The 96,838-nt window shown below is 71.5% G+C and carries 99 protein-coding genes and 1 riboswitch; of the genes, 35 read left to right on the top strand and 64 right to left on the bottom strand.

The features are described from left to right. A partial coding sequence (locus AC156L_RS17915) for a glycine--tRNA ligase (RefSeq protein WP_484407036.1) occupies positions 1-661 on the bottom strand: 661 nt, incomplete at its 3' end. A 102-nt stretch (positions 662-763) separates the two neighbouring features. Here AC156L_RS17915 and AC156L_RS17910 point away from each other — a divergent pair. Next, positions 764-1,603: a tetratricopeptide repeat protein gene (locus AC156L_RS17910; protein WP_330881765.1), complete on the top strand. Its 840-nt coding sequence runs from the start codon at positions 764-766 to the stop codon at positions 1,601-1,603. Positions 1,604-1,616: 13 nt separating this feature from the next. Here the strand turns inward: AC156L_RS17910 and AC156L_RS17905 are convergent, their stop codons facing one another. Then, on the bottom strand, positions 1,617-2,000 hold the full coding sequence (locus AC156L_RS17905) for an antibiotic biosynthesis monooxygenase family protein (protein WP_330881763.1): 384 nt from the start codon (positions 1,998-2,000) through the stop codon (positions 1,617-1,619). A 17-nt stretch (positions 2,001-2,017) separates the two neighbouring features. Between AC156L_RS17905 and AC156L_RS17900 the strand changes: the two genes are divergently transcribed. The 3 genes from AC156L_RS17900 to AC156L_RS17890 all read left to right on the top strand — a co-directional run bounded on the left by AC156L_RS17900 (position 2,018) and on the right by AC156L_RS17890 (position 3,208). After that, on the top strand, positions 2,018-2,290 hold the full coding sequence (locus AC156L_RS17900) for a hypothetical protein (protein WP_330881761.1): 273 nt from the start codon (positions 2,018-2,020) through the stop codon (positions 2,288-2,290). Between the two features lie 85 nt (positions 2,291-2,375). Beyond that, positions 2,376-2,789, top strand: coding sequence for an ArsR/SmtB family transcription factor (locus tag AC156L_RS17895; RefSeq protein WP_330881771.1), 414 nt, complete (start codon positions 2,376-2,378; stop codon positions 2,787-2,789). Continuing rightward, positions 2,786-3,208 carry a Fur family transcriptional regulator gene (locus AC156L_RS17890; RefSeq protein ID WP_330881759.1) on the top strand — a complete coding sequence of 141 codons (423 nt, stop codon included), beginning with the start codon at positions 2,786-2,788 and terminating at the stop codon, positions 3,206-3,208. Before AC156L_RS17895 ends, AC156L_RS17890 begins: the two co-directional genes overlap by 4 nt. Here AC156L_RS17890 and AC156L_RS17885 read toward each other — a convergent pair whose 3' ends face one another. From AC156L_RS17885 to AC156L_RS17835, 11 genes are all read right to left on the bottom strand, one after another. Then, positions 3,209-3,922: a TIGR03943 family putative permease subunit gene (locus tag AC156L_RS17885; protein WP_330881757.1), complete on the bottom strand. Its 714-nt coding sequence runs from the start codon at positions 3,920-3,922 to the stop codon at positions 3,209-3,211. Then, positions 3,919-4,932 carry a permease gene (locus AC156L_RS17880; RefSeq protein ID WP_330881755.1) on the bottom strand — a complete coding sequence of 338 codons (1,014 nt, stop codon included), beginning with the start codon at positions 4,930-4,932 and terminating at the stop codon, positions 3,919-3,921. Before AC156L_RS17880 ends, AC156L_RS17885 begins: the two co-directional genes overlap by 4 nt. Before the next feature lie 455 nt (positions 4,933-5,387). Further along, the gene (locus tag AC156L_RS17875; RefSeq protein WP_330881753.1) at positions 5,388-5,846 is read right to left on the bottom strand and encodes a hypothetical protein; all 459 of its coding nucleotides are present in this window, start codon (positions 5,844-5,846) and stop codon (positions 5,388-5,390) included. Further along, positions 5,846-6,274 (bottom strand): hypothetical protein, encoded by a 429-nt coding sequence (locus tag AC156L_RS17870; protein WP_259621851.1) that lies wholly within the window; start codon positions 6,272-6,274, stop codon positions 5,846-5,848. The genes AC156L_RS17875 and AC156L_RS17870 overlap by 1 nt, the downstream gene beginning before the upstream one ends. Further along, positions 6,271-7,092 (bottom strand): isoprenyl transferase, encoded by an 822-nt coding sequence (locus tag AC156L_RS17865; protein WP_330881750.1) that lies wholly within the window; start codon positions 7,090-7,092, stop codon positions 6,271-6,273. The genes AC156L_RS17870 and AC156L_RS17865 overlap by 4 nt, the downstream gene beginning before the upstream one ends. 41 nt (positions 7,093-7,133) lie before the next feature. Continuing rightward, positions 7,134-7,886 (bottom strand): DNA repair protein RecO, encoded by a 753-nt coding sequence (gene recO / locus AC156L_RS17860; protein ID WP_330881749.1) that lies wholly within the window; start codon positions 7,884-7,886, stop codon positions 7,134-7,136. Then, positions 7,887-8,783, bottom strand: a complete 897-nt coding sequence (era, locus tag AC156L_RS17855) for a GTPase Era (protein ID WP_330881747.1) — start codon at positions 8,781-8,783, stop codon at positions 7,887-7,889. A gap of 43 nt (positions 8,784-8,826) precedes the next feature. Continuing rightward, positions 8,827-9,165, bottom strand: a complete 339-nt coding sequence (locus AC156L_RS17850; RefSeq protein ID WP_330881745.1) for a cytidine deaminase — start codon at positions 9,163-9,165, stop codon at positions 8,827-8,829. Positions 9,166-9,208: 43 nt separating this feature from the next. After that, positions 9,209-10,522 carry a hemolysin family protein gene (locus AC156L_RS17845; protein ID WP_330881743.1) on the bottom strand — a complete coding sequence of 438 codons (1,314 nt, stop codon included), beginning with the start codon at positions 10,520-10,522 and terminating at the stop codon, positions 9,209-9,211. A gap of 11 nt (positions 10,523-10,533) precedes the next feature. After that, on the bottom strand, positions 10,534-11,097 hold the full coding sequence (gene ybeY / locus AC156L_RS17840) for an rRNA maturation RNase YbeY (RefSeq protein WP_330881741.1): 564 nt from the start codon (positions 11,095-11,097) through the stop codon (positions 10,534-10,536). Positions 11,098-11,101: 4 nt separating this feature from the next. Beyond that, positions 11,102-12,238: a PhoH family protein gene (locus AC156L_RS17835; RefSeq protein ID WP_330881739.1), complete on the bottom strand. Its 1,137-nt coding sequence runs from the start codon at positions 12,236-12,238 to the stop codon at positions 11,102-11,104. A 208-nt stretch (positions 12,239-12,446) separates the two neighbouring features. Between AC156L_RS17835 and AC156L_RS17830 the strand changes: the two genes are divergently transcribed. After that, positions 12,447-13,265 carry a GNAT family N-acetyltransferase gene (locus tag AC156L_RS17830; RefSeq protein WP_330881737.1) on the top strand — a complete coding sequence of 273 codons (819 nt, stop codon included), beginning with the start codon at positions 12,447-12,449 and terminating at the stop codon, positions 13,263-13,265. A gap of 2 nt (positions 13,266-13,267) precedes the next feature. Beyond that, on the top strand, positions 13,268-14,128 hold the full coding sequence (locus AC156L_RS17825) for a carbon-nitrogen hydrolase family protein (RefSeq protein ID WP_484407034.1): 861 nt from the start codon (positions 13,268-13,270) through the stop codon (positions 14,126-14,128). Here the strand turns inward: AC156L_RS17825 and AC156L_RS17820 are convergent. From AC156L_RS17820 to hemW, 6 genes are all read right to left on the bottom strand, one after another. Continuing rightward, positions 14,125-14,469 carry a histidine triad nucleotide-binding protein gene (locus AC156L_RS17820; RefSeq protein WP_330881733.1) on the bottom strand — a complete coding sequence of 115 codons (345 nt, stop codon included), beginning with the start codon at positions 14,467-14,469 and terminating at the stop codon, positions 14,125-14,127. The two genes, AC156L_RS17825 and AC156L_RS17820, sit on opposite strands and share 4 nt — an antisense overlap. Before the next feature lie 10 nt (positions 14,470-14,479). Continuing rightward, on the bottom strand, positions 14,480-15,145 hold the full coding sequence (locus AC156L_RS17815; protein ID WP_330881731.1) for an alpha/beta hydrolase: 666 nt from the start codon (positions 15,143-15,145) through the stop codon (positions 14,480-14,482). 245 nt (positions 15,146-15,390) lie between these two features. Further along, on the bottom strand, positions 15,391-16,128 hold the full coding sequence (locus tag AC156L_RS17810; RefSeq protein WP_330881729.1) for a 16S rRNA (uracil(1498)-N(3))-methyltransferase: 738 nt from the start codon (positions 16,126-16,128) through the stop codon (positions 15,391-15,393). Continuing rightward, entirely contained in the window at positions 16,125-17,288 is a 1,164-nt protein-coding gene (gene dnaJ / locus AC156L_RS17805; RefSeq protein WP_330881727.1) for a molecular chaperone DnaJ, read from the bottom strand. Before dnaJ ends, AC156L_RS17810 begins: the two co-directional genes overlap by 4 nt. A 102-nt stretch (positions 17,289-17,390) precedes the next feature. Continuing rightward, positions 17,391-18,413: a heat-inducible transcriptional repressor HrcA gene (hrcA, locus tag AC156L_RS17800; RefSeq protein ID WP_330881725.1), complete on the bottom strand. Its 1,023-nt coding sequence runs from the start codon at positions 18,411-18,413 to the stop codon at positions 17,391-17,393. Between the two features lie 78 nt (positions 18,414-18,491). Beyond that, positions 18,492-19,706: a radical SAM family heme chaperone HemW gene (gene hemW, locus AC156L_RS17795; protein ID WP_330881723.1), complete on the bottom strand. Its 1,215-nt coding sequence runs from the start codon at positions 19,704-19,706 to the stop codon at positions 18,492-18,494. Positions 19,707-20,005: 299 nt separating this feature from the next. Between hemW and AC156L_RS17790 the strand changes: the two genes are divergently transcribed. The 10 genes from AC156L_RS17790 (at position 20,006) to AC156L_RS17745 (ending at position 29,110) form a co-directional block, all read left to right on the top strand. Continuing rightward, a complete protein-coding gene (locus AC156L_RS17790; protein ID WP_330881721.1) occupies positions 20,006-21,691 on the top strand; it encodes a nitrite/sulfite reductase in 1,686 nt (561 codons plus the stop codon). Next, positions 21,688-21,852, top strand: coding sequence for an Insertion element protein (locus AC156L_RS17785; RefSeq protein WP_106192632.1), 165 nt, complete (start codon positions 21,688-21,690; stop codon positions 21,850-21,852). Before AC156L_RS17790 ends, AC156L_RS17785 begins: the two co-directional genes overlap by 4 nt. Further along, complete coding sequence (locus tag AC156L_RS17780) at positions 21,849-22,550, top strand: phosphoadenylyl-sulfate reductase (protein WP_330881715.1); 702 nt, start codon at positions 21,849-21,851, stop codon at positions 22,548-22,550. The genes AC156L_RS17785 and AC156L_RS17780 overlap by 4 nt, the downstream gene beginning before the upstream one ends. After that, entirely contained in the window at positions 22,547-23,485 is a 939-nt protein-coding gene (gene cysD / locus AC156L_RS17775) for a sulfate adenylyltransferase subunit CysD (protein WP_330881713.1), read from the top strand. Before AC156L_RS17780 ends, cysD begins: the two co-directional genes overlap by 4 nt. Further along, positions 23,486-24,832 carry a sulfate adenylyltransferase subunit 1 gene (locus AC156L_RS17770; RefSeq protein WP_330881711.1) on the top strand — a complete coding sequence of 449 codons (1,347 nt, stop codon included), beginning with the start codon at positions 23,486-23,488 and terminating at the stop codon, positions 24,830-24,832. Between the two features lie 25 nt (positions 24,833-24,857). Further along, complete coding sequence (locus AC156L_RS17765; protein ID WP_330881709.1) at positions 24,858-25,946, top strand: ABC transporter substrate-binding protein; 1,089 nt, start codon at positions 24,858-24,860, stop codon at positions 25,944-25,946. Positions 25,947-25,975: 29 nt separating this feature from the next. Continuing rightward, entirely contained in the window at positions 25,976-26,773 is a 798-nt protein-coding gene (locus AC156L_RS17760) for an ABC transporter ATP-binding protein (RefSeq protein WP_330881707.1), read from the top strand. Then, a complete protein-coding gene (locus tag AC156L_RS17755) occupies positions 26,751-27,650 on the top strand; it encodes an ABC transporter permease (RefSeq protein WP_330881705.1) in 900 nt (299 codons plus the stop codon). The genes AC156L_RS17760 and AC156L_RS17755 overlap by 23 nt, the downstream gene beginning before the upstream one ends. Continuing rightward, entirely contained in the window at positions 27,647-28,396 is a 750-nt protein-coding gene (locus AC156L_RS17750) for a sirohydrochlorin chelatase (protein WP_330881703.1), read from the top strand. The genes AC156L_RS17755 and AC156L_RS17750 overlap by 4 nt, the downstream gene beginning before the upstream one ends. Positions 28,397-28,504: 108 nt before the next feature. Further along, the gene (locus tag AC156L_RS17745; RefSeq protein WP_330881701.1) at positions 28,505-29,110 is read left to right on the top strand and encodes a cyclase; all 606 of its coding nucleotides are present in this window, start codon (positions 28,505-28,507) and stop codon (positions 29,108-29,110) included. A 180-nt stretch (positions 29,111-29,290) separates the two neighbouring features. Here AC156L_RS17745 and AC156L_RS17740 read toward each other — a convergent pair whose 3' ends face one another. Together AC156L_RS17740 and AC156L_RS17735 are read right to left on the bottom strand one after the other, a co-directional pair. Further along, entirely contained in the window at positions 29,291-29,761 is a 471-nt protein-coding gene (locus AC156L_RS17740) for a MarR family winged helix-turn-helix transcriptional regulator (RefSeq protein ID WP_330881699.1), read from the bottom strand. Next, positions 29,758-30,378 (bottom strand): DJ-1/PfpI family protein, encoded by a 621-nt coding sequence (locus tag AC156L_RS17735; RefSeq protein WP_330881697.1) that lies wholly within the window; start codon positions 30,376-30,378, stop codon positions 29,758-29,760. The genes AC156L_RS17740 and AC156L_RS17735 overlap by 4 nt, the downstream gene beginning before the upstream one ends. 183 nt (positions 30,379-30,561) lie before the next feature. Here AC156L_RS17735 and AC156L_RS17730 point away from each other — a divergent pair, with 183 nt between their 5' ends. Next, complete coding sequence (locus AC156L_RS17730; RefSeq protein WP_330881695.1) at positions 30,562-31,341, top strand: enoyl-CoA hydratase-related protein; 780 nt, start codon at positions 30,562-30,564, stop codon at positions 31,339-31,341. Here AC156L_RS17730 and AC156L_RS17725 read toward each other — a convergent pair. Both AC156L_RS17725 and AC156L_RS17720 read right to left on the bottom strand, forming a co-directional pair. After that, positions 31,338-31,751, bottom strand: coding sequence for a hypothetical protein (locus AC156L_RS17725; protein WP_330881692.1), 414 nt, complete (start codon positions 31,749-31,751; stop codon positions 31,338-31,340). The two genes, AC156L_RS17730 and AC156L_RS17725, sit on opposite strands and share 4 nt — an antisense overlap. Before the next feature lie 56 nt (positions 31,752-31,807). Next, the gene (locus AC156L_RS17720) at positions 31,808-32,443 is read right to left on the bottom strand and encodes a class I SAM-dependent methyltransferase (protein WP_484407031.1); all 636 of its coding nucleotides are present in this window, start codon (positions 32,441-32,443) and stop codon (positions 31,808-31,810) included. Positions 32,444-32,528: 85 nt separating this feature from the next. On the opposite strand from AC156L_RS17720, the gene AC156L_RS17715 reads away from it, so the two are divergent. Then, positions 32,529-33,461, top strand: a complete 933-nt coding sequence (locus AC156L_RS17715; protein ID WP_330881688.1) for an AraC family transcriptional regulator — start codon at positions 32,529-32,531, stop codon at positions 33,459-33,461. A gap of 39 nt (positions 33,462-33,500) precedes the next feature. On the opposite strand, the gene AC156L_RS17710 is transcribed toward AC156L_RS17715, so the two are convergent. The 3 genes from AC156L_RS17710 to AC156L_RS17700 are packed head-to-tail and all read right to left on the bottom strand — an operon-like array spanning position 33,501 to position 34,585. Further along, entirely contained in the window at positions 33,501-33,842 is a 342-nt protein-coding gene (locus tag AC156L_RS17710) for a barstar family protein (protein ID WP_330881686.1), read from the bottom strand. Then, positions 33,839-34,324, bottom strand: a complete 486-nt coding sequence (locus AC156L_RS17705) for a guanyl-specific ribonuclease (RefSeq protein WP_330881684.1) — start codon at positions 34,322-34,324, stop codon at positions 33,839-33,841. Before AC156L_RS17705 ends, AC156L_RS17710 begins: the two co-directional genes overlap by 4 nt. A 9-nt stretch (positions 34,325-34,333) precedes the next feature. After that, on the bottom strand, positions 34,334-34,585 hold the full coding sequence (locus tag AC156L_RS17700) for a hypothetical protein (protein ID WP_330881682.1): 252 nt from the start codon (positions 34,583-34,585) through the stop codon (positions 34,334-34,336). A gap of 68 nt (positions 34,586-34,653) precedes the next feature. Between AC156L_RS17700 and AC156L_RS17695 the strand changes: the two genes are divergently transcribed. Further along, on the top strand, positions 34,654-35,619 hold the full coding sequence (locus tag AC156L_RS17695) for a zinc-binding dehydrogenase (protein WP_330881680.1): 966 nt from the start codon (positions 34,654-34,656) through the stop codon (positions 35,617-35,619). Positions 35,620-35,658: 39 nt separating this feature from the next. Here the strand turns inward: AC156L_RS17695 and AC156L_RS17690 are convergent, their stop codons facing one another. The 4 genes from AC156L_RS17690 to AC156L_RS17675 form a co-directional block, all read right to left on the bottom strand. Beyond that, a complete protein-coding gene (locus AC156L_RS17690; protein WP_330881678.1) occupies positions 35,659-36,264 on the bottom strand; it encodes a DsbA family oxidoreductase in 606 nt (201 codons plus the stop codon). 105 nt (positions 36,265-36,369) lie between these two features. Continuing rightward, complete coding sequence (locus AC156L_RS17685) at positions 36,370-37,968, bottom strand: DUF885 domain-containing protein (protein ID WP_330881676.1); 1,599 nt, start codon at positions 37,966-37,968, stop codon at positions 36,370-36,372. A gap of 3 nt (positions 37,969-37,971) precedes the next feature. Then, entirely contained in the window at positions 37,972-39,018 is a 1,047-nt protein-coding gene (locus tag AC156L_RS17680; RefSeq protein WP_330881674.1) for an NAD(P)H-dependent flavin oxidoreductase, read from the bottom strand. 17 nt (positions 39,019-39,035) lie between these two features. Beyond that, positions 39,036-40,511 (bottom strand): chitinase, encoded by a 1,476-nt coding sequence (locus AC156L_RS17675; protein WP_330881672.1) that lies wholly within the window; start codon positions 40,509-40,511, stop codon positions 39,036-39,038. A gap of 239 nt (positions 40,512-40,750) precedes the next feature. Between AC156L_RS17675 and AC156L_RS17670 the strand changes: the two genes are divergently transcribed. After that, entirely contained in the window at positions 40,751-41,188 is a 438-nt protein-coding gene (locus AC156L_RS17670) for an HD domain-containing protein (RefSeq protein WP_330881671.1), read from the top strand. 127 nt (positions 41,189-41,315) lie between these two features. Continuing rightward, the gene (locus AC156L_RS17665; protein ID WP_330881669.1) at positions 41,316-41,546 is read left to right on the top strand and encodes a hypothetical protein; all 231 of its coding nucleotides are present in this window, start codon (positions 41,316-41,318) and stop codon (positions 41,544-41,546) included. Positions 41,547-41,732: 186 nt separating this feature from the next. Here AC156L_RS17665 and lepA read toward each other — a convergent pair whose 3' ends face one another. Continuing rightward, positions 41,733-43,568, bottom strand: coding sequence for a translation elongation factor 4 (gene lepA / locus AC156L_RS17660; RefSeq protein ID WP_330881667.1), 1,836 nt, complete (start codon positions 43,566-43,568; stop codon positions 41,733-41,735). A 101-nt stretch (positions 43,569-43,669) separates the two neighbouring features. On the opposite strand from lepA, the gene AC156L_RS17655 reads away from it, so the two are divergent. Continuing rightward, complete coding sequence (locus tag AC156L_RS17655) at positions 43,670-44,107, top strand: type II toxin-antitoxin system PemK/MazF family toxin (RefSeq protein WP_330881665.1); 438 nt, start codon at positions 43,670-43,672, stop codon at positions 44,105-44,107. Between the two features lie 87 nt (positions 44,108-44,194). On the opposite strand, the gene AC156L_RS17650 is transcribed toward AC156L_RS17655, so the two are convergent. From AC156L_RS17650 to AC156L_RS17635, 4 genes are read right to left on the bottom strand one after another with little or no spacing between them, the layout of a single operon-like run. Next, on the bottom strand, positions 44,195-44,953 hold the full coding sequence (locus AC156L_RS17650) for a DUF4142 domain-containing protein (RefSeq protein WP_330881663.1): 759 nt from the start codon (positions 44,951-44,953) through the stop codon (positions 44,195-44,197). Positions 44,954-44,985: 32 nt separating this feature from the next. After that, the gene (locus AC156L_RS17645; RefSeq protein WP_330881661.1) at positions 44,986-45,828 is read right to left on the bottom strand and encodes a transglutaminase family protein; all 843 of its coding nucleotides are present in this window, start codon (positions 45,826-45,828) and stop codon (positions 44,986-44,988) included. Continuing rightward, positions 45,825-46,775: an alpha-E domain-containing protein gene (locus tag AC156L_RS17640; protein WP_330881659.1), complete on the bottom strand. Its 951-nt coding sequence runs from the start codon at positions 46,773-46,775 to the stop codon at positions 45,825-45,827. The genes AC156L_RS17645 and AC156L_RS17640 overlap by 4 nt, the downstream gene beginning before the upstream one ends. Further along, positions 46,775-48,442: a circularly permuted type 2 ATP-grasp protein gene (locus AC156L_RS17635; RefSeq protein ID WP_414720105.1), complete on the bottom strand. Its 1,668-nt coding sequence runs from the start codon at positions 48,440-48,442 to the stop codon at positions 46,775-46,777. The genes AC156L_RS17640 and AC156L_RS17635 overlap by 1 nt, the downstream gene beginning before the upstream one ends. 126 nt (positions 48,443-48,568) lie before the next feature. Between AC156L_RS17635 and AC156L_RS17630 the strand changes: the two genes are divergently transcribed. Further along, entirely contained in the window at positions 48,569-51,154 is a 2,586-nt protein-coding gene (locus AC156L_RS17630) for a P-loop NTPase fold protein (protein ID WP_330881655.1), read from the top strand. Between the two features lie 13 nt (positions 51,155-51,167). Here AC156L_RS17630 and AC156L_RS17625 read toward each other — a convergent pair whose 3' ends face one another. Together AC156L_RS17625 and AC156L_RS17620 are read right to left on the bottom strand one after the other, a co-directional pair. Beyond that, positions 51,168-52,532, bottom strand: a complete 1,365-nt coding sequence (locus AC156L_RS17625) for a polysaccharide lyase 6 family protein (RefSeq protein WP_330881653.1) — start codon at positions 52,530-52,532, stop codon at positions 51,168-51,170. A 129-nt stretch (positions 52,533-52,661) separates the two neighbouring features. Continuing rightward, positions 52,662-53,123, bottom strand: coding sequence for a GNAT family N-acetyltransferase (locus tag AC156L_RS17620; protein ID WP_330881651.1), 462 nt, complete (start codon positions 53,121-53,123; stop codon positions 52,662-52,664). A gap of 97 nt (positions 53,124-53,220) precedes the next feature. Between AC156L_RS17620 and AC156L_RS17615 the strand changes: the two genes are divergently transcribed. The 4 genes from AC156L_RS17615 to rpsT all read left to right on the top strand — a co-directional run bounded on the left by AC156L_RS17615 (position 53,221) and on the right by rpsT (position 55,714). Continuing rightward, on the top strand, positions 53,221-54,144 hold the full coding sequence (locus tag AC156L_RS17615; protein ID WP_330881649.1) for an SPFH domain-containing protein: 924 nt from the start codon (positions 53,221-53,223) through the stop codon (positions 54,142-54,144). A 7-nt stretch (positions 54,145-54,151) separates the two neighbouring features. Further along, complete coding sequence (locus tag AC156L_RS17610) at positions 54,152-54,355, top strand: type II toxin-antitoxin system antitoxin (RefSeq protein ID WP_330881647.1); 204 nt, start codon at positions 54,152-54,154, stop codon at positions 54,353-54,355. Between the two features lie 80 nt (positions 54,356-54,435). Beyond that, a complete protein-coding gene (locus AC156L_RS17605; protein WP_330881645.1) occupies positions 54,436-55,191 on the top strand; it encodes a VOC family protein in 756 nt (251 codons plus the stop codon). A 262-nt stretch (positions 55,192-55,453) separates the two neighbouring features. Continuing rightward, entirely contained in the window at positions 55,454-55,714 is a 261-nt protein-coding gene (rpsT, locus tag AC156L_RS17600) for a 30S ribosomal protein S20 (protein WP_330881643.1), read from the top strand. Between the two features lie 147 nt (positions 55,715-55,861). Here rpsT and holA read toward each other — a convergent pair whose 3' ends face one another. Then, positions 55,862-56,842 (bottom strand): DNA polymerase III subunit delta, encoded by a 981-nt coding sequence (gene holA, locus AC156L_RS17595; RefSeq protein ID WP_330881641.1) that lies wholly within the window; start codon positions 56,840-56,842, stop codon positions 55,862-55,864. 97 nt (positions 56,843-56,939) lie between these two features. Then, positions 56,940-57,069, top strand: a riboswitch (SAM riboswitch). 11 nt (positions 57,070-57,080) lie between these two features. Between holA and thrC the strand changes: the two genes are divergently transcribed. Further along, a complete protein-coding gene (gene thrC / locus AC156L_RS17590) occupies positions 57,081-58,346 on the top strand; it encodes a threonine synthase (RefSeq protein ID WP_330881639.1) in 1,266 nt (421 codons plus the stop codon). 163 nt (positions 58,347-58,509) lie between these two features. On the opposite strand, the gene AC156L_RS17585 is transcribed toward thrC, so the two are convergent. Continuing rightward, complete coding sequence (locus AC156L_RS17585; RefSeq protein ID WP_484407028.1) at positions 58,510-61,650, bottom strand: S8 family peptidase; 3,141 nt, start codon at positions 61,648-61,650, stop codon at positions 58,510-58,512. A gap of 321 nt (positions 61,651-61,971) precedes the next feature. Here AC156L_RS17585 and AC156L_RS17580 point away from each other — a divergent pair, with 321 nt between their 5' ends. Beyond that, a complete protein-coding gene (locus AC156L_RS17580; RefSeq protein WP_330881637.1) occupies positions 61,972-62,124 on the top strand; it encodes a hypothetical protein in 153 nt (50 codons plus the stop codon). Positions 62,125-62,764: 640 nt separating this feature from the next. On the opposite strand, the gene AC156L_RS17575 is transcribed toward AC156L_RS17580, so the two are convergent. The 13 genes from AC156L_RS17575 to AC156L_RS17515 all read right to left on the bottom strand — a co-directional run bounded on the left by AC156L_RS17575 (position 62,765) and on the right by AC156L_RS17515 (position 73,767). Continuing rightward, positions 62,765-63,223, bottom strand: coding sequence for a hypothetical protein (locus tag AC156L_RS17575; RefSeq protein ID WP_330881635.1), 459 nt, complete (start codon positions 63,221-63,223; stop codon positions 62,765-62,767). 11 nt (positions 63,224-63,234) lie between these two features. Beyond that, the gene (locus tag AC156L_RS17570; protein WP_330881633.1) at positions 63,235-65,556 is read right to left on the bottom strand and encodes a DNA internalization-related competence protein ComEC/Rec2; all 2,322 of its coding nucleotides are present in this window, start codon (positions 65,554-65,556) and stop codon (positions 63,235-63,237) included. Then, positions 65,553-66,032 (bottom strand): hypothetical protein, encoded by a 480-nt coding sequence (locus AC156L_RS17565; RefSeq protein WP_484407027.1) that lies wholly within the window; start codon positions 66,030-66,032, stop codon positions 65,553-65,555. The genes AC156L_RS17570 and AC156L_RS17565 overlap by 4 nt, the downstream gene beginning before the upstream one ends. Then, positions 66,029-66,781: a ComEA family DNA-binding protein gene (locus AC156L_RS17560; protein WP_330881632.1), complete on the bottom strand. Its 753-nt coding sequence runs from the start codon at positions 66,779-66,781 to the stop codon at positions 66,029-66,031. Before AC156L_RS17560 ends, AC156L_RS17565 begins: the two co-directional genes overlap by 4 nt. Positions 66,782-66,933: 152 nt before the next feature. Continuing rightward, a complete protein-coding gene (locus AC156L_RS17555; RefSeq protein ID WP_330881630.1) occupies positions 66,934-67,782 on the bottom strand; it encodes a DegV family protein in 849 nt (282 codons plus the stop codon). 20 nt (positions 67,783-67,802) lie between these two features. Continuing rightward, the gene (gene octT / locus AC156L_RS17550; protein ID WP_330881628.1) at positions 67,803-68,525 is read right to left on the bottom strand and encodes a diglucosylglycerate octanoyltransferase; all 723 of its coding nucleotides are present in this window, start codon (positions 68,523-68,525) and stop codon (positions 67,803-67,805) included. Further along, positions 68,522-69,136 (bottom strand): histidine phosphatase family protein, encoded by a 615-nt coding sequence (locus AC156L_RS17545; RefSeq protein ID WP_330881626.1) that lies wholly within the window; start codon positions 69,134-69,136, stop codon positions 68,522-68,524. Before AC156L_RS17545 ends, octT begins: the two co-directional genes overlap by 4 nt. A 7-nt stretch (positions 69,137-69,143) precedes the next feature. Further along, positions 69,144-69,539, bottom strand: a complete 396-nt coding sequence (gene rsfS, locus AC156L_RS17540; RefSeq protein ID WP_259621790.1) for a ribosome silencing factor — start codon at positions 69,537-69,539, stop codon at positions 69,144-69,146. 97 nt (positions 69,540-69,636) lie between these two features. Then, complete coding sequence (nadD, locus tag AC156L_RS17535) at positions 69,637-70,233, bottom strand: nicotinate-nucleotide adenylyltransferase (RefSeq protein WP_330881623.1); 597 nt, start codon at positions 70,231-70,233, stop codon at positions 69,637-69,639. A 176-nt stretch (positions 70,234-70,409) separates the two neighbouring features. Beyond that, the gene (locus AC156L_RS17530; protein ID WP_330881620.1) at positions 70,410-70,631 is read right to left on the bottom strand and encodes a ferredoxin; all 222 of its coding nucleotides are present in this window, start codon (positions 70,629-70,631) and stop codon (positions 70,410-70,412) included. Between the two features lie 4 nt (positions 70,632-70,635). Continuing rightward, positions 70,636-71,832 carry a cytochrome P450 gene (locus tag AC156L_RS17525; protein WP_330881618.1) on the bottom strand — a complete coding sequence of 399 codons (1,197 nt, stop codon included), beginning with the start codon at positions 71,830-71,832 and terminating at the stop codon, positions 70,636-70,638. 97 nt (positions 71,833-71,929) lie between these two features. After that, the gene (locus AC156L_RS17520; RefSeq protein WP_330881616.1) at positions 71,930-72,499 is read right to left on the bottom strand and encodes a TetR/AcrR family transcriptional regulator; all 570 of its coding nucleotides are present in this window, start codon (positions 72,497-72,499) and stop codon (positions 71,930-71,932) included. Further along, positions 72,496-73,767, bottom strand: coding sequence for a glutamate-5-semialdehyde dehydrogenase (locus tag AC156L_RS17515; protein WP_330881615.1), 1,272 nt, complete (start codon positions 73,765-73,767; stop codon positions 72,496-72,498). Before AC156L_RS17515 ends, AC156L_RS17520 begins: the two co-directional genes overlap by 4 nt. Positions 73,768-73,862: 95 nt before the next feature. Here AC156L_RS17515 and AC156L_RS17510 point away from each other — a divergent pair, with 95 nt between their 5' ends. From AC156L_RS17510 to AC156L_RS17500, 3 genes are all read left to right on the top strand, one after another. Continuing rightward, a complete protein-coding gene (locus tag AC156L_RS17510; protein ID WP_330881613.1) occupies positions 73,863-75,944 on the top strand; it encodes a RecQ family ATP-dependent DNA helicase in 2,082 nt (693 codons plus the stop codon). A gap of 3 nt (positions 75,945-75,947) precedes the next feature. Next, positions 75,948-76,655: a phosphotransferase gene (locus AC156L_RS17505; RefSeq protein ID WP_330881611.1), complete on the top strand. Its 708-nt coding sequence runs from the start codon at positions 75,948-75,950 to the stop codon at positions 76,653-76,655. A gap of 112 nt (positions 76,656-76,767) precedes the next feature. Next, positions 76,768-77,415 (top strand): hypothetical protein, encoded by a 648-nt coding sequence (locus tag AC156L_RS17500; protein ID WP_330881609.1) that lies wholly within the window; start codon positions 76,768-76,770, stop codon positions 77,413-77,415. A gap of 210 nt (positions 77,416-77,625) precedes the next feature. Here AC156L_RS17500 and AC156L_RS17495 read toward each other — a convergent pair whose 3' ends face one another. Beyond that, positions 77,626-78,366 (bottom strand): hypothetical protein, encoded by a 741-nt coding sequence (locus AC156L_RS17495; protein ID WP_330881607.1) that lies wholly within the window; start codon positions 78,364-78,366, stop codon positions 77,626-77,628. 175 nt (positions 78,367-78,541) lie between these two features. On the opposite strand from AC156L_RS17495, the gene AC156L_RS17490 reads away from it, so the two are divergent. After that, entirely contained in the window at positions 78,542-79,822 is a 1,281-nt protein-coding gene (locus AC156L_RS17490) for an MFS transporter (protein WP_330881605.1), read from the top strand. Here AC156L_RS17490 and AC156L_RS17485 read toward each other — a convergent pair. The 7 genes from AC156L_RS17485 to AC156L_RS17455 form a co-directional block, all read right to left on the bottom strand. Continuing rightward, positions 79,808-80,347 carry a TetR/AcrR family transcriptional regulator gene (locus tag AC156L_RS17485; RefSeq protein ID WP_330881603.1) on the bottom strand — a complete coding sequence of 180 codons (540 nt, stop codon included), beginning with the start codon at positions 80,345-80,347 and terminating at the stop codon, positions 79,808-79,810. The two genes, AC156L_RS17490 and AC156L_RS17485, sit on opposite strands and share 15 nt — an antisense overlap. 434 nt (positions 80,348-80,781) lie before the next feature. Further along, positions 80,782-81,954 (bottom strand): glutamate 5-kinase, encoded by a 1,173-nt coding sequence (gene proB / locus AC156L_RS17480; RefSeq protein ID WP_330881601.1) that lies wholly within the window; start codon positions 81,952-81,954, stop codon positions 80,782-80,784. Beyond that, positions 81,954-83,405, bottom strand: a complete 1,452-nt coding sequence (gene obgE, locus AC156L_RS17475; protein ID WP_330881599.1) for a GTPase ObgE — start codon at positions 83,403-83,405, stop codon at positions 81,954-81,956. The genes proB and obgE overlap by 1 nt, the downstream gene beginning before the upstream one ends. Before the next feature lie 99 nt (positions 83,406-83,504). Further along, complete coding sequence (rpmA, locus tag AC156L_RS17470) at positions 83,505-83,774, bottom strand: 50S ribosomal protein L27 (protein WP_315923019.1); 270 nt, start codon at positions 83,772-83,774, stop codon at positions 83,505-83,507. A 14-nt stretch (positions 83,775-83,788) separates the two neighbouring features. Then, on the bottom strand, positions 83,789-84,100 hold the full coding sequence (gene rplU, locus AC156L_RS17465) for a 50S ribosomal protein L21 (protein WP_259621775.1): 312 nt from the start codon (positions 84,098-84,100) through the stop codon (positions 83,789-83,791). 332 nt (positions 84,101-84,432) lie between these two features. Continuing rightward, positions 84,433-87,288, bottom strand: coding sequence for a translation initiation factor IF-2 N-terminal domain-containing protein (locus tag AC156L_RS17460; RefSeq protein ID WP_330878724.1), 2,856 nt, complete (start codon positions 87,286-87,288; stop codon positions 84,433-84,435). A gap of 168 nt (positions 87,289-87,456) precedes the next feature. Continuing rightward, complete coding sequence (locus AC156L_RS17455) at positions 87,457-88,218, bottom strand: TIGR03936 family radical SAM-associated protein (RefSeq protein ID WP_330878728.1); 762 nt, start codon at positions 88,216-88,218, stop codon at positions 87,457-87,459. 296 nt (positions 88,219-88,514) lie between these two features. On the opposite strand from AC156L_RS17455, the gene AC156L_RS17450 reads away from it, so the two are divergent. Next, entirely contained in the window at positions 88,515-89,927 is a 1,413-nt protein-coding gene (locus AC156L_RS17450) for a S8 family peptidase (protein ID WP_330878723.1), read from the top strand. A 142-nt stretch (positions 89,928-90,069) separates the two neighbouring features. Here AC156L_RS17450 and AC156L_RS17445 read toward each other — a convergent pair whose 3' ends face one another. The 3 genes from AC156L_RS17445 to AC156L_RS17435 all read right to left on the bottom strand — a co-directional run bounded on the left by AC156L_RS17445 (position 90,070) and on the right by AC156L_RS17435 (position 94,077). Next, positions 90,070-92,856, bottom strand: coding sequence for a LuxR C-terminal-related transcriptional regulator (locus tag AC156L_RS17445; RefSeq protein ID WP_330878722.1), 2,787 nt, complete (start codon positions 92,854-92,856; stop codon positions 90,070-90,072). A gap of 265 nt (positions 92,857-93,121) precedes the next feature. Next, positions 93,122-93,499, bottom strand: a complete 378-nt coding sequence (locus AC156L_RS17440) for a hypothetical protein (RefSeq protein WP_330878721.1) — start codon at positions 93,497-93,499, stop codon at positions 93,122-93,124. A 17-nt stretch (positions 93,500-93,516) separates the two neighbouring features. Beyond that, complete coding sequence (locus AC156L_RS17435; RefSeq protein WP_330878720.1) at positions 93,517-94,077, bottom strand: sigma-70 family RNA polymerase sigma factor; 561 nt, start codon at positions 94,075-94,077, stop codon at positions 93,517-93,519. Positions 94,078-94,428: 351 nt separating this feature from the next. On the opposite strand from AC156L_RS17435, the gene AC156L_RS17430 reads away from it, so the two are divergent. Next, complete coding sequence (locus AC156L_RS17430) at positions 94,429-95,307, top strand: ferredoxin (RefSeq protein ID WP_330878719.1); 879 nt, start codon at positions 94,429-94,431, stop codon at positions 95,305-95,307. Between the two features lie 85 nt (positions 95,308-95,392). On the opposite strand, the gene AC156L_RS17425 is transcribed toward AC156L_RS17430, so the two are convergent. Further along, on the bottom strand, positions 95,393-96,838 hold a 1,446-nt coding region (locus tag AC156L_RS17425; RefSeq protein WP_484407024.1), incomplete at its 5' end, for a TIGR03960 family B12-binding radical SAM protein.

Genomic DNA, 96,838 nt, shown 5'->3' with positions numbered 1-96,838 from the left:
TGCCGGGCTCGACGAAGAACTCCATCTCCATCTGCTCGAACTCGCGGGTGCGGAAGATGAAGTTGCCCGGCGTGATCTCGTTGCGGAACGACTTGCCGATCTGGCCGATGCCGAACGGCGGCTTCTTGCGCGACGTCGTCTGCACGTTCAGGAAGTTCGTGAAGATGCCCTGCGCCGTCTCGGGGCGCAGGTAGTGCAGGCCCTCGTCGGTCTCGATCGGGCCGAGGTGCGTCTTGAGCAGCCCGTTGAACATCTTGGGCTCGGTGTACTCGCCGCGCGTGCCGCAGTGGGGGCAGGGCACGTCGGCCAGTCCGCCCCCGGCCTTGCCGGACCGCTCGGCGTACTCCTCGACGAGGGTGTCGGCGCGGTACCGCTTGTGGCAGGAGTTGCACTCCACCAACGGGTCCACGAACGCCTCGACGTGGCCGGACGCGGTCCACACCTCGCGCGGCAGGATCACCGACGAGTCCAGGCCCACCACGTCGTCGCGGCTCTGCACCATGAACTTCCACCACTGGCGCTTGATGTTGTCCTTGAGCTCCACGCCGAGCGGCCCGTAGTCCCACGCCGACCTGGTACCACCGTAGATCTCACCGCACGGGTACACGAAGCCACGGCGCTTGCACAGGCTGACGACGGTCTCGACGCGATCGGCTGGCACGGGTACTCCCCAGGAGGGCTGGTGAAGGGAAAGCATCAAGCCTAACGCCCCCGGCCTCTCCTCCAATGGGCGACCGGGAGCCATCTTGCCTACCCTGCGGAGATGGCGGACGAGCTGCGGGAGATGTGGGACTTCGCCGACCTGACGGCGACCGGGGAGAGGTTCCGGGCCAGGCTCGCGGAACCCATCACCGACGCCCTGCGGGCCGAGGTGCTGACCCAGCTCGCCCGCGTGGAGGGCCTGCGCGGCGACTTCGCCGCGGGCCACCAGCTGCTGGCCGACGCCGAGGCTCTGGCCGGACCCGACTCCTCGGGCCGCGTCCGCGTGCTGCTGGAACGCGGCAGGCTGCTGCGCTCCTCGGGCGCCGAGCCGGAGGCGCTCCCCCTGTTCGCCGCCGCGTTCGTGCTGGCGGGGCACCGCGGCGACGAGTACCTGGCCGTCGACGCCGCCCACATGGCCGCGCTGGTCGACAGCGCCGAGGAGTGGACGCGGCGCGGCGTCGAACTGGCCCGGAGGTCCGCCGACCCCCTGGTGCGGGCGTGGATCGGCCCCCTGATGAACAACCTCGGCTGGGAGCACCACGGGGCGGGCCGGTTCACCGAGGCGCTGACCGCGTTCCAGCACGCCCTGAACGCGCGCGAGCAGACCGAGGACGACCCGCACGAGGTGGAGGTCGCCCGGTACGCCGTGGCCAGGACGCTGCGGGCGCTCGGCCGCCCCGCCGAGGCCGTGGAGCTGATGCGCCGGGCCGTCGAGTGGACGCGGACGTCCGGGGTGCCCGACGGGTGGTTCCACGAGGAGCTGGCCGAGGACTGCGCGGCGGTGGAGCGGTGGGCCGAGGCCGCCGAACAGGCCCGGCTGGCGCTGGGGCTGCTCGACGCGAACCAGGCTCCGGAGAGGGTGAACCGGCTGCGTGAGCTGGCGGCGTTCCGGCCGGGCTAGCCGGGCCGCTCGATCACCGAGGGGTCGCCGACGGGCCGGAGGCCTCGCCGAGCCGGACCGTGCCCGCGTCCTGGGCCAGCAGGCTGACCTGGCGGGCGACCGCGCCACCGGACGCCACGAGCACCGGCTCGTAGGCCGCGGGCTCGTCGACCTGGGCCTCGGACAGCAGGGGGACCACGTGCTCGCGCACGTCGAACGGCGACAGGGCGCGGCGGTAGGCGACGACGGACTCGAACTCGACCGTCAGCACCCAGCGGTCGGCCTCGTCCATCGACCGGCTGAGCAGTCCGCGCAGGCAGCCGGGCCGCGCGATCAGCAGTTCCAGGGCCCGTTCGGCGCGCGCGGTGAAATCGGCGACATCGGGTTCGAGCACGGTGAACCGGCACACGAGCAGCACGGTGCAAGGATGCCACGGTGGCGAACCACTTCAAGCGCACCCTGATCCCCGGCGGCGGCCCACTGGCCAAGGTGTCGGGCTCGCTGGCGTTCCTGCTGGTCATCGTCCTGTTCGCGGCGGGCGTGCTGGTACGCGGAGTGCTCGGCGCGGCACTGCTGGGCATCCTGCTGGTGGGCGTGCTCGCCCTGCTCGCGGCGACGTGGAAGCTGCTCCCGCCCGCCGGGCGGGTGCTGCGGATCGTCGTCGTCCTGGTGCTGGTCGCGGTCATGATCTCTGTTCTGCCCGGATAGCGCCTAGGATTGGTCTTGATAATCCATTCCAGGTAGGACGGGAAGAAGGTGCGTGCGCTTGACCCAGGACGCGACGACTGTCCCGGTGCGCGGCGAGCACACCCACTCCCCCGAACGCGACGCTCCCCGCCCCTCCCCGCCGAGGTCGGCCCGAACGCTGGCGGAGGCCGGTGAGCTGCTGCGCGCGCTGGCCGCGCCGGTGCGGATCGCCATCGTCCTCCAGCTCCAGGAGGCGGAGCGCTGCGTGCACGAGCTGGTCGAGGCGCTGGGCGTGGCGCAGCCGTTGATCAGCCAGCACCTGCGGGTCCTCAAGGCCGCGGGTGTCGTGCACGGCGAACGCCACGGGCGCGAGGTCGTCTACCGGCTGGTGGACGAGCACCTGGCGCACATCGTCGTGGACGCGGTCATCCACGTCGAGGAGGGTGGGGGGACTGCGGCCCGTCCGGTGGTCGCTGGTATCAACGAGACCGATCGGACCGAGGGGACGGAGGACCCGTGACGACAAGCGAGCGCCCGACAACAGCGGTGCCCGGACTGCGCTCGACCAAGCAGCGCACGGCCGTGTCCAAGCTGCTCGACCAGCTCGACGAGTTCCGCTCCGCGCAGGAGCTGCACGAGGAACTGCGGAAGCGCGGTGAGGGCATCGGCCTGACCACCGTGTACCGCACCCTCCAGTCGCTGGCGGACGCGGGCGAGGTCGACGTGCTGCGCACCGACTCCGGCGAGGCCATCTACCGGCGGTGCTCCGCGCACCACCATCACCACCTGGTGTGCCGCAGGTGCGGCCGCACCGTGGAGGTCGAGGGCCCCGCGGTGGAGAAGTGGGCTGACCGCATCGCGGCCGAGAACGGCTTCTCCGAGGTCAGCCACACCGTGGAGATCTTCGGGACGTGCGCGGACTGCACCGGCAAGCGGTAGTCAGCTCTCGTAGGTGTCGACGGGGGTCGCGATGGGCGCGATCTCCGCGACGGTCAGCGTCGGCACGTAGGCCGTCTCCTTCGTCGCGGACCCCGGCACGACCTTGCCCGTGACCTCCACCCACTGGTCGGTCGGCATGGAGTCGAACCCGCCGCCGCCGGTCATGCGCACCTTGATCGGCGACGCGTCGGCCGCGCAGCAGGAGATCGCCAGCCGGGCGACGTAGGTCGAGTCGTTCTTGCGGGCGACGAAGCCGGTCAGCTTCACCACCCGGTCGTCCAGCGACCCCGAGTCGTCCCACGCGGTGCGCGTGACGAACTCGCCGAGGCTCAGCGGGATGACCGCCCCCTCCGGCAGCGCCGCGAACCCGTTGAGGCTCTTGGACTCCTGGGCCGCGTTGCGGTCCGACCGGTTCACCGTGTCCGCGCCGAGCGCGGGCGGGGCGATCAGGAACACCGCCAGCACGGGCAGCAGCAGCATCCACGGGCTGCGCGACGACCCGTGCCCGTGGTCGTCGTGGACCTCGACCTCCTTCGTGGCCCGCAGGTCGCGCACGATCGCCAGCCCGGCCAGCAGGATCATGATCGCGCCCGCCGCGATGAGCAGCGGCTGGAGACCCGCCTTCACGTACCGCAGGTACATGTCGGTGAAGCTCAGCTTCAGCAGCGCTCCACCGAGCAGGATGAGCAGGATGTTCTGCGTTTCGCGCCTCACAGGAACACGGCTCCGGCGGCTAGGGCGCTCGCGATGGCCACCACGAACGTGGCGGGCGCGAAGCGCAGGGCGAAGGACTTGCCGAACGTACCCGCCTGGAGGGCGAACAGCTTCACGTCGACCGCGGGGCCGACGACCAGGAACACCAGGCGGGGCAGCAGCGGCAGCGCGGTCATCGACACGGCCACGAACGCGTCGGCCTCGCTGCACAGCGCCAGGATCACGGCCAGGAACGCCATGACGATCACGCCGAGCACGATCTGCGCGCCCAGCGTCTCCATCCACGCGGTCGGCACCAGCACGTTGAACGCGGCGGCGAACACCCCGCCGAGCACCAGGAACCCACCGGCCTCGACCAGGTCGTGCCGCGCGGTCTCGGTGAACACCGTCCAGCGCGAGACGCCCTCCCGCTCCTCGAACTTCCGCAGCGCCCGCTCGGCGATCCACTCGGCCTTGCCGAACCGGGTCCACAACCAGCCCATGACCACCGCCGTGAGCAGCGACCCGACGAACCGCGCGGGCACCATCATCGGCGCGTCCCGGAACGCGACCGCCGTCGCGACCAGCACGATCGGGTTGACCGCGGGCGCGGCGAGCAGGAACGACAGCGCCACCGCTGGCGGCACGCCCTGCTGCATCAGCCTGCGGGCCACCGGCACCGAGGCGCACTCGCAGCCGGGCAGCGCGACACCCGCGAGACCGGCGACCGGCACCGCGAGCGCCGTCCTCTTCGGCAGCAGGCGGCGGAGGGCGCTGGCGGGCACGAACGCGGCGATGGCTCCGCTGATCAGGACGCCGAACACCAGGAACGGCATCGCCTGCACGCAGACGGCCACGAACACGGTCGCCGCCGTCCGCAGCTGCGGGGCGTCGAGCACGCCGACGAGCCAGTCCTGGAGGACCAGCGCGAGGACCAGCAGCAGGCAGAGCACCTCCAGCGAGGTGACCTTCCCGCGCAGGGGCCCACGACCCGACGACCGCCGGCCCCTGATCTCGGAAGTGATTGTCACTTCCGAGATGATGCCAGGCCGACCCCGTCCGGTCCCACCCACCTGATGTCGGATTCTCGCCGAGTTCGGAAACGTGGGGGTGGGGGGACCGTTCACCGGCTGGGGTGGCGGGTGGGGGTGGAGGTTCTGGGCAGGTGAACGGACCGTTCACACCTGGGGGCGGGAGACGGGGGCAGTGGGAGCGGGAACGGGCCAGCGGGAGCGGAAACGCGGCAGCGAAAGACAGGGCGGCGGGAGGCGGACCAGGGGACGGGGCAAGGGCCCGTGGCTGGAGTCGGCCCGTGCTGGCGAAGACCCACCTCGTGAACGGACCGTTCAACCAGCCATGGCAACGGGGGAACCTAGCAGCGAAAACCCGCCAGCGGAAACCCCGCACCCCGGCGAACACCCCAGCCGAAACGCCAACACGGGCACCCCCGCCACCACGGCGGCAGCACCCGCGTCGAGCGAAGCGGTCAGGAAGCGGTCGGGTCCGTCGCGGCGAGCAGGCGGCGGAACGTGCGTTCCATCCCGGCCCTGACCTCCTCCGGCGTGGGCGGCTCGAAGTCGTCCGCGATCTCCTCCTCGACCAGGTCGGTCTCGCCCAGCCCGAGGTCCACGTGGGTCCCGTTGACCTTGGGCTCCGCGAACGGCTCGTCGAGCTCCTCGACCTCCTCGTCGGCCTCGCGCAGCTCGTCGATGGTCGCCAGGACCTCGTCGGGGCTCAGGACCGGCAGCATCGGCTCGACGACGGCGAGCATGCCGTCCTCGGCCAGCGCCACCGCCTCGGCCAGCGCGACGGCGTGCGCGCGCTCGTAGGGGCCGCAGACGAAGGAGTCCCACTCCTCGCCACCGGACGGCTCGAAGGTCACCACCCAGGGGAACTCCAGCACGGCGGAGTCCTCGTCGGGCTCGTAGATGATCACGCCACCCATCAGGTGGTCCTTTCGTCGGCGAGGAGTTCGCCGCGCAGTTGGGATGCGGTGGAGACCACGAGCATCAGCAGGGTGCTGAGTGGTTCGGGCTTCATGCCCTCGGCCGGGAACGCGTACCGCAGGGTCACGTCCATGCCGCGATCGGTGTGCACGACGCCGAGCGTGCCGAAGAGGCCCTGGCCCGCGCGTTCGGCGGCGGACACGGCGAGGTCGCGGTCCTCGGGCAGGTCCCACGCGACGACGCACGTGAGGCTCAGGACGGTCAGGCCCTCGGCGAGCTGCATCGCCTGGATCGCGCACGGGACCTCGCCGTGCAGGAAGCTCAGCGCGCCGTCGTCGTCGACGTGGACGTCGTGGAACAGCTCCAGCGCCTCGCGGGCGGAGGTCAGCAGGGCCGCGGTGATGGCGGCGGCGTCTTCGTCGGTCACGCGGTGCTCTCCTCGTCGGGCTTGTCAACGGCGCCACCGAACCGGCGGTCGCGGCGGGCGAAGACCTCGCACGCCGCCCACAGGTCGCGGCGGTCGAAGTCGGGCCACAGGATGTCCTGGAACACCAGTTCCGCGTACGCCGACTGCCACAGCATGAAGTTGGACGTGCGCTGCTCGCCCGACGGGCGGATGAACAGGTCCACGTCCGGCATCTCCGGCTGGTACATGTGCTTGGCGAGCGTGCGCTCGTCGACCTTGTCCGGGTTGATCTTCCCGGCGGCGGCGAGGCGGGCGATCTCGCGGGCGGCGTCGCCGATCTCGGCCCGGCCGCCGTAGTTGATGCACATGGCCAGGTTGAGCTCTTGGTTGTCCTTGGTGCGCTCCTGCGCGTCCTCCAGCTCGGAGATGACGCTGCGCCACAGCTTCGGCTTGCGCCCCGCCCAGCGGACCCGGACGCCGAGGTCGTCCAGCTCGTCGGTGCGGTTGTGGATCACCTCGCGGGTGAAGCCCATGAGGAACCTGACCTCTTCGGGGCTGCGGCGCCAGTTCTCCGTGGAGAACGCGTACAGCGACACCCACTTGACGCCCAGTTCGATCGCGCCGCGTGCGACCTCGACCACGACGCCCTCGCCCCGCTTGTGGCCCTCGACCCTGGACAGGCCGCGCTGGTTGGCCCAGCGGCCGTTGCCGTCCATGACGATCGCGACGTGCTTGGGCACGAACTCCGCCGGGATGGCGGGCGGGCGGGCGCCGGAGGGGTGCGGGTCCGGGGGTCGGGGGACGCGCGTCTCGCGTTCGGCCCGCCGTCGGCGCAGCATGGTGTCGGGGTTCCTCTCGAAGACTGTGCGGTGGCCGAACTTTAGCCCTCGGCCTGCCGCACCGTGCGTTCGACCAGGGGTAGTGAGCGGAGCTGGCGCTCCATGTGCCACTGGAGGTGAGCCGCGACGAGACCGCTCGCGTCACGACGTGCGCCGACGGGGAGCGCGTCGACCACGTCCCACTCGCCGTGCAGCAGCGCGACGAGCAGCCGCAGCGTCTCCGCCGACGGCGTCGCCGAACCCGCCGGGCGGCAGTTCCCGCACACGACGCCACCCGCCTGCACGTTGAACGCCCGGTGCGGGCCGGGTTCGCCGCAGCGCGCGCACTCGTCCACGGCGGGTGCCCAGCCCGCGATGGACATGGCGCGCATCAGGAACGCGTCCAGCACCAGCGACCCGTCCCGGTCCCCGGAGGCCAACGCCCGCAGCGCGCCCGTGACCAGCAGGTACAGCCGCAGCGCCGGTTCACCCTCCTCGGCGGTGAGCCGGTCGGCCGTCTCCAGCACCGCGCACGCCGCCGTGTAGCGGGAGTAGTCGCCGACCAGGCTGACGTGGAACGCGTCCAGCGTCTCCACCTGCGTCACGACGTCCAGCGAGCGGCCGGGGTAGAACTGCACGTCCACGTGCCCGAACGGCTCCAGCCGGGCGCCGAACCGCGACGACGTGCGGCGCACGCCCTTCGCGACCGCCCGCACCTTGCCGTGCTTCTGGGTCAGCAGCGTGATGATCCGGTCGGCCTCGCCGAGCTTCTGCACGCGCAGGACGATCCCCGTGTCGCGGTACAGGTTCGCCATCTAGAACCCCAGGCGGCGCAGCTGCTTCGGGTCGCGCTGCCAGTCCTTGGCGATCTTGATGTGCAGGTCGAGGAACACCTTGCTGCCCAGCAGCGCCTCGATCTGCTTGCGCGAGGTGATGCCGACCTGCTTCAGCCGCTCGCCCCGGTGCCCGAGGATGATCGCCTTCTGGCTGGTGCGCTCCACGTACAGGTTCGCGTGCACGTCGATGAGGTCGTCGCGGCCCTCGCGCGGCGCCATCTCCTCGACGAGCACCGCGATCGAGTGCGGCAGCTCGTCGTGCACGCCTTCGAGGGCAGCCTCGCGGATCAGCTCCGCGATCAGCGTCATCTCCGGCTCGTCGGTCAGGTCGCCGTCCGGGTAGAGCGGCGGCCCCTCCGGGAGCCTGTCGAGCAGCAGCTCCTCCAGCGTGTCGACCTGGTAGCCGTCCACGGCGGACACCGGGACGATCTCGGCGAACTCCATGATGTTCTGCAACGCCAGGAGCTGCTCGGCCACCTGCTGCTGCGGCACGAGGTCGGTCTTGGTGATGATGCCGATCACCGGCGTCTTCTTCGCGATCTTCTGGAGCTCGGCGGCGATGAACTTGTCACCGGGCCCGACCTTCTGGTCGGCGGGCACGCAGAAGCCGACCACGTCCACCTCCGACCAGGTCTCGTGGACCAGGTCGTTCAGCCGCTGGCCGAGCAGCGTCCGCGGCCGGTGCAGGCCGGGGGTGTCGATGAGGATCAACTGCCCGTCCTCGCGGTGCACGATGCCGCGGATGGTGTGGCGGGTCGTCTGCGGCTTGCTCGACGTGATCGCGACCTTGGTGCCGACCAGCGCGTTGGTCAGCGTCGACTTCCCCGCGTTCGGACGGCCGACGAAGCACGCGAACCCTGAGCGGTAACCATCCATCCGTCCATTGTCCCTGCTGCTGAAAGCGCTGACCGGGTGGGGCCTACACCGTCACGGTCTCCACCACCGCGCCCGAGGCGTCCGCGCGCAGGATCGGGCCGGTCGCGGTCAGGTCGCGGACCGCGGCCGCGGAGTCCGCGTCGACCTCGTCGGCGTCGGTGACGACCGCGGCGGCCTCGAGGCCCTCGGCACCGCTGGACACGGCCGCGGCGACCGCCGCCTGGAGGGCGGTGAGCGCGAGCGACGGCAGGGTGACGGTGGCGGCGGTGTAGGTGCGGCCGTCGGTGTCGCGGACGGCGGCGCCCTCGGCGGCGCCGGTGCGGGCTCGGACCGAGCGCGCGAGGGTGACGATCTTCTGGTCTTCGGGGTCCAGCTCAGGCACGGTCGTCCTCGTCTTCGGTTCCACGGCGGGCCACCCGTGCCGGTCAGGCGCGGTTGTCCTCGCGCTCCTTGTCCTCGGTCTCCTCCGGAACCGCCACGGGGCGGACCAGCACGGTCGTGATGCGCATGCGGCCGCGTTCGTCCTTGCCGCCCTCGGCGCGCATGCGGAGGCCCGCGATCTCGGCCTCGGTGCCGGGCAGCGGCACGCGGCCGAGGCGCTGGGCGAGCAGGCCGCCGACGGTCTCGACCTCGTGCTCGTCCAGCTCGGTGCCGAACAGGGCGTCGAGGTCGTCGACGGGGAGGCGGGCGCTGACGCGGACCGCGCCGTCCACCAGGTGCTCGATCGGGGGGCGGTCGTCGGTGTCGGACTCGTCGGTGATCTCGCCGACGATCTCCTCGATGATGTCCTCGATGGTCAGCAGGCCCGCGGTGCCGCCGTACTCGTCGATGACGATGACCAGGTGGGTGCGGGACAGCTGCATCTCGCGCAGCAGGTCGGCCAGCGGCTTCGAGTCGGGGATGAACGTGGCGGTCTTCATCAGCTCGCCGACGGTCGTGCCGTTGGCCTCGTCGGCGAACGTGACGCGCACCAGGTCCTTCAGGTTCACCACGCCGACGACGTCGTCCACGCTCTCGCCGATCACCGGCACGCGGGTGTAGCCGGTGCGCAGCGACAGCGCGAGCGCCTGGCGCAGCGACTTGGTCTGCTCGATCCACACGATCTCGGTGCGCGGCACCATGACCTCGCGGGCGATGGTGTCGCCCAGCTCGAAGACCGAGTGGATCATCTCGCGCTCGCCCTCGTCGACGACGCCGCGCTCCTGGGCCATGTCGACCAGTTCGCGCAGCTCGACCTCGGACGAGAACGGGCCCTCGCGGAAGCCCTTGCCGGGGGTGATCGCGTTGCCGACCAGGATCAGGAGCCTGCTCAACGGCCCCAGCACGCGGCCGAGCACCCGGATCGGGGCCGCGGAGACCAGGCCGACGGCGTACGGGTGCTGGCGGCCGATGGTGCGCGGGCCGACGCCGACGAGGACGTAGGAGACCACGAGCATCGACAGGCCCGCCGTCACGACGGCCAGCCACGGCGGCGACACCAGCCGCAGGCACACGACCGTGACCAGCACGGTCGCCGACAGCTCGCACGCCAGCCGGAGCAGGAGCAGGAGGTTCACGTGGCGGGGCCGGTCGGCCAGCACCTGGAGGAGCTGGCGGGCGCCGGTGCGGCCCTGGCGCTGGAGCCCTTCGACCCGTGCGCGGGACACCGTGCCCAGCGCCGCGTCGGCGGCGGCGAACAGGCCCGCCGCCAGCACCAGCACCACGGCCAGGAAGATCAAGCTCGCGGAACTCGTGGTCACCGGTTCGACCTCTAGGTGGTGGGGTCGGAGGGTTCGGGCTGGTCCGAGTGCTCAAGACCGACGGCACCGAGCAGCTTGGAGTCCGAAGCCCGCTGCACGGCCAGCCGCTCCGCCTCGGCGGTCGCCGACCGGAAGTCGGCGAGGATCCGGTTCTGGAGCGTGAACATCTCGCGCTCCTCGGCGGGCTCGGCGTGGTCGTACCCGAGCAGGTGCAGCACGCCGTGCACGGTCAGCAGGTGCAGCTCGTCCAGCAGGCTGTGGCCCGCCTTCTTGGCCTGGTCCTTGGCGAAGGCCGGGCACAGGACGATGTCGCCCAGCAACGCCGGACCCAGCCCGGCCGCGTCGGGGCGGCGGGCCGAGTCCAGTTCGTCCATGGGGAACGCCATCACGTCGGTCGGACCGGGCAGGTCCATCCAGCGTTCGTGCAGGTCCGCCATCACGTCCAGCTCGACCAGCAGGACGGACAGCTCGGCCAGCGGGCTCACGCCCATCCGGTCGAGGGCGAACCGGGCGGCCGAGACGATCGACGGTTCGTCGACCGGGACCCCGGACTCGTTGGCAATCTCGATGCTCACGTGCTCATCGTCCCCGGCGCTGCTCTCCACGCCGTGCACCGGGTCCGGTCTGGCGCCCGTTCTGGTCGACGCCGTCCTGCACGACCTGCCACTTCTCGTACGCGTCCACGATGTCGCCGACCAACCGGTGCCGAACCACGTCGCCGCTGCTCAGGACCGAGAAGTTGACGTCCTCGACGCCCTCCAGGATCTCCCGGACCACCCGCAGACCGCTGCGCTGGCCACCGGGGAGGTCGACCTGGGTGACGTCGCCCGTGACGACGATCTTGGAACCGAAGCCGAGCCTGGTCAGGAACATCTTCATCTGCTCGGGCGTCGTGTTCTGCGCCTCGTCCAGGATGATGAACGCGTCGTTCAGCGTCCGACCGCGCATGTACGCCAGCGGGGCGACCTCGATCGTGCCCGCCTGCATCAGCCGCGGGATCGACTCGGGGTCGACCATGTCGTGCAGCGCGTCGTACAGCGGCCGCAGGTACGGGTCGATCTTGTCGTTGAGCGTGCCCGGCAGGAAGCCCAGCCGCTCACCCGCCTCGACCGCCGGTCGGGTGAGGATGATGCGGCTGACCTGTTTGGCCTGGAGCGCCTGCACGGCCTTCGCCATCGCCAGGTACGTCTTGCCGGTGCCCGCGGGGCCGATGCCGAACACGATCGTGTTGGCGTCGATGGCGTCGACGTAGTGCTTCTGGTTCAGCGTCTTGGGCCGGATCGTCCGCCCCTTGCGGGACACGATGTCGAGGCTGAACACCTCGGCGGGCGACTCCGTCGTGTTCGCCGACAGCATCGCGACCGTGCGGCGGACCGTGTCCGGGCCGACCTGCTGACCGCGGCTCGCGAGCTGGATCAGCTCGGAGAACACGCGCTCCGCGAACCCCACCTCGGCGGGCTCGCCGGACAACGTGATCTCGTTGCCCCGCACGTGCACGTCCGCGTCCAGCAGGTCCTCGGCGAGGAGCAGGTTCTCGTCGCGCGACCCCAGCAGCGCGAGGACGGCCTCGTCGGGCACGGCGATCTTGGACTGGGCGTACGTCGAGGCCTGGCCGGCCGACGACGACTTTCTGGTCCCGTTGGCGGGGCTCGCGGCGACGGTCACCGGGCGCTCCTCCGGGAATCGGGCGGCTCCACCCGCTGCGGTACCCACCACGTGGTCTCGGGCCTGCTTCCTGCGCTTTCGCGCCAATCCTGGTAGGTCATCGTTGACAGGGCCGATATTAGTCGTCGGTACCGACAAAACGCATCGAATTGACCTCCGCCTCGCCTGAAGGCGGTAATCCCGACCCGCGCCGACGGGGCGGGCCGCACCGCGGAGGCCCCGGAGAACTCGCTGGACGGACCGTGTGTACTGGACCACCGTGGACACCGATCTCACCCTGCGCGAACTCGCCTACGACGACCTGGCCGCCTGCCTGGAGCTGGCCACCGACCGCGGCTGGCCCGCCGAGGACCGCAAGTGGGGCCTCCTGCTCGACCAGGGCACCGGGTACGGCCTCGTCGACCGGTCGGGCGCGCTGCTGGGCACCACCGTCGTCACCCGGTACGCGGGCGAGCACGCCGCCCTCAGCATGGTGCTGGTCGCCACCGACCACGGCGGTCGCGGCCTCGGCAGGCGGCTCGTGGAGCACGCGCTGGAGAACGCCGGCTGCCCGGTGGTCTCCCTGCACGCCACCGCGCAGGGCCGCCCGCTCTACGAGAAGCTCGGTTTCCGCAGCGTCGCCAGGCTGACCACGCACACCGGCCGCTTCAGCTCCGGCGAGCTGTCCGGCACGACCCGCGCCGCGCTGCGGGCCGACCTCCCCGCGGTGGTGAGCGCGGACGCCGAGGTGTTCGGCGCCGACCGCGGCGAGCTGTGGAAGGACTACTTCCGCTTCTCCGACCAGGTGCGCCTCGACGGCGCGGGCGGGTTCGCGGCGACCTGGCGCAACGTCGACGGCCTGGTGGTCGGCCCGGTCGTGGCGGACGCGGTCGAGGGGGCGAAGACCCTGATCGGCGACCTGGCCGTGGGGGCGGACGGCGACATCCGGGTCGACACCTACCGCGACGAGCTGGGCTCCTGGCTGGAGAGCCGGGGCCTGGTGGAGCGCTCCTCGGTCGACCTGATGGTGCACGGCGCGGTCGACGTGCCCGGCGACCGCGCCCGCCTGCACGCGCCGATGATGCAGGCGCTGGGGTAGCGGTGGCCGGGTTCGTGGTGGGGGTGCTCCAGGTGGGCACCTCGCCGGAGGGCACGGCGGCGACGCTGGAGCGGATCCTGGGCTACGAGCGGGAGATCGCGGAGTCCGGCGCGGCGCTCGTCGTGCTGCCCGAGGCGGTCCTCGGCGGCTACCCGCGCGGCCGGGTCACCGGATCGGGTTTCCCGCGCTACGCCGCGGCGGCCGTCGCCGTGCCCGGTCCCGAGGTCGACGCGCTGGCGGGCCTGTCCGCGCGCACCGGGGCGAGCCTCGTCGTCGGCGTCGTCGAACGGGCCGGGTCGACGCTGTACTGCACCGCGCTGTTCCTCGACCCGGCGGAAGGCCTGGTCGGAACGCACCGCAAGCTGGTGCCGACGGCTCGGGAACGCCTGGTCTGGGGCCGCGGCGACGGGTCGACCATGCCCGTGGTGCCGACGGCCGCGGGGCTCGCGGGCGCGGTGATCTGCTGGGAGAACATGATGCCGCTGCTGCGCGCGGCCATGTACGCGAAGGGCGTCGAACTCTGGTGCGCGCCGACCGTCGACGACCGCGAGGCGTGGCTGGCGTCGATGCGGCACGTCGCGGGCGAGGGCCGGTGCTTCGTGCTGAGCGCCTGCCAGTACGAGCCGCCCTCGGACCACGACGACCCGTTCCTGGGCGGCAGCGTCGTCGTCGGGCCGCTCGGCGACGTGCTGGCGGGCCCGCTGCGCGGTGCGGCGGGCCTGCTGACGGCGACGATCGACCCGGACGACCTCGTGGCCGCCCGGTGCGACCTGGACGTGTCGGGCCACTACGCGCGGCCCGACGTGTTCGCGCTCTCGGTGGACGAGACCGCGCGGGTCGGCGTGACCTTCCGCGCCGACTAGGCCAGCGGGCCGAGGGGCCTGCCGCCGAGCAGGTGCAGGTGGGCGTGGAAGACGGTCTGGCCCGCGTCCGCGCCGGTGTTGAACAGCAGCCGGAAGCCGCTGTCGGCGATCCCCTCGGCCACGGCCACCTCGCCCGCGGCCACGAACAGGTCCGCCACCTCGCCGGGCGCGCGCTCGGCGAGCGCCACCGCGTGCGGCTCGTGGAGCTTCGGCACGAGCACCACGTGGACGGGCGCCTGCGGCGCGATGTCGCGGAACGCGAGGGTGGTCTTGGTCTCGTGCACGACGGTCGCGGGGATCTCCCCGGCGACGATGCGGCAGAACAGGCAGTCGTCCGACATGCGGCCGAGGTTACTGGCCCGCCAGCCGGAGCGCGGCCTCGCGACACGCCTTCCACGCACCGGTCCGCACGTCGACCAGGTCCATGTGGCCGACGCCCGCCAGCCGGACGAACTCGCACCCGGACGCGGCGTGGAACGCCTCGGACTGGCTGACCGGCACGTCCGCGTCCGCGTCGCCGTGCACGCAGACCACCGGGACGCCGACGGGCACCAGCTCGACCGGCGACGCGTCGGCGTAGTCGGGGTCGGGGCCGAGCAGCCGCGCCGACCGGGGGTGCGCGGCGAGGTCCAGCACGCCCGCCTGCGAGACGGCGCCGGTCACCCGGTCGTGCCTGGCGGCGGCCCACACGGCCAGGTGACCTCCCGCGGAGTGGCCGAGGGTGACCACGCGGGTGAGGTCGAGCCGGGGGTCGTCCAGCGCGTCGAGGGCGGCCAGGACGTCGGCGCCGGTGGTCGGCCAGCCGCCTCCGCCGCCGAGCCTGCGGTACTCGACGTTGTAGGCCGCGACGCCGTGCGAGACCAGGTCCTCGGCGAGCGGACGGCCGAGGGAGAGGTCGTAGTGCTGCATCCAGAACCCGCCGTGGATGACCACCACGACGGGCGCGGGGGCCGTGTCCGCTGGGACGGTGAGTTCGGCGAACTGGCTCGGGTGGTCCCCGTAGACGATGCGGTCCATGCGCAGATCCTGCCCCGGAGCGACCCGCGGGAGCGCGCCGGAACCGTCGACCGGGTACAGAGGAGCCGCGCCGCAGGGGGACCTGGGGGTCGTCCCGCTGCGGCGCGGCGGCGCCGGACCGAGGGGGGAGGTGTCCGGCGAGTCCTGTGGTCTGAAGAGGCCAAAGCTCTATCGCCCCGTCAGGTGATAAGGGTAACTCTTCTGCGCACTAGTTCGCTAGGAGTAAGCAAATTGGGCCCGAATGTTCACTCCCAGCGACGGGTAAGTACACCCAGTGCTCCGAGTGCGACCGCCGCGGCCGTTGACGCACGAAGGACGGTAGGGCCCAGTCGCACAGCGTGAGCACCGGCGTCGGTGAGCGTCACCAGCTCCTGGTCGCTGATCCCGCCCTCGGGGCCCACCACCAGGAGCACGTCCCCCTCGGCGGGCAGCTCCACCGAGGCCAGCGGCGAGGTCGCCGACTCGTGCAGCACCAGCGTGAGCGCGGACGACGAGACCAGCGTCGCCAGCCCGGCCGTGCCGACGGGTTCGGCGACCGACGGCACCCGAGCGCGGCGGGCCTGCTTCGCGGCCTCGCGGGCGGTGCTGCGCCAGCGGGCGAGGGCCTTCGCGCCGCGCGGGCCCTCCTCCCACTTCGTCACGCACCGGGCGGCGCGCCACGGCACCACGCCGTCCACGCCCGCCTCGGTGGCGAGTTCCACGGCCAGCTCGCCGCGGTCGCCCTTCACCAGCGCCTGCGCGAGCACGACGCGCGGCGTCGGCTCGGGAACGGTCCACCGCTCCAGCACCGCCAGACGCAGGGCGGCCTTGTCCAGCACCTCGTCGACCACGCAGCGCACCTGGTCGCCGGAGCCGTCGGAGAGCACCAGCTCCTCCCCCGCGCGCAGCCGCCGCACGGTGGCCGCGTGCCTGCCCTCCGGGCCGTCGAGGAGCCCGCGGTCACCCGCGGGCAGAGCGTCGACCAGGAAGACCGGCAGCGTCACCGGTTGCCGCGGCCGGAGCGCAGGCGGGAGAACAACCCGCCGCCGCTCTTGCCGTTGTGCGCCAACGTGGGCTCTTCCTCGCCCCGCTCGGTGGCCAGTTCGCGCAGCAGTTCGGTCTGCCGGGCGTCGAGCTTGGTCGGGACCACGACCTCCAGGTGCACGTGCAGGTCGCCCCGCCCGTCCACGCGGCCGTTGGACCGCAGCCTGGGCATGCCCCGGCCGGTCAGCAGCAGCTCGGTGTTCGGCTGGGTGCCGGGCTCGATGTCCAGCGCCTCCTCGCCGTCCAGGGTCTGGAGCGGGAGCACGGCGCCGAGCGCCGCGGCCGTCATCGGGATCCGCACCACGCAGTGCAGTTCGGCGCCGTCGCGCTCGAACACGTCGTGCTGCTGCTCCTCGATCTCCACGTACAGGTCACCGGCGGGGCCGCCACCGGAGCCGACCTCGCCCTGGCCCGCGAGGCGCACGCGCATGCCCTCGGCGACACCGGGCGGGATCTGCACGTTGATGGTCCGGCGCGAGCGCACCCGGCCGTCGCCGCCGCACTGGCCGCACGGGTCGGGGATGACCTCGCCGAAGCCGCGGCACACCGGGCACGGGCGGGCCGTGACGACCTGGCCGAGGAACGAGCGCTGCACGGACTGGACCTCGCCCCGACCACCGCAGGTGTCGCAGGTGATCGGCGAGGTGCCCTCGGCGCAGCCGCCGCCGTGGCAGCGCTCGCACAGGACCGCCGTGTCGACGGTCAGCTCGCGGTTCGTGCCCGCGGCGCACTCCTCCAGCGTCATGTCCAGCCGGATCAGCGCGTCCGAACCGGGTTGCACGCGGCTGCGCGGACCGCGCCCGCCGCCCGCGCCGCTGTTGGCGCCGAAGAACGCGTCCATGATGTCGCCCAGGCCGAACCCGGAGAACGGGTCGCCGCCCATGCCACCGCCGCCACCGCGGCCGCCCGACTCCAGCGGGTCGCCGCCCAGGTCGACGACCTGGCGCTTCTTCGGGTCCGACAGGACCTCGTAGGCGGCGGTCACCTCCTTGAACTGCGCTTCCGCGTCCGGGTTCACGTCCGGGTGCAGTTGCCTCGCGAGCTTGCGGTAGGCGCGCTTGATCTCCTCCGGGGTCGCGTTCTTCCCGACCCCGAGCGTGCCGTAGTAATCCCTCGCCACCGTGTTGTCCTCCTGCGGGCACGATCCGCGCCCGCTTGCGTCTGTTGCGTGCTCGCCCGAAACGTCGAACGTGGCCGTGGTCTCCGCGTGTTCCCGCGCCCCTCAGCGCGCCGTCAGGATCTCCCCGACGTACGTGGCGACCGCGCGTACGGCCGCCATGGTCCCCGGGTAGTCCATCCGGGTCGGGCCCACGACCCCCATGCCGCCGAGCAGGTTGTCATGGCTTCCGTAGCCGATGGACACCACCGAGGTGCTGCGCATCTCGGCGGCTTCGTTCTCCTCGCCGATGCGCACCAGGATGGTCCCCGGATCACGCGCGGCGGCGAGCAGCTTGAGCACCACGACCTGCTCCTCCAACGCTTCCAGCACCTGCCGGAGCGAGCCGGGGAAGTCTGCCACGTTGCGGGTGAGGTTCGCGGTGCCGCCCAGCACCAGCCGTTCCTCGGGGTGTTCGACGAGCGACTCGATGAGCACCGTGCTGATCCGGATCATCGCCGCGCGCAGGTCGCCCGGCGACTGGTCGGGCAGCTCGGCGACCTTCGCGGAGGCCTCGGCGAGCCGCCTGCCGACCATGGCCGAGTTCAGCATCGCCCGCAGCCGGGCCACGTTGTCCTCGGTGATCACGTCGCCGAGGTCGACGGACCGCTGGTCGACGCGGCCGGTGTCGGTGATGAGCACCAGCATCAGCCGCGCGGGCGTGATGCGGAGGACTTCGAGGTGGCGCACGTTCGAGCCGCTGAGCACCGGGTACTGGACGACGGCGACCTGGCGTGTGAGCTGGGCGAGCAGCCGGACGCTGCGCCGCAGCACGTCGTCGAGGTCCAGCGCGCCTTCCAGGAAGCTGTAGATGGCCTTGCGCTCGGCGGTGGACAGGGGCTTGATCTCGGCGAGCCGGTCGACGAACAGCCGGTAGCCCTTGTCGGTGGGCACGCGGCCCGCGCTGGTGTGCGGCTGCGTGATGTAGCCGTCCTCCTCCAGCGACGCCATGTCGTTGCGCACCGTGGCGCTGGACACACCGAGGTTGTGCCGCTCCACCAGTGCCTTCGACCCGACCGGCTCCTGGTTCGAGACGTAGTCGGCGACGATCGCGCGCAGCACCTCGAACCGGCGTTCATCGGCGTTCACGACGAGTCACCTCCACTGTTGAGTGCGGTTGGGTCAAGTTTACGGAGCGCCCGCGCCCTCCCGTGCACCGATCCGGCCTCATGTGAGCCGGTGCACGACGGCGTCGGCGAGCAGCCGCCCCCGATCGGTCAGGACGCAGCGGCCCCCGTCCAGCGCGGCGGGCTCCAGCAGGCCGTCGGCGGCGGCGAGCTTCGCCTCGGCCTGGCCGTCGGTGTCCAGCACGTCCAGCGGCAGGCCGTCGCGCAGGCGCAGCTCCAGCAGGACGCGTTCGACGCGGCGGTCGGCGTCGGCGAGCAGCTCGCGCCCCGCGGCGGGTGACCGCCCGGAGGCCAGCACCTCGGCGTAGCGGGCGGGGTGCTTGACGTTCCACCAGCGCAGGCCGCCGACGTGGCTGTGCGCGCCGGGCCCGGCGCCCCACCAGTCGTGGCCGCGCCAGTAGAGGAGGTTGTGGGCGCACCGGGCGGCGTCGTCGGTCGCCCAGTTGGACACCTCGTACCAGCTCATCCCCTGCGCGGCCATGGCGGCGTCGATCTGCTCGTACTTGTCGGCGAGCACGTCGTCGTCGGGCATCGGCAGGACGCCGCGGCTGACCTTGCGCGACAGCGCGGTGCCCTCCTCGACGATCAGCGCGTAGGCGGACACGTGGTCGACGCCCGCCGAGTGCACGGCGTCGAGGGAACCCCTGAGGTCGTCGGCGGTCTCGCCGGGCGTGCCGTAGATGAGGTCGAGGTTCACGTGCTCGAACCCGGCCGCGCGGGCCTCGCGGGCGGCGTCGACCGGCCTGCCCGGCGTGTGCTTGCGGTCGAGGACCTGGAGCACGTGGCGGGCGGCGGACTGCATGCCCAGCGACACCCTGGTGTAACCAGCGTCACGGATGCCCGCGAAGAACTCCGGCGACGTGGACTCGGGGTTGGACTCCGTGGTGACCTCCGCGCCCGGCGCGAGGCCGAACGAGGACCGGACGGCGGCCAGCACGTCGGACAGCCCGGCGGCGCCCAGCAGCGACGGTGTGCCACCGCCGACGAACACGGTGTCAGCGCGGGGCGGGGTGCCGAGCACCGACGCCGCCAGGTCCAGCTCGCGCCGCAGGCCCTCCAGCCAGGACTCCGGCGAGGCGGAGGTGCCCAGCTCACCGGCGGTGTAGGTGTTGAAGTCGCAGTAGCCGCAGCGGGTCGCGCAGAACGGGACGTGGACGTAGACGCCGAACGGACGGCTGCCGAGCCCGGCCAACGCCGACGGCGGCAGCGAGCCGTCGGCGGGTGCGGGATCACCAGCGGGAAGGGCGGAGGGCATGGGACCCAGTCTCCCACTTAACACACGGTCGGAGGCCGTCCCAGCATTCGGTTGGCTGTGGACCACGGGGTGGACAGGTGGCACTCTCAAGCCATGACCTCGACCGGAGTCCGCCTGGTGGTGCGCCGCCACGTCGACTTCCGTCGCGTCTCCAGCGCGTTGTGCCGTCGTTCGGCATAGCCCGCGCCTGCTATTGATCTTGTTCCCGTCGGCGCCGGGTGCGCTGACGAGACCCCCACCACGGCTCCACCGGGACTCGGCCGCGCGCGCCCAGCGCCCCGAAACCCCGGAGGACGACGATGGTCCCCCCGACTACGACGTCTCAACGCGGCACGAAGCAACGCCGTGGTGAGGGGCAGTGGGCGCTCGGCTACCGCGAACCGCTCAACCCCAACGAGCGCAGCAAGAAGGACGACAACCCCCTCAACGTCCGCGCGCGGATCGAGAACATCTACGCGCACGGCGGGTTCGCCTCCATCGACCCGGCCGACCTGCGGGGTCGTTTCCGCTGGTACGGGCTCTACACCCAGCGCAAGCCCGGCATCGACGGCGGCCGGACGGCGACGCTGGAGCCGGAGGAGCTGGACGACGAGTTCTTCATGCTCCGGGTGCGCTCCGACGGCGGGCGGCTGACCACCGAGCAGCTGCGCGTGCTCGGCGAGGTGTCCCAGACCTACGCGCGCGACACGGCCGACATCACCGACCGGCAGAACATCCAGTACCACTGGATCCGCATCGAGGACGTCCCCGCGATCTGGCAGAAGCTGGAGGACGTGGGTCTGACCACGATGGAGGCCTGCGGGGACAGCCCCCGCGTGGTCCTCGGTTCGCCGGTCGCGGGCATCGCCGTGGACGAGGTGGTGGACGGCAGCCCGGCGATCGACGTGATCCTGGAGCGCTACATCGGCGACCCGGCGTTCTCGAACCTGCCGCGCAAGTTCAAGACCGCCATCTCCGGGCTCCCCGACGTGGCGCACGAGATCCACGACATCGCGTTCGTCGGCGTGGACCACCCCGAGCACGGCCCCGGCTTCGACCTGTGGGTCGGCGGCGGCCTGTCCACCAACCCGATGATCGGCAAGCGGCTCGGCGCGTGGGTGCCCCGCGACGAGGTGCCGGACGTGTGGGCCGGGGTGATCAGCGTGTTCCGCGACTACGGCTACCGCAGGCTGCGGCACCGCGCGCGGATCAAGTTCCTGGTGGCGGACTGGGGGCCGGAGAGGTTCCGCGAGGTCCTCGAGACCGAGTACCTCAAGCGGACGCTGATCGACGGCCCCGCGCCGGAGGTGCCCGCGCAGCCCCGCGACCACATCGGCGTGCACCGGCAGAAGGACGGCCTGTTCTACGTCGGCGCGGCGCCGATCGCGGGCCGGGTGTCCGGGTCCACGCTCGTCGAGGTCTCCAAGGCAGTCGAACGGGCGGGCTCGGGGCGGGTGCGCCTGACGCCGCAGCAGAAGCTCGTGGTGCTGGACGTGCCCGAGGCCGAGGTGCCCGCGCTCCAGGGCGACCTGGCGAAGCTGGGGCTCCAGACCGAACCGTCGCCGTGGCGGCGCGGCGTGATGGCGTGCACCGGCATCGAGTTCTGCAAGCTCGCCATCGTCGAGACCAAGGCCCGCGCGGTCGACCTGGTCAGCACGCTGGAGAAGGAGCTCGCGGACGTGGTGGGCGAGATCGGGTCGCCGGTCAGCATCCACATCAACGGCTGCCCCAACTCGTGCGCCCGCATCCAGACCGCGGACATCGGGCTCAAGGGCCAGATCGTGACGGACGCCGACGGCAACCAGGTCGAGGGCTTCCAGGTGCACCTCGGCGGCGGGCTCGGGCTGGACGCGGGCTTCGGCCGCAAGGTGCGCGGGCACAAGGTGACCGCCGCCGAGCTGTCGGGCTACGTCGAGCGGGTCGTGCGGCACTACGTGGCGCAGCGCACCGAGGGCGAGCGGTTCGCCCAGTGGGTCCTGCGGGCCGAAGAGGGTGACCTGAAGTGAGCGCGACCGAGCGTGCCACGCCCTTCTACTGCCCCTACTGCGGGGACGAGGACCTGCGTCCCGAGGAGGAGCCCCACGCGGCGTGGCTCTGCACCGGCTGCCGCCGCGTGTTCACCGTGAAGTTCGTTGGACTGCACTTGCCACAGGAGGTGAAGCGATGACCACGACCACTCGGACCGAGGAGTTGAGGGTGATCGCGGAGGCCGCGTCGGTCGAACTGGCCGACGCCACCGCCGCGGAGGCGCTGGAGTGGACCGCGCGGACGTTCGGCGAGAGCTGGATCGTCGCCTCCAACATGCAGGACGCCGTGCTGATCGACCTCGCCGTGAAGGCGAAGGCCGACGTCGACGTGCTGTTCCTGGAGACCGGCTACCACTTCGCCGAGACCATCGGCACCCGTGACGCGGTGGACCTGGTCTACCCGGACGTGCGCATCGTCAACGCCGCGGCCGAGCAGTCGGTGGCGGACCAGGAGGAGCAGTTCGGCCTGCTGAACCAGACCGACCCCGGCCGGTGCTGCGCGCTGCGCAAGGTCGTGCCGCTCCAGCGGACGCTGGCCCGGTACGACGCGTGGGTCACGGGCGTTCGCAGGGTGGACGCGCCGACGCGGGCGACCACGCCGATCGTGCAGTGGGACGAGCGCAACGGGCTGGTGAAGGTCAACCCGATCGCGCCGTGGTCCGACGACGAGTTCAACGCCTACATCGCCGAGCACGGGATCCTGGAGAACCCCCTCGTCCAGGCTGGTTATCCCTCCATCGGCTGCGCGCCGTGCACCGCCAAGCCGCTGCCGGGCCAGGACGCCCGCAGCGGTCGGTGGGCCGGGCAGGCCAAGACGGAATGCGGGCTCCACGGATGAACGACGATCTGCTGGCAGGGTCGAGCGTGAGCACCGCGCCGACTCCGCACACCACTCTGGACCGCCTCGAATCCGAGGCGATCCACATCTTCCGCGAGGTCGCGGGCGAGTTCGACCGGCCGGTGATCCTGTTCTCCGGCGGCAAGGACTCCACGCTGCTCGTGCACCTGGCGATCAAGGCGTTCTGGCCCGCTCCGGTGCCGTTCCCGCTGCTGCACGTCGACACCGGTCACAACTTCGACGAGGTCATCGAGTTCCGCGACCAGGTCGTGGCCCAGCACGGGTTGCGCCTGGAGGTCGCGAAGGTCCAGGACTGGATCGACGACGGTCGGCTCCAGGAACGCCCGGACGGCACGCGCAACCCGTTGCAGACCGTGCCCCTGCTGGACTCCATCACGTCCCACAGGTACGACGCCGTGTTCGGCGGCGGCCGTCGCGACGAGGAGCGGGCACGGGCGAAGGAGCGCATCTTCAGCCTGCGCAACAGCTTCGGCCAGTGGGAGCCGCGCCGCCAGCGCCCCGAGCTGTGGAACCTGTACAACGGTCGGCACCGCGCGGGCGAGCACGTGCGGGTGTTCCCGCTGTCCAACTGGACCGAGCTCGACGTGTGGAACTACATCGACCGCGAGGGCATCGAGCTGCCGTCGATCTACTACTCGCACCAGCGCGACGTGTACCTGCGCGACGGCATGTGGCTGACCGAGGGCCCGTGGGGCGGCCCCCGGCCCGAGGAGACCGTGCTGACCAAGACCATCCGCTACCGCACGGTCGGCGACGGCTCGTGCACCGGCGCGGTGGAGTCCGAGGCGTCCGACATCCGCGAGGTCATCGCCGAGGTGGCCGCGTCGCGGCTGACCGAGCGCGGCGCCACGAGGGCCGACGACCGCTTGTCCGAAGCAGCCATGGAAGACCGCAAGCGGGAGGGCTACTTCTAAATGAGCGACCTGTTGAGGCTGGCGACGGCGGGCAGCGTGGACGACGGGAAGTCCACGCTGGTCGGCCGGTTGCTGTACGACACCAAGTCGGTGCTGGCCGACACGCTCGACGCCGTGCACCGCGCGAGCGCCGACCGCGGGCTGTCCACCCCGGACCTCTCGCTGCTCGTGGACGGCCTGCGGTCGGAGCGCGAGCAGGGCATCACCATCGACGTGGCGTACCGGTACTTCGCCACCGACAAGCGCTCGTTCGTGCTCGCCGACACCCCCGGCCACGTGCAGTACACCCGCAACACGGTGACCGGCGCGTCCACGGCGCAGCTCGCGATCCTGCTGGTGGACGCGCGCAAGGGCGTCATCGAGCAGACCCGGCGGCACGCGGCCGTGCTGGCGCTGCTGGGCGTGCCGCGGCTCGTGCTGGCGGTGAACAAGATCGACCTCGTGGACTTCGACGAGACCACGTTCGCCCGCATCTCCAAGGAGTTCACCGCGCACGCGACAGCGCTGGGCTACAGCCCGGACGCGGTGGTGCACATCCCGGTGTCCGCCCTCGCGGGCGACAACGTGGTGGAACACTCCACGAACACCCCCTGGTACTCCGGCCCCACGCTGCTGGAGCACCTGGAGTCGGTGCCGGTCGAGGCCGACCCGCACGACGGCGAGTTCCGCTTCCCGGTCCAGTACGTGATCCGGCCGCGCACGCCGGAACACCTGGACTACCGGGGCTACGCCGGGCTGGTCGCGTCGGGCACGGTCAAGGTGGGCGACGAGGTCGTGGTCCTGCCCGCCGGGCTGCGCAGCACGGTGGAGAAGATCGACACCTTCGACGGTCCGCTGGCCGAGGCGGCGGCGGGCCAGTCCGTGACGCTGCTGCTGGCCGACGACCTGGACGTCTCCCGCGGCGACCTGATCGCCGCCGCGGGCACTCCCCCGCAGGTCACCGACGAGTTCGACGCCACCCTGTGCTGGCTGTCGGAGAAGCCGCTCACGCCGGGTGCCCGCGTCCTGGTCAAGCACGGCGCGCGCACCGTGCAGGCCATCGTCACGGAGCTGCGCGCGCGCTTCGACGAGCAGCGACTGGCCAGTGTGGACAGTCCGACCTCGTTGGGCCTCAACGAGATCGGCCGGGTCGCCATCCGCACGGCGGAGCCGCTCCCGGTGGACGGGTACTACAGCAGCAGGCGCACCGGCGCGTTCCTGGTGATCGACGCGGCTGACGGCGGCACGCTCGCCGCCGGCCTCGTGGGCGCGGGCCTCCCGGTGCTCGACGGCGTGGACAGCTGTACCGAGGGCGGGAACACCGCCCCGGTCGCCGACGACCACGCCCTCGTCTCCCCCGGCCCCTGAACATCCCCCGAAAGGTCTTCCCGCCGTGAGCAGCAACCGCAGGATCCTCGCCACGTCCCTCGCCGTACTGACGACCTTCGCCACGCTCGCCGGGTGCTCACGGGCGGGCAGCGACACCCCGGCAGCGGCGCCCGCCGCGTCCGACGACAAGGGCCCGGCCGCCGAGGTGCGGCTCGGCTACTTCCCGAACGTCACCCACGCCGCCGCGCTGATCGGCGTCGACAAGGGCCTGTTCGCCAAGGAGCTGGGCTCGACCAAGCTGACCACGCAGACGTTCAACGCGGGCCCTGACGAGGTCAACGCGCTGCTCGGCGGGTCGCTCGACGTGGCGTTCATCGGGTCCGGCCCGGCGATCAACGCCTACTCCAAGTCCAAGGGCGAGGCCGTGCGGCTGGTCGCGGGCGCGACCTCGGGCGGCGCGCAGCTCGTGGTGAAGTCGGACATCAACTCCGCGGCGGACCTCAAGGGCAAGACGATCAGCACGCCGCAGCTGGCGAACACGCAGGACGTGTCGTTCAAGAAGTGGCTGGTGGACCAGAAGATCGCCGCGGGCAGCGGGGCGGACCAGGTCAACGTGACCAACACGGAGAACGCGGCGAGCCTGGACCTGTTCAAGCAGGGCGGCATCCAGGGCGCGTGGGCTCCGGAACCGTGGTCGTCGCGGCTGGTGCTGGACGCGGGCGCCAAGGTGCTCGTGGACGAGAAGACGCTGTGGGACCAGGGCAGGTTCCCGACCACGGTGATCATCGTGCGCACCCAGTTCCTCAAGGAGCACCCGCAGACCGTGGAGGCGCTGCTCCGGGGTGAGGTCGCGGCGATCGACTGGGCGACGGCGAACAAGACCGAGGCCAAGACCGCCGTCAACGAGTCGCTGAAGAAGCTGACCAGCAAGGCGCTGGGCGAGCCGGTGCTGGACCGCGCGTTCGAGAACATCGAGCTGACGGTCGACCCGCAGGCCAAGCAGTTCCCGCAGCTGGCCAAGGACGCCGTGACGGCGGGCGTGGCGAAGGAGGCGGCGGACGTGACCGGTTTCGCCGACTTCACGCTGCTGAACAAGGTGCTCTCCGCGGCGGGCAAGCCCACCGTCGACACCGCGGGCCTGGACAAGAAGTAGCCGAACACTCGAGGGAAGGCAGGCACACCATGACCGCCACGCTTGAGGCCCCGACCCCGTCCGACACCAACGCCGCCGTGGCGCTGTCGGGCGTGCGCAAGGTGTTCGGCCACGGCGCGGGCGCCGTCGTCGCACTCGACGGCGTCGACCTGCGGGTCGAGCCAGGGGAGTTCGTGTGCCTGCTGGGCGCGTCGGGCTGCGGCAAGAGCACCTTGCTGAACCTGGTCGCCGGACTGGACGCGCCCACCTCGGGCGACATCGCGCTGACCACCTCGCGACCCGCCGTCATGTTCCAGGAAGCGGCGCTGATGCCGTGGCTCACGGCCGCGCGCAACGTCGAACTGCCGCTGCGCCTCGCCGGGCTCAAGAGGGGTGCCCGGCGCGCCAAGGCGAACGAACTGCTGTCGCTGGTCCGCCTCGGCGAGTCGGGCGCCAAGCGGCCGCACGAGCTGTCCGGCGGCATGCGGCAGCGCGTCGCACTGGCCCGCGCGCTCGCCTCGACGCTGGGCAGCGCCGAAGCGGGCACGCCCGGCCTGCTGCTGATGGACGAGCCGTTCGCGGCGCTCGACGCGATCACCCGCGACGTGCTCCAGGCCGAACTGGTGCGGGTGTGGCGCGAGACCAACACGGCCATCGTGTTCGTCACGCACGACGTCCGCGAGGCCGTCCGGCTCGGCCAGCGCCTCGTGCTGCTGTCCTCACGCCCCGGCCGGGTCGTGCGGGAGTGGAACGTCGACGGCCTGAGCGGTGCGGACGAGGCGGACTCCATCGAGGAGATCACCGCACACCTGCGAGAGGTGATCAGTGGCCACGCCGCAGCCTCCTGAGACGCTCGAAACCGACCGCGGCCTGGCCGCGGTCGGCGCCGGGCTGGACGCGCTCGACGCTCCCGCTCAGAACCAGAAGAAGTCGCCCTGGCAACGGTTCCTGCACACTGCCGTGCCGCCGCTGATCGCGTTCGGACTGCTGCTCGGCACGTGGCAGGCGCTCTGGGCCTCGGCGCTCTGGCCGGAGTTCCAGCTGCCCGCCCCGGCCGCCGTCTGGGACACGATCTGGGCGACGGTGCGGTCCGGCGACGCGGGCGAGATCCTGTGGACGTCGGTGTCGCGCGCGGTGCTCGGGTTCCTCGTGGCCGTGGTCATCGCGACCCCGCTGGGACTGCTGATCGCCAAGGTGCGGGTGGTCCGTGCGGCCATCGGTTCCCTGCTGACCGGGTTGCAGAGCCTCCCGTCGGTGGCGTGGGTGCCCGCCGCGATCCTGTGGTTCGGCCTCACTCCCACCGCGATCTACTTCGTGGTGCTGATGGGTTCCGTGCCGTCCATCGCGAACGGCCTCGTGTCGGGCATCGACCAGATCCCGCCGCTGCTCCCCCGTGTCGGCCAGGCGCTGGGAGCGGGCAAGCTGTCGTCGGCGCGGCACATCCTGCTGCCCGCCGCGCTGCCCGGCTACCTCGCCGGTCTCAAGCAGGGCTGGGCGTTCTCGTGGCGCTCGCTGATGGCGGCGGAGATCATCGCGACCTCCCCGCAGCTCGGTCTCGGCCTGGGCCAGTTCCTGCACAACGGCCAGTCGCTCAACGACATCTCCATGGTGATCGCCGCGATCTTCCTCATCCTCCTCGTCGGCATCGGCATCGAACTCCTCCTCTTCCGCCCGCTGGAACGCGCCGTGCTGCGCGCCCGTGGTCTGACGGGGGCCTTCGGATGACCCCGCTCATCGCCGTCGCGCACGGCAGCCGCGACCCGCGGTCCGCGGCGACCGTCGCGGAACTGCTGGACGTCGTCCGCGTGCTCAACCCGGCGGTCGACGTCCGCCCGGCGTTCCTCGACCTCTCCGCGCCCCGGCTCGGCGACGTGCTCCGCACCGTGCACGGCGAGGGGCACCGGCACGCCGTCGTCGTGCCGCTGCTGCTGGGCAAGGCCTTCCACGCCCGCGTGGACGTGCCGGGCGCGGTGGCCGAGGTGCAGCGCCAGTTCCCGAGGCTGTCGATCACGATCGGCGATGTCCTCGGTCCCGACCCGTGGCTCGAATCGGCCGCGCTGCGCAGGCTCGCCGAAGCGGGCGTCCGACCTGCCGACCGGACCACCGGCATCGTGCTGGCGGGCGCGGGCTCGTCGCACGCGCCCGCCAACGCGGCCGTGGCCGCGACCGCCGCGCGCTGGGCGGCCCGCTCGGGCTGGGCGGGCGTCGAACCCGCGTTCGCCTCCGCCACCCAACCGGACGTGCCCACGGCCGTGGCCCGCCTGAGGGCTCGCGGCGCGACCCGCATCGCCGTCGCGTCGTGGTTCCTCGCCCCTGGTCTGCTGCCGGACCGCATCACCTCCCGAACGCTGGAACTGGCACCGGATGCCCTGGTAGCGGCCCCGTTGGGCGCCGATCCAGAGGTGGCCGAACTGGTGTTGCACCGCTACTCGACGGCGTTGGCGGGCAGCGAGGTTCGTCAATACGCGTGATTCGTCCGATCAGGCGACAGGCCCTTGACGTGAAACCTACTCACAAGTAGTCAGTAAGGCACGCCGCTTCCGCTGGACGCCCTCCCACCTCAACGGGGAGAGGGAAACATGAAGACAGCCGTATTCGCCGCGCTGGCCCTGCTGCTCGCGACGAGCACACCAGCCTCCGCCGAACCGCACGCGATCACGTACAAGTTGAAGGCGACCGCGCTCGGACAGAGCGCCGAGTTCACCCTCGACCAACCGATCGACGCGACCGCACCGGCAACGGTCGCGCCCGGTGGCGCGGTCACCGCCGTCATCGACCCGGCACCGAACAAGGTGCCTGCCGAGGCCGCCGGTTACACCGTGCGCGAGATCAGGACCATCACCCTGTCGCTTCCCGTGCCCGCCAACTCGACGTTCCAGTCCGTCACGGCCACCGGCGGTGCCGGACTCGGCAGCACCCCGACGATCGCCCTGTCGGGCAACAACGTGGTGCTCAGCATCGCGGGCCCGATCAAGGGCGGCGCCGACTTCGAACTGCCCACCATCACCCTGAACCTGGTGGCGGGCGGCTCCGGTGCCATCAGCACCCAGCTGGGCGGCAGCAGCTACACCTCGCCGGGCCTCACCTTCACCGCGGGCATCAGCGCCTTCGGCATCCCGCTGGACGCCCCGGCCACCGGCTACCCGGACCCCAACCCGATCCTGACGACCACCACCATCGGCTGATCCGACCGTGTCGGGTGCCGTGCGGAGTTCCGGAGACCGCACACGACACCCGGCACGAGCCGAACCCGCGACACCCGAACAGATCCACCGATACCGTCCACACCAGACCTCCCGCCACGTGACCGTGTTGTCATGGCCATGAGCGTATTTGGGGACCGGTGGTCATAGAAGGTCGGAAATTCACTCGACCTCGTGAAGTCGCCCCCGGTCCGCGTCCAGGTTCGCCACCAGCCGGTCCATCACGTCCAGCGCCACCCGCAACTCCTGCGCCCCAACGGATGCCGTGATCCGGTTGGCCCACGCGTACTGCGCCTCGCGCAGGCTCTCCACGGCCGCGTACCCCGCCCCGGTCGGCCGGAACAGCTTCGCCCGCCGGTGCGCCGGGTTCGGCAGGTACTCGGCCAAACCCCTGTCCACCAACAGGTCCGCGATGCGCTGCACGCTCTGCCGGGTCAGCCCCATCTCCCGCGCGATCCCGGACACCGACAGCGGTTCCCGCAGCACCGCCCCGAGCACCTGCCACCACGCCGCCGTGAGCCCGACCGGTTTGGTCATCACCTCGGCCGCCTCCAGGAACCCCCCGTACAGCCGGAACGTCCGCATGACCACGTCGGTCAGCACGTCACCGGCCTCGGACCGCGGTGCGATCACGACGCCGCCGCCATCAGCTTCCCGAACCAGGCCGGGTCCCCGGTGCTGAACAGGCCGTACCAGGCCTGGAGGACCTCGGGCGAGTACAGGTCCAGCTCGGCGAAGATCTCGCGCGCGAACTCGACCGCACCGGCCGCCCCCGCCGTGATGAGCCCGCGGTCGGTGTGCGCCCGCACGGCCCGGAAGCGGTCCGCACCGCCGTAGCCGGGCACGTGGACCAGTTCCTCGACGGCGTTGCCGGTGTGGTCGCGGTCGTCGAGCAGGCCCTCGGCGGCCAGGCCGGTCGTGGCGCCGCAGATCGCCGCGACCGGGACGCCGGAGGAGAGGAAGCCGCGCGCGGCGGCGGCGAACGGGGCGAGCGCACCGGACGCCCACAGGCCCGCGCCGGGGAGGATCAGCATCGCGCTGTCGGCCGGGTCGAGGTCGGCCAGGACGGTGTCGGGCGTGATCCGCAACCCGCCCGCGGACGTGACGGTGTCGAACGTCAGCCCCACCGTGCGGATCTCGTGGCGACCGGGGGAGAGCTGCCAGTCGGGCGTGTTGATCGCCGCCGTGGCGAACCCGAACTCCCAGTCGGCGAGCGTGTCGTAAACCCCGAGGTGCACCGTCGATTTCATGACAGCAGCCTGTCATGTTGACAGACTGCTGTCAATCCACTCAAGACCCGCGCTGGAGGCTCACCTCCTCTCCCCCGGAGGAAAGGCAGCCGCGCACCGACACCGCGAGAACCGACTCGCCCGATCGCGTGCCCCACCCCGAGCCCCACGGGCACCGGGGCCGGGGATCGTAGAGTGCGGGTCATGGCAGACGAGCTGGTCCACTACGAGGTGCGGCGCGGCATCGCGACGATCACGCTGGACTCCCCCCACAACCGCAACGCGCTCTCCGCCCGGCTGCGGGCCGAACTGATCGCCCACCTGAGGACCGCGACGGCCGACGACGCCGTGCGGGTGGTCGTGCTGAGCCACACGGGCACCGTGTTCTGCTCCGGCATGGACCTCAAGGAAGCGGGCGGGACGACCGCGAACGAGCAGGGGGTGAACGAGTTCCCGGCGATCCTGGAGCGGATCCGGACCAGTCCGAAGCCGGTCGTCGCCCGGCTGGCCGGTCCGGCGCGGGCGGGTGGGGTCGGGATCGTGGCGGCCTGCGACATCGCCGTGGCGGCCGAGAACGCGACGTTCGCGTTCAGCGAGGTGCGCATCGGCGTGGTGCCCGCGGTGATCTCCGTGACGGTGCTGCCCCGGCTGCTCCCCCGTGCCGCGCACGAGCTGTTCCTCACCGGTGAGGCGTTCGGCGCGGCCAGGGCGAAGGACATCGGGCTGATCAACTCGTCCGTGCCCGCCGACGAGCTGGACGCCGAGGTGCGGCGCTACGCGGACATGCTGGCGCTGGGCGCGCCGGGAGCGCTGGCGGCGACCAAGCAGATGCTCCAGGAGCCGCGCCGGTCGAACCTGGGCGAGGTGTTCGCGGACATGCTGGAGCTGTCGGCGCGGCACTTCGGCGGACCCGAGGGCCAGGAGGGCATCGCGGCGTTCGTCGAGAAGCGCACACCCTCCTGGGTTCCGACCGAGGAGGGCTAGAACCAGCCGGTGCACTCGATGTGCCCCTGCGAGGAGCCGCAGGCGCGCATCAGCCGGTTGTCGTTCTTGAACGCGTCGGTGTGCTTGCCGTCCCCGTGGTCGATGCGGGTGTAGCCGAGGAAACCCTGGTAGTCGGAGCCGTCGGGCTTGCGGCGGTCGGTCCAGACCTCCTCGCCGTTCGTCCCGCCGGAGATGCGCCCCCAGGCGCACTGGGTTGTGTTCGACGCTCGGAGTTCGACGACCCGGCCGGTCACCGTGACGACCGGGTTGTCGCCTCCGGCGACGTCGAACGGCGTGATGGGGCGCTCGTGGTCGCACCCCGGTTCGGAGGCGGCGAAGGCGGGCGCGGAACCGAGGACGGCGACCGTGGCGGCGGTGGTCAGGAGCGCTGCGAGGCGAAGCGGATTCATGGGACGACACTGTCCTGGTCGCCCCGCCGACCCGCTCGCCGACCGAGATCACGCCGTTACCGAGACGCCCGGTAGTGCGCGAAACCGCCTGGGAACGACCTCCCCCTGCTCACCTCCGCGGCGTCGCGCAGGCCCGCCTCGGCCATCAGCGCCACCGCGGTCTCGCCGAGCGGGTGCCCGTGACCGTGACCGCGCTTCGACCAGAACAGCCGGTGCGCAGGCGCGGGCTCCTGGTGGTCGAAGTCGAGCAGGTGCAGGCTGCCGCCCGGTGCCAGCACCCGGCGGACCTCGCGGAGCGCGTCGACCTTCTGGGCCGCGGGCAGGTGGTGGAGCATGAACGCCGACAGCACCCGGTCGACGCTGCCGTCGGCGTGCGGGAGCTCGTCGGCGAAACCCCGGTCGAGCCCGATGTCCACCCCGGCGCGGGCCGCCTTGCGCCGGGCGAGCGCGAGCGCGTCCGGGTCGGGGTCGAGGCCGATCACCGTCGCACCCGGCGCCGCGCGCTTGGCCAGCAGCAGCACGGTGCCGGTGCCGCAGCCGATCTCCAGCACGGTGCCGCGAGGGGGCAGGGCGGCCTGGGCGACGAGCTGCCACTGGGCGTCCTTGGCGCCGAGGAGCATGCTGAACACGTCGTAGAACGGCAGCAGCGAGCGCTTGCCCATCGCGGGCAGGTAGGCGCGGTCTGTGGTCACGGTGTTCTCCCAGGAACGAAGTTCGGCTGACCCTGCTAGCCTTCCAACGCCCTGACCTGCCAACAAGTGATGAAGTGCGGCTCTGATGGCACTATCTTCCGATCACGACGGCGCTCTGCGCCCGACGCGTCGCACGGCGCAGGGCGTCCCCCTGGTCGACTACGTCCGGACCGCGGGCCTGCCGTCGGTGTCGGTCGAGCACTGGACCGGCGGCGAACTGCGGGACCACACGTCCTCGCTGGGCACCCACGCCCACGACTTCCTCGTGCTGTTCTACGTGGAGCAGGGCGACGGCGTGCTGCGCGTGGACGGCCGGGACTGGGAACTCGCGGCGGGTGACGCGTTCGTCATCGCCCCCGGCGCGGTCGTCGCGCCGGGCCGCACCCACCCGAGCGAGCGGGGCGAGGCGTGGGCGGTGTTCTTCCCCGTCGACGCGGTCGACCCGACGGCCTCCGCCTCGCTGGTCTCCTGGCGGACCCACCCGCTGCTGTCGCCGTTCATCGGTGACCACCGCGGCGGCGGGCAGCGGTTCCGGGTGCCGCCGGGCGACCGGCAGGCCTGGTCCCGGCACCTCGCCGACCTCGACGCCGAGGTGACCGGGCGGCTGGACGGCTACGCGGACGCCGCCCGCGCGCACCTGACGCTGCTGCTGGTGCGGCTCGGCAGGCTCCAGGTCGACCTCCCCGGCGACCCCGGCGTGGAGCCGCTGGTCGCGGCCGTCTTCGACGTCGTGGAGAACCGGTACCACGAGCCGATCTCGCTGCGGGACGTCGCGGACGCGGTCGGCCTGACGACCGGGCACCTCACCACGGTGGTCGGCAGGCGCACCGGCCGCACGGTGCAGCAGTGGATCACCGAGCGGAGGATGCGGGAGGCGCGGCGGCTGCTGGCCGACACGGACCTCACCGTCGGCGAGGTCGCGCGCCGGGTCGGCTACCGGGAGGCGGGCTACTTCGTCCGCCGGTTCCGCACCGCGCACGGCGTCACGCCCGTGGCGTGGCGGCGGGCGGGCCGCTAGCGCCGCCACGACGAGCCCCGCCTGGCGGCGAAGGCCGGTTCAGTCCGCGCGGACGACCGTCAGCACGCGGTCGCCGAGTTCGGCGGTGCGCCGCACGGCGTCGTCCAGCACGGCGTTCACGCTCTCGCCGCCCCTCGGGTCGTGGCGGACCAGTTCGGCCGACCGCGGCCAGATCAGCACGTGCTCGCCCTCGGGCAGCCACGACAGGTCGGTCAGCGAGTCGTAGAGGGCGTCCAGGTTGTGCCCGAACCACTCGGGGAACGACAGGGCGGCGGCGATGGCCTCGATGGCCTGGTGCCGCGAGGTGATGGTGTCGCCCCGCAGCACGTGCGGGTGCGCGCCGCGGTCGCGGGCCGCCTCCACGGCCTCCTGGACGGTCACTTCCGCACGTCCACGATCACGAAGGAGTCGTAGTGGTCGGAGGTGTAGTAGACCTCCTGCTGGGTGCCCGTGATCAGCCTCCGCGCTCCGCGGTCCGGGCTTCCGGGGGTCGGCACCGTGTACTCCTTGTAGTACTCGCCGGGCTTGGCGGGCAGGCGCTTCTCGCGGTTCTGGAACTGGACGCCGTCGTTGCGCGGGTACGGGAACGGCCCGTTCTGCTCGATCAGCTTCCACGTCTGCGCGGCCTCCGGGGGCAGGCTCGACAGCGGTCTGACCGCCAGCCCGGACTCCTGGCTCGCCTGCTCACCGCCGGGAGCGGCCGACGTGGACCGGCCCGGCGCGGACGGCTTCACGGACACCGTGCCCGAGGGCTGTCCGCCGGAGGACGGGGAGGACGACGACAGGTCCTTGAAGACCCACCCGAACACGACCAGGGCGATCAGGCCAACGAGCGCGACGGAGAGGCGCCTACCAGGAGTCACCGGGCCAGCCTACGAACCGCCGCCGAGGTGCAGCGTGTGGGGCTCCCGGACGTCGGTCGGCAGCGCCCCGACCGGTGGTTCGGCGTCCTTGTTGGGCGTCACGCGCGCCGAGGCGCGGTCGACCGCGCGGTCGATGAGCCGGGCCACGACCAGGCACAGGGGCAGCATGAGCCCCATCATCAGCGGAAATTGCAGCACGAAGGGCAGCTGGGTCAGCCACAGCTCGACCCCGTCCCACCACTGCGCGATCCCCTCCAGCACGACACCGAGCCTAGTCCGGTGACGCGCCTCACCGCAGGCCGCCCAGGTCAGCTGGGTATGTTCGCTGCATGTTCGCCGTCTACGCAGCCGAGCCGAGCCCGCAGGACCCCCTTGCCGCGTTGCGGGTGGGTGAGCGTCCCGAACCGGAGGTGCCGGAGGGCTGGGTGCGCGTGGGGGTGCGAGCGGCCAGCCTGAACATGCACGACCTGTGGACGCTGCGGGGCGTCGGGATCAAGGCCGACCGGTTCCCGATGATCCTGGGGTGCGACGGCGCGGGGGTGCTCGACGACGGCACCGAGGTGGTGCTGCACTCCGTGATCGGCGACCCGGCGTGGTCGGGCGACGAGACGCTCGACCCCGGCCGGACCCTGCTGACCGAGAAGCACCAGGGCACGTTCGCCGACCACGTCGTGGTCCCGAGGCGCAACGCGCTCGCCAAGCCCGCCGGGCTGTCGTTCGCCGAGGCCGCCTGCATGGGCACGGCGTGGCTGACCGCCTACCGGATGCTGTTCGTGAAGTCCGGGCTGCGGCCCGGCCAGACGATGCTCGTGCAGGGCGCGTCCGGCGGGGTGGCGACGGCGCTGGTCCAGCTGGGCCGCGCGGCCGGGTTCCGGGTGTGGGTGACCGGTCGCACCGAGGAGAAGCGGGCGCTCGCCGAGTCGCTGGGGGCGCACGCCTCGTTCGAGTCCGGCGCGCGGCTGCCCGAACGGGTGGACGCGGTGTTCGAGACCGTCGGCAAGGCGACCTGGTCGCACTCGATGAAGGCGCTCAAGCCGGGCGGCATCGTGGTGATCTCCGGCGCCACCAGCGGGGACGCCTCGGCGGCCGAGTTGCAGCGGCTGTTCTTCCTCCAGCTGCGCGTGGTCGGCTCGACCATGGGCACGCGGGAGGAGCTGGCCGACCTGCTGGCGTTCTGCGCGCTGAACGACCTGACGCCGCGGATCGGTCAGGAGCTGCCGCTGGAGCGCGCCGAGGAGGGCCTGCGGTCGATGCTCGACGGCGAGACCTCCGGCAAGATCGTCTTCACCCGCTAGACCTCTCGGGCGCGCCTCCCGCGGGAGGCGCGCCCGTGGTCAGGCCCCGCGCAGCAGTTCGAGGATGACGGACGGGTCCTGCGCGCCGGACACGCCGCGGTTGCCGACCACGAACGTCGGCACCGAGCGGACGCCGATCCCGATGCCCTCGGCCAGCTCCTGGCGGACCCGCGCTGTCAGCGCCTCGTCGTGCAGCGCCTCCTCGGCCCCGGTCAGGCCGGCGTCGGCGGCCAGCTTCACCAGCACGTCCGGGTCGCCGACGTGCTGCCCCTCGGTGAAGTTCGCCCGGAAGATCCGCTCCTGCACGGCCCCCTGGACGCCCTGCTCGTGGGCGAGGCTGATCAGCTTGTGGGCGTCGAGCGTGTTCGCCTGCCGGGTCGCGCCGAGGTGGTACTCCAGACCGACGCTCGCGGCGACCTGCTCCACGCGCTCGTGCGCGGCCTTCACCGCGTCCGCCCCGCCGAACTTCGCGGCCAGCGCCTCGGTCATCGGAGCGCCGTCGTTCGGCGACGACGGGTCGAGCTGGAACGGGCGCCAGCGCACCTCGACCGGCTCGCCGTCCCACGCCTCCAGGGCGCTCTCCATCTTGCGCTTGCCGATGTAGCACCAGGGGCACACGACGTCCGACCACACTTCGAGTCTCACGACAGGTCGCAACACCCGACTGCCGGACCTTGTTCCCGAATCGCCCCCCGAGCCCGGCGGCACCGCGTTCGACCCCGTCCCACGGCAGCGGGGGGACGGGCTCCGTCACGGGAACCGGCGCTCGACCAGGCGGGCGAGCGCGTCCATCGGCAGCGGGCCGTTGGCGAGCACGAGGTCGTGGAACCCCCGGAGGTCGAACCGCTCCCCCGCGCGCTCGGCGGCTTCGGCGCGCAGGCGGTCGAACTCCAGGCGCCCCACCATGTACGCGAGCGCCTGCCCCGGCATCTCGATGTACCGGTCGGTCTCGGACTGGATGTCCACGTCGGACATGGCGGTGAACTCCCGCAGGTACTCCACGACCCGCGCGCGGCTCCAGCCGAACGCGTGCAGCCCGGTGTCGACCACCAGCCTGGCGGCCCGCATCGAGTCGCTCGCGAGCATCCCCAGCCTGGCGACGTCGTCGGTGTAGAGCCCCATCTCGTCGGCGAGCCGCTCGGTGTAGAGCGCCCAGCCCTCGATGTGCGCCTCGATCGACGCCACCCGGCGCAGCAGCGGCAGGCCCTCGACCTCCTGGAGCAGCGCGAGCTGGAAGTGGTGCCCCGGAACGGCTTCGTGGAAGGCGACGGACTCGGCGGTCGTGCGGTTCTGCTCCCGCACCCGGTGGGCGTTGACGAAGTAGGTGCCCGGCCGCGACCCGTCCATCGCGGGGTCGATGTAGTACGCCATCGGAGCGTTGAGCTCGTCGGCCTCGGGGACCTGCTCCACCACGCACTTCGCGACCGGCACGCGGCCGAACCACGACGGCGCGGCGCGCTCGGCGCGCTCGATCGTGCCGCGGGCGACGGCCAGCACCTCCTCCGCGTCGCGCCACCTCAGGGTGTCCATCCGCTCGCGCACGGCGGCCAGCGTCGGGTAGCCCAGCGCGGCGTACTCGTCGGCGAGCCGGGCGATCAGGTCCACCCCGGTCCGGTGCAGCTCCTCGGGGGTGCGGTCGGTGGTGGTGAACACCCGGACCAGGGCCGCGTACGCCGCGTCGCCGCCGGGCAGCGCGCACAGGCCCGGCCGGTCGTCGGAGCGGCCGTGCGGCTCGACCTCGGTCACCACGAACCGCCGGTAGTCCGCGAACGCGGGCCGGACCACGTCGGCGAGGAGCCGGTCGCGTTCGGCGAGGAGCCCGTCGCCCAGCGGGACCTTCGCCAGCGGGTCGCCGTGCGGGTGGGCGAGGTAGCGCTCGATCCTGGCCAGGGCCGAGTGGACCAGGCGCGTGAGCGGGAGCCGTCCGGCGGCGATGCCCGCCCGGTTGCGGTCGGCCACCTGCGCGAGGAACCCCGGGATCGCGGCGAGCCTGGCCAGGTAGTCGCGCTGAGCGGCACCGCTGGTCGGCCGCACCAGCGGCAGCGTGCCGAGCAGCCCGGTGACCGGGGCCAGCAACGACTCGGAGTAGGTGTGCTCCACCAGCTTCGCGTCGATCCGGTCCACCAGTCCGTCCGCCTGGTGCAGGACGACGGCGAGGGTCGGGTCGTCCGGGTCGGCGGCGGCTCGGGCGCGGTCGCCGATCGCCACGGCCCGAGCCCGCATCTCGGCCTCGCCCGCCTCGCTGACGTCGCGGAGCCGGTCGTCGCGGCCCCCGACCCCCAGCAGGGTGGCGAACAGCGGATCGGCGTCCAGGACCAGCTCGACCGCGTCATCCGCCAGCTCGCCCACCGTCTACTCCGCTCCGAACCTGGCGGCGGCGTTCCGGATCGCCGTCCGCGCCTCGTCGTCCAACCGCCGCACCAGGTCCGCGGCCGGTGCCTCCTGGATCAGCGAGTAGGTCTGGCCCGCCCACAGCGACATCAGTTCGGGATCACCGGTGGCGCGGATCGGTTTCGTCATCAGGTGCAGGTTCGGGTACGCGGCCGGGGCGTGCGCGGTGTTCTCGCTGAGGAACCGGTTCACCAGCCCTCGGGCGGGCCTGCCGCTGAACGCGCGGGTCAGGGCGGTCCGGCGGTTCCTCTCCCGCAGCGCCGCCCGGTAGCCGGGAGCGGTGCCCGCCTCGGGGCACAGCAGGAACGCCGTGCCGAGCTGCGCGGCCACCGCTCCGGCCGTGACGACGGCGGCGACGTCCGCGCCGGTCACCAGCCCTCCGGCGGCGACCAGCGGCAGGTCGACGGCGGCGGCCACGAGCCGCAGGGCGGCGAGCGTGCCGAACAGCTCGCCGCCGCCCGGCGAGACGCCGTCGTCGGTGAGGGTGCCGCGGTGCCCGCCCGCGTCCGCCCCCTGCACGCACAGCGCGTCGGCGCCGATCTGGGCGGCCTGCCTCGCCTCGGCCGGGGTCGTCACGGTCACGACCGTGTACGAGCCCGCCGCGCGCAGCCTGCGCACCTCGTCGACGTCGGGAAGGCCGAAGGTGAACGACACCACCGGCACCCGCATGGCCAGCACCAGTTCGAGCTTCGCGGCGTAGGAGTCGTCGTCCCACACCGGGTCACCGGGCCGGACCCCGGCGAGCGCGGCCTGCTCGGCCACCCGCTCGCGGTAGACCGACAGGTCCACTGTGGACTTCGAGCCCGGCACGAAGAGGTTGACGCCGCAGGGCCGGTCGGTCAGCTCGGCGACCTCGGTGAGCTGACCTGCCAGCGCCTCGACGGTGAGCAGGCCGGCGGCCAGGAAACCCAGGCCACCGGCCGACCCCACTTCCGCGACCAGCTTCGGGGTGGACAGGCCACCCGCCATCGGCGCGGCGATCACGGGTACCGCCAGTCGTTCCAGCATGCACCCGACAGTAACCGCTACGGCAGCGAATCCAGGTGCGGTGCCACGGCGTTCGCGAACGCCCAGCCGTTGCTGGCGTCCCAGTTGATCGACCAGGTCATCGCACCGCGGATCGTCGGGTACGTGGTCGACGGCTTGAAGCTGCCGCAGTTCGTGCCCCTGGCGAGGCAGCTCAGGGCGTTGTTCACGGTCTGCGGCGAGACGTAGCCGCTGCCCGCGCCCGACGTCGACGCGGGGAGGCCGATGCCCACCTGGTCGGCGCGGAGCCCGCCCTGGAGCTGGATGCAGGCGAGCGCGGTGAGGAAGTCCACCCCGCCCTGGCTGTAGACCTTCTGGTCGCAGCCGAGCATCGAGCCGGAGTTGTAGTACTGCATGTTGACGATCGTCAGGATGTCCTTGACCGCCAGCGCCAGCTGGAAGTAGCCGCCCGCGGTGGACTGCATGTCGATGGTCTGCGGAGCCATCGTGATGATCTTGCCGCCACCCGCGTGGATCTTGCGCAGCGCCGACGCCATGTGGGTGGCGTTGATGCCGTTCTCCAGGTCGATGTCGACGCCGTCGAACCCGTAGTTCGCGATCAGCGAGTTCATGCTGGTGGCGAAGTTGTTCGACGCCGTCGCGTCACCGACGCCGATGGTGCCCTTCTCGCCGCCGACCGACAGGATCACCTTCTGGCCACGGGCCTTCACGGTCCGGATGTCCGCTTTGAACTGCGCGTCGGTGTAGCCGCCCAGCGCGCTGGACAGGCCGGGGTCGAGGGCGAACGTCACCGCGCCCGGCGTACCGGGGACCGCGTCGGCGAACGAGACCGCGATGATGTCGTAGGTGGTGGGCACGTCGGCGATCTTCAAGACCCTGGCGCCGTTGTTGAAGTTCTGCCAGTAGCCCGTGAGCACGTGCTTCGGCAGCGACGTCCCGGGCTGGCCGGGCGTCGTCGTGGTCGTGGTGGTGGTCGTCGTCGTGGTCGTCGTGGTGGTGGAGGTCGTCGTGGGCGGGGTGCCCGGACCGTCCACGGCGACGTCGTCGGCGAAGTACGCGGGCTGGCCGTACCAGCCGTGCAGGTAGATGGTCACCGTGGTCGCCGACGCGCTGGTGAAGTCCAGCGACAGCTGCGTCCACGAGCCCGAGCCGGGCGTCCAGGTGCTCTTCTCACCCGTGCTCGTGCCGGTGGCACCGAGGTAGGTGTAGCTGCCCTGCACCCAGGCGGACAGCTTGTACGCGGTGTTCGGCACCACGGTCACGGTCTGCGAGCAGCGCGCGTTGTCCTGCCCCGCGGGGGCGCCGGACAGCGCGAACGACCCGGAGCGCTTCGGGCTGGACACCGCGGAGGCGCCGCCCGAACAGGTCCACGAACTGGTGTTCCCGGCCTCGAAGCCGAAGTTGCCCACCAGGTTCGCCGCGGACGCGTTGCCCACGACGATCAAGCCAAGGCCCGCGAAGGCCACGAGCGCGCTCAGCACAGCGACCAGCGCTCGTCTCGTCTTCGTACCCACGTGCACCTCACCAGATCCACTCGGCGGCCGCGGCCCGGACACGTGATGTGGGCCACCCGAAAAATGGACTAGACCACTAGCGCCTGTCAAGGTTTCCGAACGCGTTGGGCCGAAAGCTCCGCGGCGGTTGGGCCGAACGGCCTGAAACGGACCGGTGGGCGTTTATCCCGTGGTGGACTGGGAATGCAGGCCACAGGACAGCAACACGGTCATCCGACCGTGGAGGTCGGAGGAAGATCATGACGTTCACGCTCCCGGATGCCGTCAACCTCGCCCGTCGGGCGCACGAGGGCCAGGTCGACAAGTCGGGCAACCCCTACATCGACCACCCGCTGCGGGTCATGACCCACGTGGACGGTGTCGCCGAGCAGATGGCGGCCGTGCTGCACGACGTCGTCGAGGACACGACCGTCACGCTCGACGAACTGGTCGAACTGGAGTGCCCGTCGATCGTCGTGCGGGCGGTGGAGGCGTTGACCCACTTCCCCGACGAGCCCCAGTCGGCCTACCTCGCCAGGGTCGCCGCCGACCCGATCGCACTGGCGGTGAAGCGCGCGGACATCTCCGACAACCTGTCGCCGGACCGGACGGCGCTGCTCGAACCGGCCGAGCGCGAGCGCCTGCGCGAGAAGTACGAGACCGCCCTGCGACTGCTGGACTACTACGAGAACGGGTGAACGTGCCGTATACCACAGGTAACGGCGTCCTGCGAGACAGATCACCCTCGGAATCGATGCAGAAGGGCGAAAAAAGGTGAAGGATGGGTGGTGCACGAAGACCGAGCACCACTAGTCGAAGGACGAGATGACACACCCCACCACCGCCATCAGGACACTGCGCACCAGCCTGTCGAGCCGCCGCGCGGCCCGGCGGAGCCGCCAGAGCCTCGAACGGCAGTTGGCCAGCTACAACACCCCGAGCGACCGGCTGGACCTGGACGCCATGCTGGACCGGCACGACTCCGAGGACGCCGCCGAGATCAAGGCGATCCTGCACAGCCAGTCGATGGAGCGGATCATCCGCACCGGGAACTGACGGCTAGGCCGTTCACCGTCGAACGCGTCTGCGCGCCCGTTCCGAGGGCCGTGATCTGACAGCAGGTTCGACGTCCCACCCAGAGGCCACCCCGGCAACGCTGCCGAGGGTGGCCTTCGTCGTCGCGGGACACGCGAAAGCGCCGCGCGCTGGTGGCGCACGGCGCTTCCGATGGGGCTCGGACTACTACTTCTTCTTCTTGTCGTCGTCGGTCGACAGCGCCGCCACGAAGGCCTCCTGCGGCACCTCGACGCGCCCGACCATCTTCATGCGCTTCTTGCCGACCTTCTGCTTCTCCAGCAGCTTGCGCTTGCGGGTGATGTCACCGCCGTAGCACTTGGCGAGGACGTCCTTGCGGATCGCGCGGATGTTCTCGCGCGCGATCACCCGTGAACCGATGGCGGCCTGGATCGGGATCTCGAACTGCTGGCGGGGGATCAGCTCGCGCAGCTTCGACGCCATCCGCGTGCCGTAGCCGTACGCCGAGTCCTTGTGGCAGATGGCGCTGAACGCGTCGACGGCCTCGCCCTGGAGCAGGATGTCGACCTTGACCAGCTCCGAGCTCTGCTCGCCCGACTCCTCGTAGTCCAGCGACGCGTAGCCGCGGGTGCGGGACTTCAGGTTGTCGAAGAAGTCGAAGATGATCTCGCCGAGCGGCATCGTGTAGCGCAGCTCGACGCGGTCCTCGGACAGGTAGTCCATGCCACCGAGCTGGCCGCGCTTGCTCTGGCACAGCTCCATGATCGCGCCGATGTAGTCGCTGGGCGCGATGATCGTGCACTTGGTGACCGGCTCGTAGATGTCGGCCATCTTGCCGTCCGGCCAGTCGGACGGGTTGGTCACCGTGTGCACGGCGCCGTCCTCCATGACCACGCGGTAGACCACGTTGGGCGCGGTGGAGATCAGGTCGAGCCCGAACTCCCGCTCCAGCCGGTCGCGGGTGATCTCCAGGTGCAGCAGGCCGAGGAAGCCGCAGCGGAAGCCGAAGCCCAGCGCCGCCGACGTCTCCGGCTCGTAGGTCAGCGCGGCGTCGTTGAGCTGGAGCTTGTCCAGCGCCTCGCGCAGCTCCGGGTAGTCCGAGCCGTCGACCGGGTACAGGCCGGAGTAGACCATCGGCCGGGGCTCGCGGTAGCCGGCCAGCGGCTCGGTCGCGCCCTTGCGCTCGGAGGTGACGGTGTCGCCGACCTTCGACTGGCGGACGTCCTTCACGCCGGTGATCAGGTAGCCCACCTCGCCGACGCCCAGACCCACGCTGGGCTTGGGCTCGGGCGAGATGATCCCGACCTCCAGGATCTCGTGCACCGCGCCGGTCGACATCATCTTGATCCGCTCGCGCGGGGTGATCTTGCCGTCCACGACGCGGATGTAGGTCACGACGCCGCGGTAGGTGTCGTAGACCGAGTCGAAGATCATCGCGCGGGCCGGGGCGTCGGCGTCGCCCACGGGCGGCGGCACCTTCAGCACGACCTCGTCGAGCAGCTCCTGGACGCCGAACCCGGTCTTCGCCGAGACCCGCAGCACCTCCTCGGGCTCGCACCCGATGATGTGCGCGATCTCCTTGGCGTACTTGTCCGGGTCGGCCGCCGGGAGGTCGATCTTGTTCAGCACCGGGATGACCGCGAGGTCGTTCTCCAGCGCCAGGTAGAGGTTCGCCAGCGTCTGGGCCTCGATGCCCTGCGCGGCGTCCACCAGCAGCACGGCGCCCTCGCAGGCCTCCAGCGCTCGGGACACCTCGTAGGTGAAGTCCACGTGGCCGGGCGTGTCGATCATGTGCAGCACGTGCGGCTTGTCCGCCACCTGCCACGGCAGGCGCACGTTCTGCGCCTTGATCGTGATCCCGCGCTCGCGCTCGATGTCCATGCGGTCCAGGTACTGGGCGCGCATCAACCTCGGGTCGACGACGCCGGTGATCTGCAACATCCGATCGGCCAGGGTCGACTTGCCGTGGTCGATGTGAGCGATGATGCAGAAGTTCCGGATGAGGTCCGGAGGCGTGAACGTCTTGTCGGCGAACGTGGTCACTCAAGTTCCTCGCGCATTAGGACGGGGGACACCACATCATCTCATGGCGCGCGAACCCGCTTTTACCTGCTCATGTGAGACGCAGGCCATAAGCTCTGCCGGTGTTCGCAAATGGAGAGGACGCCCGCCCGCTCAAGGGCGCGGTCCGCGAGGTGCACTCGGCCGCTGTCGCCGCCACCCTGGAGTACTCCCCCGACCTGGACGGCCTGGCCGATCCGGGCGAGATCGTGTGGGCGTGGGTGCCCTTCGAGGAGGACCCCGAGCGGGGCAAGGACCGCCCGCTGCTGGTCGTGGGCAGGCACCGGCGCTCGCTGCTCGGCCTGATGCTGTCCAGCAAGGAGCCGGACGGCCACGAGCTGGACGACTGGGCCGACCTCGGCTCCGGCCGGTGGGACCGCGACGGGCGGCACTCCTACCTGCGGCTGGACCGCGTGTTCGAGCTGGACGAGCACGACATCCGCCGCGAGGGCTCCGTGCTGGAGCCGGAGCGGTTCAGCACGGTCGTCGACGTCCTGCGCTCGCGCCACGGCTGGCGCTGACCCCGTCCACCGGTCGGATCCCCCCGCGCCGGGCGAGGCGCGGGGGGATCCGCCCAGCGGGACGTCGAACCGCTGGACCGAGGGGTGCTAGCCGCGGAACCGCTGCTTGGCGCGGCCCCCGAGGAGCATCCTGAGCCCGACCAGCGTCACCACGATCAGGACACCGCCGATCACCAGGATGAGCGGCATGCTCATCTCCGGGCCGACCGCGGCTTTGACCTGCGGGGCGGCGGCGCCCGCCGCGGGCGCGATCGTCGCGATCGGGATGTTCTTGGTGTCGGTGAAGTCGACCTTGCCGGTCTTCTCCAGCACCGTGATGTGGTCGAGCACCGTGCGCATGCAGACGTCGGCGTAGTCGCGGATCAGGGTGTTGCGGGTGCCCGCGCGCACCTGCGACAGGAAGATGTAGACCTTGCCGTGCGCGGCGCGGAGCCGGTTGGCGTAGATCTTGTCGAACTCCTCGCTGCCCGCGGGGGCCGCGGTCATCTCGCGGAGCCAGCCCTGCTGGTCGGCGTTGGGCGTCGTGGGCAGGGGGACGTTGAGCATCTTGCCCAGTTCGATCACGCGGGCGTCGAGGTCGGTGTGCCCCTCGATCAGGTGCCGACCCGCCTCCTGCACGAGGGGGTTGGCCGACTTCTCCACCCCCATCTGGCCCGCCGGGCCTTCCCAGAGGCCCGCGAGGCGGACCTTCACCAACATGTCGCGGGCCGCTGCGTCAAGCGGCCCCCACTGGGTCTGCTCGACCTCGGTGTTCACCGGCTGGCCGGTCGCGGTTCCGGCCAGGGGCAGGGCGAGCGCGGCGAAGACAACGACCAGCGACGCGGCAGCAGATCGAAGGAGGCGCATGCCCCTGACTACGGATGGGACGCGGTAGGGGTTCAAGCCAAACGGGTAACTTCCACCGTCACGTCCAGGGCCGAGGCGTCGCCCCCGGAGTAGGTGCCCTTGAGGGGTGCCACGTCGGCGTAGTCCCTGCCCAGGGCCACCCAGATGTGCCTCGGCCCGACCGGGATGGCGTTGGTCGGGTCGTACCCCCACCAGCCTCCCGTCCAGGCCTCGACCCACGCGTGGCTCTCGCCGCGCACGGTCTCCCGCACAGCGCCGTCCGGCTTGGTGTGCAGGTAGCCGGAGACGTACCGCGACGGGACGCCCATCGCCCGCAGCAGCACCAGCGTGAGGTGCGCGAAGTCCTGGCAGACGCCCTCGCGGGCGCGCCACGCGTCGACCGCGGAGCTGTGCACGCCGGTCGAGCCGGGCTGGTACTTGAGCTGCTCGTGCACCCAGTGGCACGCGGCGAGCACCGCGTCCGCCGGGGTCGCGCCCCTGCGCAGGTCACGCGCGACGGCCGCGAGCTCCTTGTCCTTCGGCACGTACGGCGTCCAGTCCAGGAACTCCGTGTACCGGTCGACCAGCGCGTCGGCCTTCAGGTCCGCCCAGCCGCCGGAGCGGATCGGCTCGTTCTCCTCGCCGGTCTCCACGACCGACGACGCGACGACCTTCAGCTCCACGTGCGGGGCGTGCAGGTCGAACGACGTGACCTCGGTGCCCCAGTAGTCGGTGTACCGGTAGGACCTGGTCGCGGGCGTGGTCTCGACCCGGCTGACGACGACGTTCTGCCGCCGGTCGCCGCGCGGGGTCAGCCGCGCCTCGTTGTAGGACTGGGTGACCGGCAGGGCGTACCGGTACCCGGTGGTGTGCACCACCCGCACCCGCCAGCTCACGAGGTCACCTCCGCGTTGGTCCACGCCACCCACGGCACGGAGTGGAAGTACTGCAACGACACGGCTTCGCCGACGTCGCGGACGGTCGCCTGGAGCGCCTCGAGCCTGCGCGGCAGGTCGTCGAGGAGGTCGTGGGGGCGCAGGAACTCCAGGTCGCTGCGGGCCTGGCCGAGCAGCCGCAGCGCCTCGGCGCGCGCCCCGACCCGCACGCTGGGCTGGTGGTCGAGGTGCTCCAGGCACGACTCCGCCTGCCGCAGCGCGTGGAACACCGAGCGCGGGAACAGCCGGTCGAGCAGCAGGAACTGCACGACCCGGCCCGCGTCCAGCGCGCCCCGGTAGGTGCGCAGGTACGTGTCGTGCGCGCCCGCCGAGCGCAGCACCGTGACCCAGCCGGGGGAGGACGCCTTGTCGCCGACGCGGGAGAGCAGCAGCCGGACGATCATGTCGACGCGCTCCACCGAGCGGCCGAGGACGAGGAAGCGCCAGCCGTCGTCGCGGCTCATCGTCGAGTCGGCGAGCCCGGCGAACATCGCCGCGCGCTCCTCGACGAACGAGAAGAACGCGTGCGGGCCGACCGTGCGGGCGTAGCGCTGCCGCTCGGGCACCGCGTTGTACATCGTGTTGAGGCACTCCCACATCTCGCTCGACACGACCTCGCGGGCGCCCTTGGTGTTCTCCCGCGCGCTGCTGACCGACGCGACGATCGACCCGGCGTTGTCCCCGGAGTACGCCACCAGCTCGGTCAGCGACCACACGTCCAGGACCTTGCCGTCGTCCGGCGGCTCGATGCCCAGCACGGCCAGCAGCTGGCGGCTGGTCGCGTCGGGGTCGACGGTCGCGTCCTCCAGCAGCTGGTGCACCGAGACGTCGAGGATGCGGGCCGTGTCGTCCGCGCGTTCGACGTACCGCCCGATCCAGTACAGCGACTCCGCGTTGCGAGCGAGCATCAGGCCTCCCCGGTCCGGTGCGAAAGCTGCTGCTGCTGTTGCTGCTGTTGCTGGGAGCTGGACAGCTCCGGCCCCTGCTCGGCGGCGATGGCGGCCACCTTCCCCGCACCCGCGAGCCCCGGCTCCGCCAGTTCGCGCTCCACGGTGGACGACCGCGGCGCGAGCACCCACGTGTCCTTCGACCCGCCGCCCTGCGAGGAGTTCACGACCAGGCTGCCCCTCGGCAGCGCCACCCGCGTCAGCCCGCCCGGCAGGACGAAGATGGAGTCGCCGTCGTTGACCGCGAACGGCCGCAGGTCGACGTGCCGCGGCACCAGCCGGTCGCCGATCTTGGTCGGCACCGTCGAGAGCTGCACCACCGGCTGCGCGATCCAGCCCCGCGGGTTGGACCTGATCCGCTTGCGCAGCGAGTTCAGCTCCCTGGTCGTCGCGTACGGGCCGAACACGATCCCGTACCCGCCGGAGCCCTCGACGGGCTTCACGACCAGCTCGTCGAGGTGGTCGAGCACGGAGGAGCACTCGTCGGGCAGCCAGCAGCGGAACGTGTCCACGTTCGGCAGCAGCGGCTTCTCGCCCAGGTAGTACTGCACGATCTCCGGCATGTAGGTGTAGACGAGCTTGTCGTCCGCGACGCCGTTGCCCACGGCGTTGGCGATGACGACGTTGCCCGCGCGGGCGGCGTTGAGGAGCCCGGCGACCCCGAGGACGGAGTCCGGCCGCAGGTGCACCGGGTCGAGGAAGTCGTCGTCGATGCGGCGGTAGATCACGTCCACCTGCCGCTCGCCCTCGGTCGTGCGCAGGTAGACGAGGTTGTCGCGGCAGAACAGGTCACGCCCCTCGACCAGTTCCACGCCCATCTGCCGCGCGAGCAGCGAGTGCTCGAAGTACGCCGAGTTCGCCACGCCGGGCGTCAGCACGACGACGTTCGGGTCGGCCGCGTTCGGCGCCGCCGCGTTGCGCAGCGCCCGCAGCAGGTGCACCGCGTAGTCGCCGACCGCCCGCACCCGGTGCCGCGCGAACAGGTCGGGGAACACCCGCGCCATCGTCCGGCGGTTCTCCATCACGTACGACACCCCGGACGGGCAGCGCAGGTTGTCCTCCAGCACCCGGAACACGCCGTCCTCGTCGCGCACCAGGTCCACCCCGGACACGTGGACGCGCACCCCGTTGGGCGGGTTGATCCCCGTCGCCTCCCGGTGGAAGTGCTCGCAGGACGTGATCAGCCGCCGCGGCAGCACCCCGTCCCGCACGATCTGCGCGTCGCCGTAGATGTCGGCGAGGAACATCTCCATCGCCCGCACCCGCTGCACGATGCCGCGCTCGAGCTTGGTCCACTCCGACGCCGTGAGGATCCGCGGGATCAGGTCCAGCGGGAACGGCCGCTCCTGCCCGGACAGCGAGAACGTGATGCCCTGGTCGACGAACGCCCGCCCCAGCGCCTCCGACCGGGCCGTCAGGTCCTCGACCTCGGACGGGGCGATCGAGTCGTAGAGCGCCCGGTACGCCGACCGGACGCCCTCGTCGGAGTTGAACATCTCGTCGTACGCGCCCGCGTGCGGCCGGTCGGGGTCGAGGTAGTCGTCGAACAGCTTGCTCGGCCGCGGGGCCGTCACGGCACGGCCGCGCCGCAGGGCTGAAGTGCGCGTTCGACGTTCCATGGTCGACATACTGACCCGCCGGGTGGCGTTCGCGCACTACCCGGAGCGGGGAAGTGCGGGACGGAAACGTGGCGGAAACATCACGGGTCCGCCGACGCCGTCACCCGGTGTGACCGCGAAGGCGACAATGGTGGTGTGGAGCCTTCGTCGAGCCCCCTCGTCCCGGACCCCGGCCCCGACCCGGTGCTGTCGATCGACACGGGTGCCGTGGTGCTCGGCCTGGCCGCGTTCACCGCCTCGGACGGCGTCCCCGTGCTCGCGGCGGCGTGCGCCAGCGGCGAGATCCCGCTCTGGAACGCCGAGACCGGGACGCCCCGCGGTTCGCTGGGCAGCCACCTGGGTCCCGCCAGGGTGGTGCGAGCGGACGGGACGTCGTACCTGGTGACCGTGAGCACCGATCGGAGCGTGCGGGTGTGGGACGCGGACACCGCCGGGTACCTCGGCGGCGTCCAGGTGAACGACGTGGTCCAGGACGTGGCGCTGTACGGCCACCCGTCCGCGCGGCGGATCGCGATCGTCACCGGCGCGGGCGCGCTGCGGACCGCCTCCGTCGACTCACCGGACGTGGTCGGCGAGTCGAGCGTCGCGGACGTGACGGCGGTGGCGGCCCACGGCGGAGGGCTGGTCATCGCGCACGCGGACGGCCTGACCGTGGAGGCGGGCGGGAGCAGGAGGCACTTCGCCGCCCCGGCCGGGATCCGGCTGATGGCCGCGGCGGGCAACCACCTCGCGACCTGCGGCGTCGACGACGCGCTCGTGCTGAGGAACCTCGACACCGGCGAGAAGGTCCGGCGGCTGAGCGGCCACACGACCACCGTGACCGCCCTGGAGTGGATCCCGGTGGCGAACGGCGGCCACCTGCTCGTGTCGGCGAGCGACGGCGGCACCCTCCGAGTGTGGGACCCCGACACGGGCGCGCAGACCGGGGTCTTCGCCCCCTCGGGCCGGATCAGCGCGTTGACCAGCTTCACGGCCGCCGACGGCCGTCAGCGCGTCGTCTCGGCGGGACCGGACGGGATCGTCGAGGTGTGGGACCCGCTGCACCCGCCGCTGCCCCGCCTCGGCCCGGTGCTCACCCGCGGTTTCGGCGACCGGACGGCCACCGTCGACCTGCTCGGCCGCGACGCGTTCGTCCGCACCGCGGCCGAGTTGCTGCGCCCCCAGTCCACGACGGACTCCGACGTCGGCCCGAACGTCCTCACCGTCGAGGGTCCGTGGGGCTCCGGCAAGAGCACGGTGCTGGAACTCGTCAAGGCCCGGTTCCCCACCACCGTCGAGACCGGACCCGGCGAGCGGCTCCGGGTCTGGCAGGCCGACCGCCTGCTGCGCCGTCCCCCGGTGGGCCGTCCGACGAACGACGTGCCGCACACCGGGTCCGTCGTGGCCACCTTCAACCCGTGGCGCCACCAGTCCAGCGAACAGGTGTGGGCAGGCTTGGCCAAGTGCGTCACCAAGGCGGTGGAGGAAGCGCTCCTGCCGGACCCCGACGGCCGTGAGCGGCACTGGTTCACCAGCAACACCGCCCGGATCGACCGGCGGCACACCCAGCGGGAGCTGTGGAAGCGGATCAGGTCCCCGTTCCTCACCGTCGGCGTCCTCGGGCTGGGACTCACGATCGTCGCCCAGCTGGCGAGGCTCCCGATCCCGCTGCCCTGGCTGGTCACCGTTCCGGCCGCTCCGCTGGTCCTCGGCCTCCTGCACACCGCGAAGCGCTACCTCTGGGACCGGGCGTCGGCGTTCCTGCCCGGTGAGCTGTTCGCGGGTCCGGTGAGCATGGCCGCGGCGAGCGCCCAACCGGTGGCCGACCCGTACTACAACGCCAGGTCCGGCTACCTCTACCTGGTCCAGCACGACGTGGCGGAACTCCTGCTCGACCTGGAGCAGCGCGGCCTCCAGCTCGTCGTGTTCGTCGACGACCTCGACCGCTGCACCCCGAGGACCACCGCCGAGGTGTTCGAGGCGATCAACGTGTTCCTCTCGGACGCGTTGCCCCGCACCAGGTTCGTCCTCGGCCTCGACCCGGTGGTCGTGGCCTCGCACGTCGACCACGCCTACCGGGAGCTCGCCGAGGCCGAGGTCGTGGCGCACCCGGACGACCCGAGTCCCGGCTGGACGTTCCTCCGCAAGCTCGTGCAGCTCCCGATCCGGCTGCCCCGGACCACCGCCGACAACGTCACCCGCGTGCTCGACGCGCACCTCGGCCCGGTGCACCGCTCCGCTCCGGACGTCGTCGAGGAGCCCGCCCGCCCCTCGGCCGGGTCGACGCCCACGGCGTCGGCGACCACCGGCGGCGAACCCGGCACCGGCTCCCGGCTCCCGGCCCCCGTGGTCGAGGCCGTGGTGATCGCCATCGAGCGGCACCCGGCCGTCCGCGACTACCTGCACCGCCGGTTGACCGCCCAACCCGAGCAGTCGATCCGCGAGGAGAAGCGGCTCATCAACGTGTGGCAGTTCTACCTGCGCGCGCTGGCTCCCCTGGACACCGCCCGCGCCTGCCACCTGGTGACCATCGCCGAACTGGTCACCAGGTGGCCCGCCTACCAGCACATCCTCCGCAACCACCTGGGGAACCTCGCCGCCGCCAAGGACGACGACCTCGCCTGGGGCACGGCACTGGCGAAGGCGCAGTTCAAGCACGCGGGCGCGGCGGCCAACCTGCGCGCGCTGCTGAACGACTGCGACGCGCGGGCGGTCGTCGCGCTGGCCGAACGCCTGCTCTAGTGCGGTGACCGCGCTAGGGAGCCGACGGACCCACGTCCGCCCTCGTCAGCGGCTTGCGCGCCACCGACCCGCCGAACTCGTCCGCACCCACGTCCAGCGCGCCGGTCCGGGCGTGCGGGTCGAAGTCGGTCGTCACGGTCGGGTAGCTGCCCGCGGCCGTGTCGACCGCCGGGCTGCCCGCCGACAGCCGCGACAGGCCCGCCGCGTCCACGACGAGCTTCGGGTCGACGTCGCGGTAGCCGTGGGGGATCCCGGCCGTGGCACCGAAGACGATGTTGCCCTCGTACCGCACCGTCGACCCGCTCGCGATGTCGACCAACCGCGTCTGCGCCGTCCCGCGCACGATGTTGTTGGCCAGCACGCAGTCCTTCGGCAGGAACGCGCCACCGTCGTTGTCGACCACCTGCCCGGTGCCGATCAGCGTGTTGAACGCGACCGTGACGCGGTCCGGCCGGTCGTGACCGGTGCTGGTCGGACCGCTGTCGGCCTCGCTGCCGGTGCCGAACACGATCGCGCGGTCACCGGAGTTCTGGACGTAGTTGTTGACGACCCGGTGGTCGTTGCCGTGGAAGCGGACGCCGGAGCCGAGCAGGACGTTGCCGTCGACCAGGTTGCGGTTGCCGTGGCGCAGCACGACGTAGCCCGTGCTGTCGCGGATCGTGTTGTGCCGGATGACGTTGTCCGACGACTTGACCGAGATCGCCTCGGGGTCGCCGTCGGCCTTCTCGAACAGGTTCAGCTCGATCACCGCGCGCGCCGACTGCGACTGCTTGTGGCTGTAGCCGAGCCGGATGGACTCACCGCCGTTGGAACCGGTGAACGCGTGGTTGTAGAAGTGGTTGCGGTGGATCCTCGTCCGCTGCGCGATCGTCGTGCCGGGGCCGGAGACCTGGAGGAACACCCCCTCGGTGCCGCGGTTCTGGAACGTGTTGCGGTCGACCTCGACGTCGTTGCCGTTCACGGTGACCCAGTTGCCCGCGCTCGTGAGCTGCACGGAGTTGCGGGTCAGCCGCAGGTGGTGGGCGTCGCCGGGCACCGACAGGCCGCCGCCGTGGCGGAGGGCGAAGCCCTGGAGCACCACGTCGTGCAGGCCCGCGGCGAAGGAGAACCCGGTGCTGCCCTTGATCTCGGCGCCGCCGACGGTGGCCGCCGCGACGGTGATCGGCGCCCCGGAGGTGCCGGACCTCGTGATCGCGATGGCGGCGTTCGCGGTGTACGAGCCGTTCGCCAGCTCGATGCGGTCACCGGGGCCCGCGTTGCTCAACGCGGTTTGCAGTGCCGACAGGCTCGTCACTCTCACCACGGCCGCCGACGCGGGAACCGCCGCGCCGACGCAGATCACCGCGGCCGACAGGATCACGGGTAGAACTCGCCTCATTGCCAACTCCACAGGTCCGCTGGCGGCGGCCCCAGCACCGTAACCGACGATCGGCGGCGAACCTAGTGCCGCGCTCGCCGCGTGTTCGGCGCTGAGCAGGACGCCTGGGTGCCGCCACCGATCGTGGCCCTAGAGGGCGAGCGCCATCCGGACGTGCGGCGGCTCGCCGCCCCGGCCCACCTCGCACCACCCGTGGCGGGAGTAGAAGCCGCGGGCGCGGGTGTTCGGCTCGAACACGTCGAGGCCCGCGACCTCGGCCCCGGCCGCCCGCCAGACGTCGACGCACGCGGCGTGCAGCGCGCCGCCGACCCCCCGTCCCCAGTGGTCGGGACGTACCTGGAGCTGGAGCAGTTCGGCCCCCACGACCAGCGCGAACCCCACCACGACGCCGGAGTCCTCCGCGCACAGCCAGAGCCGGTCGGGCCGTTCGACCCGGTCGGCGTAACCGGTGGCGCGGACCTCCTCCTCCCACGCGGCCAGCTCCGCTTCCGGGAGGTGGCCCTCGTAGTAGCTGCGGCGGGCCGGGACGTGGACGTCGACGATGGCCTGCGAGTCGGCGGCCCGTGCGGTGCGCACGACGAGGTTGCCCATGGTCGGTGGACGCGCGGCGAGGCCGGAGGTTGCGACCAGGCCTATCAAAGTGATATCACTTTAATAGCAAGCGGGACGAGGACAAGGGGTGGGGACGATGAACGCGACGACCGACATAGTGGAGCGGATGCCCGCACCGGCGATCCGGGAGCGCGAGGCTCTGGGGCTGTCGGGGATCCCGGCGTTCTTCATCGGGCTGGCCGTGACCCTCGCGGGCGCGGCGACGATCGTGCTGAGCGTGGTGAACGACCCCGACGACCCGAACGTGCTCCTGATCGTCGCGGGCTCGCTGGTCGCGGTCGCCGGGGGGATCGGGCTGGGCGGGCTGTTCACCGTGGCGCCGGGCGAGGCCAGGGTGCTCCAGTTCCTCGGGCGGTACGTCGGCACGGTCCGCACGGACGGGCTGCGGTGGGCCAACCCGTTCACCACGCGCAGGAAGGTGTCGACCAGGATCCGCAACCACGAGACGTCGGCGCTGAAGGTCAACGACGCCGACGGCAACCCGATCGAGATCGCCGCGGTCGTCGTGTGGCAGGTGGACGACACCGCCCGCGCCCTGTTCGAGGTCGACGACTTCGTGCGGTTCGTGGGCATCCAGACCGAGACGGCGGTGCGGCACATCGCGAACAGCTACCCGTACGACAACCACGACGAGGCGGGGCTGTCGCTGCGGGAGAACGCCGACGTGATCACCGAGACGCTGTCGATCGAGATCGCGGCACGGGTGCAGGCCGCGGGCGTGCACGTGATCGAGTCGCGGCTCACGCACCTCGCCTACGCGCCGGAGATCGCCCACGCGATGCTCCAGCGGCAGCAGGCGGGAGCCGTGGTCGCGGCCAGGTCGAGGATCGTGGAGGGCGCGGTCGGCATGGTGGAGCTGGCGCTGGAGAAGCTCGCCGAGCACGACGTGGTCCAGCTCGACGAGGAGAGGAAGGCGGCTATGGTGTCCAACCTGCTGGTCGTGCTGTGCGGCGACCGGTCGACCCAGCCCGTGGTCAACACGGGATCGCTGTACACCTGAGGACGACGTGGTAGAGCGCAAGAGCGTCCTGCTCAGACTCGACCCGGCGGTGCACGACGCGCTGACCAGGTGGGCGGGCGACGAGCTGCGGAGCGCCAACGCGCAGATCGAGTTCCTGCTCAGGCGCGCGCTCAAGGAGGCGGGCAGGCTGCCCGGTTCGGCGGCCGAGCAGCCCAAGCGCGGCAGACCGCGCAAGGAACCCGAGGACTGACCACCCGGCCGCGCGCCCCCACGGGTCGCGCGGCCGCTCCGCACCCCCGAGACTGTGCGGGTGATCGAGGGAGGCAGGCCATGAGCGAACTGACCACGCCGTACGCGCACGGCACGCCCGCGTGGGTCGAGCAGCTGACGACGGACCTGAAGACCACCGCGGACTTCTACCGGGGGCTCTTCGGCTGGGACTACGAGACCGACGGGTACACGATGGCGCTGCTGCGCGGCCGACCCGTCGCCGGGTTCCGCGAGATGCCGCGCGACGCGCTGTTCTCGGTGGTGTGGACGACCTTCCTGGCCACCGACGACGTGGACGAGTCGGTGGAGCTGACGACCGAGCACGCGGGCACCCTGCTGGTGCCGGTGTTCGAGATGGAGGGTCGGGGTCGCGGCGCCATCGCGGCGGACGCGACCGGCGCGTCGTTCGGCATGTGGGAGGCAGGCACGCACATCGGCGCGTACGTCGTGAACGAGCCGGGCGCGGTGGTGTGGAACGAACTGGCGGCCAGGGACCTCGACCGCGCGGCGGAGTTCTACCGCGACGTGTTCGACGTCGAGGCGGAGAGCACCCCCGACGCGGGCTACACGCGGTTCAAGGTGGACGACCGGGCGGTCGGCGGCGCGTTCGCGATGACCGACGAGGTGCCCGCCGACATCCCCCCGCACTGGATGACCTACTTCGGCGTGACGGACGTCGACGAGGCCGTCGCGCGGGTCGTGGAACTCGGCGGGATCGCGGTGGGCGACCCCACCGACTCCGCCCTCGGCCGCTTCGCCACGGTCGGCGACCCGCTCGGTGCCCCCTTCCGGATCCTGGACGTCTCCACGGGCTGAACCGCCGCGAACTCAGCTGGCGCGGATCCCCGCGACGCCCTCACCGGTCCCTCGTCGAGAGCAGGCCCACGGCGGGGCGGTCCTCTCCCGAGGCCCCGCTCACGGTCCGCTGACCAGCCCGGTTCCTGCTGGTCGGCGACCTGCTGCTAGTCTTGCTGGCCGTACCCGCGTGGCATTCCGCACTGGAGGAAACCTGCCCTCACCGGCAGGGCCGAAACACCAACGCGGTACACCCCCAACGTAAGAGAACGAGGGCGTCAGCATGGCCAACATCAAGTCCCAGCTCAAGCGGATCAAGACCAACGAGAAGGCTCGGCTGCGGAACAAGTCCGTCAAGTCTTCCCTGAAGACCGCGGTGCGCAAGTTCCGCGAGGCCGCCGACGCCGGCGACAAGGACAAGGCCACCGCGCTCCTGCAGGACGTGTCCCGCAAGCTCGACAAGGCCGCGACCAAGGGCGTCATCCACGCCAACCAGGCCGCCAACAAGAAGTCGGCCCTGGCGAAGCGCGCCAACCAGATCTGATTCGTCGATCGGGTCCTTGCCGAGAGGGCGTCACCCCCAGGGGTGGCGCCCTCTCGGCGTTCCACGGAAGCTGCCCTCCGCCGTGAGCAGCGGCACCCACCAGCCACTGCTCACGGCAGAAGACTCACACGGGGCGATGGACGATGCTCAGCGGCGCCCGTGCACGGCCACGATGCGCAGCACGGCCCTTTCCAACGCGTAGTCGGCGTCGGCGGCCACGCCCTTCACGTCGGCGTTCAACAAGGCCACCACCGACATCGCCTCGGCCAATCCGGGGGAATCCCACCCCCGCGCCTGCCCCTGGGCCTTCTTCACCTTCCACGGCGGCATCCCCAGCGACCCGGCCAGCTGGAACGGGTCCGCTCGACCGGCCGCCGACACCCGCGCGATGGTCCGCACCGAGTCCGCCAGCGCGTCCGCGACCAGCACGTGCGGCACCCCGAGCTGCATGGCCCAGCGCAGCGCCTCCAGCGCACCGGCCCGGTCCCCCGCCACGGCCTTCTCCGCGACGGCGAAGCCGGTGACCTCGGCGCGCCCGCGGTGGTACCGGCGCACCTCGTCGGCGTTGATCTTCCCGCCGCTGTCGGCCACCAGCTGCGAGGCGGCGGCGGCCAGCTCGCGCAGGTCCGTGCCGACGGAGTCGATCAGCACCGAGACGCCCTCGGGGTCGATCTTCCCGCCCGCCGCGCGGACCTCGTTGCGCACGAACGCCTCGCGCTCGGACGCCTTGGTGATCTTCGGGCACTCGACGGTCACCGCGCCGGCCTTCTTCAGCGCGGCGGGCAGCTCCTTGGCCGCCTTGCTGCGCCCGCCGCCGGAGTGCACGACCACCAGCGTGATGCCGTCGGCGGGGGCCTTGGCGTAGGCGATGACCGTGTCGGCGATCTCCTTGCCCGCCTCCTGCGCCGCCTCCAGGGCGATGACCCGCCCCTCGGCGAACAGCGACGGGCTGACCAGTTCGGCCAGCTCGGGCGGGGTGAGGTCAGTCACCCGGACGCGGGTCAGGTCGGCCTGGGCGTCGATGGCGCGCGCCGCGTCCAGGGCCGCGCGGATCGCCCTTTCGACCAGCAGTTCCTCGTCGCCGACCACGAGTTGCAACGGATCGGGGGCGACAGCGGCAGCGCTCACGGCACGAATCCTCCCACGCTCCGCGCACTCCCGAAGTGTGGACACCGGTGGTCGAAGGGCGGGAGGGTGCCGTAACTTGGGGACCACAACTGAATACCGCTCATCCAGAGGGGCAGAGGGATCGGCCCGAAGAAGCCCCGGCAACCCGATCGTCAGGTACTCGCACGCGTGCGGGCGCTCGACGGTCATGGTGCCAATTCCGACCCGCGATGCGGGACAGATGAGGAGTTACCTCGCGATGACTGCTGTCAGTGTGCCCACGAGCACCTCGTTCGACCTCGGCCCCGCCCGCGCGCTCTCGTGTCGCGAGTGCGGCCACGAAACCCCTCTCGCCGCCGAGTACGCGTGCATCGAGTGTTTCGGGCCGCTGGAAGTGGCCTACGACTTCGGCCGGATCCGCCGCGAGGACATCGAATCCGGCCCCCGGTCGATCTGGCGCTACCGCGGCCTCCTGCCCGTTCCGTCGACCGTCCAGTCCCACCCGAACACCGAGCCCGGCGGCACGCGCCTCGTGCGGGCCGACCGGCTCGCCAAGGCCCTCGGGCTGCGCAAGGTGTGGGTGAAGGACGACACCGGCAACCCCACGCACTCCTTCAAGGACCGCGTGGTCGGCGTGGCCCTCGCCGCGGCCCGTGAACTCGGCTTCACCGTGCTCGCCTGCCCGTCCACCGGCAACCTGGCCAACGCCGTCGCCGCCGCCGCGGCCCGCGCGGGCTGGGAGTCGGTCGTGCTCGTGCCCTCCTCGCTGGAGCAGGCCAAGATCCTCATGACCGCCGTGTACGACGGCGCCCTGATCGCCGTCGACGGCAACTACGACGACGTGAACCGCCTGGCGCAGGAACTGGCTGCCGAGCACGAGGACTGGGCGTTCGTGAACGTCAACGTCCGCCCGTACTACGCCGAGGGCTCCAAGACCCTGGGCTACGAGGTCGCCGAGCAGCTCGGCTGGCGGCTGCCCGAGCAGATCGTCGTGCCGATCGCGTCCGGCTCGCAGCTCACCAAGGTCGACAAGGCCTTCCGCGAGTTCGGCGAACTCGGCCTGGTCGAGCAGACCCCGTACAAGGTCTTCGGCGCGCAGGCCACCGGCTGCTCCCCCGTGTCCGCCGCGTTCAAGAACGGCCACGACGTGGTCCGCCCCGTCCGCCCGGACACCATCGCCCGCTCCCTCGCGATCGGCGCGCCCGCCGACGGCCCGTACGTGCTGGACGCCGTCCGCCGCACCGGCGGCGCCATCGAGGACGTCACCGACGAGGAGGTCGTCGAGGGCATCCGCCTGCTGGCCCGCACCGAGGGCATCTTCGCCGAGACCGCGGGCGGCGTGACCGTCGCGACGGCCAAGAAGCTGGTCGAGACCGGCAAGCTCGACCCCGACGCGGAGACAGTGCTGCTCATCACCGGCGACGGCCTCAAGACCCTCGACGCCGTCTCCCACACCCTGGCCCCGCTGGCGACCGTGCCGCCGTCGGCGCAGGCAGTGCTGGACGCGCTCGCCTCCAGGCGCTGACCGGAACGGCCACCTCCTGACCGCGACACCGGTAGGGCCGCACCCGACCTGACCGCGACACCGGCGGAGCCACACCCAGCCCGACCACAACACCCGTAGAACCACCACCCCTGACCACGACACCGGTGGGGCCGCACCCAGCTTGGGTGCGGCCCCACCGTCGTCAGCGCAGCAGGTAGGCGTCGATGATGGTCTGCTCGACGCTCCCTCCCGACCGGTCAGCCGCCTTGGCCCGCAACGACACCGACCTGGCGCCCTCCGGGTGCGACAGCGTCAGCACACGGCCGCCGTTCACCGCGACCGCCTGCCACGTGACGCCGCTGTCGTAGGACACCTCGGCCGACGTGATCCGCTTCCGCGCCTGGACCACACCGGCCTGGTTCTGCACCGATACCGGCACGGGGAACACCCGACCGGCGGGCGCGGTGCCCGCGGAGTCGAGCTTCGGCGCGTAGCGGATCACCGAGATCGGCAGCGCCGCGATCTCCGCGGTCCGATCGGACCGGAAGGTCCACACCGCCGACACCCTGGTGCTGAACGGAGTCGTGCTCCGCACCGCGTCGGTGGTGAGCCGGTAGTCCGCCGCACCGTCCGGCAGCGCGAAGCGCCCGTAGCCGGGAGAGGCGCTCTCGGCCAGCAGCTCACCGCCGCGGTAGAGCTTCAGCGCGCCCACCGCGGGCGCCTGCCCGGCGTTGCCCGCCCCGTCGCCGAACAGCGGCAGGTTCGCCACCAGTTCGGAGTCGTCGCGGTACAGCCACGGCCGACCGCGGTTGTCCGTCAGGCTCGGCCCGAAAACGGCGTGGTGGAAGGACTCCTCGTACGCCTTGCGCGGCGCGTACGACTTCGGCGGCCCGTCCAGCCCACCCCGGTAGCCCTCCGGGCTCTGAACGGTGAGCCGCCGCGCCCAGTCCGCGTTCTCCCCGCCGTAGAACTCGGTCCGCACACCGGGCGCGGTGAACGCCTCGATCGCACCCCAGCCCCACTCACCCTGCCCGTGAGCGGTGGACGCGTTGCCGATCGTCACGGACTCCCCCGGCCCCGGAGCACCGACGTCGACCCGCACGGTCGCCAGGTCCGCCTTGTCGACCACCTTGGTCAACCCCGTGTGCGTCCTCCCCTTCAGGTACCAGGCGAGCCCGTAGAACTCGGCCCCGCCCTTCGCGACCCAGCTCGTGCTGAGCTTCCCGGTCACCTCGCCGGGCGGCGCCTCCGGCCCGAGGTGCGCCAGACCGACGTGCGACGTCCCTCCACCGAACGAGAACCCACCGATCTGGTAGGTCTTCGCCCCGTGGACCCGCTGGAAACCCGTCTCCAGCAACGACAACCGCGCCGTCGGGTCCGGCAGCGTCAGCACGACCGGCTTCGCCAGCCGCGCGTCCAGGTCGATCGTGGTGGGACCGCTGACCGTCAGCTTCGGGTAGCTGAACGAGTCGTGCGTGTACACCGCCCCCGATCCCTGCACGGACCCCGACAGCAGGTACTCGCCGACCGGCACCCGTCGCCGCAGCTTCCCGTCCGCGTCCTTGGCGAGGGACACGAACTCACCCGTCTCCACGTTCGTCATGAACGCCGAGAAGTGCTCAGCCTTCTCACCGGACCGCTGGGTCCCGTTCACGACCAGGTCGTAGCTCTCCGGCTCCAGGTCGACCACCACGGCGGTCCGTGCGCTCGCGGTGCCCGACGCGGCGACCAGCGCCCCACCGAACTGCCCACCGGCGGGCGCCTTGCCCACGTCGGCCACGACCGTCGCGGTCGCCGTGCCACCCGCGGGCACCGTGAGCCGAGCGGGCTCGACGGCGAACAGCCCAACGGGCGCGGGTGCCCCATCCGGTGCGGTCGTGTCGACCCGCAGGTCGAGCGTCAACGGCACCGCGCTGTCGTTGCCGTAGCTCACCTCCTTGGTGATCAGGGGCTCACCGGTGTGCGGCCACTGGTGCGACCCGAACGCGACGCTGCTCGGCCGGCTGGTGATCGCCTGCGTCATCGCCCGAGCCGAGTCCACCCGCCCGGCCCCCTGCTCGAACGGCGTCAGACCGGCGGTGGGAGCGGCCGACGCGACGAGCCGCGCCTTGAGCTGCTCACGCGTCAGCTCCGGGTACTGCTGCGCCAGCAACGCCGCCGCGCCCGCCACGTGCGGGGTCGCCATCGACGTGCCGGACAGTGCGGTGTAGCCGTCCACGACCGGTGGACCGATGCGCCCGTCAGCGTGCCGAGCGGCCACGATGTCCACACCGGGCGCCGTGATGTCCGGCTTGATCACCCCGCCACCCACCACGGGCCCGCGGCTGGAGAAGTCCGCGATCCTGTTGTCGCGGTCCACCGCACCGACCGTCAGCGCCTCGTCCGCGGTACCCGGCGACCCGATGGAACCCGCTCTGGGCCCGGAGTTGCCCGCGGCGATCACGAACAGCGTCCCGTACGTCGTGGACAGCGTGTTCACCGCTTCCTCGAGCGGATCGACCCCGGGGGTGTCGTACCCGCCGAGACTCATGTTCACGACCGCCACACCCTGCTCGGCCGCCCACTGCATCCCCGCGATGATCCCCGAGTCCGCACCGCTGCCGGAGTCGTCGAGCACCTTGACGTCCAGGATCCGCGCACCGTGCGCCACACCCCGGTACGCACCGCCTCCCTTGGCACCGGTGCCCGCGATGATCGACGCCACGTGCGTGCCGTGCCCGTAGTGGTCGACGGCGTCCTTCGAGTTCGAGAAGTTCCGCTCCCCCACCTCCCTGTCCGCGAGATCCGGATGGGTCTGGTCGACCCCGGTGTCGAGCACCGCGACCGTCACACCCTCACCGGTGTAGCCCGCCGCCCACGCGGCGGGCGCCCCGATCTGCGGCACGCTGCGATCCAGCGACGCGGTCCGCACCCCGTCCAGCCACACCTTCTTGATCCCGGACCCGGCCAGCGCACCAACCCCGGTCAACCCGCTCCACAACCCGGAGCCCGCCGACTTCTCGACGTCGACCGCGACACCGTTGACGCTGGGCAGGTCGACCGTCACCGCCGTGCCCGCGGTGGCGGCGAACGACCGCTGCCCAGGCTGGTAGGTCACGATCAACGGCACCGTGTCCCGCTGCCCGTCCCCGTACCCGGAGGCGATCAGCTCGGTCACGTCGAACAGCCGCCGATCGAGCACCCCCTTGGCCAGCAACGGTTCCGCGTCCGCGGGCACCACGTAGCTGTGCCCGTCGCTCTCGAACGTCGAGAACCACATCCCCTCTCGCCCAGGCCCCGGCTCCAGGTACCCGGCCGACCCCTTCGAACCGGGGAACACCCGGTCACCGGTCAGCAGAGTCACCGACTCACCACCGGTGCCCGACCGCACGCCGGACGGCTCGGACGACGCCACTGGCGCGGCGTGAAGGGCCTGCGCACCTCCCATGATCAAGGCACCCGCGACGAGTACGACGACTGTTCTCCTCGGGGGTCCACCGCTCCGACCGCGCACTGACGCCTCCAAGTCACTGGTTTGTCGCGGAGAGTAAGAGCTACCGCGAGCCATTGACAAGGGTTCTTAACAAATATGGTCTAGACCTGTCCGGTTCTAGGGTGTGTCCTGCGGGAACGCACCTGCGTGCCTTGGCGTGATCTTCCCGAACGGTGTGGGCCGTGGAAGACCGTGCGCGAGCGGTTGCGGAAGCGGACCACGGACCTGCCGCTGGCGGTGATCCTTACGCCCGGCCAGGCCGGCGACGACCCGCAACCGCTGCGACTGCTGGACGAGATCCGAGACACCGACGTGGACGGGCAGCGGGTGCGGGTCGGCGGATGAACGCCGACAACGCCCAGGGCTCGGCCGGTGGTAGGCCGCCCACCTTCGAGCCCGGCAACTACAAGCACCACAACGTGGTCAGGCGCTGCCTCAACCGCCGCACGCAGTTCCGCGGTCTGACAACCAGCGCCGGCTGTAGCGCGCGGGCTCGAACGAGCCGACCATCCTCACCGCACCCGGACGGCTGCGGGCCGACCGGCCGCGCAGCCGGTTCAGCACGGAGTCCGGAGCCCGACAGGACGTGAGCACGAGCGGCGGCAGCCTCCCGCCGCGCCGACCACGGCGTGGATCTTGCTGCTCAACCCGGACGACCCTGCCGCCACCGCGCCTCGCGGCAGCAGCGCGATCCTGATCGGCAGACGTGTCAGCGCCGTTCTTGCCCGGCATGGCCCGCAGCTGATCACCCGCTGCTGTTCGGGCGACAGAGTCTCCTTTCCTCGGTCGGTGCCTCTTCCAGCGCATCGCGGGTCTCGCAGGCAACCGCCGGCACTGGAACGCTCCGGCCTCGACCTGGGTGGTGAACCGGTCGTTCAACTGCCGCCGGGTGGATCCCGGACGCTGCCCGGACGTCACGGGCCGCGCGCCCTTCCTGGACACCACCGCCTGAACGTTCCGCCGACCTCTCGCCCCGCTGTGGTGATCACAGGCCGATCTTGTCGCTGCGCAGCCACCCCGTGCGGGGAAACCGGGTGAGTTCGGGGAGGAGGTGGGGACCGACGGACTCGGTGGCGGTGCGCCACGCCATGATCCGCTGGGGCCACGGGGCTCCTGACTTGGAACGGTTGTAGGCGTTGGTGTGCCACGGGAGTTCGTCGATCGACAGGGTGTCGTCGAAGAGGTGTTCCGCGACGAGTTCGTGGGCGGCGTCGGGTGACACCACCTCGGTCGGGCGCAGCACGGCGGTGACGGTGGCACGGGCGACGACGCCGCGCCCACCGCCGCGCAACTCGTCGCAGGCGTAGTAGGTGAACGCCGGTTTCAGTTCGTCCGTCGGCCACGGGGAGGGCACGTAGCCCGGCTGCCAGAGCACCCAGCTGAGCGCGGACCGACCGTCCGGCACGGTCCAGCCGAGGCGCAGCCGGATCCAGGTTCCGTTCATCGTCCTTCTCCTCACTTCTTGCGTCGTACGACGCGCGGTCCGGTCTCTCCACCGAGGACGGCGGTGTCGCCGTCCCGGTCGGTGCGCAGCACCAGCGCCCCACGCCCGGTGAGCGCGTCGAGCACGGCGCCGTTCGGATGGCCGTAGCGGTTGCCCTCGCCAACGCTGACCAGGGCGATCCTGGGTTTGACCTGCGCGAGGAACTCGGGCACCGAGAACCTCGACCCGTGGTGGGGAACCTTGAGCACCTCGGCGGTCACGTCGACGTGGCCACCGAGCAGGTCCGCTTGACCCTCCAGTTCGATGTCACCGGTCAGCAGCACCCGACCGGCTTCGGTGTGGGCGCGCAGCACGAGCGACGAGTCGTTGATCGCGGTGTTGTCGTCTTCGTCCGGGACCGCTCTTCCCCTGGGCCCCAGCACTTCCAGGACCAGGCCCGGCAACTCCAGGCGTTGGCCCGCGGTCAGTGCGACCAGTTCCACGTCGGCCGCTCGGGTCTGGCGGCGGACCTCCTCCCATGCCCAGTTCGGTTCGTGCGACGGTCCGACGGCGACCGCTCCCACGCTGCGGTCGGCGAGCACGGCCGTGAGCCCGCCGATGTGGTCCGCGTGCAGGTGGCTGAGCACCAGCAGCGGAATGCGCCGAACCCCCAAGCGGCGCAGGCAGGACGTGACCGGTCCCGGATCAGGACCGGTGTCCACCAGTACGGCCCGACCGGGTTCCGCCGTGGCCAGCACAACCGCGTCGCCCTGGCCCACGTCGCACGCGACGGCCGACCAGCCGACCGGCGGCCAACCCGGTGTCACGACGCTGGTGGGGACCAGCACCAGCACCCCACCCAGCAGGGCGGCGGCCAGCAGCGCACGGGTTCGCCGTGCCTTGAACAGCCCGTGGACGACCAGGAGGACGACCGCCAGCAGGACTCCACCCCACCAGCCACCGGGCCAGCGGACGGACGCGTGGGGCACCTCCGACGCGCGTCTGCCCACCGTGATCAGCCAACGGGCTTCCGGCCCCGCCAACTCGACCAGCAGCCGGGCGGCACCACCGTGCAGCGGCGCGACCACCGCGGCCAGCACCCCCAGCACGGTCGCGGGCGCGACCACCGGAGCGACCACCATGTTGGCCACCACCGCGACCAGGCTGATCCGGCCCGAGATGCCGACCACCAGCGGCGCGGTAGCGAGGCTCGCGGCCACCGGCACCGCCAGCACTTCGGCGAGTCCGATCGGCACTCCGCGCTCCCTCAGCGACGCCGCCCACCTCGGAGCGAGGAGGACCAGCGCGGCCGTGGCGACGACCGACAGGGCGAACCCCGGATCGGCCCCCAGTTCCGGGTCGTACAGGACCAGCACGATCACCGACGTGGCCAAGGCGGGCAACGCGGACCGTTCGCGCCCCAGCACGAGCGCGAGCAGTGCCACCGCACCCATCACGGCCGCCCGCAGCACGCTCGGTTCCGGACCCGCCAGGATCACGAACCCCACCAGCGCGAGGGCGGCACCCACCGCGCACCCTCGCGGGCCGACGCGGAAAGCTCTCAGCAGCAACAGGACCGCGCCGCACAGGATGGCGAGGTTGGCCCCGCTGACGGCCAGGACGTGGGCCAGGCCAGCCGTGCGGAACTCCTCCACGACCCGCGGGGAGAGCTCGGACGTGTCTCCGACCACCAGGGCGGGGAGCAGGCCCGCCGGTTCGGGATCGAGGGTGGTGCTGGCCTCGCGCAGACCGGAGCGCAAGGTCTCGGCCGCTCGCTGCCACACCGGAGCGGGGCCGACGTCCTGCGGAGGGCCGCGGACCCGCAGCACCGCCACCGTCAGCTCACCCCGCCTCGCCGGTGCCAGGACTCCGCGAGCCGTGATCTGTTGGCCCGGCAGCAGATCGCGCCAGCCGGTGGCAGGTGCCACGAGGACCACCTGCCCTCCCTGCTCGTGGGTTCGGCCCGCCACGAGGAGCCGGTGGACGTCGGCGTGGACGACCACCGCGTCCACCCCACCGGGTTTGGCGGCGAACCCCTCGGTGCGCATCCCTCGCGGTCGGGTGGAGAGCTCCGCGCGGAGCACGACCGCTTCCGAGTTGGTGGCCGCGGACCGGACGGGGTGCACGGCCGACTGGTGGACCCTGAAGCCGATGGAGAGGGCCGCGATCGGAGCGGCGACCACCAGCGCCAGCGCGCACGACCTCGCGCACCAGTCGTTGTGGATCGCCAGCGCACCCACCAGGCACGCGATCACGCCGGTGAGGACGGCGATCGGCCAGTTCCACAGGAGACCGCCCAGTGCCACCGCCCAGACCGCGAGAGCGGCGGGGACCAGGCGGTACCTCGGGTTCACGACGTGCCCAGCCGGAGGCGGAGGCACGAGGTGACCGGGGTGGGTCGCGGGGTCGAACCGGACTGCCGGGGAACGGGAGGTGCGGCCGGCTCGGGCACGCGGTCGTGGCCCGTGGTGGACGCGGCGAGCAGGCGGACGCAGGACGTTCGAGGACGCGGGAACGAGCCGACGACGGCGCTCGTGGTGGGGAGTGCGAGCCACGACGGGAGATCGTGGATCGAGGCGGGAGCGACGGGCGAGCGGGGAACGGGGAGGACGAACGGGGTGGGCACGCCCTCCGGGCTCGTGGCGGGAGCACCGGTCGCGTGGGGACGAGGCGAGCCGGACGTGGTGAGGGCGGCACGGGGACGGGTGCCGGACGACCGGAGTGCACGGGTGAGGTTTCGCCAGCCGCGGAGGAGCCGGCGCAGGGTGCGGGTCTGCGGCGTGATCGCGGCCTGCGAGGGTGCGGGGCCGGTGCGGGGCGGGGCGGTCACAACCGCACCAGCTCACGGAGCTTGACGAGGCGGTTGTCGCCGATGCCCTCGATCTCGCGCAACTGGTCCAGTGAGGTGAACGGGCCGCGCTTGGTCCGACGGTCGAGGATCCGCTGTGCGGTCACGGGCCCCACGCCCGGCAGGCCGTCCAGTTGCTCCTTGGTGGCGGTGTTCAGGTCGAGCTTCTCGTCGGGGCTCGGTTCGGCGGGCACGGGGACGGGTGCGGTGCCGACGGAGACCTGTTCGCCGTCGACGACCTTGCGGGCCAGGTTCAAGCCCTGGGGACGGACGCCGGGGTTGACGCCACCCGCGGCGTTGATCGCGTCGGCTACCCGGGCACCGCTGGTGACGGTCACCAGGCCGGGTGAGGGGACTTCGCCCACGACGTTGACGACGAGGGGCTCGGGTGGGCTCGACGTGACGGCCGCTACGGCCACGGGCAGGTCGGGAGGCGCCTCAGGGGTCGGCGACTGCCACCAGACGGCCACGAGGACCACCAGGCCGGTGGTCGCCGCGACGGAGGCGTAGAGCGCGCGGCGCTTGCGCAGTGGTGGCGCGGAGTCGGGCAGCCAGCGCTCCACCAGTCTGTCCGCCTTGCGGCGGGCCCAGCGGAACCGCGGGGGCGGCTCGGCGGCGCCGTCGGAACTGGTGAACACGACCGTCTTCGGGGAAGGCTCCGCCGCGGCCTGCGCGGCCAGTGCTTCGAGACGGGTCCGGGAAGTGTCAGAGGTGGTGCGGTGGTCGAACACGGGTTCGACGCTAGGGAGGTGGGGGTCCGGTGCGAAGGAGGAGTTCGTGGACTGTGGACAGGTGGTCGGGGTGTGGACAACTTCGGATCTTGAAACCGGTTTTGTCGGTGGGGTGTGGCATCATGCCGCCGCCCTCCGTCTACTCCGGACGATCAGATGTCTCCGGGCAGGACCACGACGCCCAGGACGCCGGGTCCGGTGTGGGCCCCGATCACGGCTCCCACCTCGGAGATCAGGCAGCCCGACGAGCCGGGGATCCGTTCGTCCAACCTGGTCGCCAACTCGGCCGCGCGTTCGGGTGCGGCGAGGTGGTGCACCGCCAGTCCGACGGGCCCGTGACCGGCGGCCAGCGCGGCCAGGTCCACCAGGCGCCCGATGGCGCGGCTCATCGTGCGCACCTTCTCCAGCGGCACGATCCGGCCGTCCTCCACGTGCAGCACGGGCTTCACGGCCAGCGCGGTGCCGACCAGCGCGGCGGTCGCGGTGATCCGGCCGCCGCGGCGCAGGTGGTCGAGGGTCTCGACGCAGAAGTACGCGCGCAAACGCTTGGCCACACCCGCCGCCGCCGCTTCCACGGCCTCCGCGGACTCACCCGCCTCCGAGGCGGCGCACGCGGACAGCACGGCGAAACCGAGCCCCATGCCGGTCGCGCGCGAGTCGACCACCCGGATCCGCACCGGGTCGACCTCCTCGGCGGCCAGCCGCGCGGCCTCCCACGTGCCCGACAGCTCGCGGGACAGGTGCACGGACACGATGGACGTCGCGCCGCCGTCGAGCACGGAGCGGTACACCTCGGCCAGCTCGCCGGGTGTGGGCCGGGACGTCGTCACGCGGCGGTGCTCGCCGAGCGCGGACGCGAGTTCCGCGGGGCCGAAGTCGAGGCCGTCCAGCCGGCTGCGGCCGTCCACCGCCACGTGCAGCGGCACCACGCGGACGCGGTGGCGTCGGGCGAACCCCTCCGGCAGGTAGGCCGTCGAGTCGGTGACAACGGTGGTGGGCACGGGACCGGACATTACGGCTCTCACTCGGTCGAGTGGCTCACCGCCACGGACCTGACGAGATCCGCCATCGCGGAACCCATCAGCTCGTGGCCCTCCCAACCCCAGTGCATGCCGTCCGGGTTGCCCCGCCCCGACCGCACGTGGTCGCCGACGACCGCGGCCACGTCCAGCAGCGGCACGCCGCTCCGCTCGCCCCACGCCCTCACGGCGCGCACGGCGGCGGGTCGACCGGTGTGAACGCCGCCGTACGCGGCGGAGCGGTGCACGGACGGCACCATCCCGATGGGCTTGATCCCCGGCTCCAACCGGTGCACGGCCTCCACCGAGTCGGCCAGGTAGCGCACGGTCAGGTGCGGCGGCAGCGCCACCGGACGACCGCCCAGCAGCCGCGACAGCGCGGGCTGGGCGGCCTTGTAGCCGGTGCGGGCCCACCGGCGCAGGCCGTCGGGCCGCAGGTACCGCAGCCCCTGCCGCAGGTAGGTCGGCAGCGGCGACGGCAGCGTGTCCATGTGCCCCACGGCGAACACGATGACGTCCGTGCGGGGCAGCAGCGACCAGACGCGCGGGTCGCCGGTCAGCGACCACCAGGCGTCGCGGGCCGTCCACCCGAAGCCTGCCGCGAGTTCGACGTGGCCGTCCAGCGCCTTGGCGGCGATGTTCGGCCACAGGCCGGCGTGGTCCGCGGGCAGCGGACCGTCAGGACCGTGGAACGCCAACGAGTCGGCGAGGACCAGCAGCCTCAACGAGTGGGCCCGGCGTTGTACGACGACAGCCGCCAGCGGCCGTCGCCTTCCGGTCGCCTGCTGAACACCGTCCAGTGGCAGTTGCCGATGCCGCCGAGCTGCCCCCACGACTCGATGGGCAGGTTCAGCAGCTTGCCGGTCAGCGCGGAGATCAGGCCTCCGTGCGCGCAGAGCATGACCGTGCCGTCGAACTCGCGGTCCACGGCCTCCACGACCTCGAAGGCCCGGTCCGCGACCTCGACCCTGGTCTCGCCGTCCGGCGGCGCGATCGTGGGGTCGGCCCGCCACTGGTCGATCATTCCCGGCCACTCGGCCTCGACCTCGGCGTTGGTCAACCCCTGCCACTTGCCCAGGTTGGTCTCGCGCAGGCGTTCGTCGATCCGCAGCGGGATGCCGACGGCGTCGGTGAACACCGTCGCCGTGTTCGTCGCCCGCCGCAGATCCGACGCGACCACCAGCTCGGGTGCGAACTTGGTGAGCACGGGCACCGCGAACCTGGCCTGGTTCCACCCCGTCTCGGTCAACGCCGAGTCGAGGTGGCCCTGCCAGCGTCCCGTGGCGTTGTAGTCCGTCTCACCGTGCCGCCACAGCACGAGCCGGTTCAAGGTCATCTGGTGTTCACGCCTCCGCCGTCTGGTCCTCTGCGGGGGCGTCCGCCGACCCTTCGAACTCGATCTGCGGGCAGTCCTTCCACAGCCGCTCCAGGCCGTAGAAGCTGCGCTCCTCGACGTGCTGCACGTGCACCACCACGTCCACGAAGTCCAGCAGCACCCACCGGCCCTCGCGCGCGCCCTCGCGGCGCACCGGCTTGCGGCCCGCCTCCCGCATCTTGTCTTCGATGTTGTCCACGATCGCGCCGACCAGCCGCTCGTTGGGAGCGGAGGCGATCACGAAGCAATCCGTGATCACGAGCTGGTCCGACACGTCGAGCACGATCACATCGTGCGCCTTCTTCTCGTCCGCCGCGCTAGCGGCGACCAGCGCCAACCGTCGTGCCTCGTCGGTGGCTGCCACATCTCTCCTCACCAGCGACCCGAGGATCCGGGTCGTACATCACTTCGATGCGCGCGGATACGCCCGCACGAGTTAATGAGGGTACCGGCGCGCGGAGCTAGTCCGGCACCGAGTAGAGCGAGCGCTTGGAGATGTACTGCACGACACCGTCCGGAACGAGGTACCAGACGGGCAGTCCGGAGGCCGTGCGGGCCCGGCAGGCGGTCGACGAGATGGCCATGGCGGGCACTTCCACGAGGGACACGGCGCCCTCGGGGAGGTGCTGACCGTTGAGTTCGTACCCCGGTCGGGTGACTCCGATGAAGTGCGCGAGGTCGAACACGTCGGACGCGCGGCGCCACGACACGATCTGCTCCAGCGCGTCCGCGCCGGTGATGAAGAACAGGTCGGCCTCGGGGTGTTCGGCCGAGAGGTCGGTGAGCGTGTCCACCGTGTACGTGGGCCCGCCGCGGTCGATGTCGACCCGGCTGACGGAGAACCTGGGGTTCGACGCGGTGGCGATGACCGTCATCAGGTAGCGGTCCTCGGCGCGGCTGACCACACGGGACGTCTTCTGCCACGGCTCCCCGGTGGGGACGAAGATCACCTCGTCGAGGTCGAACCTCGCCTGCACCTCGCTGGCCGCCACCAGGTGGCCGTGGTGCACCGGGTCGAAGGTCCCACCCATGACCCCGAGTCTGCGCCGCTTCGACATGGCTGGTCAGCCTACGGTGCCGGTGGGCAGGCGACCGTCCGCTCCCGTGAACGGCCGCCTGCCCACATCGGACTCCCCGTCCGCGGCCCACCCCGAAGCGGAGCCGCGTACCGGGGTGACGACGCCGCACCGGGGTTCATGACGCCGGTCGGGCGTCTTATTTCACCGTTTCGGGATCAGACCTCCGGAGCGATGACCGTTCCGTCACCGTCGCGCACCAGGATCGCCTCCATCGGACAGGACTCGGCGGCGTCCACCACCAGGTCGTCGGGTTCGACGAAGTCCTGCGCGGCGGTGGCCCTGCCGTTCTCCAACCGGAAGTACGCCGCGGCGCTGGACGCGCACATGCCCGTGCCGATGCACGCCTCGCGGTCGACCTGGACCTGCCACCTGGTCATGGGGCTACCACCTCACCAGGAGTTCCCGCGGGCCGCGCACCAGCCTGCCCTTCTTGAACGGCACCTCGTCCGCGGGCACCGCGAGTTCCAGCGCGGGGTACCGGCTCAGCAGGGTGCCGATCGCGACCTGGAGCTCCATCCGCGCCAGCGGAGCGCCCACGCAGTGGTGCACGCCGTGTCCGAACGCGACGTGCGCGTTGTTCTCCCGGTGGAAGTCGATCTCGTCCGGTCGCGGGAACACCTCCGGGTCCCGGTTGCCGCCCTGCCCGACGAACACGGCGTCGCCCGCCGGGATCGTCACGCCGCTCAGCTCGACGTCCTCCTTGGCGATGCGGGGGAAGCCCGCCGAGCCGCCGAGCGGCGTGATGCGCAGCAACTCCTCGACCGCCGCGGGCACCAGGTCGGGGTCCGCGCGCAGCTCGGCCAGCCGCTCGGGGGTGGACAGCAGCGTGTAGAGGAAGTTGCCCAGCTGGTTCGCCGTGGTCTCGTGCCCCGCGACCAGCAGCGTCACGCCGAAGTTGACCAGTTCCTCCTCCGAGAGCCGGTCCCCCTCGTCACGGGCCGTCACGAGCGTGCCGAGCACGTCGTCGGTCGGTGACCTGCGGCGTTCGGCCACGAGCTCGGCGATGTAGGACTGGAGGTTCTCGAACCCCGCCGTGATCTCCTCGGGCGTGAACGCGGTGATCGCGAGTGCCCGGTCCGACCAGTTCCGGAACTCGGCGCGGTCGTCGTAGGGAACGCCGAGCATCTCGCAGATGATCGTGATCGGCAGCGGCATGTTGAGCGCTTCGACCAGGTCAGCGGGCGCGCCGTCCTTCTCCATCGTGTCGAGCAGCCCGTCCACGATCTCCTGCGCCCGCTCCCTCAGCTGCTCGGTGCGCCGCATGGTGAAGCCCTTGGCCACGAGCTTGCGCAGCCTGCCGTGCTCGGGCGGGTCCATGCTCAGGATCGACTGCCGCTCCTGGATCATGGGGACGGCCCTCGGCACGTCCTGGCCGAGCACCGCGGCTCGGCTGAACCGCAGGTCGCTGAGCACGGTCTTCACGTCGTCGTACTTGGTGACCAGCCACGCGTCGCCGCCGTAGGGCAGTCGGACCCTGGCCACCGGTTCCGTCCGGCGCAGCACCTCGTAGGTGGGGTCGAGTTCCAGCCGTTCCGCCTCGCCGAACGGGTAGTTCCTCGGTTCCTGACTCGTCGTCATGCCCCCGCACTCCTCCCAAAGCGCCATGTAAGCAACTGCTTACATTTCGACGATAGAGAAATCGCTACGGACCGTCAACGACTCGTCTCGGTGAGTACTACCCCTCGGTGCGCTCCAGCAGCGTGCGGGCGCCGCTCAGCACCAGCCGGACGATCTCCTCGGGGTCCGCGCTCTTCAGCGGCTCCTTCGCCGAGGTGGACCGCACCATGCTGATGCCGATCACCCAGGCGAGGACCAACTCGGCCCGCAGGTCGCCGTCCTCGGCCTCGGTCAACGTGCTCAGCACGCGGATGTAGTCGTCCCCCAGCGCCTTGCGGATCTCCGCGGCGGCGCTGTCGATCCCCTCGGAGCGCAGCGCTGTGAACAGCAGGTGGTCACCCGGTCGGGGGGTCTTCTCCAGCATCCGCCGCAGCACGGTCTCCAACAGCCGCTCCGGCTGCTCGGCCTCCAGCAGCTCCCGCCCCTGACCGGCCATGACGGCCGCGTACAGCGCGTCCTTGCTGCCGAAGTAGCGGAACAGCAGGGCCTGGTTCACGCCCGCGCGCGCGGCGATGTCGCGCACGGTCGTCCGCGCGAACCCGCGCTCGGCGAACAGCCCCGTCGCGGCGTCCAGGAGCGCGGCACGGGTGGCCGCCGAGTCGCGGCGGCGAGCGGGTTCGGCGGTCACGAGGTCGGCCGGACGTGCCCCTCGCCCCAGACCACCCATTTGGTCGAGGTCAGCTCGGAGAGGCCCATCGGGCCGCGGGCGTGCAGCTTCTGGGTGGAGATGCCGATCTCGGCGCCCATGCCGAACTCGGCGCCGTCGGTGAACCCGGTCGAGGCGTTCACCATCACCGCCGCCGCGTCCACCCGCGTGGTGAACCGGCGGGCGGCCTTCACGTCGGACGTCACGATCGCCTCGGTGTGGCCCGAGCCGTGCTCGTTGATGTGCGCGATGGCCTCGTCGATGGTGCCGACGACCTTCGCCGCGATGTCCATCGACAGGTACTCGGTGTCCCAGTCGTCGGACGTCGCGGGCACGACCTCCGTGCCGGACAGGCCGGTGAACACCGGGTCGGCGTGCACGGTGACGCCCGCCGCGCGGAACGCCCCGGCGATGCGCGGCACGAACACGTCCGCGACGTCCGCGTGCACCAGCAGCGACTCGGCGGCGTTGCACACGCTGGTGCGGCGGGTCTTGGAGTTGAGCACGATCCGCTCGGCGTCGTCGAGGTCGGCCGACGCGTCCACGTACACGTGGCAGTTGCCGACACCGGTCTCGATCGTCGGCACGGTGGCGTTCGCGACGACGGTGGAGATGAGGCCCGCACCGCCGCGGGGGATCACCAGGTCCACGAGGCCGCGCGCAGTGATGAGGTGGTTCACCGACGCCCGGTCGTGGCACGGCAGCAGCTGGACGCAGTCCGCGGGCAGCCCGGCGGACTCCAGCGCGTCGCGCAGCACGGCGACGAGCGCGGTGTTCGAGTTCTCCGCCGACGACGACCCGCGCAGCAGCGCGGCGTTGCCGGACTTCAGGGCGAGACCCGCCGCGTCCACGGTCACGTTCGGGCGCGCCTCGTAAACCATGCCGACGACGCCGAGCGGGACGCGCACCTGCCGCAGGTCGAGGCCGTTCGGCAGCAGCCCGCCGCGCAGCACCTCGCCCACCGGGTCGGCCAGGCCCGCGACCGTCAGCAGGCCCTCGGCGACGCCGTCGATCCGCTGCTCGGTGAGCGCCAGGCGGTCGAGCATGTTCTCGGTGAGGCCCGCCGCACGACCGGCTTCCAGGTCGGCGGTGTTCGCCTTGAGGATCTCCTCGGACCGTTCGCGCAGGGCTGCGGCCATCTCGCGCAGCGCCGCATCCTTGCGGTCCCTGGTCGCCAGAACGAGTTCCTCGGAGGCGACACGGGCTCGGCGGGCGGCGGAGTGCACCTCTTCGCGCAGTTCAGCGGTCACGTCGTCCAGCTTAGGACCAATCGGACGTCGATCGCGTACGGGTATCCCGGATCCTGAAACCAGTTTCTGTCGGTGGTCCGTGCCATGGTTGGCACATGGACGAACTCGCCCTCCGGGAGATGGCCGACGAGCGACTGAGGGCCCTGGCCGGTCCGGACGCGGTGCTGCGCGACGACCAGTGGACCGCGATCCACGCGCTGGTGGCGCAGCGGCGGAGAGCGCTCGTGGTGCAGCGCACTGGGTGGGGCAAGTCGGCGGTCTACTTCATCGCGACGGCTCTGCTCCGGGAGCTGGGCGAGGGGCCGACGGTGATCGTGTCCCCGCTGTTGGCGTTGATGCGCAACCAGGTCGACGCGGCGGCGCGTGCGGGCGTGCGGGCGGCGACGATCAACTCGGCGAACACGGACGAGTGGGAACGGGTGCAGGACGCGGTCACGTCGGGTGAGGTCGACGTGCTGCTGGTATCACCGGAACGGTTGAACAACCCGGACTTCCGGGACACGGTGTTGCCGTCGTTGACGGCGTCGGCCGGGCTGCTGGTGGTCGACGAGGCGCACTGCATCTCGGACTGGGGCCACGACTTCCGGCCGGACTACCGGCGGCTGCGCACGTTGCTGACGGAGCTGCCGCCGGGGGTGCCGGTGCTGGCGACGACCGCGACGGCGAACAACCGCGTGGTGCGGGACGTGGCGGAGCAGTTGGGCCTGGGGTCCGGGTCGGACGCGCTGGTGCTGCGCGGGCCGCTGGACCGGGAGAGCCTGCGGCTGGCGGCGTTGCGGCTGCCGACGGCCGAGGCGAGGCTCGGCTGGCTCGGCGAGCACCTGGCGGCGCTGCCGGGGTCCGGGATCATCTACACGCTGACCGTCGCGGCGGCCGACGACGTGGCGGCGTTCCTGCGGGAGCGCGGGTACGAGGTGGCCGCGTACTCGGGGCGGACCGATCCGGCCGAGCGGCAGCGGGCGGAGGAGGACCTGCTCGCGAACCGGGTGAAGGCGCTGGTGGCGACGTCGGCGCTGGGCATGGGGTTCGACAAGCCGGACCTGGGGTTCGTGGTGCACCTGGGCGCGCCGCCCTCCCCCATCGCCTACTACCAGCAGATCGGCCGTGCGGGCCGAGGGGTGGAACGGGCCGAGGTGCTGCTGCTGCCCGGTCCGGAGGACAAGGACATCTGGGCGTACTTCGCGTCGCTGGCGTTCCCGCCGGAGCGGATCGTCCGGCAGGTGCTCGACGCGCTGGCCGACGCCGGTCGGGTGCTGTCGACGGCGGCGCTGGAGCCGAGGGTCGAGCTGTCGCGGACCCGGCTGGAGGTCGTGCTGAAGGTGCTCGACGTCGACGGCGCGGTGAAGCGGGTGCGCGGCGGGTGGGAGTCGACCGGGCAGCCGTGGTCCTACGACGGGGAGCGGTACGACCGCATCGGCGAGGCTCGGGCGGTCGAGCAGCAGGCGGTGCTCGACTACCTGGACACGACGGGCTGTCGCATGGAGTTCCTGTTGCGGCAGTTGGACGATCCGCACGCGAGCCCGTGTGGACGGTGCGACAACTGCACGGGTGAACGGCCGTCCGCCGAGGTCTCGTCCGGTGCGGCCACGGTCGCGCGGGAGCGGCTGCTGCGGCCCGGCGTGGACGTGGCGCCGCGCAAGCAGTGGCCGACCGGGATGGCGGCGATCGGCGTGTCGCTGTCGGGCAAGATCGCGGCAGGCGAGGCCGCGGAACCGGGGCGGGCGTTGGGAAGGCTGACCGACATCGGCTGGGGCAACAGGCTGCGGGCGCTGTTCGCCGCCGAGGACCAGACGATCCCGGACGACGTGTTCCAGGCGTGCGTGAAGGTGTTGAGCGCGTGGGGCTGGGAGGAGCGGCCGGTGGGTGTGGTGACGGTCGGCTCGCGGAGCAGGCCGAGCCTGGTGGGCAGCTTCGGCGCGCGCATCTCGGAGATCGGCCGGTTGCCGTTGCTGGGCCAGGTGTGGGTGGGTGAGGCCACGCACCGGGCGAACAGCGCGCAGCGCCTCGCCGGGCTGTGGAACGGGGTCCAGGCACCTGATCTGTCCACGGTGGACGGTCCGGTGCTGCTGGTCGACGACCGGATCGACACCGGCTGGACGATGACGGTCGCGGCGCGGGCCGTGCGCAAGGCCGGGGCGTCGGCCGTGTTGCCGTTCACGTTGGCGGTGACGGCCTAGGTGGTGGAGCAGCGGTTGCCCGGCGGGTTCGTGAACGAGGTCGTCCGGGTCGGCGACACCGTTCGACGGCCGAGGGCGGGCGAGTTCGTCCACCGGGTGCTGGAGCACCTCGACGGGTGGCCGGGAGCGCCCCGGTTCCTCGGCGTGGACTCACGGGGTCGGGAGGTCCTGGAGTTCCTCGACGGGCACGTGGCGTGGGAGTCGCCGCAGCCCGCCTCGGTGACCTCGGACGAGAGCCTCGTGCGGGTGGCCCGGCTGGTGCGGGAGTTCCACGACCTCACCGCGGGCCTGGCGGGCGAGGAGGAGGTCGTGTGCCACAACGACCTCTCACCCAAGAACACCGTGTACCGGAGCTTCGACGGTGAACTGCGGCCGGTGGCGTTCATCGACTGGGACCACGTGGCGCCCGGTCGGCGGGTGCACGACGTGGCGCACGTCTGCTGGCAGTACCTGGGGCTGGGGCCCGGAGCCGAGGTCGACGCGGCGGCGCGGGGTGTCCGGCTGATCAGCGACGCGTACGGGTTGGCCGACCGGGGCGCGCTGGTCGACACGATCCTGTGGTGGCAGGACCGGTGTTGGCGGGGGATCGTCGCGGACTCCGGGCCCTCGGGTGAGCGGTTGCGGGCCGCTGGGGCCGTGGACGAGGTGCGGGCGCAGTACGGCTGGGTAGCGGAGAACCGAGAACGGCTGGATCTGGGGAGGCGCCGATAAAACAACTCTCCACCTATTCCAGGAAACCACTGCTGAGCTGCGAAAACAAGACTTGATCTTTGGTTTTTCGCGGCTCACCCTCGTCACCATGAGGTGGGGACCTTCAGGTGGGTTGAGCACTGTCCTGTGGATCGGCGGAGCGCAGTGGGCGGGGAAGTCGACCGTCGCCTGGCTCCTGTCCCGACGTCACGGGCTGACCGCGTACCACTACGACTTCCACGACAGCAGAGGCCACGCCGACCGTGCGCTGGCACACGCCGACCGGTACCCGTACCGGCACGCGTGGCAGGTGCTGGGCGCGCACGACCCGGACCGGGCGTGGGTGCGGTTGACCCCGGAGGAGTTGGCCGAGAACAGCAGGCACAGCTTCGTCGAGCGGTTCGGGATGGTCCTGGACGACCTGCGGGGGCTGTCCAGCAGTCGGCCGATCATCGCCGAGGGGTGGGGGCTGCGGCCGGAACTGGTGGCGCCGCTGCTGGCATCGCCCAGCCAGGCGGTGTTCCTGGTGCCGACGGAGACGTTCCGGCAGCGGCAGCTGCGTGAACTGCCGAGGGCGGGGCGGATCACGGCGAAGGTGAGCGACCCGGTTCGAGCACAGGCGAACCGGGTGGAACGGGACAGGCTGCTGGCGCGCGAGGTCGTGGAGAACGCGCGGCGGCACGGACTGCGGGTGATCGAGGTCGACGGGAGTCTCAGCGTCGGTGGGTTGACCGACGTCGTGGCGAACCACTTCGAGGAGTGGCTCTCGGTCAGCCGGTGAGGTGGCGCGGAGCACTGGCGACCGAGCCCTGTCGGGGTGCCACATCGGTGGGAGGCGGAGGCCCGGTGAGTGCGGACGCCTCAGGCCACCACGTGATGAAGGGGTAGCCGACACCGGAAGGCGGACACGAACGCCGCCGCGCCGCGGACCGGCACCCGATGGGGTGACGGAGGAGGGGGAACCACAGGTTCCCTCCTCCGCCACCGACCATCAGCGGCGCAGGAGGTTGCGCAGCTTCGGCACCGCCACGAAGGCGATGCCCACGAGAAGGAGGCCACCGCCGAGGAACAGCAGCCACAGCGAGCCAAAACCGGTGCTGGCCAGGTTGTCGTTGCCGCGGACGGCCAGCACGGGCGCGGTGGTCGTCGTGACGGCGGGCGCGGTCGTCGTGGTGGCGGTCGTCGCGGTCGTGGGCGTGCTGGTCCCGGTGGTCGTGGTCGTCGAGCCGGGCGTGGTCGTGGAACCGGCCGTGGTCGTCGTCGAACCGGACGTCGTCGTGGTCGTTCCGGTCGTGGTGGTCGTGGTGGTGGTCGTCGTCGTGGTGGTCGTGGTGGTGGTGCCGCACAGGAACCAGTGGCTGATGTCGGCGGGTTTGCCGCTGGCGTTGATCGGCGCGTGCAGGTCCACCCACGGCAGCGGCCCGAGGTCGGAGGCGAGGTACGTGTTGTAAGCGGGGCCGCCCTTGACCACGACGGCGGTGACGACGTAGGCACCGGTGCTGGTCACGGTGATGTACTTGTTGCCAGAGATCGAGAACACGACCTGAGCGGGAGCGATCGTCTCCCCCGGCAGACTGGCCTGCTGGCACGTGGTGGCGTTGTTGTCACCCGGCTGCCCGGCCGGGGAGGCCGCTGAAGCGCCTCCGGCGAAGACCGCGGCGGCGGTCGCCACCACGGCGATCGCTCCCGCGGCTCTGACCAGGTGACGGACGGCCTCAGAAGTGGCGCGCATGGCTGCTCCAGCTGCGTCGGGGGGATGATCGACAAACCGATGACACCGTTCGGCCCACAATCCCACTAGGCCATTCGGTGTACAAGTTCTGATGCCGGGTTGTTGCGTCTTCGTGAGGGCACGGGCGGTGATCGGGTCCCTACTCAACCGGGGGCTGATGTGGGAAGGTCCGGAGATGGTGGAGGTGGAGCAGCAGAGGCATCGGCTTCCGGTCCGCAGGCTCATCGCGGCGAGCATCGGCAACGCGATCGAGTGGTACGACTGGACCATCTACGCGACGTTCAGCATCTACTTCGCGACGGCGATCTTCCCGTCCGGCAACGCGGAGCTGGCGCTGCTCAACACGCTGGCCACCTACGCGCTGGCGTTCTTCTTCCGCCCGCTCGGCGGCTACCTGCTGGGGCGGTTCGCGGACCTGCGCGGCCGGAAACCCGCGATGATCCTGACGATCGTGCTGATGGCGGGCGGGTCGACGGCGATCGGCCTGCTGCCCACCTACGAGCTGGTGGGCTGGCTGGCGCCGATACTGCTGCTGCTCGCCCGGATCGCGCAGGGGCTGTCGCTCGGTGGGGAGGTGTCGAACGCGTCGGCCTACCTGGCGGAGATCGCGCCGCCCGAGCGCCGGGGGCGGTACTCGTCGTTCTTCTACATCTCCACGGGCACGGCGGTGCTGATCGCGTCGCTCATCGGGTTCACGCTCGCGCGGACGATGGACCGGGCGCAGCTCGAATCGTTCGGGTGGCGGATCCCGTTCCTGGTCGGCGGCCTGCTGGGGTTGCTGGGGCTGTGGCTGCGCCGCAGCCTGGAGGAGACGGAGCAGTTCGAGCAGAACAAGGTGAAGGCGGAGCGCGTCCACCGACCGCTGTTGACCACGGTGAAGGAGCACCCGAAGGCGGTGGGGCGGCTGGTCGGGTTCACGATGCTCTCCACGCTCTGCTACTACACGTTCTTCAGCGCGCTGACGCCGTTCGCGGTGAAGAACCGCGGGGTCGACGCCGTGGACGTGTTCCTGGCGCTGTCGATCGCGACGGTGCTGTTCATCGCGCTCCAGTACCCGATGGGGGCGCTGTCGGACCGGTTCGGGCGCAAGCCGCAGCTGCTGTTCTGGTCGGCGGCCACGGCGGTGTTGGTCGTGCCGCTGTCGTCGTTGCTGGAGCCGGGGCTGACCGGACCCCTGATCGTGTTCTGCGTGGGGCTCGGGCTGTACACGATGATGACGTCGATCGCGCCCGCGGTGATGAGCGAGCTGTTCCCGACCGAGCTGCGCGGGCTCGGGATCGGTGCCTGGTACAACCTCACGGTCGCGCTGTTCGGCGGCACCGCTCCGCTGGTGATCGCCTGGCTGGCGGGCCGGGGTCTGTCGGACGTGTACTTCTACTACGTGGCGGCGGGTGCGGCCATCGCGTTCCTGGTGATCCTGACCCTGCCGGAGACCAAGGGGTCAGAGCTGCGCTGAGCGCAAACCGGTGAAGATGATCGCCAGGGTGCGCTCGCGGAGGTCGGGGTCCCAGCCGGAGTGCAGCGCGCCCTGACTGGTGGCCGCCAGCAGTGCCATCACCTCGTCCAGCAGCACGGTCGCCCGCACGACCCCGGCCGCCTGCGCCTGGTCGAGCAGGATGCCGACGGCTTCGCGGAGCAGTTGGAGCTGGTCGGAGATCCGCACGTCGACGCCGAGCAGGTCGACCACGGTCCGGCACGAGGACGCGCGCTCGACCAGGTGGGCGAAGAACGTGAACAACGAGGTGGCCGGATCTCCTTGGCGGACCAGGGATTCGACCTCCTGGGCGAGTTCGCGCACGAGTGCGCTCATCAGCGCGGTCAGCAGGTCGTTCTTGGTCGGGAAGTGCCGGAAGACGGTGCCGATGGCCACACCCGCCCTGGCGGCGACCTCCTCGGTCGACGCGGAGGCACCCTTGGCGGCGAAGACCTCGTCGGCGGCGGCCAGGATGCGTGCCCGGTTGCGCTGGGCGTCCGCGCGCATCGCGTTCCCTTCGTGGACGACGACTACTGAACCTGAGTCCTCGCTCACCTTACTGGAGGGTCCTGATGGCCGCACGGGAGTGACCTGGTGCGGCGAGATCAGGACGCAGCGAGCGGCGGTGGAGCTTCTGGGCGAGACCACGGGTGTGGCGGCCCAGAGCCTGTGGGCGGGGCCACGAGCCTGTGGCGGGGCCGAAACGGCGAGCACCTCGCCGAGCCCGTAGGAGCCGCGAACTTGTGGCGGACCAGGGACCGGACTTGGGGGCCACATGCGTGTGATGGGTCAGGGACCGCACTGGGAAGCCAGGTGCGTGCGGTGGGTCAGGGACCGGACTGGGGAGCTACGTGCGTGCGGTGGGTCAGGGACCGGACTGGGGAGCCACGTGCGTGCGGTGGGTCAGAGACCGGACTGGGAAGCCACGGGCGTGCGATGGGTCAGGGGCGGTGGAGGGAGACCAGGTCGTCTGCGTGGACCACCTCGCGGCGGTGTTCGGCTGGCAGTTCGTGGCTGGAGCGGCCGATGAGGGCTGGGAGTTCTGCGGCGTCGTAGGCCACCACGCCCCTGGCGACTACCTGGCCGGTGAGGTTCGCCAGCTCGACCACGTCGCCCGCCTCGAAGGTGCCCTCGACGGCGGTGATGCCCGCGGCGAGGAGCGAGCGCCTGCGGTTCACGACCGCGGCCACGGCGCCGTCGTCCAGCACCAGGGTGCCGTTGGCGTCGGCGGCGTAGCCGAGCCAGAAGCGGCGGGCGGTCAGGCGGGTGCCGGTGGCGGCGAAGGCGGTGCCGACGGCTGGGGTGCCGGGGGTTGGGGTCCCGGAGGTTGGGGTGCCGGAGGTTGGGGTGCCGAGAGCGCGGGCGGCGTCGGTTGCGCCCGCCAGCAGCACCGGGATGCCCGCGGAGGCGGCCAGGGTGGCCGCTGCGAGCTTGGAGGCCATGCCGCCGGTGCCCAGGGCGCCGCCGGTGCCTGCGCGGACGCCGTCTACGTCGTCCGGGCCGCCCACCTCAGTGACTCGGCGGGCGTCGGCCAGGCGGGGGTCGCCGTCGTACAGGGCGTCCACGTCGGACAGCAGGAACAGCGCGTCGGCGCCGACGAGGTGGGCCACGAGGGCCGCCAGGCGGTCGTTGTCGCCGAAGCGGATCTCCTCGGTGGCAACGGTGTCGTTCTCGTTCACCACGGGCACGACGCCGAGGGCCAGCAGGCGGGAGAAGGTGCGCTGGGCATTGCGGTAGTGCGAGCGCCGGACCACGTCGTCGGCGGTGAGCAGGACTTGGCCGACCGTCAGGGAGTAGCGGCCGAAGGAGTTGCCGTACGCGTGGGCCAGGGCGAGTTGGCCGACGCTGGCGGCGGCCTGCTGGGTCGCGAGGTCCTTCGGGCGGCGGGTCAGACCCAGCGGAGCCAGGCCGGCGGCGATGGCACCGGAGGAGACCAGCACGATCTGGCTGCCCGCGGCGCGGCGAGCGGCCAGCGCGTCCACGAGGGCGTCCAGCCTGGCCGGGTCGAGCCCGCCCTCGGCTGTCGTCAACGAGGAGGACCCGACCTTCACGACAACCCTGGTGGCCGAAGCCACCGCCTTGCGGGCCAACGAGACCTCCGCGCCGCCGATCATCACTCCTCGAAGTCGTCCTCGTCGTACACACCGGGCAGGCGGCGCGCCTTCTTGAGCGCCTTGCGCTCGTGCGCGCCGATCCGGTCGTTGCTCTCCAGCCGCAGGTCGGTGCCGCGGCCGGTCATGGTCATCGCGATGCCCGCGGGCGTCGTCGGCTCCCAGTCGAACACCAGGTCGCCGATGGTGACCTGGGCTCCGGGCACGGCACCGCGCTTGACCAGCACCTCTTCCACGCCCATGCGGGCGAGGCGGTCCGCGAGGTAGCCGACGGCCTCGTCGTTGGAGAAGTCCGTCTGCCGGATCCAGCGCTCGGGGCGGTCGCCCTTGACGATGAACCCGCCCTCGGTCTCCGGGTCGTCGTGGACGGTGAAGCCCTCGTCGTCGACGGCGGTCGGCCGCAGCACGATGCGGGTCGACTCCTGCTTCGGCTTGGTCGCGCGGTACTGCTCGACGACCGCGCCGAGCGCGAACGTCAGCTCGCGCAGGCCTTCGCGGGTCGCGGTCGAGATCTCCAGCACCTGGAGGCCGCGGGCCTCGATGTCCGGGCGCACCAGTTCCGCGAGTTCACGGGCCTCGGGCACGTCGATCTTGTTGAGTACCACCAGGCGCGGGCGGTCCGTGAGGTCGCCGCCCAGCGACGGGGTGTACTTCGCGAGCTCCTCTTCGAGCGCGTCGATGTCCGACAGCGGGTCGCGGCCCGATTCGAACGTCGCGCAGTCGACGACGTGCACGAGGACCGCGCAGCGCTCGATGTGGCGCAGGAAGTCCAGGCCGAGGCCCTTGCCCTCGCTGGCGCCGGGGATCAGACCGGGCACGTCGGCCATCGTGAAGACGGTCGCGCCCGCGGTGATCACGCCGAGGTTCGGGACCAGGGTGGTGAACGGGTAGTCGGCGATCTTCGGCTTGGCCTCGGAGAGGACCGAGATCAGCGACGACTTGCCCGCGGAGGGGAAGCCGAGCAGGCCGACGTCGGCGACGGACTTCAGTTCGAGGACGAAGTCGCCGCGCTCGCCGGGCTCACCCAGCAGCGCGAAACCGGGCGCCTTGCGGGCCTTGGACGCGAGCTGGGCGTTGCCGAGGCCACCACGACCGCCGCGCGCGGCGATCATCCGGGTGCCCTCGCCGACGAGGTCGGCGACGACCTTGCCGTCCTCGGTCAGGACCACGGTGCCGTCCGGCACGCGCAGTTCGAGGTTCTCGCCGTTCGCGCCGTCGCGGTTCGCGCCCTGGCCCTGCTTGCCGTTCGTGGCGGAGGCGTTGGGGCGGAAGTGGAAGTCCAGCAGCGTGTGCACGTTGGAGTCGACCACCAGGACGACGTCGCCGCCCTTGCCGCCGTTACCGCCGTCGGGACCGCCCAGCGGCTTGAACTTCTCCCGGTGCACCGACGCGCAACCGTTGCCACCCTCGCCAGCGGCGACGTGGATAACCACTCGGTCGACGAACCGGGACACGGGAACTCACTTCCAAAGGATCAACGAAGAAGGGGACAAACGCCGAGCGCCGTGGGTCCGCGTTGGCGGACACACGGCGCTCGGGGAAATCAGGTCGAACTACGCGGCGACCTTGGCCTCGACCGGCACGATGTTGACGGTCTTGCGACCGCGCTTCGAGCCGAACTCGACCGCGCCGGGGGCGAGGGCGAACAGCGTGTCGTCCTTGCCGCGGCCGACGTTCACGCCGGGGTGGAACTTGGTGCCGCGCTGGCGGATCAGGATTTCGCCGGCCTTGACGACCTGACCACCGAACCGCTTGACGCCCAGGTACTGAGCGTTGGAGTCGCGGCCGTTACGGGAGCTGGATGCGCCCTTTTTGTGTGCCATGGCTAGTCAGGTCCTCACTTACCGGTGATGCCGGTAACCTCGACGCGGGTCAGCTTCTGACGGTGACCCTGCCGCTTGTGGTAGCCGGTCTTGTTCTTGAACTTGTGGATGCGGATCTTGGGACCCTTGGTCTGCTCGACGACCTTGCCGGTCACCGAGATCTTCCCGAGGGCCTCAGCGTCTGCGGTGACGTCAGTGCCGTCCACGACGAGTAGCGCCGGGAAAGTGAACTCAGTGCCCGGGGCGCCCTCGAGCTTCTCGACCTCGACGACGTCGCCGACAGCCACCTTGTACTGCTTGCCGCCAGTCTTGACGATCGCGTACATCAGGACGGAAGTCTCCTGCTACTCGACGGTGACGGGGCCGTGCGCGCCCAGGCTTTCGTGAATCACCATTACGTGAATCAGAGTCGCCGGGCTACACACGACAGGGCCCACCGGACGGCGGGCCGTGTACCAGGTTACGTGGCCGTGTGCGGCGAGGTCAAACTGGGGTCCGCGCGACCCGTTCTCCCTGGTCAGCAACGGAAAACGAGACGCGCCGAACGGCCTTCGCGGAGCGCTGGGCGCCCCCGTCACCGGCCTGTGGACGTGCTCGACGCCACACAAAGCGAGGGGCCCGTACCGGTTCGGCACGGGCCCCTCGACGACTAGCGCTCTCAGCCTTCGGTCACACCGACGGGCGGGCCCGCGGGACGGGTCGCCGCACGACGCGACGTCCGCCGACGAGGAGCCACCACGGTGGGCGGCGCCTGCTCGACCTGCTCGGGGACGTGGCCGTTCAGAGCCGGTTGCGGCGCCACCTGCTCACCAGACGCCTGAGCCGGGGCCGGTTGCGCCACCGGAGGAGCCTCAACCGGTTCGACAGCCGCTGGAGCCTCGACAACAGCCGCCACGACAGTCTCAGGAGCATCACCTACGGGCTCCTGGACCTGCTTCGCCGCACCCGCGTCCCGGCGCGCACGGCGGCGCTCCCGGTTGCGGTCGCGGCGGTCGCGCTTGGCGCCGTCCTGACCAGCCTGCGCGTCCTGGTCGAGCAGCACCGCCGCTTCACTGGTGTCCACGACGGGTTCCACCACAGGCACGTCCGGAGTGGACGGTGCGGCGGGCGCGGTCTCGACGACCTCGGCCACCGCGGGCTCGGCCTCGACCGGCGTGGTCTCGACCTGCTCCGCCGACTCGCCGCCGCCGCGGTTGCGCTGCCGGGACTTGCGGCTCGGCTGCTGCTGCGACTGCTGCTGCTGGGGAGCGGAGGGGGCCGACGCCGGGGCTCCACCGTGCGCGTGCACGGGGTCGGTCGACACCACGACGCCACGGCCGCGGCAGTGCTCGCACGTGGTGCTGAACGCCTCCAGCAGACCGGTGCCGACCCGCTTGCGGGTCATCTGCACCAGGCCGAGCGAGGTGACCTCGGCGACCTGGTGACGGGTGCGGTCGCGGCCGAGGCACTCGGTGAGGCGGCGCAGCACCAGGTCGCGGTTCGACTCGAGCACCATGTCGATGAAGTCGATGACGATGATGCCGCCGATGTCGCGCAGCCGGAGCTGGCGGACGATCTCCTCCGCCGACTCCAGGTTGTTGCGCGTCACCGTCTCCTCGAGGTTGCCACCCGATCCGGTGAACTTGCCCGTGTTGACGTCGATGACCGTCATCGCCTCGGTGCGGTCGATGACCAGGTAGCCGCCCGACGGCAGCCAGACCTTGCGGTCGAGCGCCTTGAGCAGCTGCTCGTCGATGCGGTGCTCGACGAACGCGTCCGTCTGGCCGATGTGCTTGCGCAGCCGGTCCTGGAGGTCCGGCGCCACGTGGCGGACGTACCCGTCGATGGTCTCCCAGGCGTCCGCGCCCTGGACGATCAGCGCGGAGAAGTCCTCGGTGAACAGGTCCCGGACGACCTTGACCAGCAGGTCGGGCTCTTCGTACAGCAGCTGCGGGGCCTGCGCCTTGGGGGTCGCGGCCTTGTCCTTGATGACCTGCCACTGCGCCTGGAGGCGGGTGACGTCGCGGCCCAGCTCCTCCTCGGCGATGCCCTCGGACGCGGTGCGGATGATGACACCGGCGTCCTCGGGGACGACGCGCTTGAGGATGTCCTTGAGGCGCTTGCGCTCGTTGTCCGGCAGCTTGCGGCTGATGCCGGTCGCGCCGCCGCCGGGCACGTACACCAGGAAGCGGCCGGGCAGGCTGATCTGGGTGGTCAGGCGGGCGCCCTTGTGGCCGACCGGGTCCTTCGTGACCTGGACCAGCACGCTGTCGCCGCTGGAGAGCGCCTGCTCGATCTTGCGGGACTTGCCCTCGAGGCCGGCGGCGTCCCAGTCGACCTCACCGGCGTACAGCACGGCGTTGCGGCCCCGGCCGATGTCGATGAACGCGGCCTCCATGCTCGGGAGCACGTTCTGCACCCGGCCGAGGTAGACGTTGCCGACCAGCGAACCGGTGCCGGACGAGGTCACGAAGTGCTCCACGAGGACACCGTCCTCCAGGACACCGATCTGGGTGCGGTCGCCGCGCTCGCGGACGACCATCGTGCGTTCGACGGCCTCGCGGCGGGCCAGGAACTCGGCCTCCGACAGCACCGGCACGCGGCGGCGGCCCGCTTCACGGCCGTCCCGGCGGCGCTGGCGCTTGGCCTCCAGGCGGGTCGAGCCCCGGATGCTGCGCACCTCGCTCTGCGCGGCCTCGGAGTCGGCCTTGTCGTCGCGCGCGTCGCGGGACTCCCGCACCTCGCGGACGTGCACGACCGTGTTCGGCGGGTCGTCCTCGGTGATCGCGGGCTCGTCCTCGGCACCGGTCTTGCGGCGACGGCGGCGACGCCGACGGCGGCTGCCGCCGTCCGTGCCCTCGTCGGAGCCCTGATCGTCCTGGTCGGCGGACGCCTCGGCGTCCTCCTCCTCGGGCTCCTCGGAGCCCTCGTTCTCCTCGCCGCTGTCCTCGGCGCCCTTGCCGCGACCACGGCCGCGACGGCCGCGGCGACGACGGCGACGGCTGTCGCTGTCCTCGCCGGACTGGTCGTCGTCGGCGTCGTTCTGGTCGGCGTCCGCCTCCAGCTCCGCGTCCTCGTCGTACTGCTCCGCGGGCTCCTCGACGACCACCGGCTTCACCCGGCCGCGGCCCCGCTTGGGCGCGGGCTCCTCGGCCTGGGCGGGCGCGGCGGGCGCCATGAACACCGCGGACGGCGGCGCGAACAGCGGGGTGAGCGCGGCCAGGTCCCTGACCTGGCGCGCGGGGATCGCGGGCTCCTCGTGCACCTCGACGTCCACCTCGCCGGAGACGACGTCGTCCCAGTCGAGGAGGCTCTCGGCGACCTTCAGCGCGACGTCCCTGCTGACGCTGGACTGGACCCCGCGCACCGTCTCGCCCAGATCGGCGAGAGCGGCCACGACGTCCTTGCTGCTGGCCCCCAGCAGCTTCGCCAGCGCGTGCACGCGGAGCTTGGCCGGTAGATCGACCAGTTCCGGGTGTGCGGATGTGACGTTATCCCCGCCGGGGTTACCGGCAGGCTTGTCCGTGTTCGACATGCAGCTCCTCCGCCCCCGGGCGCGTCTACTCGAAGACGCGGCCGCGCAGGGGCCTCTCTAGTCCACTCTCCGCCGCGGCTGGCGGCGGGAATCCTTGCCTTCGCCGACCGGTATCCGCGCTCTTCGAGCTCGGGCGCACAGCCTGCAGGTCCCTAAACGAAGACACCCTTAGCGGCGCTCCTGCTCCCCGGCCACCGGCTCGGACCCCGCCGCCCTGTCCTGGGCTAACGGGTCAACCAGTCCACCATCGTCGTCGAGCCGTCCCTGCGCCATCCGGGTCGCCTTCGCGGGCACCGGCGGAATCAGGTCGGCGACGACGCGGAGCGCGCTCAGCACGTCATCGGGTCGAACGGTAGGTGTTGTCTGCCGTACGACCGTCACGAGTATCCCACACGGTCGTGACAAATCAGGCGCATCGTGGCCTGCGTCGCTCGATTGGTCCTCCACCAGCGCCGACACCACGGCCGGGCGGACGTCGATGATCCTCTTCCCGTCCTTGGTCGCGCGCTCCACCTCGACCGATCCAGCCGCGAGCAGCGCCGCTACGGCAGTCCGCAGTTCCGCAGGCGACACGCCGTCCAGCTCGATCCGCCACTCGCTCGCCTCGATGCGCTCGGTGAGGTTCCCGCCGGACGAGACGACGACCTCCAGCACGTCGAGGCCCGGCGGCAGCGCCTCGTCCAGCGCGGCCCGCAGAACCTCGACGTCCAGCGGCCGCACGACCTGGACCTCGACGTATTCGGCCTCGCTGGCCACCCCGGTCGGCGAGGCGCCGATCCACGACACCTTCGGCCGGGGGCTGAAGCCCTGCGAGTACGCCATCGGCACGCCCGCCCGGCGGAGCGCGCGCTCGAAGCTGCGCGCCACGTCGCGGTGCGAGGTGAAGCGCAGCCTGCCGCGCTTGGCGTAGCACAGGCGGAGCTTCTGCACCGCCGCTGCGGACGGGTTGTTGGGCTGCTGCTGGCGGCTCAGTTCGTGCTCCTCAAGGTGTGCCGTCCGGGTGATCAGCACCCCAACGGCCCAGGCTGCTACTCCGGGGGACGGTACCGTGGAGAGGTTCCGACCGTTGAGGTTGTCTGGTTCCGCGCACGTCGTTACCGTCCGCCTACAACGGTCACCCGGCGCCGTCGAACACGTCTGCCCAGCGATGGAGGTCCCCCGTGCCTCTGCTCCGCCGCGCCCGAGCGGTCGCGGTCAGCGCAGTCCTGCTCGCAAGTGGGAGCACGGTGGCGTCAGCCGCCGCGTCCGCGCAACCCGAGCTGGCCTCGACGCCGATCGCGAGCTGCGTGCAACCGGGCCCGACGCTGCGGTACCTCGTCGTCTTCGAGCAGGGCACGAGCCAACCCCTCGCCGAGGCCGAGATCGCGGCCTCGTGCGGCACGTCGACCGTGTACTACCCGCAGATCTCCGTCGCCGTCGCGACCTCGCCGGACCCGTCGTTCGGGCGGCGGATGGGCGCGGAACGCGCGTACAGCGCGCAGGCCGAGGCGATCTCCAAGCGGACCGGCGCCGTCGTGCGGAAGAAGGTCGACGAGACCGGGATGGCCAAGGCGTCGCGCGGCGGGGCCGTCGACCGGACGGTCGAGCAGTGGGACATGGACCTGATCAGGGCCGCCGAGGCGCACGCGATCAACAACGGCAGCCGGGACGTGGTCGTCGGCGTGCTGGACTCCGGGATCGACCCGAGCCACCCCGACCTCGTCGGGGCGCTGGACCCTGGCCTGTCGGCGGGCTGCTCGAACGGGGGCAGGGCCGACACCTCGGTCGCGGCGTGGTCGCCGACGACGTCGGCGCACGGCACGCACGTGGCGGGCACGATCGCCGCGGCCGACGACGGGCGCGGCACGACCGGCGTGGCGCCGGGGGTGCGGATCGCGTCGGTGAAGGTCGTGGACGACGACGGGTACATCTACCCCGAGTACGCGGTGTGCGGGTTCATGTGGGCCGCCGTGCACGGCATGACGATCACCAACAACAGCTACTTCATCGACCCGTGGGTGTTCACCTGCCAGAACCAGGTCGGGCAGGGCGTCGTGTACGAGGCGGTGCGGCGGGCGGTCGACTACTCGTCCGACAGCGGCGTGCTGACCGTGGCCGCGGCGGGCAACGGCGGGTCGGACCTGAGCAAGCCCGGCAGCGACGCCCAGAGCCCGACCAACGCGGAGGACGTGAAGCCGAGGGCGCTGGACAACACGTGCCTGGTGCTGCCCGCGCAGCTGCGGTCGGTGGTGGCGGTGTCGTCCGTGGGCGCGAACCGGGTGAAGACCGGGTACAGCTCCTACGGGCTCGGCGCGGTGGACCTGACGGGTCCGGGCGGCGACCGGAAGCAGGTGCCGGACGACGCCGTCGACGGCTGCGTGCTGTCGACCGTGCCCGCCGGGTACGACTACTCGTGCGGGACGTCCATGGCCACGCCGCACGTGTCCGGGGTGGCGGCGCTGCTGGCGTCCGTGCACCCGGAGGCGACGGCGCCGCAGCTGAGCCGGATGCTGAACACGCAGGCCGAGACGCTGCCGTGCCCGGCCGACTACGACCTGAACGGGACCGGCGCGCAGGACGCCTACTGCACGGGGTACTCGGAGTACAACGGCTTCTACGGGCACGGGCTGGTCGACGCGCTGGCCGCCGTCACCGAGTAGGGCCGCGCCGAGCGGGGATCGCCCGGGCAGTCAGGTGCACGGGGGCGTGCGGACGTCGGGCCGCTAGGCGTGCGGGTTCCCGGCCGTCAGGCAGGCGGGTGCGTGCCGACGTAGGGCCACTAGGCGTGCGGGTTCCCGGCCGTCAGGCGGGTGGGGGCGTGCGGTGCTGGCTGAGGGCTTCCGGCAGGTCGGTGCGGCCGGTGATGCCGAGCTTGCGGTAGGCGCCGGACAGGTGCAGCTCGACGGTTCGGCGGGTGAGGAAGAGGGCCTCGGCTATCTGGCGGTTGGTCAGGCCCTGGGCCGCCATGCCCGCCACGCGGGTCTCCTGCTTGGTGAGGCCGTGGACCGTGCCCTCCGCGGTGACCGGCTCGCACGCGCGCAGCTCGTCGCCCGCCAGGCGGATGAGGGGCTGCGATTCGCACTTGGCGCTCAGCTCGACGGCCCGGCGCAGGTACGGGATGGCCCGCTCGGGCTGGCCGCGCCTGCGGAGCTGGGCGCCGAGTTCGAAGAACGCCTCGGCGAGCTGGAGCTTGCCGGTCGACTCGGCCAGGAACTCGGTGGCCTTCAGCAGCGCCCTCGTGGCGGCCTCCTCGTCGTCGGCGCTCAGACCGATGGACAGCAGGGCGGTGCCCATCGACCTGGGCGTGCCCCACTGCCGGGCCATCTCGTGGTCCTCCTTGGCCAGAGCGGCGGCCGGCTCGCGCTGCCCGAGCGCCAGGTGGACGCGGACGGCCAGCGCTCGCCACGGGATCACGGCGGGGCTGTCGACGGCTGAGGCCTCCAGCCTTCGGCAGCACTCCAGCAGGTCGGCGAGGGCGCCCTCGTGGTCGCCGGTCGCGTGCTTGAGCTTGCCGCGCGAGTAGAGCACCAGGTTGTGCTGGAACAGCTCGGGCAGCTCACCGGCGAAGCCGCTGCGGGCGAGCAGGTCGCGGGCCTCGTCGGCGCGTCCGAGGTCGACCAGCACCTCGGTGAGGCGGGCGGCGCAGAGGATCGCCATGGGGCAGTCCTGGACGGCGCCCAGCTCCTCGAAGAGCCGCATCTGCCACTTGAGGAACGTCTTGGCCCTGATCAGCTCACCCGCCGCGAGGAAGTCCATGCCGTGCGCCAGCGACACGACGGTGCCCTTGCGCAGGTGGAAGTCGTGGGGCTCGGAGGTGCTGCCGATCATGCGGCGGAACTTGTCCGACAGCTCGGGCGCGTCGACCAGGAAGCACGTCGACAGGGTGAACACGAACGGCTGGACGAACACGTCCATGCGGTCGCCCGCGAGCGCCTCGTCGGCGTACCGGACGGCCTCCAGCGCCGAGTCGCCGCGCAGCGCGTGACCGAGGGACATGATCACCGAGTGGAGCTGGCGGAGCCGGGGGGCGTCGGGCTTCTCCGACTCCAGCTCGTCGGTGAACAGGCTGGCGCGCAGCGCGAGGCCGAGGTCGTTGCCCGCCGCCGCGAGGTAGCACATCGCGCGCAGCTCCCACAGCTCGTCCTTCTCCTGGGAGCTGAGCCGGGACTGCACCTGGAGGCCGATGGAGAGGGCGAGCCGGGCCTCGTGGGCGGTGCACGCGCGCAGCAGCATGGTCACGGCCTGGCCCACCGCGGAGCGGACGTCGTCGGCGTGCGCCAGCGCCTCGCGCAGCCGGGCCATGCCCTTGGCCGAGTCGCCGAGGAACTCGACGTGGACGAGTTCGAGCTGCACGGCCAGGCGCTCGTCGGGGGTGAGCGGTTCGTCCAGCACGCGTTCGAGGAGGGCGAGCGCGTGGTCGAGGTCGCCGTTGTGGGCGGCGTCGCGGGCGGCGCGGCGGAGCACGTCCAGCCCCCAGGTGACGCGGATGCCGCGCGCCTGGAGCAGGTGGGCGGCGACCTGCACGTCCGGCGCGTCGGCGTCGGCGAGCAGCGTCGCGGCGCGGGCGTGGTCGGCGGCGCGCGTGGCGACCGGCAGGTCGCGCAGGACGGCGTTGCGGACGAACGGGTGGCGAAAGGACACCGTGTGGCTGTTGCAGAGGATCCTCAAGCGCACCAACGCGTCCAGGCCGCGCAGCGCTTGGGAGTAGTCCACTCCGGACATCGCGGCGACCATGTCCACGGTGGCCTCGTCGCCCAGGACCGCCACCGCGCGCACGAGTTCGGCGCAGCCGGGCAGCGGTCGCAGGCGGACGCGGAGCTGCTCGCCGATGTCGGGGGCGGCCAGCTCGCGGACCTCGGCCGGGGTGACCGCGCCGATCTCGCCGCCGAAGCGGGCGCGCAGCGCGCCGAGCATGGAGTGCAGCAGGTACGGGTTGCCCTTGCTGACGTCGAAGCAGGCGGCGGCGAGGTCGGCGTGGACGGGAGCGGCGGTGTTCGCCTTGAGCAGTTCGGTGACGCCGCGGACGTCGAGTCCTTCGAGGACGACCGTCTCGGCGCTGCACCCGGTCAGCTCCTGGAGCGACACCTCGCCCGCGGGCGGGTGGCCGGTGGTGGAGCCGAGCATGATGAGCACGGGCTGGTCGGTGGTCCGGCGGCGGATGTAGGCCATGGACCGCATCGACCAGATGTCGCTGACGTGGATGTCGTCCACGATGATGAGGACCGGCCGCTTCTCCGCGGCCCGGCGGACGAGCCGGTAGAACGCCTCCAGCGACGAGACGCGGTCGGGGCGGAGGTCGACGTCCTCGCCGTCCAGGTCGTCGGCGAGCTGGCGGATGACACCGCCGTCGAGGTGGGTCTCCAGCCGGGCCCCGTGCCCGACGGCGACGGTGAACCCCATGCTCCTGGCGAGTTCCGCGGTGGCGTCGAACAGCACCGACTTCCCGACGCCGAGTTCCCCGGTCATCGTGACGATCGCCGACCGGCCGACGGCCACCTTCGTGAGCAGGGCTCGCATGGTGCGCAGTTCGGCTTCGCGGCCGAGGCACGTCGTCTGCGCCGCGGGGACGAGCACGGGTCTGTGGACCACCCATGCGGGCACCGGAGATGTCACTCGGGGCTCCGATCTGCGGCGCCCGGCAGGGGGCGCGCGAGGCCGTGGGAGCGGGGAGCACCACCGTATGGCATGTGTCCAGACCGGGTGGTCCGGTCGTCCTTCGGTACCGAGAGCCCGCGCCGGGACTGATCTGAATTTCCTTCGGTACCCACCGTAGAGACGTGGCCGTCCCGGTGAGCGAGACTTGGCGCCAGGACGTTGTAGGCCGATCGGCGGTACGGCGCGATCGGGCGGTGGGTCAGACCCACGACCGCGACACCGACGAGGCGTGCGAGAGGTGGTTGTCGGCCGGGAGCGTTCCGGAGCTGACCGGTGCGGACGTGGTCAGCGCCGCCACCACGGCCATGAGCAGCAGGCTCGCCACGACGAGCAGCACGCCCCGAACCGGCACACCGCGGTCCTCGAACCGCCGTCCGCCCGAATCGCTCGGGGCTGGAATTCGCCGTGCCAACAGTCCGAATTGCTCGGCCCGCGTGAGAATGTGCGGAATTGCCTGGAATTCGACGAGTTCCCGCTGGCAACGGACACAGTCGACCAGATGGTCGTTAAATGCGAGCTCGGCGCCCTCGTCGAGGACGCCGAGCATGTACGCGGCGACGTCGGAATGTGTCGACATCGGCCCGCCCCCCTGTGTCAGCTTCGCTCGCGCAAAGCGCCGCGAAGAATCTGCATGGCCTTGTACAGGCGGGACTTCACCGTGCCCTCGGGAATCCCCAGGGCGAGTGCCGCCTCTTTGATCGTCCGACCGCGCACGTACGTTTCGTAGATCGCGGCCCGGTGTTCCTCGCCCAGCTTGCCGATCACCTGCGTGATTACCATGAGTGAGAGGGCCTGATCCGTTTCGTCCGGAGCCTCCATGCTGTCCGGCGAGGTCAACTCCACCTCCTGCGGCCTGGCCTGCCGCGTGCGCCAGCCGTCGATCACGATCCGGCGGGCGACTGTCAGTAGCCATCCCCGCAGCATCCGCGGGTCCCGAACCAGCGTTTCGGAGTTCTGCCACGCCCTGATCAAGGTCTCCTGGACGACGTCTTCGGTCCATTGACGATCATGTCCGGTGAGCCCGAGGACGTGTGCGAACAACGCTCCCCTGAACTCGCCGTAGAGCTCGGTGACCAGCTCTTCGGCACGCTTGTCGGAGGTGCCGTTCCCGACGGGCCGACGAGGGTCCACCAAGGCTCCACCCAGCGCATTCATGGAGAAACCAACCTCCCGGAGTCCCAGCGGCGGATGGAGCGCCCCAGTCTCCATTCGGCGACCGGAAGCACACCTGCGATCTAATTGATACAACAGGATCGTACGGCACGCTAGATGGCAATCCAAATCTCTGATAAAAACTTCGGTACAGTATCTTTCGGAAAGACATCGACAGAGTTCTAGGGGCTAGAGCGGGAGTTCGAAGGGAGTTACGCAAGAGTACTGTGATGCAGGTCACTGGCAGGATAGACTACTTGATCGAACCACTCCGACGCCGGTTCGTAGTACTTATCGGGCCGCACGCTAAAACGATCTAGACCTTGTCGGGGGAATGTTATGAACGCTCACATCGTGCAAACGGTTGTAGCGGCCACCTCGTACGACGCGGGCGTCCGCGCCGTCTCCGCGCTGTCCGCGCGAATGGCCTACGTCGCGATGTGCCTGACGCTGTGCTGGGGCGTGCTCACGGCCACCGGCTGGGTCCACCGGTTGACGGGCAGACAGGCACTGCGCGGTGGGCACATCGTGCTGGCCACCTTCACGCTCGCCACCGGCCTGACGCACGGGCTGGCGTTCCTGCTGCTCGACTCGGGCGGCCTCGGTTTCCTCCAGGTGGTCCTGCCGTTCGTCGACGGCGGCCTCGCCAGGCACGCGCTCGGCATCGTCGGGCTGGAGCTGATGATCGCCGTGGCGATCACCGCGGGCCTGCACCGCGTCCTGGAGACCTCGCAGTGGGTCGACTTCCACCGCTTCTCCTACGTGGGCGTGTGGCTCGTCGCCATGCACTCGTGGCTCGGCGCGGCGGCCAACGGCTCGGTGTCCACGCTGTGGCTGGGCGGGATCACCCTGCTCGCGCCCGCGATCACGCTGACGATCCTGCGCTTCCTGCCGCCCGAGCACCTCGCGCGCATCGGTCTGGTGGACACACCCCACGTGGTCGTGGACCACTCCCCCGCGCCGGAGGAGCCCGCACCCGTCGTGGACCCGCGCGACCCGAAGTCGGCGACCATCCGCACCGAGGTGAAGGACAAGATCGCCGTCAGCGTCGACCACCAGCGGTGCCACCACTACGGGATCTGCTCGTCCCAGGCGCCGAAGGTGTTCAGGCTGCTGGAGGACGGGCGCCTGCGGTACGCGAAGAACCCCGAGGCCTCGCAGACGCCGCTGGTCGAGGCCGCGGCGCACGCGTGCCCGACGCGCGCCATCAAGATGACCCGCGTCGTCGAGTGAGCGACCGGACCACGTCCGTCCACAGTGGCCGGACAACCGATACCGGCGGCGCGCCAGGGCTTTCCCGCGCTACCGGTCCGGTGTCCTAATCGGTCAGTGTGGTGAGGGCCGGGTTGCGCACCGGGGACCCTCCACCGACGGGCGTCAGCGGCAGCAGGGTGCGCCCCGTCGGCCCGACCTCGATGTCGGTGCCCATCGCGGGGCAGACGCCGCAGTCGAAGCACGGCGTCCAGCGGCAGTCGTCCTGCTCCCGCTCGTCCAGCGCGTCCTGCCAGTCGGCCCAGAGCCACTCCTTGTCCAGGCCCGAGTCCAGGTGGTCCCAGGGCAGGACTTCCAGCTCCTCGCGCTCACGCGTGGTGAACCAGGCGAGGTCGACGCCGAACGCGGGCAGCTCCGCCTCGGCCGCGTTGACCCAGCGGTAGTAGGAGAAGTGCTCGGACCAGCCGTCGAACCGGCCGCCCTCGCGCCACACGCGCTCGATGACCCTGCCGATGCGGCGGTCGCCGCGCGACAGGAGTCCTTCGATCAGCGACGGCTTGCCGTCGTGGTAGCGCATGCCGATGTTGCGGCCCAGGCTGCGGTCGGAGTTGATCGCGGCCCGGAGCTTCGCCAGCCTGCTGTCCACGGTGTCCGGGTCGCACTGCGGCGCCCACTGGAACGGCGTGTGCGGCTTGGGCACGAACCCGCCGATGGAGATGGTGCAGCGGATGTCCTTGCGGCCGCTGACCTCGCGACCCGTGCGGATCACGTTCTTCGCCATCTCGGCGATCTGGAGCACGTCCTCGTCCGTCTCGGTCGGCAGGCCGCACATGAAGTACAGCTTCACCTGCCGCCAGCCGTTCGCGAACGCCGTGCCGACCGTCCGGATGAGGTCCTCCTCGGACACCATCTTGTTGATCACCCGGCGCAACCGCTCGCTGCCGCCCTCGGGCGCGAACGTGAGGCCGGACCGGCGGCCACCCCGTGACAGCTCGTTCGCCAGGTCGACGTTGAACGCGTCGACGCGGGTGCTCGGCAGCGACAGGCCGGTGTTGGTGCCCTCGTAGCGGTCCGCGAGGCCCTTGGTGATCTCGGCGATCTCCGAGTGGTCGGCGCTGGACAGCGACAGCAGGCCGACCTCCTCGAACCCGGTCGCCTCCAGCCCGCGCTGGACCATGGCGCCGATGCCCTCGATCGAGCGCTCGCGCACCGGTCGGGTGATCATCCCGGCCTGGCAGAACCGGCAGCCGCGGGTGCAGCCGCGGAAGATCTCGACGCTGGCCCGCTCGTGCACGGTCTCGGCGAGCGGGACGAGCGGCGCCTTCGGGTAGGGCCAGTCGTCGAGCTCGACCGTGGTGCGCTTCTGCACCGTGGACGGGACGCGCTCGTCGACGGGCTCGACGGCGGTGATCCCGCCGTCGTCGCCGTAGGTGACGTCGTACAGGCCGGGCACGTAGCAGCCCGGCGTGCCGGCCAGGCGCAGCAGCAGCTCGCGGCGCCCGCCGGGGCGGCCCTCGCCCTTCCAGGCCGCGATCACGTCGGTGATGTCGCC

Source organism: Umezawaea sp. (assembly GCF_057122925.1).
Note: the sequence above shows the minus strand (reverse complement) of the source record. Positions and strands in the feature narration are given on the sequence as shown.

Excerpts from the sequence above, each read along its gene's own strand:
- AC156L_RS17485 (WP_330881603.1), bottom strand. The coding sequence starts at position 80,347 with ATGCGCGCGGACGCCCAGCGCAACCGGGCACGCATCCTGGCCGCCGCC.
- AC156L_RS17435 (WP_330878720.1), bottom strand. The coding sequence starts at position 94,077 with ATGAATGCGCTGGGTGGAGCCTTGGTGGACCCTCGTCGGCCCGTCGGG.
- nadD (WP_330881623.1), bottom strand. The coding sequence starts at position 70,233 with ATGTCGAAGCGGCGCAGACTCGGGGTCATGGGTGGGACCTTCGACCCG.
- AC156L_RS17650 (WP_330881663.1), bottom strand. The coding sequence starts at position 44,953 with ATGCGCCTCCTTCGATCTGCTGCCGCGTCGCTGGTCGTTGTCTTCGCC.
- AC156L_RS17615 (WP_330881649.1), top strand. The coding sequence starts at position 53,221 with ATGAACGCGACGACCGACATAGTGGAGCGGATGCCCGCACCGGCGATC.
- AC156L_RS17715 (WP_330881688.1), top strand. The coding sequence starts at position 32,529 with ATGGCACTATCTTCCGATCACGACGGCGCTCTGCGCCCGACGCGTCGC.
- AC156L_RS17460 (WP_330878724.1), bottom strand. The coding sequence starts at position 87,288 with ATGTCGAACACGGACAAGCCTGCCGGTAACCCCGGCGGGGATAACGTC.
- AC156L_RS17620 (WP_330881651.1), bottom strand. The coding sequence starts at position 53,123 with ATGGGCAACCTCGTCGTGCGCACCGCACGGGCCGCCGACTCGCAGGCC.
- AC156L_RS17490 (WP_330881605.1), top strand. The coding sequence starts at position 78,542 with ATGGTGGAGGTGGAGCAGCAGAGGCATCGGCTTCCGGTCCGCAGGCTC.
- cysD (WP_330881713.1), top strand. The coding sequence starts at position 22,547 with ATGAACGACGATCTGCTGGCAGGGTCGAGCGTGAGCACCGCGCCGACT.
- AC156L_RS17815 (WP_330881731.1), bottom strand. The coding sequence starts at position 15,145 with ATGGACCGCATCGTCTACGGGGACCACCCGAGCCAGTTCGCCGAACTC.
- AC156L_RS17745 (WP_330881701.1), top strand. The coding sequence starts at position 28,505 with ATGAAGACAGCCGTATTCGCCGCGCTGGCCCTGCTGCTCGCGACGAGC.
- AC156L_RS17820 (WP_330881733.1), bottom strand. The coding sequence starts at position 14,469 with ATGTCGGACGACTGCCTGTTCTGCCGCATCGTCGCCGGGGAGATCCCC.
- AC156L_RS17730 (WP_330881695.1), top strand. The coding sequence starts at position 30,562 with ATGGCAGACGAGCTGGTCCACTACGAGGTGCGGCGCGGCATCGCGACG.
- AC156L_RS17760 (WP_330881707.1), top strand. The coding sequence starts at position 25,976 with ATGACCGCCACGCTTGAGGCCCCGACCCCGTCCGACACCAACGCCGCC.
- AC156L_RS17725 (WP_330881692.1), bottom strand. The coding sequence starts at position 31,751 with ATGAATCCGCTTCGCCTCGCAGCGCTCCTGACCACCGCCGCCACGGTC.
- AC156L_RS17635 (WP_414720105.1), bottom strand. The coding sequence starts at position 48,442 with ATGTCGACCATGGAACGTCGAACGCGCACTTCAGCCCTGCGGCGCGGC.
- AC156L_RS17440 (WP_330878721.1), bottom strand. The coding sequence starts at position 93,499 with ATGTCGACACATTCCGACGTCGCCGCGTACATGCTCGGCGTCCTCGAC.
- hemW (WP_330881723.1), bottom strand. The coding sequence starts at position 19,706 with ATGCCCTCCGCCCTTCCCGCTGGTGATCCCGCACCCGCCGACGGCTCG.
- AC156L_RS17640 (WP_330881659.1), bottom strand. The coding sequence starts at position 46,775 with ATGCTCGCTCGCAACGCGGAGTCGCTGTACTGGATCGGGCGGTACGTC.
- AC156L_RS17875 (WP_330881753.1), bottom strand. The coding sequence starts at position 5,846 with ATGGGTGGCGTGATCATCTACGAGCCCGACGAGGACTCCGCCGTGCTG.
- AC156L_RS17735 (WP_330881697.1), bottom strand. The coding sequence starts at position 30,378 with ATGAAATCGACGGTGCACCTCGGGGTTTACGACACGCTCGCCGACTGG.
- rpsT (WP_330881643.1), top strand. The coding sequence starts at position 55,454 with ATGGCCAACATCAAGTCCCAGCTCAAGCGGATCAAGACCAACGAGAAG.
- AC156L_RS17625 (WP_330881653.1), bottom strand. The coding sequence starts at position 52,532 with ATGAGGCGAGTTCTACCCGTGATCCTGTCGGCCGCGGTGATCTGCGTC.
- AC156L_RS17530 (WP_330881620.1), bottom strand. The coding sequence starts at position 70,631 with ATGACCAGGTGGCAGGTCCAGGTCGACCGCGAGGCGTGCATCGGCACG.
- recO (WP_330881749.1), bottom strand. The coding sequence starts at position 7,886 with ATGGCGAACCTGTACCGCGACACGGGGATCGTCCTGCGCGTGCAGAAG.
- AC156L_RS17575 (WP_330881635.1), bottom strand. The coding sequence starts at position 63,223 with ATGAACGGAACCTGGATCCGGCTGCGCCTCGGCTGGACCGTGCCGGAC.
- thrC (WP_330881639.1), top strand. The coding sequence starts at position 57,081 with ATGACTGCTGTCAGTGTGCCCACGAGCACCTCGTTCGACCTCGGCCCC.
- AC156L_RS17665 (WP_330881669.1), top strand. The coding sequence starts at position 41,316 with ATGACACACCCCACCACCGCCATCAGGACACTGCGCACCAGCCTGTCG.
- AC156L_RS17770 (WP_330881711.1), top strand. The coding sequence starts at position 23,486 with ATGAGCGACCTGTTGAGGCTGGCGACGGCGGGCAGCGTGGACGACGGG.
- AC156L_RS17605 (WP_330881645.1), top strand. The coding sequence starts at position 54,436 with ATGAGCGAACTGACCACGCCGTACGCGCACGGCACGCCCGCGTGGGTC.
- AC156L_RS17680 (WP_330881674.1), bottom strand. The coding sequence starts at position 39,018 with ATGCTGGAACGACTGGCGGTACCCGTGATCGCCGCGCCGATGGCGGGT.
- AC156L_RS17510 (WP_330881613.1), top strand. The coding sequence starts at position 73,863 with ATGGACGAACTCGCCCTCCGGGAGATGGCCGACGAGCGACTGAGGGCC.
- AC156L_RS17780 (WP_330881715.1), top strand. The coding sequence starts at position 21,849 with ATGACCACGACCACTCGGACCGAGGAGTTGAGGGTGATCGCGGAGGCC.
- AC156L_RS17790 (WP_330881721.1), top strand. The coding sequence starts at position 20,006 with ATGGTCCCCCCGACTACGACGTCTCAACGCGGCACGAAGCAACGCCGT.
- AC156L_RS17910 (WP_330881765.1), top strand. The coding sequence starts at position 764 with ATGGCGGACGAGCTGCGGGAGATGTGGGACTTCGCCGACCTGACGGCG.
- rpmA (WP_315923019.1), bottom strand. The coding sequence starts at position 83,774 with ATGGCACACAAAAAGGGCGCATCCAGCTCCCGTAACGGCCGCGACTCC.
- AC156L_RS17865 (WP_330881750.1), bottom strand. The coding sequence starts at position 7,092 with ATGCTGCGCCGACGGCGGGCCGAACGCGAGACGCGCGTCCCCCGACCC.
- AC156L_RS17670 (WP_330881671.1), top strand. The coding sequence starts at position 40,751 with ATGACGTTCACGCTCCCGGATGCCGTCAACCTCGCCCGTCGGGCGCAC.
- AC156L_RS17695 (WP_330881680.1), top strand. The coding sequence starts at position 34,654 with ATGTTCGCCGTCTACGCAGCCGAGCCGAGCCCGCAGGACCCCCTTGCC.
- era (WP_330881747.1), bottom strand. The coding sequence starts at position 8,783 with ATGGATGGTTACCGCTCAGGGTTCGCGTGCTTCGTCGGCCGTCCGAAC.
- AC156L_RS17750 (WP_330881703.1), top strand. The coding sequence starts at position 27,647 with ATGACCCCGCTCATCGCCGTCGCGCACGGCAGCCGCGACCCGCGGTCC.
- rplU (WP_259621775.1), bottom strand. The coding sequence starts at position 84,100 with ATGTACGCGATCGTCAAGACTGGCGGCAAGCAGTACAAGGTGGCTGTC.
- proB (WP_330881601.1), bottom strand. The coding sequence starts at position 81,954 with ATGATCGGCGGCGCGGAGGTCTCGTTGGCCCGCAAGGCGGTGGCTTCG.
- AC156L_RS17495 (WP_330881607.1), bottom strand. The coding sequence starts at position 78,366 with ATGCGCGCCACTTCTGAGGCCGTCCGTCACCTGGTCAGAGCCGCGGGA.
- AC156L_RS17545 (WP_330881626.1), bottom strand. The coding sequence starts at position 69,136 with ATGACCTTGAACCGGCTCGTGCTGTGGCGGCACGGTGAGACGGACTAC.
- AC156L_RS17525 (WP_330881618.1), bottom strand. The coding sequence starts at position 71,832 with ATGACGACGAGTCAGGAACCGAGGAACTACCCGTTCGGCGAGGCGGAA.